The sequence below is a fragment of the Romboutsia hominis genome, from assembly GCF_900002575.1.
Lineage (GTDB): Bacteria > Bacillota > Clostridia > Peptostreptococcales > Peptostreptococcaceae > Romboutsia_C > Romboutsia_C hominis.
On the sequence record NZ_LN650648.1, the window covers coordinates 519,043 to 634,385 of the forward strand.

Sequence of the window (115,343 nt, forward strand, 5' to 3'; positions counted from 1 at the left end):
TTTCATTTCATTTCCTCCTAAGTTAAGATTACAAGAATTTTTCAGAAACCCTACTCCAAAATTCATAGTTTGACATTCTGAGTAATTTTATTTTAACATCAGACATAAAAGTTTTAATGCTAGAAATACGATTAAATTTATGCTCGACTCCATCTATTACTATTATAATTGAGTTTTCAAATCTATATTCAGGAGTAATATTTATTACAGAATCATTAGAACATATAATACTAGAAGTAAAACTTCTATAAGCATTTGTATTTATAGGATAAAGTGGAGTAAGCTGCATTAAGCTTATACTTGGATCAACAATACTACCTCCTGCTGCATAATTGTAGGCTGTTGAACCTGTAGGAGTTGATATAATCATTCCATCTCCACTAAATTTTTGTATATGTCTATCATTTATATTTACGTCAATGTGTATAATCCTAGATTTATCTCCTTTTACAACGACTTCATTTATAGCAAATATATCATTACAATGTTTATCAGTACAGATACTAGCACCAAGAAGAGGTATATCTTGTATCAAATAATCTTCATTTATGTATGATGTTATAAATCTATCAATATCATCTGGAGAAATATCTGGGAAAAAGCCAAGGTGCCCTGTGTTTATCCCGACTACTGGAACATCAGGAAAATTAAAATCGTGAACAGTCTTTAAAAAAGATCCATCTCCACCAATTGATATAACAAGTTCTGTATCTGGATGGAAATAATCGATTACCTCAAATCCAGCAGAGATCAGTTTGTTAGTTAATAAGTTTTTCGTTGCAATAGATTTTTTAAGTTCATTTGATTTTACAGTTATAATTTTTCTCATTTTTCCACCCCTCTATACTTTGTATTATAGCATAACTTAATAGGTTAAATTATAGTTAATTAAAAGTAGACAAATAAACTCTTTATACTCAAATAGTTGATTATAGAGGTACATATATAAGATAATACATAAAGAAAGAATTTATGTATACTAAAAATAAGTAAAATTTAAAGTTTATAAACAAATATAAGTAAGATATTAATAATAAAAGGTCTTATCTATTAATCTAAAATAGTATAAAATATATAATGTTATAAGAAAAGAAGGTAGGTGCAGATTTGTTTAAAAAGGAAGAACAAAGGTATAATATCATATCTTATACGAGTGAAGAAAATTCAACGTTAAAAGAGATACTATTAGATAAATTAAATTTCTCTGTAAGATCATTATCAAAGATGAAAAGAGAACAAAGTATGTTAGTAAACGGTGAATTTAAAAAGCCTAGTACTAAAGTTAAAAAAGGTGATTTAATAGAAGTAAAAATAGAAGAAGATATGGCGAATTTTACACCACAAGATTTAAATTTAGACATATTGTATGATGACTTTGATATAATAATGGTTAACAAACCACCGTTTATGGTGGTACATCCGACTAAAAGCCATAGTGAAAGCACAATAGCAAATGGGATAACTGACTATATAATCAAGAAAAATGAAAAAGTTAAAGTAAGGTTTGTAAATAGATTAGATATGAATACATCTGGTTTAGTTATAGTTGCTAAAAATGCTTATGCACATCATACTTTATCATTAGATATGAGCAAAGATAAAGTTGAAAAAACTTATATAACTGTTGTAAAAGGAATAGTAAAAGAAGATTTTGGAACTATAAATCAACCAATATATAGACCCACGGAAGATAGTATAAAAAGAGTTGTGGATGAAAGAGGGCAGGAATCTGTAACTCATTATAAAGTATTAGAAAGATTAAATGATGCTACAGTACTAGAAGTAAAGCTTGAAACAGGGAGAACACATCAAATAAGAGTCCATATGAACTATATAGGTCATGGTATAATAGGTGATGAGCTTTATGGATATGTAGATGAAAATCTCATAAATAGACAAGCATTACATGCATATAGCTTAAAATTTAATCAGCCTAGAACGAAAGAAGAGTTAGAGTTTAAGGCTAATTTACCAAAAGATATAGAAGACTTAATAAATAAGCTAAAATAACAAATATAATTAGAGGTGAGATTATGATAATTCATAAGTTTATAATACATGTATTAGATAAAAATAGTGATGTTCCAATACTAAATGACTATGAGGGAAAAATAAATCCTGAGGTAGATAAGTTTTTCCAAAAAATAATAAAAAGAGTAACTAAAGATGATGATTTAAGAAAAGGAATATTTAAGGATTATAACAATAATATAATAAAAAATTGCTGTGAGCAGATAATATATGATGAAATCACTTTCTTAGAAAATTCTAAGGAAATAGCAGCATATTTATTTGATATAATGAAAATCAATTCAGAAATAGATTCATGTGATTTAGCAATATGTTTATATACAGTTAAGGATGAAAAATATGTAGCTATACTTAAGCTAGATTATAAAAAACTTTATACTCACTCTATAGAATTTATAGATGATAAGTTTAATATACAAATGGTTGCAAATGAAATAGGTATACCAGAAACAGGAAGACAAAAGCAATGTGCAATTATAGGAGTAAGTGGAATAAATGATGAGTTTCATTTAAGATTGTTAGATAAAGATGCAGAGAAGGAAGAAAGTGAATCAAAGTTCATTAAGGAATTCTTAAATGCAGAAAGAATTGATGATGACAAATATAAGACGAAGGTATTTAAAAAGTCAGCGGAAAATTGGATAACAAATGCATTAACAGAAAATATAAAACAAGCAGAAGATATGAGAAGTGTACTTAATTATACATTAAAAGAAAAGCATGAAATAGATGTGAATGATTTTATAGAAAATAATATAAAAGATGAAAATCTAAAAGAAAGCTTCAAAGAACATATGGAAGATAAGGGATTAGATGAAGGTTTCAATATAGATAAAACATGGGTTGAAAAAAAGCTTAAGAAAAGAAGTATAAAAACGGATAATGGATTTGATTTAAAAGGAAATTTAGAAGATTTTGAAGACCCAATGAAATACAGTGTAAAGCAAAACCCAGATGGAAGTATAGATATAACATTAAAAAATATTAGATTTTACGAAGAGAAGTAGCAAAAAGCACCAAAGACTTATAAAGCTTTGGTGCTTTTTGTATACAAATATTCTGTATTAAACTTAAAATATATGTTTAATTTTTAGAGTAAAGTAATTTCAAGAAATCTGCGCATGTTAAAAATAATATTTTAATTATTAGGAGTAAATTTAATTTTTTAGTGTACATGCAATATATATTATTGAAAGCCATATAAATATAATAGGACTAAAATTGTTACATATTAAGGGGGGAAATATGGAACAACTAAAAGATATGTTAAGAGGGTTTGATTTTGTAGATGATAATCCAATGATATTTTTTTTGATAATAGGATTGGTTGTACTTCTTTTAATTAATTCAAATGGAAACTTAGATTGTTTTTTCGACCAAAATAATTCATTAGTTTGGATTATACTTTTAGTATTTTTAGTATTTATGCTTGGGAGAAATGATGGTTGCCATGATGATTTTTGCTGTTAATAAGTTAAAACCGAGCTTCATATGCTCGGCTTTATTTCTTTAGATTATTGGTTATCTTCTATATATTTACAGATATCACCTATAGTTTTGAAGTTTTCAGCTTCCTCATCTGGAATTTCTATTCCAAATTCATCTTCAAGAGCCATTATAACTTCAACAGCATCTAAAGAGTCAGCTTCTAAATCTTCTATTAAAGAAGTATCTTTAGTCATTACATTTGTGTTATCTATTCCTAATTGTTCAGCTATTATTGATTTTATTTTTTCAAACATGGTTTAACCCTCCTAGAAACGGTTTATAAATTTACTTGTAGTTTAATATAATATTAAAAATTTTTCAATAGAGTTTTTAAGAAAATGTAATAAACTTTTTTAATGAGAATATAAATTAATATATAAATTTTATACATAGGAGGAATTGTTATGAAGTATATAAGTTTACTAATATCTTCAATTGGAGTATTTTTAGTAATATTAGGAAATTTTTATTATAATTCAGTAACATTAGATATGCAAAAGATTAAAGATTATGTGGCAGAAACAAATATTATACTAGAAGATATAATAGATAAGGAATATTATGTATTAGAAAATAAACAAGACTATATAAAAAGACTTAATAGTCTTAAAGAAGGATTAAATAATACTGATACAACATTTTTAATAGATAATTATAAAAACTATAAGGTAAAGTCCATAGATAGTTTAGTAAAAAGCTTAAAAGAGACAGAAGGTAAAAAGATATATTTAGGAGAAGTAGAAAAGTACAATAAATTATGTGATAGAGAGATTGATAGGTTAATAATCAATAAAAACTTAGTATAGTAATCTTATATACATTTAATAAAGACATCATGAATTAAAAGGGGGGGTTTAATGGCAAAATTAGAAGATACCCTAACTCGTTTGTTTGGAGGGAATAATAATATTTTAAACAATAGAATGCTAATAGTTATAGTATTAGTATTTATTGTTATATTTACAGATTTATTAGATGACTTTCTAGAAAACGATAATGCTTGGATGTGGATTATATTAGTACTACTTTTATTATTTAATTTTGATGAAAGTCTTTGTTAATAAGCTTTTTTAAAGAAATCATTTGATTTCTTTTTTTGTGTAAAAAAATTTAGTAATAGACAAATATATTATGATTTAATTTAATAAAAGGGTAACAATTTTACACATTATTACATAATATTTATTAAATAGTTAGTAATATACTATTATTCATAAAATTAAAGGTGGGATATTAATGTCAACAGATCAAGGATTATCAAGATTCTTTGGAGGAGGATTATTTGGCAACACTGGTCTAATAGTATTGATAGTAATAGGTGTAATACTTTTACTAGGAGATGATCTTCTTGAATGGATATTATGTGATGATATGGGTATTATTTGGATAGTTCTTATAATACTTTTATTGACTAATTTTGATTTTGATTGTGGATGTGGATGTTGTTAATAAAGAACTCTATTTAGAGTTCTTTATTAACAAAAAATTTTATAAATTATAAAAAAATAATAACACTTTTTGAAAAATTACATACTATGTATTAAGTGGGCAAAAGCCCTAACGAGACATAAATATACTTCACTAAAGAATTATTCTTATGTAGGGGGGATTTTTGTGAGTAGCAAATTAAGTAGAGTTTTTGATTGTATGGGAGGAGGAGGATGGTGGATAATAATACTATTCTTCTTGTTCTTAGTTTTCCAAGAATGTTGGAGCGATATATGCATAACTGACTGGATTCCATTCCTAATATTATTATTAATAGTGTGTTCATGTGTAGGAGTTAATGATGGAGATTTTGGATGCTGTGAGGCTAACTTCGACTGTGGATGCTAAATAAGAAAACAAAAGAGTGCTTTGCATTCTTTTGTTTTTTTATTTTAAATTATAAAAATAAAAATTATACAAACTAATATCACAAATTTAATTTCTTGCATATTATATGTTAAGAGTGAAAACTCAAATTATAATAACAACAGGAGGTAGCAAAATGTTAGATAGATTATTTGGTGGTTGTGATGGTTTCTTTGGAGGTGCTTGGTGGATAATAATATTATTCTTCTTATTCTTAGTATTTGGAGAACAATGGTGTGAAATAGAAATAGTTGAATGGATACCATTCTTAATATTACTATTAATAGTTTGTAGTTGTGGAGAAATTGGAGGAGATTGTTAGTAAAATTAAAAAATAAAAAACATTATGAGTAACAAAAATTTAAAAGATTCATATTATATACTATACAAAATTTTAGATTATGTATAGACATCTAAAAGTTAATTCATTAAAAAATTTATCAAAGGGAGGAATTTGTTATGCTAGATAGATTTTTTGGAGATTGTGGATTTTTCGCAGGTGGAGCTTGGTGGATAATAGTATTATTCTTCTTATTCTTAGCTTTCCAAGAATGTTGGAGTGAGATTTGTATAACTGATTGGATACCATTCTTAATATTATTATTAATAACATGTTCTTGTGGAGGTCTTTTCGAAGACGGAGATTGCTGTTAATATTTACTAAAAAAGCAACGGTGTTAAATACCGTTGCTTTTTTTTTAATTTAGAGATAAAATATTTACTTATGAAGGTAAATTAATACGCTGTTTTTGGGTATAAAAATTATATTACATAATAAAACTAATAAATAATCGTCTTAAAATATTTATAAAATTTATAATATATGGTAAAATTAAAATTTAAGAAAGTAGACGGATTAAACTTTAAAATACATAAAATATGTATAAGGAGGAACTAAAATGAAAAGCAACATAACTATAAAAGATGTGGCAAAAAGAGCTGGAGTTTCTATATCTACGGTATCGAGAGTTATAAATGATTCAAAACCAGTTACTGATGAAGTAAAGCAAAAAGTTTTAGATGTTATAAAGGAAACAGGTTATATACCAAACCCTCTAGCTCGAAGTTTAGTTACTAAAAAAAGTCAGCTAATAGGAGTTATAGTACCAGAAGTATCGGATTCTTTTGTAAATGAAATATTAAATGGTATAGAGGAAGTAGCTAAAATGTATGATTATGAGATATTATTAGCTAATACTTACTCAAATAAAGAACAAGAATTAAAAAGTATAAATTTACTAAGAGCAAAACAAGTTGAAGGTATCGTTATGATATCTTGGAAAGTAGAAGAAGATCATATAAACTATATACAAAACTGTGGAATACCAGCAACTTATATAAGTAAAACAGCAAGAAATTATGATATATATACAGTAAGTACAAGTAATAAAGAAGCTACTTATGATATGACTAAATATCTTTTAGATAAAGGGCATGAAAAAATAGCATTTGTGATGACTAGTAAAGATGATACAGTACTTGAAATGGAAAGATTATCGGGATATGAAGAAGCCTTAAATGAAAGAAATATACAATTAGATAAGAGCTTAGTTAAATATGGTGGAACTACTTATGAAGCTGGATATGAAAGTATGAAAGAACTACTTGATGAAGGAATAATACCTCATGCAGCATTTGTAACGGGAGATGAAGCTGCAATAGGAGCCATAAATGCAATATGCGATGCTGGATATAAAGTACCGGAAGATATATCAGTTGCAGGATTTAATGATGTAAAAATAGCTAATATGTATAGACCAAAATTAACTACAGTACATCAACCATTATATGATATGGGAGCTGTAGCTATAAGAATGGTAATCAAAATGATAAATAAAGAACAGTTAGACGAAAAGAAAATAGAATTACCATACAGAATAGTTGAAAGAGAAAGTGTAATAGAAAGATAATAAAAAAGTGTCTTAAAATAATACTAGCATTATTTTAAGACACTTTTTTATTATAGCTATATCATATAATTTTAATTATTATTAAGGAGGATTGCATAAAAAAGTATAGAAGTCTTTTAAATAGAATATATTTTTACATTGGGGAGGTTACGCTGTGGGGATAATTACACTAAATGGAAATGATTTAACCATAGAAGATGTTGTAAAAGTAGCAAGGAATGATTATAAGGTAAAGCTTAGTAAGGAAGCTATAGATAATATTCAAAAATCTAGAGCTTTAGTAGATAAATTCGTGAAAGAAGATAAAGTATCTTATGGAATAACTACAGGCTTTGGAAGATTTTCAGATATAGTTATATCTAAAGATGACGCAAAAGAATTACAAAGAAATTTAATTATAAGTCATTCTTGTGGAGTGGGAAATCCACTAGACGAAGAAATAGTAAGAGCTATTATGCTACTTAGAATAAATGCTTTGTCAAAGGGATATTCAGGGATAAGATTACAAACATTAGAAGTATTAATAAGTATGGTAAATGAAGGAGTACATCCTATAATACCAGAGAAAGGTTCACTTGGTGCATCTGGAGATTTAGCGCCACTATCTCATATGGTTTTAACTATGATAGGAGAAGGTGAAGCTATATATAAAGGTGAAAGATTACCTTCAAAAGAAGCAATGAAAAAAGCAAACATAGATATATTAGAAGACTTATCTTATAAAGAAGGTTTAGCTCTTATAAATGGAACACAAGTTATGACGGCAATAGGTTTATTAACACTATATGACTCCATAAATCTATTAAAGCATGCAGATATAGCATTAGCTTTAACTATGGAAGGTTTAAATGGAATATCTTGTGCAATGGACGAGAAGGTTCATAGAGTAAGACCACATAAAGGTCAAATAAATACAGCTAAAAATATATTAAATATAGTTAAAGATAGTGAAATGACAACAAAACAAGGAGAAATAAGAGTACAAGATGCATATTCATTAAGATGTTCTCCTCAAATACATGGTGCTAGCAAAGATGCTATAGAATATGTTAAAAATAAAGTAAATATAGAGATCAACTCAGTAACAGACAACCCAATAATATTTCCAAATCAAGAAGAAGTTATATCAGGTGGAAACTTCCACGGACAACCAATGGCATTAGCTTTTGATTTTTTATCAATAGCATTAGCAGAGATAGCTAATATATCAGAAAGAAGATTAGAAAAATTAGTAAACCCAGCAATAAATCATAATTTGCCAGCATTTTTAGTAAATAAAGGTGGATTAAACTCAGGATTTATGATTGTGCAGTATAGTGCAGCATCTCTAGTATCTGAAAACAAAGTTTTAGCACATCCAGCAAGTGTAGATTCAATACCATCATCAGCAAATCAAGAAGATCATGTTTCTATGGGAACTATAGCAGCTAGAAAAGCAAGAGAAATAATGAAAAATACTAGAAAAGTATTATCAATGGAAATATTAGGAGCAGTCCAAGCCATAGATTTAAGAGAAAATAATAATTTAGGAGTAGGAAGTAAGGCTGCCTATAAAGTTGTGAGAGATAATATACCATTTGTTGATAAAGATAGGATAATGTATAAAGATATTGATAAATGCGAAGATATAATAATTTCAAATTTAATAATTGATAAAGTAGAAGAAGCTATAGAAGAAGATATTTTAGTAAATGAAGAAATTCCAGAAGTAAGTTTTATATAAAGCACTATAAGGAGGATGCTAATGGAGAAAACATTAAATATTTTAAATCAAGAAATATTTGAAGGAATGTCTATAAAAATTAATGAAATACCTAAAGATAATTGTGAATTTATTAAAGGAATAAGAAGAGCGCCAAAAAGAGAGGCAAAACTATCTAAAGAGGATATAAAGTTAGCGCTTAAAAATGCATTAAGATATATACCTGAAAATTATCATGAAGAATTAGCACCAGAGTTTTTAAAAGAACTAATGACAATGGGAAGAATATATGGATATAGATTTAGACCAAAAGGAAATATAAAAGGAAAATCTATAGAAGAGTATGAAGGAAAATGTATAGAAGGTAAAGCCTTTCAGGTTATGATAGATAATAACCTAGATTTTGATATAGCTCTTTATCCATATGAGCTTGTAACTTATGGAGAAACAGGGCAAGTGTTTCAAAATTGGATGCAATATGTACTGGTTAAAGAGTATCTAAAATTTTTAACTGAAGATCAAACATTAGTTATACAATCTGGCCATCCATTAGGTCTTTTTAAGTCAAAACCAGATGCCCCAAGAGTAATACTTACAAATGGTCTTATGATAGGAATGTTTGATAACCAAGAAGAATGGAAAAGAGCAGCTGCTATAGGTGTTTCAAATTATGGACAGATGACAGCTGGAGGATGGATGTATATAGGTCCGCAAGGAATCGTTCATGGAACTTATTCAACACTTTTAAATGCAGGAAGATTAGTACTAGGTTTAGGGAAGGAAGAAGATTTAAAAGGCAAACTATTTGTAACTTCGGGTCTTGGAGGAATGAGTGGTGCTCAAGGTAAGGCTATAGAAATTGCTGGTGGAGTAGGTATAATAGCTGAAGTTGATTATTCAAGAATAGAAACAAGATATAATCAAGGTTGGGTTAGTAAAATTGCTAATACCTGTGAAGAAGCATTTAATTTAGCGAAGGAGTATATGGACAAAAGAAAAGAATGTGCCATTGCATATCATGGAAATATAGTAGATTTATTAGAATATGCTGTTAATAATAACATATTTATAGACTTACTTTCTGACCAAACATCTTGTCATGCTGTTTATGATGGAGGATACTGCCCACAAGGTATTACATTTGAAGAAAGAACAGAGCTTTTAGATAAGAATAAAACTAGATTTATAGAACTTGTAAATAAAACTCTAGTAAATCATTTTAATTTGATAAAAGAACTTAATAAAAGAGGAACATATTTCTTTGATTATGGTAACAGTTTTATGAAAGCTATATATGATGCAGGGTGTAAGGAAATATCAAAAAATAAAGTAGATGAAAAAGATGGATTTATATTCCCATCATATGTTGAAGATATACTAGGGCCTCAATTGTTTGACTATGGATATGGTCCATTTAGATGGGTATGCCTATCAGGAAAAGAAGAAGACTTAGAAAAAACAGATAAAGCAGCGATGGAGATAATAGATCCAGACAGAAGATATCAAGATAGAGATAACTGGATATGGATAAGAGATGCAAAGAAAAACGCTTTGGTTGTAGGTACTCAAGCTAGAATATTATATCAAGATGCTATGGGAAGAACTAACATTGCACTTAAATTTAATGACATGGTAAGAAAAGGTGAAATAGGACCAGTAATGTTAGGTAGAGATCACCATGATGTGTCAGGTACAGATTCTCCATTTAGAGAGACATCAAATATAAAAGATGGAAGTAATATAATGGCTGATATGGCAACTCATTGTTTTGCAGGTAATTGTGCAAGAGGAATGAGTTTGGTAGCTCTTCACAATGGAGGAGGAGTTGGTATAGGTAAATCTATAAATGGCGGGTTTGGAATGGTATTAGATGGATCTTTAAGAGTTGACGATATATTAAGAAGTTCTATGCCTTGGGATGTTATGAGTGGTGTTGCAAGAAGAGCATGGGCTAGAAATGAAAACTCTATAAGTACAGTTATTGAATATAATAAAATGTGTAAAGGCAAAGATCATATAACATTACCATATTTGGTAGAGGAAGAAGTTATAGATGAGATTATAGAGAATTTAAATTTTTAGCAAATTATTATAGAAAATATTAACCACATAATAAATTTTAAATTCTATATAAAACATATAAAGTTATAGGGGGGGAAGTATATGGCCGTAGTTCAATGCGTACCAAATTTTAGTGAAGGAAGAGATTTAGACAAAATAGAGAAAATAGTAGAACCACTAAGAAAAAAAGAAGGTGTAAAGCTATTAAACTATGAAGCTGATAAAAATTACAATAGACTGGTTGTAACAGTTATAGGAGAACCACAACAAGTTAAAAAGGCAGTGTTTGAGTCTATAGAAGTTGCTAAAAATATAATAGATATGAATAATCATAAGGGGCAACATTCAAGATTTGGTGCAACTGATGTTTGTCCATTTATACCTATAAAAGATATGACTATGGAGGATGCTGTCAATTTAGCTAAAGAACTTGGAAGAGAAGTTTCAGATAAATTAAGTATACCAGTATTTTTATATGAAGATGCAGCGACAAAACCTGATAGACAAAATCTTGCTAACGTAAGAAAAGGAGAATTTGAAGGTTTAGATGAAAAGCTAAAAGATAGCAATTGGATACCTGATTTTGGAGAAGCTAAAAAGCATGAAAGCGCAGGTGCAATAGCTATAGGTGCTAGGAGACCTCTTATTGCATATAATATAAACCTTGATACTGATAACATAGAAATTGCAAATAAAATAGCTAAAACTATTAGACACTCAAGCGGAGGTTATAGGTATATAAAAGCGGGACCTGTTGAAATACCAGAAAGAAAAATCACTCAAGTAACGATGAATCTAACTGATTACACAAAAACTAGTATGTATAGGGCTTTTGAAGCTGTAAAAATGGAAGCTAGAAGGTTTGGAGTAAATGTTACTGGAAGTGAAGTAGTAGGACTTTGCCCTATGGAGGCACTTATAGATGTTGCTTCTTATTATTTAGGATTAGAAAACTTTGATTTAGAAAAAGTATTAGAAACTAGTTTGATGGAGTAATGGTATGATAGCAGATTTGATTATAAAAAACATTGGTAAATTAGCTACTTGTAAAAGTGATGAAACTAAAAGTAAAAAAGATATGAGCAATATAGAAATGATAGAAGATGCATATATATCAATAAAAGATGGTAAATTCATTTCAATAGGAAGTAAAGATGATTATCATAGCATGATAGATGAAAAAACAGAGGTAGTAGATGCAAATGGTTTATTAGTAACACCAGGGCTTATAGATTCACATACTCATTTAGTGCATGGCGGATCAAGAGAAAATGAATTTTATAAGAAACTTTTGGGTGTTTCTTATATAGATATATTAAAACAAGGTGGAGGAATTTTAAGCACGGTTAATGCTACTAAAATATCTACTAAAGAAGAATTATACGATAAAGCTAAAAAAAGCTTAGATAGAATGTTAGAGTTTGGAGTGACAACAGTAGAAGCTAAGAGTGGTTATGGATTAGAATTAGATACAGAAATAAAACAACTTGAAGTTGCAAAAGAGTTAGATAATGATCATCCTATAGATTTAGTACATACATATTTAGGAGCACATGCTATACCGTTAGAATATAGAGAAAATCATGATGAGTTTATATTTAAAATATTAGAAGACATGAAGAAGATAAAGGAATTAGATTTAGCTGAATTTTGCGATGTATTTTGTGAAGATAGTGTATTTTCAATAGAAGAAAGTGAATTAATACTTAAAAAGGCAAAGGAATGTGGATATAAACTAAAAATTCATGCTGATGAGATTGTATCACTAGGAGGAGCAGAGCTTTCTGCAAAATTAGGCTGTATATCAGCCGACCATTTAATGGCAGCTAGTGAAGATGGTATTAAAATGATGGCAAAAGAAAATGTAGTAGCTAATATTCTTCCAGCAACATCATTTAATTTAAATAAATCATATGCAAATGCAAGAAAAATGATAGATTTAGGTGTTAGAGTAGCTATATCTAGTGATTATAATCCAGGGAGTTGTCCAAGTGAAAATCTTCAATTTGCAATGCAATTAGGATGTTTAGGATTGAAAATGACTCCAAATGAAGTTTTAAATGCAGTAACTATTAATGCATCGTATTGTATTGATAGGCAATATGAAATAGGATCAATAGAAGTCGGTAAAAGAGCAGATTTTGTTATATTTGATTCTCCTAATATAGAATACTTAATGTATCACTTTGGAATAAACCATGTAGATAGAGTTTATAAAGATGGAAAACTAGTAGTAAAAGATAAGCGTGTATGTTATAACAATTAAAGGATGGGGAAAGTATGAAATTAATAGATATGAGTTTAAATGAATTTTCTGATGAAGTAGATTCTAGCTCACCAGCTCCTGGTGGAGGTTCAGTAGCTGCTTTAGCTAGTAATATAGGGGTAGGACTTTGCAAAATGATGGCTCATTTAAGTTTTGGAAAGAAAAAATATGAAAATTTAGATGAAGCTATAAGAATAGAATTTGTAAATATATTTAATCAACTATCAGATATAAGGCAAGAACTAGTAAACTTAGTTGATAAAGATACAGAAGCATTTAATGAAGTTATGAAGGCTTTAAAAATGCCTAAAAATAGTGAGGAAGAAATAAAAAATAGAAATAGTGCAATTCAAGATGCAACTTTATTTTCAATAGAAGTTCCGTATAAGACAGCAGAATTATCACTAGAAGCATTAAAATTAGTAGATTATATAGCTACTTATGGAAATCAAAATGCCATAACAGATATAGGTGTAGGGACATTAATGATTTATACAGGGTTAGAAGGTGCTATACTTAATGTAAAGGTAAATTTATCTAGTATTAAGGATGATAATACAAAAAATCACTATACTAAATGTTGTGGTGAAATATTAGAGCTAGGAAATAAGATTAAAGATAAGGTAATAGAGGATATACATTCTAAAATAAGTTAAAAAAAGCTATCCTAATTTTAGGATAGCTTTTTTTATTTATGGTCTTTTAGTTTTTTTGACTTTTTTAACTACTTTTTTTGGATGTGCTGGGGAAGATGACTCACTAGGAGAAGATATTTTGTTTTTGCTAGGCTTAGACTTTTTACTAGATTTAGAATTTTTAGATTCACTAGTAGAAGCTCCAGATCCTTTTTTAGTTTTAGATTTCTTAGCATTAATTTTATTTTCAATTTCAGCATCAGATATTTTTTTCATTATAACATCTAGTTTATTTCGCTGTTCTTCATCTAGGAAAGTCTTAAATTTAGAGACAACTTCATCTCTTCCCTTTAGAGTTTGACCTATTTTGATTAGTTCATCCATTAACTCACCTTCAGACTTACCTTTATAGCTGTCAGCAATTTGTTCTATTTTATCTTTATCTATATTTTTTTCTTTAGCCATTTTCTCTAGAGCTTCTGCATTTATCTTTTTCATAAAAATGCCCCTTTCTATAATATATATTGAATTTTTCTCATACTATTTATATATAGAAAAAATTATAAAATGTGAAGAGATTCTATCTTAGATAAAAATTTCTATAGATAATATATATGCACACGAAATAAAAAAAAGTAACACTAATAACAAATAAAACATAAATATATATGAGGGAGAAGTATATTTTAAGGGGTGACGATTATTGAATAATCTACTTTTAATATTTGGAATGATTGCACTTAGTAACGGGAATATATCATTAGGAGATTTATCCTTATTTGATAATAAAAATAAAGCTAAATCAAAGGGGGTTAAGGAAAATATTGATATGACTCAAAAAAATGATAGAAATAGTAGAGATAAAACAAAAAAAGTAAGAGTTAATAAAAAAAGAAGAAAAAAGAATAGTGATAATTCAAATAATAATTCTATTGCATTTAGTATAAATGATATAAATAAAGGTTTAAAACTTATGGATTTAAGTGATGAAGATTTAGAGCGTGGCATGGAAATAATAACTAGAACTAAAAAGTATATGTCACAAGATGAAAGAAAGTTTTTAGTTAAGATTGAGAGTGTATTAGACTTAGTTAGGGGAATAAAGAAACTTAGTTCAATAGAGGATATCGAGGAAGAAGAAACAAACTTTTTTAGATGTATGGATGAGGAAGATAAGAAGAATATGATGATTAGGGAAATTTTAGAAGTTTTTCCTGAAAAAAGGAAAGAATCTATAGAAAAGGCTATAGATATGAAAAAGAAAATAGATTTATTTGCAGAATTATTTTTACCAGATGATATAGAAGAAAATGGATTTAGTATAAGTTCTCTAGCGAGTTTAAATAATTTGGGAAGCATGAATAATTTAAAATTATTGGGAAGCCTTTTAAGAGTCGATGATGATAAAGATGATAAAAAATATTATAGTTATGATAGTGAATATGATGCATATGATGATTTTAATGAAGATGATGACGACTTTTGTGAGTACATAGATGATTTAGATGAATAATATGGAAATATATCTTAATATTTCATTAATTACTATATAAAACTACTTTTAAAATTACTGATTTTGTTATATAATAAGTATATAAAATCCTGAAGCATACGATATTGCTTATTTAAATTCAACCGACAAATGTTATAAGGGAGACTAAGTCTAATGATGGATAACAAGCCTAGTTTTTAACTGGGAAGTTAAAAGTTATTGGCAGGTCACCCACCTGGGAGTATCTCGGGTATGAATTTACGTAAGCTAACGGTGTTTTGGGATTTTAAATTAAAAGAGTGTTGCAAAAGCAACACTCTTTTAATTTAAAATCCCAATATACCTATGTCATCAAAAGTAGTAAATACTGAAGTTGTATTGTAATCTAAGTCATATTTATAATTAGAGTAAAATAAAGATCTAGTAAACTCTTCCTCTAAACTAAACTCATCAATCTTATGATCACTCCAAGTCTTTCCTAAATCATTTGAAATAGATGTATGTAATCTATTATAGTTAACCCACATAATATATATATCAGATTTAAATTTCATAATACTTGGATACATGCAGGATGAAGAACCTGTTATATATTTAGATATATTAATATCTAGTTTATTATCCATTAAATAACCATTTATATATTTAACAGCATACCCATTATCAACATTTTCACAAAATACTATATGACAAAAGTTTAGGCTATCTTTTAATACAGATAAGTATATTTTATTTTTTCTTGTATTAGTTAATTGAGAAGGCTTAGACCAAGTTGAAGTACTTAAATTAAACTTTGACATAAAAACTTCTTCAAATCCGTTTACGAGGTTTAGGTAAAAAACTGTAGGTGAGTTTTGAATCCAAATCACTGTGAAATTATTTAAAATAGTATTATTTATAAAATCTATTTTATTTTCCGTCCAAACACCATTTAATTTATGATGGTGAATAAGTGCACAAATATTACCGCTATCATTGCTATAAACATAGTATAAAATATGAATTTCATTATCTAATTTTTTAATATAAGGAAATAATAAAGTAAACTTATTGCTATTATAAGTAAACACATCAAAATTAGTAAATGTAGTTTCAGAATTTTTTATATCAACTAATTTTAAGCTATCATCTATGTAAATACCATATATGTTATCATTATTATCTAGGTTAAAACAAAACTTGGTAAAATCTAAAGGTTTATCTGTAATATATGTTGATTTGATCAGATTACTATAGGTATCAAAATAATCATAAGTTAAAACATTAGATGTTCTAAATCTAAATATATCCTTGTTAGAACGTCTAATTATTGTATGGCAATCATTAACAAAACCCAAAAAATCATCTCCCTGTAAATTAATTCATATTAAATGTATATTGTCATAATAGAAAATTATTCTAGTTTTAGTAAATAGAAGTACAAGTAAGTAACAAATCATAAGTTAAATGCATAATATTTATTAAGCGTGAAAAGCTGAATATTAACAATAATTCATTTAAGGGGAGGACATTATATGCAAGATTTAAAAAGAAATAGAAAAAGAGTTCCTAATCAGCATATAGATCAAATGGAAAACGACTGTTTAGAAGAACATGTAAGTCAAGAAGTAGATGATGATTTAACTAGAGGATGTGGATGTAAAAAAGACTCAAACTGTGATAAACATTCAGATTGTAACCACAATATGAAGTGCGAGTGCGAGTGTGTATGTCATCCAGAACCACACTGCTGTGAGCCTTGTGAACCAGATGCTGATACATGTATAAAAAATAAATGTGGACCTGAGTGTCTTGGTCCTATAAATCCACCAAGATTTAATGTATCAAACAGTGTACCAGTTGCAATTGAGGCCAATAGGATATTTGATACTATGGTATTTCAAACATTTACAGATGCAACAGCTCCAAATGGTGCTCCATTAGTATTTGATGTTGAATTAGTAGAAATAAATGGTCCAATACCTAGAGTAGGTCAAGTAAATGTAGAAATAGAAAAAATTTGTATAAACCATAATGGAATAATAATAAATACAGGAATGACAACTTTAGAAGATTTTGATATAGAACCGTTAGAACCAACAGTAGGAAAAAGATGTGAAACTACTTTTGAATATGCAGTATGTGGAGAAACACATAGAAGATGTTGTAATAGGGGAAAAGGACAATCAGTAGTATATAAACAAAAAGGATTAAGTGTACTTGTAGAAGATTTAGTACTAGAATTAAGAGGAAGATGCGGATGCACAGAATTTATAGCTTTTGCATTTCCTGCTGTAAAATGCCATGGAGGTCAATCTAAGAGATGCCGTGATGTTGAATTCTTATTTAATACATTATCAGCACCAATAGGTGTGCCATCAGATGGAAGAGGATTTACATTAAGACAAGAATTCCAAACACATTTAACAGTAGATTGTATCGGAAAAGCTTTACTAAGTTGTATAGATCATGATGATTGTGAATGTCATTGTGAATTAAGCATACCAAATGATATAGATTTAATACTTTGCTTACAAAATAATGTCAGTACTTTAATTAATGAGCAACTAGTTGTTTTAACTTCACCAAATGGTGTGCAACCAAGAGTTGTAGATACATTCTCTAAAGTTTGTGACTTTGGAAGTTGTGGAGAATAGTATATAAAGGAAAAAGAGCTATCTGTTTTAGATAGCTCTTTTTCATATTTTATATGTTATCCCATAACAATATTCAAAAATATCATCTTTTATAGTTGTTTTACCTTCATTTGAACATCTACTTGAATGAATGGTATTTTCAATATTAGATTTAGACCATTGTTTAGAACTACTATTAAAAAAAAGTTTAGATGTAGTTCGATCAGAAGATGAAGAAGGTTTATATTCTAGTACTATATTTGAAAAATCATCTATATCAAGTTTATAAAAGTATCCATTATCCTTTAGAACATTATCAATTATATATTTAGATAATCGATAATTAGGTACATCAAAGTTAAAGTGAGATAGCTTATGCAAATTATCTGATAGAGGGTATTTTTCGACGATAAAAACATTTAAGGAATCATCAATAGAATACAATCTCATATCCTTAATATTTTTTGTAGTATTAAGGGCTTTCAAAATAGATTTTTTTTTCCAAGAGCCATTGTGCTTGAGAAAATGATTTAGTCTACCCCTAGTGTCAAGTGCACAGATATGTATATTACTAGAATTATCTATAGTTGCGCAATAAGAATGTATATTGTTAGATAATCTTTCTGTTTGCCCATTTATATTTTTAATATATAAAACATTTTTATCTGTATATATATAAAATGGATTAATATTTTTCATAATAACCTCCTAAGATTTAATATTTTTAGAAAAGTTTTTTAAAGTTTTGATAACAACAAAAATATGTAATATACATGTGAAAAATGACATTAAAGTTGTTGTATAGATATATGCATAAATATTTAGATTAGGTAGAGGAGTAAGTAAATATACTCCAAATAGCTGAATACACATACTAAAAATAGTAATTAAACTTGAAATTACCTCTTTCCTTATAGAATGAAGTATGCCTGATAGTGTTTGATTTAAAGACATAAATAGAGGGATTAACCACATTGATTTTAAGTAAGTACCTGCAAGCTCATTATCATATACTAAAAGACATAAATTTTCACCAAATGTATAAAAAAATACTGAGGAAAATATTCCTACACCTAGAGTTAAAAGCATAGCAAAATTAATTTTTTCTTTTACCCTTTTGTATCTACCAAGTGACATTTCTTGGGATATACTAGGTATCAAGTTTACAATTAATGCAGAACCTAAGGTAAATGGTAAGTATATAAAAGGCATAACCATCCCATTTATAACACCATACATGCTTAATGCTTGACTATAGCTAATGCCTGATAAGACTAGCCTAGAAGGAACAATTATAGAGCTTAAAGAATGAAGTAATATATTTGACATACGATTGCAAGTTATAGGAATAGACATTTTAATAGTTTCTATAGAAGCATTGTAAAAATCCTTTATTTTTATAGTATAGGTATTATATAAATTTGAGTTTTTATATAAGCAAATTGATATATATAATATATTTATGGCTTCTCCAATAGAAATACCTAAAAGTGCAATATAACAATTAAAAGATTTATTATTTATAAATAAAATAGTTAAAGCTACGAAAAATATTCTACTTAATTGCTCTAGAACTTGCCCTATAGCAGGAACTACGACTTCCTTCAAACCATAGTAGTATCCTCTTAATATATTTGATACTGTTATAAGGACTATTGCTGGACAGATAGATAAAATTAATAAACTTAAATTAGCATCTTTTAATAGTTTTAATGACAAAAAACGGGCATTAAAAGCTATTATAAGAGAAATCACAAGTGATATAAAAAATGCTACATAAAGTGTAGATATAAACAATACATTGCTATTGTGTTTATCATTAAGAGCCTTTTTATTAGCAACTAAACAACTCAAAGTAGTAGGTATACCTGTAGTAGTTAAAGCTAAGCAAATCATTAAGAAATTAAATAATATATGGTATATTCCAAGACCAATTTCACCAATTGACCTTGATAAAAATATTTTATATAAAAAACCAATTACCCTAACTATTAAGTTGGAAATAAACAACACGGCTGTAGAAAAAATAAGATTGGGTATTCTCAATAAATCACCCCCTTATGTTTAAATATATTCATAAGGAGGTGAAAAAATAATTATATATTTACAAATTCAGGTTTCATATTGGTAAATTTACATACATGATTAAATCCTACTTCTTTTAGATAAGAGTAAATATAATCAAATTGATATGCTATTTGAGATGGATGGTGAGAATCAGATCCTGTAGTTATTATTTCACCACCTAAGTCTTTATACATATTTATTATACTTCTTGAAGGTGTTAAGTCAGGAAGATTATATCTATAACAAGATGTATTTATCTCAATTCCTTTTCCATCTTGTATAACTTGTTTTAATATAGCTTCTATTATATCTGAAAATAAGCTATCATCTAAAATATTTTTATAATCTCCATATCTTTTAACTAGATCTAGGTGTCCTAATACAGAATAGTCTTTGTAGTTTTTAACAATATTATATAGTTCTTTAAAATAAGCTTCATAAGCTTGATGTTGAGTTTTATCTTTAAAAAACTCGCCAAAATATAAGTCAATTCTATCTATAGCATGTAAAGAACATATTATAAAGTCAAAAGGATATTTATTAGCATCATTACTGCACTTAGTTATTATTTGCTTTTGAAGACCAAGTTCTATACCTTTTTTTATAGATATTTGATTAGCATATTTAGATTTAAAGAAATCTAATTTTTCAAAGTATTTATCATAATCAATACCCCAATCAAAATCATTTGCAAGGTCATAATCAACATGATCTGTAAAGCATATTTCTTTAAGACCCAAGTCTATTGATTTTTTAATCATATCTTCCATATCGGTCTTACTATCATTTGAGAAACTTGAGTGCATATGGTAATCATAAAACATAAAAACTTCCCCTTTTTGATAAAATTTTGGTATTATATACATAATAAATCTTATCAAATATAGTAATAACCATCAAGTGATAATATCAAAGAAACAAGTGGGGATAGTATGGAAAAATATAACTTAGATTTAATTAAAGATAGTCCTAAATATTTACAAATATATAATCATGTAAAGAGACTTATATGTGAAAATAAAATAAAGGAATATGAAAAGCTACCGCCAATAAGAACGTTAGCAAAGTTAATAGGGGTTAATAATACGACAATAGTAAAAGCATATGAATTATTAGAAAAAGAAGGATATGTCAATAAAAGTATGGGAAGTGGAACTTTTGCTACATCTATAAATCAAGAAAGTTCAAGTACTATACAAAGAAAAGAAGGTATAATAAGTTTTGATACAGGAAATCCTTCTACAGAAATATTTCCAATAGATGATTTTAAAGAGGCTATAAATATGGCCTTGACTAATGAAGGAAGCACTATATTCGAATATGATGAAGGTTTAGGATATGAACCATTAAGAGAAAAAATAGCACAATATCTACATAATAAAGACATAAATACAACTAAGGATAATCTACAAATAATATCAGGAGCTCAGCAAGGTATAGACATTGTTTGCAAAGGTCTTATAAATTACTCAGATGTAGTATATGTTGAAGAGCCAACTTATAATGGAGCTATAGAAGTATTTAAGAGTAGAGGAGCAAAGATAATATCAATACCTATGTTAGATGATGGAATCGACATAGGGGTATTAAAACTTAAACTTGAAAAGATAAAGCCTAAAATAATATATACTATGCCAAATTTTCAAAATCCAACAGGCATATCATATTCTACATATAAAAAGAAAAAACTAATAGAACTAGCTGAAAAATATGATTTTTATATAGTAGAAGATGATTTTATAAGTGATTTTAAATTTAATTCTCTTGATAATAAACCATTAAAGAGTTATGATGATAAAAATAGGGTTATATACATAAAAAGTTTTTCTAAAATATTTATGCCTGGACTTAGAATAGGTATAGTTGAAATTCCAAGTGAATTACTAAAAAAGGTACTTTGGGCTAAGTACTCATCTGATATATCAACGCCAGGTTTGATTCAAAAATCAATGTATTATTATATGGAAAACTTTAATTGGGATGAATATCTTAAAGGTGTGGAAAGTCAATATACACAAAAATATAATTTGGCAAAAGAGTTGATATATAATAAATTAAGCGATAGACTAAAGATAAGAAATGGAAGTGGAGGTATTAACTTTTTTATAGAACTACCAAGAGGCTATTTATCACATGACTTAACAGAATTTTTATTAGATAAAGGAGTATCTGTTCTTCCAGGAACTTACTTTTTTGATAATATAGTAGATGATAGGTTTTTTAGGATAAATATAGCTAGGGCAAGTATACAAGATATAGAAAAGGGAATATCTATAATAAGTGATAACTTAGACGAATTTCTTTATAAATATAAAGATAATATAACAATAAAAAATAATAAATTTTTTTATTAAGACAAGAAAATAGAAAGGAGAATACTTAAAATAAATTTATTTTAAGTAGAATGAAATAATGTTTGATCAAAAGAAACTAGACAGAATAAATGAATTAGCTAAAAAGAATAAAGCAGAAGGATTAACAAAAGAAGAAACTATAGAAAGAGAAGGATTAAGAAAAGAATATCTAGAACATTTTAGAGCGCACTTTAGATCTAGATTAGATAATATAAAGGTAGTATCAAAAGAAGAATACGACGAGCATATGAAAAATAACCAAAATAGTCAAAACTAAATATAATATAAATTTAATAATTACTTAAGGAGGGGCAATATGAATTTAAAGTATGAAGCTAAAAATGCATGGGATATTGAAAGAAGTAAAAATAATATAGAAGATGTAATGTCTTATTCTAAAGATTACATGCAATTTTTAGACAAAGGAAAAACAGAAAGAACCTCTGCTAGAGAAATAGTAAATATGGCAAAAGAAAATGGATACATATCACTAGAGGAAGCTATACAAAAAGGAAAGGTAAATCCAGGAGACAAAATATATGCAGTCAATAAAGATAAATCAGTAGCTATGTTTGTTATGGGTAAAAAATCTTTAGAAGAAGGTATGAAAGTAGTAGGTGGTCATATAGATGCTCCAAGGATTGACTTAAAACCAAACCCTCTATATCAAGAAGCTAATCTAGGACTTTTTAAAACTCATTACTATGGAGGAATAAAAAAATATCAATGGACAGCAATACCACTTTCAATATATGGAGTAGTTATCCTAAATGATGGTAAAAAAATTGATATATGTATAGGTGAAGATGAAGAAGATCCAGTATTTTGTATAACTGACTTACTAGTACATCTTTCAGGAGATCAAATGCAAAAGAAACTTTCTGAAGGTATAACTGGAGAAGGACTTAACCTACTAGTTGGTCATATGCCGCTTGAAGGCGAAGAAAAAGAAACTGTAGCACAAAATGTATTAAAGATATTAAATGAAAAATACAATATGGTAGAAGAAGACTTCTTAAGTGCTGAAATAGAAATAGTACCTTCTGGTCGTGCTCGTCACTTAGGATTTGATAAATCTATGGTATTAGCTTATGGGCATGATGATAGAGTTTGTTCATACGGTGCTGTCAAAGCCTTAATAGAAACTACTGAACCTGAATACTGTGCAGTAGCATTATGTGTAGATAAGGAAGAAGTAGGGTCTCAAGGAAATACTGGTATGCACTCTAAATTCTTTGAAAATACAGTAGCAGAGCTTATAGCTTTAGAAGGAAACTATTGTAACTTAAGAGTAAGAAGAGCTATGGCAAATACTAAGGTATTATCGGCTGATGTATCTGCAGGATATGATCCTAATTTCCCAGAGGTGTATGATAAGAGAAATTCTGCATACATGGGACATGGTATAGTTTTAAGCAAATATACAGGTGTAAGAGGAAAAAGCGGATGCAATGATGCTAATGCAGAGTTTATGGCAGAAGTAAGAAGAATATTCAACCAAGGCGAAGTTGTATGGCAAACTGCTGAACTTGGAAAAGTAGACCAAGGTGGTGGTGGAACTATTGCCTATATATTAGCAAACTATGGTGCTGAGGTTATAGATTGTGGAGTAGGTGTGTTAAATATGCATGCTCCATATGAAATAGTTTCTAAAGTTGATATATATGAGATGTATAAAGGATATAAAGCATTCTTTAACATAAACCTTTAAGTAATATTAGAAGTAATTGACTATTAAAAAAGATAGACCTTTTATTTTGGTCTATCTTTTTATATTGAAATATTTATATAGTCCTGTTAAAAATTTATTTTCTAAAGGTGAAAAAACTTTTTTTCTAGAATAAATAAAATAAAACTTTCTTTTAAATTCTATATTTTTTACTCTATAGATGTTCAGTTTTTTAGATTCTAATTCATCAATGCAAGATATATATGATACAAAAGAAACTCCAAGACCAGATTGTACAAGTTTTTTTATAGATTCATTAGATTCAAGATGGGCTATTACATCTAGTTTGTCCGTATCGAAATTATTAGATTTTAGCTTATTTATAATTAAATCTTTAGTTCCAGAACCTTCTTTTCTCATAATAAACTTAAGAGAATATAATAAATCAATATCTATAAATCCATTAGAATTAGGAAGGACAACGTCTAAAGGAGTTATAAGGACTAACTCATCATCCATTAAATCTATGTACTCAATTTGTGGGTTGTTAGATTTTGAACCAACAAGTCCGAAACTTATTCTTTCATTTAAGATTTCTGAAATTGCAGACTTAGAGTCATAGTGACTAATATTAAACTTAACATCTTTAAATTGGTTAGAAAAATTATTTAAAAAATTAGGAATAATATAAGATTCAGGGATAGAACTGCAAACTATATCTATAATACCCTCTATTTTTTCGGAATACTCTTTTATATCATAAACTGCTTTTTTACAATTATTTAATATTAATATGGCATGATTGTAAAGTATTTCTCCTGATTTTGTTAAAGTTAAATTCTTATTATTTCTATTTATAAGAACAGTACCGAGTTCTTTTTCGAGGTTATTAATATGAGAGCTAACTGTTGGTTGAGTTAAAAATAATTCCTTCGCAGCTTTAGAAAAACTTTCATACTTACAAACTGCAACAAACACTTCCAATTGCTTAAAATCCAAGACAAAACCTCCTTATATTGTTTATAAGTATTATAGCATAGTATAAAAATGACCTGTTACAAAATCATTACAAAATACATAAAAGTATTATTATTATTATATAAATAGTATATAATCATATAAATGATAGACTAGAATAATTATGTGTAAAATAAAATCGGAAAAAATAAGTGTTAATAAACAAAAGGAGGACTAATTTATGAAGCTACGGAAATTATTATATAGCATCATTATCATTAGTGCATTTGTAACGGGATGTAGTAAGAGCGAGAATATTAATACAAATGAAAGCCTACCTAATGAAGAAATGAAACATAGGATGATGACGAAGGTTCAAAATAATGTTAATGAGATAATGAATAAAGACTATGAATATGTTATAGAAAATATGGGGAAACCATATTGTACGACTTATTACATAGACTCGGATAATCCAAGGGAAATAAGGGATAAAAGGCTTATATATCCAAAATATACTGAAGGTAATAAGTTAGATAAGAGTGCTTTATATATAAATTTAAGAGATGATCATGTTGTAGAAGTACAAACCTATGAGATATCTAAAGAAGATTTAAATGAAAAATATATTAATGATGGTGCTGATATAATTGTAGATAGATATAATTATGCATTACCTATATCATTAAGCAGTGTAGAAAAAATAGATATTAACAATTTCATAGGAAAGGATACAAGGTTAGTATATGAATACTTTGGTGATAAATCCCCAAGTTTAGAAGCATATAGCAAGGCAGGTAATAGAAATATAGATTTGTATGAAGTTGAAAGTAGCGGAGAGATTAAATTACTAGTAATTTTTAGCAAAGAAAATAAGATAGAGGATATAAAAATCATTAATCAAGAAAAACTTGTTAATATATTAAAGCAATATTTAGATAATAAATAAGTTTTTTTTGGTTAAATTAATCCTAAATACTAAGTATTTAGGAGGAAGTAATAATGAATAACAATAAAAATAGATTAAAAGATAGACCTAAGACCAAATCTGAAAGGAGAAACATGCTTTCAGAGCATGGATCAGAACTAGGGATAAAAGATGGTCTTCATATAGGAGCAAAAGATAGTGGAAGCAATAGGACTAAGACATCAAAACTTTATAGCAAAGTAAAGAAAAAGGATTAAGCTTAAAGGAGCGATTAATTTGTAATTAGTCGCTCTTTTAAATTTAGACAAGGAAGGTAAATCAATGATAAGTGAAATATTAATAACAGGCATAGCAGTTGGTATTACATATAAATTTTTAAAAAGAGAAGCAACTACATTAGAAAAAATAGAATATAATATAGAAGATGAAAAGATACCTAAAGAATTTGATAATTATAAAATATTACAAATTAGTGATTTACATAATAAAACATTTGGAAAAGGTAATATAAAACTTATAGAAGAGATAGACAAAATAAATCCAGATATAATAGTAATTACTGGAGATTTAGTAGATGGAGAAAAAGATAATTTTAAAGTGGCTCTAGACTTAATTGATTATATATCTTGTAAATATAAAGTAGTCCATGTAGTTGGAAATCACGAGCAGAAATCTCTTAATAAGAAATATAAAAAAGAATATAAAGAATATTTTAGATTACTTAAAGATAAAGACATAATAGATTTAGATAATGATAAGATAAAAGTTAATAAAGGAAGTAGTTATATAAATTTATATGGGGTAGTAGTACCGCTAGAATATTATCCATATTTTTTCAGTAACTATAGAAATAAAAATAAAGCTTTAGATAAAAATTTCATGGATGAAAGTTTAGGTAAAATAGATAAAAATAGCTACAATATATTACTTGCTCATAATCCATTCTTTTTTGAAAATTATTCTAATTGGGGAGCAGATTTGGTACTTTCAGGACATGTTCATGGAGGAATAGTAAGGATACCTAAAATAGGAGGGGTGCTTTCACCAAATAGAGAGTTTTTCCCAAAATACGATTTAGGTGAATATAATCTTAATGGATCTAAGATGATTTTAAGTAAAGGATTAGGCGGTTCTAAGGTAGTAATAAGAATAAATTGTAAGCCTGAAATAGTACAAATAAACTTAAAGTCAAAAAAATAGTACTTATAAATAAAAAAGTTCTAACTGTTATAGTTAGAACTTAAATGGTGCCGAATGTGGGACTCGAACCCACACGATAATACTATCAACAGATTTTGAGTCTGTCGTGTCTGCCATTCCACCAATTCGGCAAGTATTAGTATATAAATATTGTAGCAACTTAATGAAACGTTTGCAACATATTTATGGTTAATATACTTTTAATATTATGGTAATATAAATAGTATAAGAGTGGTATATAATAACTATTATACTAGATAGACAAAAACTAGGAGTGATAAATTTGAATAAGAGATTAATTATAATAGATGGGAACTCTATAATAAATAGAGCATTTTATGCATTACCAGAAATGACTAATAAGGAAGGGCTAAGAACAAATGCTATATATGGATTTACAACAATGTTATTTAAGATAATAGATACATATAAGCCTACTCACATGAGTGTTGCATTTGATAGAAAGGCTCCTACATTTAGACATTTAGAGTTTGATGAATATAAAGCTGGAAGAAAGAAAATGCCAGATGAATTAAGAGAACAATTTGAACCATTAAAAGATTTATTGGACAAATTTAATATAAATAGATTAGAAATAGATGGTTATGAAGCTGATGATATAATAGGAACAGTATCAAGGCTAGGTGAAGAAAATGGATACAATGTATACATAGTTACAGGAGATAAAGATGCTATACAGTTAGCATCAGATAAGACTACAACTTTAATAACTAAAAAAGGTGTAGGAGAAGTTGAAGAGTATAATTTTGATTCTGTAATGGAAAAATATGAAATGACTCCAACTCAATTTATAGACTTAAAAGGTCTTATGGGGGATAAATCGGATAATATACCAGGGGTACCAGGTATAGGTGAAAAAACAGGGATAAAACTTATTAAAGAATATTCTAGCATAGAAAATATAATAGAAAATGTAGAAAACCTAAAAGGTAGTGTGAAAAAGAAAATAGAAGAAAATAAAGAACTTGCCATAATGAGTAAGAGGTTAGCTACTATAATAAGAGATGTGCCTATAGAAATAAATCTAGATGATTTAGAATATGGAGATTATGATAAAGATAAGGTAATAGAATCATTTAGGAATTTAGGTTTTACAAGTTTATTATCTAGACTATCTAGCATAGATGGAGGAAATGAAACAGAGGAAATTGAGTCTAATCTAAATATAAAAAAATTAGAAAATATAGACGCATTTATAAATGATATTAAAAAAGAAGGAAAGCTATACATAGATACTGTAAGTAGACAAGGGAACATATTAGAAAAAAATATTATACATATTTTTATAAGTGTAGATGGAACTAATATATATTATATAAATGAAGAAGAGATAAATAAGCTAGAAGAAGTACTTGTAAGTAAGGAAGTAAAGAAATTTGGATATAATTTAAAAGAGGATTATATAGCTTTAAGACCTTATAATATAAAATTAGAGAACATGCACTTTGATATAACAATAGCAGAGTATTTAATAGATTCAGCATCATCTACATCTTATGAATGTAGTGCAATAGCTATGAAATATCTTACTAAAAAAGTTAAGTCAAAAGAAGAGTTGCTAGGTAAGGGTGTAAAAGCAAAAAAATATGAGGATTTAGAATTAGAAGAGCTATGTGATTATATAGGAAAAGTTATAAATACAGTATATGAAGTATATCCTATAATGGAAAAAAGCATAAAAGAAAGTGAAATGGATGGATTACTTTATCATGTTGAAATGCCTTTAGTAGAAGTTTTAGGTGAGATGGAATATCAAGGAATAAAGGTTGATAAAGAAAAATTACATGAATTAGGTATAGAATTTAAAACTATAATTAAAAAATTAGAACAAGAAATATATGATATAGCTGGAGAAGAATTTAATATAAATTCACCAAAACAATTAGGTGTTATATTATTTGAAAAGCTAGAATTACCTATAATCAAGAAAACTAAAACAGGGTATTCAACAAATGCAGAAGTATTAGAGAAGCTAAGGGATAAAAGTCCAATAATAGATAAAATAACAGAGTATAGACAAATTGTTAAGTTAAATTCAACTTATGTTGAAGGCTTATTAGCTATAATAAATCCATTAGATGGTAGGATACATTCATCATTTAATCAAACTATAACTACAACAGGAAGAATTTCATCAACAGAGCCAAATCTTCAAAATATACCTGTTAAACTTGAAATGGGAAGAAACATAAGAAAGGTATTTATATCAGATGAAAGTTGTAGCTTAGTTGATGCGGATTATTCTCAAGTAGAATTAAGAGTATTAGCTCACATGAGTCAAGATGAAACTATGATAGAAGCATTTAAAAACAATGAAGATATACATACAAAAACAGCATCACAAGTGTTTAATGTTAATATGGATGAAGTTACAAGTAAGCAAAGAAGTGATGCAAAAGCTGTAAACTTTGGTATAGTTTATGGAAAAAGTGATTTTGGACTATCAGAGGATTTACATATACCTGTAAAGCAAGCTAAAGAATATATAGAAAACTACTTTAATAAATATAGTAAAATAAAAGATTTTATGGATAAGGTAGTAGAAAATGCAACAGAAAATGGATATATAACTACTATACAAAATAGAAGAAGATATATTCCAGAACTTAAATCAAGTAACTTTATGCTAAGAAATGCAGGTAAAAGAGCTGCAATGAACGCGCCTATACAAGGTAGTGCAGCTGATATAATAAAAATAGCTATGGTAAATGTTTACAAGAAGTTAGAAGAAAGACAATTAAAGTCAAAATTAATACTTCAAGTACACGATGAACTTATAGTAGAAGCTTATGATGATGAAGTAGAAGAAGTTAAAAAAATAGTTAAAGATGAAATGGAAAATGCAGTTAACATGGATGTGCATTTAGATGTAGATTTAAATATAGGTAATTCTTGGTATGAAACAAAGTAGGTGAGTATATGCTAATATTAGGACTTACAGGGAATATAGGCTGTGGAAAAAGTAGCCTATCTAATATATTTAAGAGTAAAAACATAGAAGTAATAGATGCAGATATAATTTCAAGGAATATATTTGAAGATAATTTGCTTCTTGAAGAAGTATTCGATAAATTTGGAATGTATATAAAAAGAGAAGATGGGACTTTAGATAGAAAGGCACTTGGTAATATAGTTTTCAACAATGAAGAAAAACTTATAGAATTAAATAATTTAACCCATCCTAAAATTTATGAGAAGATAATTAGTAAAATTGAAGAATATAGGTTAAAACATAACGATATTATTTTAATTGATGGAGCATTATTAATTGAAGGTGGATATTTAGATGTAGTAGATAAATTACTAGTTGTAACATGTAATCAAGATATACAGATAGAAAGAATACAAAAAAGGGATAATTGTACAAAAGATGAAGCTTTAAGTCGCATAATGTCTCAAATGAGTCAAGAAGAAAAAATCAAATATGCAGACTATACAATAGATAATTCCTATTCATTTGAAGAATTAGAGATAAAAGCTAACCAACTCATTGAATATATAAAGGAGAATTGGTGTGAATAATAAAAAGATACTTATAATATTATCTATCTCATTGATTATATTAACTGGTTTTTTAATAGAAACTAAAACAATACATAAAATCTTATACCCTAAAAAGTATTCAGATTATGTAGAAAGATACTCAAAAGAATTTAATATAGAAGAAAATTTAGTCTATAGTATTATGAAGGCTGAAAGTAAATTTAAAAAGGATGCCATATCTAATAAGGGAGCGAAAGGATTAATGCAAATAAGTGATATAACTAGAAATTGGGCTATAGATGAGCTTAATCTAGAAAATAATATAGATATATTTGATCCTGAAACTAACATAAAAATAGGATGTTGGTATTTAAATAAGCTATATAAAGAATTTGGAAACTTGGATTTAGTTGTAGCAGCATACAATGGTGGTTCAGGTAACGTTAATAAATGGCTTGGAAATAATGAGTATAGCAAGGATGGTAAAATGCTTCACAATATACCATTTACAGAAACATCTAACTATTTAGATAAAGTCAAAAATAATTATAAAAACTATAATAGTATATATGGCAAGGAAGGAAAAAACTAATGAAAAAAACTAAGGTTTTATCTATAATCCTAGTTATAGCAATGATTGTAGTAGGATGTAGTTCTAAAATTGAAACTGAAGATAAAAAAGAAAGTGGTAAGGGTGATATAAATTCAGATTATATAAATTTAACTATGGTAAAGCCCGAGACTATAAATCCTATATTAAACAAAGACAAGTCTGTTGGGTATGTAATGAATCTAATATATGATAGCTTATTTACAATAGACGAAAATTACAATGTAGTACCGCAACTAGTAAAAAAGTACTCAATTGAAAATGGTGGTAAGGAAATAAATATAAAACTAAAAGATGCAAAATGGCATGATAAAAGCCCAGTTACATCTAGTGATGTTAAGTTTACAGTAGATTTTATAAAAAAAAGTGAAGAAAATCCTTATAGTGAATTAGTGAAAAATATAAAATCAGTGCATATAATAAATGATAAAGAATTCAATATAAGCTTAAATGAAAATTATTCATTTTCTATAGAGACACTTATATTCCCTATATTATCTAAAAATAATTTATCTTCTTTATCTAAAAAAGATATAACTAATAATAAGAATAATTTAATAGGAAATGGACCTTACAAAATAGAAAAATATGAAGAACGAGACGGAATGTTCTTAACTAAAAATGAAGATTATTATAAAGAAATACCAAGTACAGCCAAAGATATAAGAGTAGGTATAGTTCCAGATCAAGAGGCACAAGTTGCTATGGTTATGGCGTTAGATAGTGATATAGCCAAGGTATCTTTAAATGATTTAAGTAAATTTCATGAAACTGAATTTAATATTACTAAATATGAAGGACGAGATTATGAGAATATAATCTTTAATTACGATAATCCAATATTATTAGACTCTAACTTAAGAAAAGCTATAGCATATTCAATAGATAAGAAAAAAATATTAGAAGAGGCTTATATGGGGGATGCTAATATTGTTAATTTCCCACTTAATACAAGTTCAAAATATTACAACAAAGATATAAAATCTATTAATTATAATAAAGAAAAAGCTAAAGAATATTTAAGTAAAGTTAAGTTTGATGGTGATAAGAGTAACTCAAAAGATCAAAAAGAAAACAAAAGTAATACAAAGAGTAATTCACAGATAAACTTAAAAATAGTTGTAAATAAGAATAATACAGATAGGGTAAAGTGTGCACATATTATTTCAGAAAATCTAAAAGCTATAGGAATAAAATCTGAGGTGGATGAACTAGAAGGTGAAGATCTTGAAAAAGCTATTTCTGGGAAAAAATATGACTTAGCACTAGTTGGATGGGAACTATCATTTATACCTGATGCAACTCCTATAATAAAAAGTTTAGATTATAAAGATGAAAAACTTAATGACTATATGGCTTCTTTAACAAGAGCAACTAGCGAAAGCCAAGTTAAAGACATATATGATTCTATACAAAAATATGTAAATAACAATGTGCCTATGATAAGTTTAGTTATAAGAAATGATTATATGGTTACAAATAGTAGAATAGAAGGTAAAATACAACCAAATGATTTTGACGTTTATGAGGGTATAACAAATTTAACTATAAAAAATAAGTAAATTAATAAAAAAATAATTGACTTAAAAAAGCAAAAGTCATATCCTTTATAATATAAAGGATATGCGGAAATGGCGGAATAGGCAGACGCACTATCTTGAGGGGGTAGCGAGCTTATGCTCGTGCGGGTTCAAGTCCCGCTTTCCGCACCATTAGAAAGTAGACATTATGTCTACTTTTTTTATACAAGGATTTATATTGGAATTAAATATTATTAATTTTTTTGAGAAAAATATAGACACAAGTTATAAAAAGTATGATAAAATACCCTTATAGGGTATATAAGGAGGTAATTACTATGAGAAAAAAATTACTTATAGATGGAATGAGCTGTGGACATTGTGTTAATCATTTAAAAACAGCATTAAGTGAAGATATACAAGGTGTAAATGTAATAGAAGTTAATCTAGAAGGTAAATATGCTATAGTAGAAATGGATGATTCAGTAAGTAAAGATGAATTAAAATCTGTTATAGAAGATATAGGTTATGAATTAGTTGGAATTGAATAAAAAAATATGCACAACTGTTAACTTACAGTTGTGCATATTTTTTTGTATATAATGTAAAAAATAATATTTTGAGCAATGGACAAAGTTATTTGCGACATGGGCGAAGTGAAATTTTTATATAAGATTTTTGAAATAAAAAAAGACTTCTATTGGGGGAAATAATAGAAGTCTAAATGGGGGAGATTGAGTATGTTTGATTTTACATTAATATTATGTCCTTATATCAATAATATATACATAAACAATATAAAAAATCATTCGTATAATTAGAAATCCAATAGCAAAATTCACAATTAAAAAAACTTTTGAATATAATATAAATAATTAAGGGGGGAGTGTCGTGGATGAAAGAGGATATAGAGATGATTTAAAAAAAATTGTACTTGAAATGACTCAAAAAGATTTAGAAGGAAATGCATCTCAGAGAGGTATAAAAAAATACCTTGAAGGAAATATAGATAAAATAATAAATGAAAATATAAAAAAAGCATCGAGTGGTATGTCTTGTAACAATGTATATTTAAATATATTGAAAAATGGATCTAATGAGAAAAATATATCCTTAATTGTAAAGTCTATAAAATCAGAAGATTTGTTTAAATCCAAAAAAGAATTAATTAAGTTTGCTAGATACTTAGGTATAAATGCCACAACAAAAAACTCTTACAATAGTATATTAAGAAGAATAGCTAGCCATATTTATTCAAATAGAAGTGAGTATTCCAAAAGATATTTTTCATATCAAAGAGGAGATAGAGAATATATTTTAGAGCCTGAAAGAATAAAAGAAGACTTAATTGAAAGTTATAAATCAAAAGCTAGAAATGATATGAAGTCTATAGCTAAATTGCTAGAAATAAGTGTTGATGATGAAGATAATGCGGAGGATATAAGAAGAAAGGTTATAAATTATATTATGAAAGAAAAGTTAAATAAAAAATAAATATAAAATTAAAGACGTCTTTGAGACGTCTTTAATTTTATAAAAAGGCATATAATATAAAATAAAACTATGATAGGAGTTGATATGTATAAAAATCAGAAAGATAATAAGTCTTGCATGTGTATTTATATGTATAGCTATAAGTGTAGTTATAGAAATAGTTTATCTTCCACCTAAAAAAGAATTAAAAGTAGTTAGTTACAATATACATAGTGGGCTAGATAAAAATATGTTTCCTACATTATTTGATATTATAGATTTTTTAAGAGTATGTAACGCAGATATTATTTGTCTTCAAGAAGTAAATGAATCTGCTAAGGCTGGATTTCAAGTAAGTAGTTTTAAAGAAGAGTTAAAAATGTATTCTCATTTTGGTGCAAACGTAACAAAACTTGGATCTAATTATGGGTTGGTTACATACTCTAAATATCCTATAAAATATGAAAATCATATATATTTAAGTAGCAAAAGAGAACAACGGGGGATGCTTCATACAGTAGTAAATGTAAAAGGAAGTAAGTTAAATATTATAAACGTACATCTTGGACTTGGGAATGAAGAAAGAGAGAGGCAGCTCAATGAACTTATAGAATTTATAAATACATTAAATAAAGAGCCATATATAGTTGTTGGTGATTTTAATCAAGGCAATATAGGTGTCGATAAAAATATTTTAAGAGATGTAGCTATAGAATTAGAAAAGTCAAACATATTAACCTTTGCAACGGGGCTTGATAGAATAGATTATATATTTGTATCTAATAATATTGAAATATTAGACTATGATGTGTTAATAAAGAGTATGTCAGATCATTACCCTATAATAGCTAAGATAAGGATATAAATTAATACAAAATAGTTATTTTCTATATTAAAGCCAAAAATTAATCATAATCTGTACAACCCTAAAATATATATTAGTAATAATAGTTTTAGGGGGGGACAAACTAATGAATAAAAGAAAAACTATATATAGAGGTTTTAATAAAAGACGAAAGAAAAAAACGTTAAGATTAATTTTAATTATGATTCCTGTTATATCAATAGGAACATTTGGAGCTATTAAATTAAAAAATAGTGATATTGTAAAAATTATGGATGAAAAGATTGCATCTCTTAAAAGTATAAATATTAAAGAGGACAAGTTTAAAGGATTTGAAGACTTTGGAATAAAAGAAGTTTCTGAAGAAAATAACAAAGAAGAAGTTGAAAAAAAAGTTGTAAAAGAAGCTAGTGAAAAAGTAGAAGGAGATGTTAAAGTAGCTATAGCAGATTCTTGGAGTTTATATACTATTCAAGTGGCATCAATAGATAATGAAAATGAAATGAATAAAATAGAAGCTAAATTGAATGAAAATAATTTACCTTTTTCTGTTATAGAAGTTGATGGAACAAAAAAAGTACAGACGTATTCATCATTTAGCAAAGATTCATTAAAAAATAATATAGATAGTGTTAAAAAAGTTTTTGATGATGCATTTATATCAGAACTTGAAGTACCAGTATTATCTATGAAGTATACAAGTAAGTACTCATATTTAGGTGAATTATCAAATTTTTTAAATGAATTGGTATCTAATTTTAAGTTAGAATCAGAATTTTGGGATAAAAGTAATGAAAATATTGATGTAAAAGAATATAAAAAAATATTAACAGATAGAAAAAATATAGTGGCTAATATGAAAAAAGAGGCCGATAAAATTGATTATAAACCAGCTGATTTATTTAAAGAGAATTTAATTAAGTATATTGATGGTTTGGATGAAAAAATAAATATCTCTGTTGAATCTATAGAAAAAGGAGAATATAGTATGGCAAAAAGCCTATATTTATCATCAATGCAGGGATATTTTACGTTTATAACATCAATAAGTAAGGCTTAAAAGGACTGTTTTATTAACAGTCTTTTTAAGTTGATAAAGTTTTAACAATAGTTAAGTTTTAATATGAGATATAGTATACTTATACTAAGGGATAGGAATGTTTAAATACATAAGTAAGGGGGTAAAGGAATGAAACTCTTAACTTTCAAAGGAGGAATACATCCTCCATATAAAAAAGAGTACTCAGAGAAAAAAGCTATTGAAATAGCTAAGTCACCAAAGGTAGTTTATATACCACTTCAACAGCATATTGGTGCACCTGCTAAAGAGATAGTTAAGGTTGGGGATTTAGTAAAAGTTGGTCAAAAAATAGGTGAGCAACAAGGATTTGTTTCTTGTAACGTACATTCTTCTGTATCTGGTAAAGTAATAGCTATAAAAGAACATGAATTAGCTGGTGGAAGAGGCACATGTATTGTTATAGAAAACGATTTTAAGGAACAAATACACGAAAGCATAAAACCTAAAGGGAATTTAGAAGATTTAAGTAAAGAAGAAATTGTATCAATAATAAAGGAGGCTGGAATAGTTGGTATGGGAGGAGCTACTTTTCCAACTCATGTAAAGCTATCACCACCACCAGATAAGAAAATTGATACTGTTATATTAAATGGAGCTGAGTGTGAACCATATCTAACAGCAGATCATAGGCTAATGCTTGAAAATCCAGAAGATGTAGTTTATGGATTAAAAGTACTTATGAAATCTTTAAATGTATCAAAGGGATATATAGGAATTGAAGTAAATAAACCTGATGCAATTTCTGCAATAGAAAAAGAAGCTCAAAAATATGATGATATTGAAGTTGTAGGTCTAGAAGTTAAGTATCCACAAGGGGCAGAAAAACAACTTATATATGCATGTACTAAAAGGGAAGTTCCATCCGGTGGGCTACCTATGGATGCAGGGGCAGTAGTAAATAATGTGGGAACAGCAGCACAAATTGCTAAAACTATAAAAACAGGAATGCCATTAATAGAAAGAATTACTACTGTTACAGGTAGTTGTATAAATGAACCAAAAAATTTAGTTACAAAAGTTGGAACACTAGTATCAGAGATAATAGACCAATGTGGAGGCTTTAAAGAAGATAAGATAGTTGGTAAGGTAATAATGGGTGGCCCAATGATGGGACTAGCGCAGTATACAATAGACATACCTACAAATAAGGGAACATCAGGTATATTATGTTTAGACGATGAAGAGTCTAAAACACCAAAACCACAAAACTGCCTAAGATGTGGTAAATGTCTAACAGTATGTCCAGCATTTTTACAACCGTTATATATAAGTGCTTATTCTTTAAAAAATGATTTTGAAAGTGCAGAACGTTATAGAGCTTTAGACTGTATAGAGTGTGGATCTTGTTCATTTGTTTGTCCAGCAAGAAGACCACTACTTCAATCAGTAAGAAATGCAAAAAGAGAAATTATTTCAAATAGAAGAAAAGAATCAGCTAAAAAATAATTGGGTCTAGGGGGAATTTAAATGAATAATAAATTGATTGTATCGTCTTCTCCGCATGTGAGAAGTAACCAAGATACGTCTTACATAATGAAACAAGTTATAATAGCTTTACTACCTGCTATGGCATCAGCAGTGTTTCTTTACAGATTAAGTGCATTAAATGTAATTTTCTTCTGTACAGTAGGAGCAGTAGGATGTGAATTTTTATATCAAAAATTAACTAAACAAGATGTTACTATAGGAGATTTTTCAGCAGTAGTTACAGGAATATTATTAGCATTTAATGTGCCAGCATCTCTTCCGTGGTGGATGTGCATATTAGGTTCAGCATTTGCTATAATAGTGGTTAAAATGGTTTTTGGTGGAATAGGAAATAACTTTTTAAACCCAGCATTAGGTGCAAGGGCATTTTTACTAGCATCATTTCCAGTGGCTATGACAGCTTGGACGATACCTGGAGTTAACTGGGTAAGTTCGGGAAATATAGATGCATATACAACAGCGACTCCATTAAGTTTTCTAAAAAGTGGAGCAATAGGCATATCAGAATTAACATCAAATGGAATTAGCCTAACAGATATGGTAATAGGTAATATAGGAGGATGTATAGGGGAAACATCATCTATATTCATAGTACTAGGTGGGCTTTATCTAATCTATAAGGGAATAATAAATTACATAATTCCAGTATTTTACATAGGAACAGTTTTTATATTAGCATTTATACTAGGAGGATTTGACATAAACTTTGCTATATATCAATTAGCGGCAGGTGGACTTATGTTAGGTGCATTTTTTATGCTTACAGATTACACAACATCACCTATGTCCAAAGCAGGTCAAATTGTTTATGCTATTTTAGCAGGAGTTATAACTATAGTTATAAGAATGTATGGTGGATACCCAGAAGGAGTTTCATATTCTATATTATTAGCCAATGTAGCTACTCCACTTATAGACAAATACATGAAAGGTAGAGTATTTGGGGAGGTGGCTAAATAATGAAAAATATATTAAGGCTAGGAGCCATATTATTTACAATATGTGCAGTAGCAGCTTTAGCACTTGGGTTTATAAATCAAATAACAGCGCCAATTATTGAAGATAGAAATATACAAGCAAACAATGAATTAAGACAATTAGTGCTTGAAGACGCAACAGAATTTAAGCAATTAGATAAAAAGGTAATAGAAAATATCGATGGATTAGAAGAGGGGATAGTATCAGAAGTATATGAAGGTATTAGTGGAAGTGATGTTGTTGGATATACTATAAAAACTTTACCTAGCGGATATGGTGGGGTTATGGAAGTTATAGTAGGGATATCAAAAGATGGAAAAATAACAGGAGTAAATATTGGAAATATGGCTGAAACTCCAGGGCTTGGAACGAAAGCAAATGAACCTAATTTTAAAGGGCAATTTAGTGAAAAAGAAGCCAAAGAACTTAGTGTAGTAAAAGGTAGTGCAACAAGTGATAATCAAATAGCTGCGATTTCAGGGGCTACAATAACATCTGAAGCTGTAACTAGGGGAGTTAATGCAGCAATAAAAGTATTTAATGAAAGCTTGAATAAATAGGGGGAAGAATATGAGATTAGGTAAAATATTCAAAAATGGTTTAATAGATGAAAACCCAGCCTTTGTCCAAGTAATAGGTATGTGTCCAACATTAGCTGTTACAACATCAGCTATAAACGGATTAGGTATGGGATTATCTACAACAGCAGTTTTGATTTGTTCAAATATAGTTGTTTCATTAATTAGAAAGATAGTGCCAGATAAAATAAGAATACCAGCATTTATAGTAGTAATAGCAACGTTTGTTACAATAGTTGGTATGCTTTTAAAGGCATATGTGCCTTCACTTGATAAAGCACTAGGGCTTTTTATACCTTTAATAGTTGTAAACTGTTTAATATTAGCACGTGCAGAAAGTTTTGCATCTAAAAATGGTTCTGTTGAATCAGCTGTAGATGGATTAGGTATGGGACTTGGGTTTAGTTTAGCATTAACAGTTTTAGGAACTATAAGAGAAATACTTGGAAATGGAAGTATATTTGGAATGAGTATATTTGGAGCTTCATTTGAACCTATATTGCTATTTATACTTCCTCCTGGAGCCTTTTTAACATTAGGTTTTCTTTTAGCAGGATTTAATAAAATAAGAAGTAAAAAAGCGTAGGGGGGTGGATTAAATGAATTTAGTACTTATATTTTTAAGTGTAGTTCTTGTTAATAACGTTATAACAAGTCAGTTTTTAGGTATATGTCCATTCTTAGGAGTTTCTAAAAAAGTTGATACTGCATTAGGTATGGGAGCAGCAGTTACTTTTGTTTTAACATTAGCATCAATAATAACATACTTTATACAAGAACTATTGGTTATAACTAATAATGAATTTTTACAAACTATAGCGTTTATACTAGTCATAGCATCTATAGTTCAATTTGTTGAGATGGTAATACAAAAAATGAGTCCAGCCTTATATCAAGCGTTAGGTGTATTTTTACCATTAATAACAACTAACTGTGCAGTTTTAGGTATAGCTTTAGTGAATGTAAATGAGGGGTATAACTTAATTGAAACTATAGTTAACGGATTTGGTGCAGGTATAGGATTTACATTAGCTATAGTATTATTTGCGGGAATAAGAGAGAGATTAGAACTAGCAGATATACCAGAAAGTTTTAAAGGGTTCCCTATAACACTTATATCAGCAAGTTTAATGTCTATTGCTTTTTTAGGATTTGCTGGATTAATAAAGTTATAAAATAGGGGGGATAATATGTCTATACTTAATTCGATTTTTGTTTTAGGAGGTATGGGACTTATATTTGGAGCAATACTTGCATATGCTTCTAAAAAGTTTTATGTTGAGGTAGATGAAAGAGTTGAAAAAATATTAAGTATACTTCCAGGAGCTAATTGTGGAGGATGTGGATTTCCAGGATGTGGGGGATTAGCAAATGCAATAGTAGAAGGAAATGCCCCTGTAAATGGATGTCCTGTTGGAGGTTCTGATTGTTCTTTAAAAATAGGAGAAATAATGGGAATATCATCTCAAGAAGGTGAGAAAGAAGTAGCAAAGGTTATATGTAAAGGAAGATGTGATGTAGCAAAAGATAAATATACATATGAAGGTATTTATGACTGCAGATCAGCAGCTACATTGAACTCTGGAGCTAAATTATGCAAATATGGATGTTTAGGTCTTGGAACATGTAAAGATTATTGTAAATTTGGTGCTATATCTATAATAGATGGATTAGCAGTAATAGATGAAGAAAAATGTGTAATGTGTGGAAAATGTATTGAAGTTTGTCCAAAGGGAATAATATCGAAAAAGCCAGCAAAACAAGAAATTGTAGTTGAATGTAACAGTAAAGATTTTGGAAAAGAAGTTAAGGAAAAATGTAGTGCTGGATGTATAGGATGTGGAATTTGTGCTAAGGCATGTAAATTTGATGCAATAGAATTTGAAAATAAAATTGCTAAAGTAAACTATGATAAATGTGTAGGGTGTATGGTATGTGTTGAAAAATGTCCAACCAAAGTTATACAAGGTAGCTTAGAAAATAGAAAAAAAGTTATGATAGAAGAAAGCTTATGTATAGGTTGTACTATTTGTAAAAAGCAATGCAAGTTTGACGCCATAGAAGGTGAATTAAAAGGTAAGCATAAAGTTGATAAGGAAAAATGCGTTGGATGTCATTTATGCTTAGAAAAATGTCCTAAAAAGGCTATTAAAACTATATAATATGGATAAGATAAAGGTATGGTTTTTTCCATACCTTTATTTTTTATGGAATTATAATAAATTTATAAATAAATAAAATCTACTCATTGAAATATAACAATTATGTTACAAAAATCGTTCGACATTTGTGTTGAATTTTTTACAATATAATGATAGACTAAATAAGTACAATTCTAAGTACCAAATGAGGTGATAAAATGAATATAATCTTAGCATCAGCATCTCCTAGAAGGAAAGAAATTCTAGAAAATATCAACGTAAAATTTGATATAGTTAAAAGTGATATAGATGAGGTTATATTAGAGGATGAGTTACCACCTCAAGTGGTAATGAGACTTGCATTTGAGAAAAGTATGGATGTAGCAAAATCTAATCAGGAGTCTTTGGTTATAGGAGCAGATACAATTGTTGTGTTTAATAACACAATATTAGGGAAACCAAAGGACAAAGAAGATGCTAGAAATACTATTAAGTTATTATCTGGAAATACTCATGAAGTAATAACAGGTATTAGTTTAATTAATTTAAGTGCAAATAAAAAAATAATCGATTATGTAGTTAGTAAAGTTAAATTTAAGGACTTATCAGAAGATGATATAAATGATTATATTAATACTGGTGAGTCATTAGATAAAGCTGGAGCATATGGAATTCAAGGGTATGGATCATTACTAATTGAGGAGATACAAGGTGATTACTTCAATATAGTTGGATTACCTATATCAAAGTTAAGTGATTTAGTCAAAATGCACTTTGATATAAACTTTTTTTATGGAGGATGATATAACTGAAGGACTCTTTTGATGTTAAAATGACTTTAAAGAATATGACATTAGAAGAAAGACCTAGAGAAAAGATGCTTGTTAAAGGAGAAAAATGCTTATCTAATTCAGAGTTGTTAGCAATTATTATCCGAACAGGCACTAAATCAAAAAATGCTATTGAATTAGCTAATTATATCATAAATAAAGACACTCAAGGTATAAGATACCTAAAGGATATGACCATAGAAGAGTTATGTGAAATAGATGGAGTAGGACTATCTAAAGCAACGCAAATAAAGGCAGCGCTAGAACTAGGGTCTAGAATCGCTAGTTTTAAGCCTAGTCGATATAAGGTAAAAAACCCTTGGGATATATACAAGTATTATATGGATATTTTAAGATATGAAAAGCAAGAGGTTTTTAAGGTGGTTCTTTTAAATACGAAAAATGAAATAATATCAGATGTAGAAGTATCAAAAGGTACTTTAAATTCTTCTTTAGTACATCCAAGAGATGTATTTAGAGAGGCTATAAAACGAAGTACAAATAAGATAATTCTAATGCACAATCATCCATCTGGTTCTGTCGAGCCATCAAATGAAGATAAAAACATTACATCAAGACTTATTAAGTGCGGAGAACTAATAGGAATAGAAGTAATAGATCATATAATCATAGGTGACGGATTATATTTTAGCTTTAAAGAGAGTATGATAATCTAATTGGATATAGTAAGGAAGGAGAATTAAGTATGTCTAAGGAAAAAAAAGAAAAAAAAGAGAAAAAAGGGTTAATGTCGATGTTTGGATTTAAAAAGATGACAAAGGATATGGGTATAGATTTAGGTACAGCAAATACTTTAGTTTATATAAAAGGACAAGGTATAGTAGTAAGAGAACCATCTGTTGTTGCTATAAGAGATGATAGCAAGGAAGTTTTAGCAGTTGGAGAAGAAGCTAAAAAGATGATAGGTAGAACACCAGGTAATATAGTAGCTATAAGACCTATGAAAGATGGGGTTATAGCTGATTTTGATGTTACATCAGCAATGCTTAGTTACTTTATACAAAAAGCAGCAGCTAAAAAGGGTGTAGTAAGTCCTAGAATAGCAATATGTGTACCTTATGGCGTTACAGAAGTAGAAAAAAGAGCTATAGAAGAAGCTGCAAGACAAGCAGGAGCAAGGGATGCATACTTAATAGAAGAACCTATGGCAGCTGCTATAGGAGCTGGTCTTAGAGTTGAAGAGCCAGAAGGAAATATGGTTGTAGATATCGGTGGAGGTACTACTGAAATAGCTGTTATATCTTTAGGAGGTATAGTTACTGCTAAGTCAATAAGAATTGGTGGGGACGAGTTTGATGAGTCTATAGTAGCATATGTTAAAAAAGAATATAACTTAGCTATAGGGGAAAGAACAGCTGAAGATGTTAAAATAAGCATAGGATCAACATTTAAAGGTGATCAAGAAACTAATATGCAAATAAGAGGTAGAGACTTAATATCAGGTCTTCCTAAAACAATAGAAATAGGATCAGCAGAAGTTAGAGATGCTTTAAAAGAGCCTATAAACTCAATAGTAGATGCGATAAAATCAACTTTAGAAAAGACACCACCAGAATTAGCATCAGACATAATGGAAAATGGAATAATGTTAACTGGAGGGGGAGCATTACTTAGAGGTCTTGATAAGTTAGTTAAACAAGAAACAGGCATGCCTGTTACAATAGCAGAAAGCCCACTAGATTGTGTTGCTTTAGGTACTGGTAAATCAGTAGAAGACCAAGAAATATTTGAAAAAGTATTAATGATGAATGCAAGAAAGTAATTAAAAGTTGGTGATATCTTTGAGATTTGATAACAATAAAAAAGGGAAGAAAAAGATCAACGTTAAAGTGATAGCAACAGGAACTGTTGCTATCACTTTAATTGGAATTATAGGAATATCAATAGGTAAATTTTCAGGTAGAAATCCAATAGGTCCTGGACCTATTTTAGATGCTGTATCTGCTGTAGAATCGACATTTAATAAAGGTTTTAAATTCCTAGGTGATGGCCTTGGTGATCTAATTAATTATAAGAAAAATGCTAATAAAATAGATAAGCTAGAAAAAGAAAAGAATGAGTTAAAATTAGAAATAGCTGAATTGAATAAAAAACTAGATGAAGTAGAATCACTAGAAAGTTTAAAAAAATCATTAAACTTTATAGACGAAAAGTACGAAGCTAAGTCTGTAGCAGCTAGTGTTGTCTCAAAAAATGATGGCAATTGGTACGAAAGTTTTGTACTAAGCGCTGGTAGTGCAGATGGAGTTAAAAAAGATAGTTTAGTAGTAAATGGTAATGGTTTAGTTGGTATGGTATATGAAGTTTCTAAAAACTATAGCAAAGCAGTTTCATTACTTGATAGTAAATCATCAGTAAGTTTTAGACTATTAAAAGACTCTAAATTTAAAGGCGTATTAACTCAAAACTCTACTTTAGATAATAAGGAAAACTACAAAAATAAAGGATATTTATATGGATATATGTTTGATAGTAATTATGATGTAATCCCAGGAGATGTAATTGTAACATCAGGGCTTGGGTTATATCCAGAAGGTATACCTATAGGTGAAGTTGATAAAGTTATAGATGACAAGAATAAATCTATGAAATCTGTAGTTGTTAAACCTTATGCTGATTTTAAAAATATAGATGATGTTAAAATCATTGAACCTAGAAATATAAGATAAAGGAGACTATAGATATGAAAAGAGTTTTACTTTGTCTTTTAGGTATTTTGTTAGTTATAGTAGAAGGTAGTGTTACTAACTATATAAATATATTTAGCGTGAGCTTTAATATAGTAATAATATATATGACTATTATATCTCTGTATTTAGATGAATTAGAAGCAGGTATAATAGGTGCTATAGTAGGTTTAACTAAAGATATAGCCGTAGGTGGAATATTTGGAGTTAATGGTTTAATATTATTTTTAACTTCTTACACAATAAGCCATTTAAAAGATAAAATATACAAGGAAAGTAGTATGACTATATTTGCGCTAGTTTTTTTAACTACGCTAGTTGATTCTATTGTAAATATAGCAACCACTATCTTGGTTTATAATAGCTATGGAATAGTTAAGTTACTGATTGTAGGAATTTTAATAATGCCTACTTTAAATAGCCTTTTAAGTATTATTTTATACAAAATATCTAAAAAATCTATATTAAAACTAAAAGAAGATTAGTTGGTGATTTAATGGAGAAAAACAAAAAGATAGATAGATTATTGATAATAAAGAGAATCATCATATGTGTATTTATAGTTATTTCCTTTAAAATATTATATATGACTATTTTTAGACATGACTATTATAAAGAATTAGCTGAAAATAAGACATATAAGGAATTACCTATAAAAGCTCCAAGGGGAGAAATAAGAGATAGATATGGACGTCTAATTGCAGGAAATAAAAATTTATTTACTGTACAAGTATCTGCAGATGGTATAAGCAAAAAAGGCGCAGATGGTAAGCCTATGGCTAATGAAATATCATTAGACATAATTAATCTTTTAGAGTCTAATAAAGAGCAATATATAGATGAATTCCCTATATACTTTAAAAATGGTAAATTCTATTATACGTTTGATGATAAAATAGATAAATACAAAGAAGAAGAAGGTATACCAAAAGAATTAAATGCTAAAGAAAGTTTCTACTTTATTGTAGATAAGCTAATTAGTGAAGGTGTACTTACGAAAGAAGATAGAAATTTAGACCCTAGTAAGCTACAAAAAAAGCTTAATGAAAATGGAGAATATCCTCCTATACTTGTAAGTAAATGGATGTTTACTGAAGAAAAGAATAAAAAAGATTGGTTAGAAAGCTATAAAATAAAAAATCCTGATATTAGTGCTAAAAATGCATTTAGAGATATTAGAAATGACTATAAGATAGACCCTAAGCTAAGTAATACGGACGCTAGAAAAATACTTATAGTTAGAGACCTTATAAAATCTCAAGGTTATTCTAGATATAATCCAGTTACCATTGCAAAAGATATAAATCAAAATACAATATCTCAAATTGAGGAAAAAGGAATGGAACTTCCAGGGGTATCTGTGGCAGTAGAGCCAGTTAGATATTACCCAGAAACAAATTTAGCTTCTCACATAATAGGTCATATGGGTAAAATGCCATATAATCAAGAAGAGAAATATCTAAATCCTGAAAAAGAAGGTAAAAAGTACTCAAAGGGAGATACAGTAGGTATAACTGGTGTTGAAAAGAGTTATGAAGAGAAGCTTAAAGGTGTTGATGGGCATAAAAAAGTTCAAGTAGATGCACTAGGTAGAGTAACAAAAGAACTAGATGTACAAGAACCGCAATCAGGAGATACTGTATATCTAAGTATAGATAAAGACCTACAAGAAGTAGCTCAAGATGTATTAAAGAGAACTATAGATGTAGCTAGAACAGCAGGAACTTTCAAAAGTCCTTTTGGAAATAAAAGTTTTTCACAAGCTGCACCTCGTGCAAATTCAGGAGCTGTAGTAGCTATAGATGTAAAAACTGGGGATGTATTAGCTATGGCTAGTTATCCAGATTACGATCCTAATAAATTTGTAAATGGTATATCTTATGAAGACTATGAAAAATTACAACCTAAAAATAAAAATGATGTACTAGCACCTAACGCTCAAGTAAACTTAGCTACTCAAGGGGTATTCCAACCAGGTTCTACATTTAAAATGGTTACAGGTATGGCAGCTATAGATAATGGAATGAATCCAAATTACACAATAAATGATCCAGGTGTTATAATGCTTGGAAATAGACCATTTGCCGATTATGTATGGCATAAGTCAAGAAGTAATCATGGAGCAACAAATTTATACAAAGCTATACAAGAATCATGTAATATCTACTTCTACACAATTGGTAGTGGTGAAAATAGAGTAGGTGGGAAAGACCCTAATGTAAAAATAGGTCCAAATGATACTCTTAAATATGCTAAATTATTTGGATTAGATGATTATACAGGTCTTAATGACGAAATAGATGAAAAAAAGGGTAGTGTACCAAGTATAGAAACTAAATTAAAATCAGCTAAAGCTTTACTTAGAACATTTTTAGAGAAAGAAATGAAAAATAAGTTTACTGATATAACTAAGGAAAAGAATGAAGCTGAGTATGAAAAAAGAATAGATGAAATTGTTAGTTGGGCAGACGAACCAACTACAGTCACTAGAGGTGAAGCTATTGAAAGGCTTGCTAAGTTAAATGTTAAAGAAAAAGACATAGAGCCTTTAGCTGATGAAATAGTGTTTAATCACTTAAAATTTGCTAAATGGAGTATAGCAGATACATTTAACTTATCTATAGGACAAGGTGAGAATCAATATACGCCAGCTCAAATGGCAAGATATACTGCAGCCATAGCAAATGGTGGTGATTTAGTTGATTTATCAGTTATAAATAGAGTTGTACCTAGTGATTATAAATCTGTTGATATTGATGAAAATAAAAAAGAAAAGATACCATTTAAAAATAGTGAAAATCTAAAGCATATAACTGAAGGTATGAAGAGAGTTACGACTTCAAGTTCTGTTAAGAGTTTATTTAAGAACTTCCCTGTTAGTGTAGCAGCAAAAACAGGAACAGCTGAAAAAAGTGGTAAGATACCTACAGAAAATGAGGTTGATTATTTAAAAAGCCATATGGGATCTTATGGAGTGGCTTTAGATCAAGCGCTAAGTCTTGCGGAAACTCTTAAAGAGGGAAGAGAGCAAGAGTTATCAGAGGAAAGAGAAAAAGAATTAAAAGAAGAACTAAAATCTAAAGATATAACTGAAGAAAGAAAGAAAGAAATAGAAGAAGAATTAAAAGAAGGTGTAAGCGTTAAATTAGATAAAAATGATGATAAAATAAACGCTGCATACCTAAGAAAAGCTATAAAACAATTAAACCCTAAAATAACAGATAAAGAAATAGATAGATATAAAGCAGATTATGATTCTTTTGCATGGAGTGTAGGGTTTGCACCAGCAGATGATCCAGAGATAGCAGTTGTATGTATGATACCTCAAGGTGATTCAAGTACTTATGCAATGTTACCTGTAAGAGAGTTAATAGGAACATATCTTGGATTGACAGATGATTATTTAGCAGCTAATAAAGGTACTGCCAAGAAAGAAGAAAGTAGTAATAAATCGAATAATGATGATATAAATTTTGCTTCTCAGATGAAAAAATAAGAGGAAAAAAATATTTTTTGAAGAATATATAAAAATGATACATTACTCTGGAGGTTGTTATGTCTTTTAAAGAGTTTAGTACCAGAGAACTTGTGGAGTTCAAGGGTAGCAAAAGAGGGATAATTGTAAATATAAAGAAAGAAGCCTCTTTTGAAGAAATAAAACAAAGTATAATAAACAGGCTAGAGTCATCAGTAGGATTTTTTAATGGAGCTAAAATATGTGAGATTAATTGTGATTGTTTAAGTGATATACAAATTTTAGAGATAAAAGAACACATATCATCAAGGTTTGATGTTGAATTTATTGATGATGAGTATAAAAAAGAAAAGTATGAATTTAAAACAAAATATGTCAATAATCTAAGATCTGGTGAAAACATAGAGTTTGATGGAGATGTAGTAGTTATGAATGATATGAAATCAGGATCACAAGTAAGCTCAAAGTCAAATGTAGTAGTTATGGGAAATGTAGATCCAGGTGCAAGAATAGTAGCTAATGGAAATGTTATAATAATGGGAAGTGTTAAGGGGTTTGTCCATGCAGGTTCAGATGGAAATGAAAGTGCTTATGTAGTAGCTAACCACCTAGATGCTAGAATATTACAAATAGCAAATAATATAGCTGAAGCTCCAGAAGATGAGTTTTTTGAAGGAAAAACAATTAATCCAGAAATAGCTTTTGTAAGCGATGGAACTATAGTCATAGAAAACTATTCAAATAAAGTTTAAAAATAAGTATTAATCCATAGGGGGTAGTAACATGAGTGAAGTTATTGTCATAACGTCTGGTAAAGGCGGAGTAGGAAAGACTACTACCGCAGCAAACTTAGGAACTGCTTTAAGTTTGGAAAATAAAAAAGTAGTTATAGTAGACGCAGATATTGGTCTTAGAAATTTAGATGTAGTAATGGGACTTGAAAATAGAATTGTTTATGATATTGTTGATGTTGTAGAGGGAACATGTAGATTAAAACAAGCTTTAATCAAAGATAAAAGATTTGAAAATTTATATTTACTTCCAGCAGCTCAAACAAGAGATAAAAATGCAGTATCTGTTGAGCAAATGCATGATTTATGCCAAAAACTTAGAGAAACATTTGATTATGTATTAATAGATTGCCCTGCCGGTATAGAACAAGGATTTAAAAACGCCATAGCAGGAGCAGACAGAGCGATAGTAGTAACTAATCCGGAAGTTTCTGCAGTAAGAGATGCAGATAGAATAATAGGATTATTAGAAGCCAATGAGATAAAAACTATAGAATTAGTGATAAATAGAATAAGACACGATATGGTAAGACGTGGAGACATGATGGACAAGCAGGACATAATAGAAATATTGGCTATAAAGCTATTAGGATTAGTTCCAGATGATGAAAGTATAATTGTATCTACAAATAAAGGTGAACCTGCAATACTTGATTCAAAATCATTAGCAGGACAAGCTTACAAAAATATAACACAAAGAATATTAGGTAATGATGTACCTATACTAGAAATAGAAGCAGAAAGTGGATTTTTTAGCAAAATAAAGAAGATGTTTGGTATGGCTAAGTAGCAAAGGGGGGAGTATATTCATGTTAGACTTATTTAAAGTTTTTTCAAATGAATCTAAAACTAGTAAATCAGTAGCAAAAGAAAGATTAAAGTTAGTTTTAGTGCATGATAGAGCGGATTGTTCTCCAAAGTTTTTAGAGCTTATAAAGACAGATATACTTAAAGTAATAGCGAATTATGCTGAAATAGAAGAAGATGGACTGGAAATTAAAATGTCTAAAACCAGAGGAGAAGATGATGATATGCCAGTATCTGCATTAATCGCTAATATACCACTAAAGAATTTAAAGGATAGAAATATATAATAGACTAAATGGGGGATTGTTAAGTCCCCCATATTTTAATATACTAAATATAAGACAAAAGACATTAGGAAGTTGGTGAAAATGTGATTGAATATAAGTCAACCGTTAAGTTAATAAAACAACTAGACTGGAAGCTAATAGCTACTGTTTTAGCAATATTTGGATTTGGATTAGTTGTATTAAGTAGTGCAACTCATGCCCATATGACAGGAAATTATGGACAGATATACAAACAAGGATTAGGTTTTGGCCTAGGTATGGTTATGGTCATTGGAATATTATTAATAGACTATAATTTTTTAGGAAAGTACTATAAGGCTTTATATATAGTTAGTTTAATTTTACTGGCTATAGTATTAATACCAGTAATTGGTGCGTCAAGAGGAGGAGCTAGATCTTGGTTAAATTTAGGTCCTTTAGATTTTCAAACTTCAGAAATAGTTAAGTTTACATTTATATTAAGCTATGCAAAGATAGTAGAATCAAAAAAAGGTAAACTTAATAATTTAAAGGAGATAATACCTGTTGTGATGTATGCAGTTCCTTTTATAGGATTATTATTTGCTCAGCCAGACTTAGGTACAGCTATAGTATTTAGTTGTATAATAGGTGGAATGTTGTTTACAGCAGGGCTTGATATGAAACTGATAAAAAGAGTTATAATAGGTGTTTTAGTAGCAGCACCACTTATGTATATGGTAATGGCGCCGCATCAAAAGGAAAGAATAGATGCTTTCTTACATCCTGATGATCCAACTAAAAAGGGTAATTATCAGGTTATGCAGTCAATGATAGCTATAGGGTCAGGAGGAGTAACAGGTAAAGGACTATACGGTGGTACACAAAGCCAGGAGGATTTCTTACCTGTTCAGGAAAGTGACTTCATATTTGCAGTCATAGGAGAAGAACTAGGAGCTATAGGTATGATAGCTGTTTTAGTTTTATATGCAATATTCTTGATACGAATGCTTATTATAGCAAAAGAAGCAAAAGATTTTTATGGAACCTTAATTGTAGTTGGGGTTATGAGTATGTTTGCATACCAGATAATACAAAATATTGGTATGACAGTAGCTTTAATACCGGTTACAGGGGTAACATTACCATTCATAAGTTATGGAGGAAGTTCACTTTTAACATCTTTAGCAAACTTAGGACTGGTACTAAATGTATGTATGAGAAGAAAGAAAATTAACTTTTAGATAAAGTCAAAATATAAACGGGAGGGAATATGAATATAGCATTAATAGCACATGATGAAATGAAAAATACAATGGTAGGATTTTGTATAGGATATGAAGAAATTCTTAAAAAGTATAAGGTGTATGCAACTGGAACAACTGGAAAAATAATAATGGATGCTACAGATATTAATATAACTAGGTTAGCTTCAGGACCTTTAGGAGGAGATCAGCAAATAGGATCATTAGTAGTTTCTCAAGATATAGATTTAGTGATCTTTCTAAGAGATCCTCTTACATCTCAAGCTCATGAGCCGGATATACAAGCCTTAATTAGATTGTGTGATGTATATCATGTACCAGTAGCTACAAATTTAGCATCAGCAGAGATTTTTATAAAAGCTTTAGATAGGGGAGAGCTTTCTTGGAGAGAAGTTAGAAAAACTAAAAGTCAAAGAGTATAAAAATAAGCACCTAATATTAGGTGCTTATTTTTATACTCTTTTAATATGAAGAAGTTTATTAATTTTTGTAAGTAACTAAAAAAGTACCTCATATATGAGGTACTTTAATATATTATTATTTAACTAATTTAGCAAATTCTTTACCGTAGTTAACACATTCTTGACAAGTTTCTTCTGAAGGGAAGAATTTCTTTTTCATAGTAGGAACTGGCATTTTGAAAGCCATAGCCTTTAATAAGTTTTCAGCCATAGTTATACCTTCTCCACTCCATCCGTAAGAACCAAATACACCAGCTATTTTTCCTTGGTTAGCCATAGGGTCTATAGTAGAGAATAAATCCCACATAGGTTTAACCATAGTTCTGTTTATAGTTGGAGAACCTAATAATATTACTTTAGACATAACTACTGCATCATGCATTTCTTTTAAATCAAGTTCTTCTAAATCATAAAGTTTAACTTCAGCACCTTCTTCAACTAATCCTTTTTCTATGTTTTTAGCCATTTCTAAAGTATTAGTGTAAGCTGATAAGTAGAATATTGCAACTTGATTTTGGTTTGTAGTATTAACAACTTCAGTTGACCAATCTAAATATCTCTTAACTGCCGCCATTGGATCTTTAGTAAGCATAGGACCATGAGAAGTTAATATTGTATCAAAGTCTATTTTAAGTTCAACAACTTTATTTATAGCACTTAAAACATGCTTAGCAAATGGTTTAACTATACAATCATAGTAGTGCTTAGCTGATTTTAAGTAATCTTCACTTTCTACAGCATCAGGATCTACACTTGCAAAGTGACATCCGAAAGCATCGCAAGTGAATAAAGTTTTATCTTCTTCAACATAAGTAAACATTGTATCAGCCCAATGTAAGAATGGAGCTGTTATGAACTTAAGATTTCTCTTACCTATGTTTAAAGTTTCTCCATCTTTTATAACGTGGCACTTAAAAGGTCTATTTACTTGTTCAGCTAAGTAAGTTTTAGCAACAGCTGTACAGTAAACTTCCACATCAGGGTTTATATCTAATATATATTTTAAGCAACCAGCATGATCTGGTTCTGTATGATGTATAACTACATAATCTATGTCTTTTATATCAGTAACTTCTGATACGTTTTTTAAAAACTCGTCCTTAAAGTTTGGTTTTACAGTATCGAATAATACAGTTTTTTCATCTTTTATAACATAACAGTTATAAGTAGTACCAAATTCTGTTTCCATTATAATATCAAATACTTTTAAATCTTTATCTACAACACCTGTAAAGTAAATATCTTTTTTTACTTCAAATACATTACTCATTATAAATCCTCCTAAAAACATTATATAAAGATTATACCCATATAAATTACATTAAAACAATTTAATTTTAAATTAAATGTAAAAAATAAATAACTTATGTACTTTAGGCAGCTATTTATTTGATACCTACTATTATTGTAACAAAAAATACTTTTTATAAAAGGTATAAATTAGATTTTTTTTATTAATTATAAAATATAGGCACAATGTTTTAATATACTAATTTTAAAAACTTAAAACTATATAAAATAATTAATAATATTTTGATAGATAATGCTATATCGTGTATAATAATACTTATGCTTATAAACAATAAACTTATTTGGAGGTTTTAACATAAATGAATAAAGTAGACTTAAAAAGAATTTTAAAAAAAGTTGAAAAGCCTGCTAGATATCTTGGAAATGAAATAAATTCAATTCATAAAGATACAACAAATGAAAATTTAATAAGATATGCACATTGTTTCCCAGACTTATATGAAGTAGGAATGAGTCACTTAGGAAGTCATATATTATATGATGTTATAAATAAGGATGAAGAAGTATTTTGCGAAAGGGTATATGCTCCAGCTGTAGATATGGAAGCGATGATGAGGGAAAAAAATATACCATTATTTGCTCTAGAATCAAGAGAACCTATAACAAATTTTGATTTTGTTACATTTACGCTTCAATATGAACTTTCTTACACTAATATATTGAATATGTTAGATTTAGCTAATATACCATTATTAAGAGAAGAAAGAAAGCTAGATGATCCATTTATATTAGTAGGTGGACCATGTGCTTACAATCCAGAGCCTTTAGCTGATTTTGTTGACATAGTAATATTAGGTGAGGGTGAAGAAGTAAACCCAGAAGTTATAAATGCCTATAAAGAATGGAAAAAAAATAAAACAACTAGAGAAGACTTTTTACAAAAGATATCTACAATAGAAGGGGTTTATATACCAAGCTTCTATGATGTTTCATACAATGAAGATGGAACTGTCAAAGAAGTAGTACCAAATAGAGAAGGTGTACCTCAAAAACCAAGAAAAAGAATAATAAAAAATATGGAAGAAGTTCCATATCCAGAAAAATTAATAGTTCCTTTTATAGAAACTGTTCATAACAGAATAGTACTTGAACTGTTTAGAGGGTGTACAAGAGGATGTAGATTCTGCCAAGCAGGTATGATATATAGACCAATAAGAGAAAAAAGTGTAGCGAGATTAAAAGAATTACTAGAAAAACTAGTTAAAAACACTGGATATGATGAAATATCATTATCTTCGTTAAGTACTAGTGACTATAGTGAATTAGCAGAGCTTACTGATTATTTAGTTGATGAATATACTCCTAAAAATATAGGAATATCTCTACCATCATTAAGACTTGATAATTTCTCTATGGAGATAGCAGAAAAAATACAACAAGTAAGAAAGTCAGGACTTACATTTGCTCCAGAAGCAGGAACACAAAGATTAAGAGATGTTATAAATAAAGGTGTAAGCGAACAAGACTTAGAAAATGCAACTAGAAAAGCATTTGAAATGGGATGGAATAGTGTTAAATTATACTTCATGATAGGTCTTCCAACAGAAACTTATGATGATTTAGATGGAATAGCAAAACTTGCTTATGATGTAATCGATACTTACAGAGATGTAAATGGTGGAAAGTTAAGAAGAGCATTTGGTGTTACAGTAAGTACATCTACATTTGTACCTAAGCCATTTACACCATTCCAATGGCATGGACAAGATACAACAGAAACAGTTATAGAAAAGCAAAGATATTTAGTTAAAAAGTTAAAAAATGGGAATATAAAATATAACTACCATGATTCAAAAACTAGTTTAATGGAAGCTGTTGTAGCTAGAGGAGATAGAAAAATAGGTAAAGTTATATATGATGCTTTCAAAATGGGTGCTAAATTTGATGGTTGGTCAGAACACTTTAATTTAGATACTTGGAAAGAAGCTATGGCTAAAAATAACTTAGAAATAGCATTTTATGCTAATAGAGAGAGAGAATATGAAGAAGTATTCCCTTGGGACCATATAGACGTTGGAGTTTCTAAGAAATTCTTAGTTAGAGAAAATGAAAAAGCTAAACAAGACACAGTTACAGTAGATTGTAGACATAAATGTAATGGTTGTGGAATAAATGCACATGAAATAGGAAGGGGGCTTTGTTAATGGAAAACAAAATAATAAGAACTAAATTTAACAAAGAAGGAGATATGATATATATATCGCATCTTGATTTGCAAAAACTTTTACAAAGAGCCTTTAGAAGAGCTGAAATAGATTTAGCACATTCTCAAGGATACAATCCCCATCCAAAAATAAGTTACGGAAATGCTTTAGCTCTAGGTACAGAAAGTCAAGGAGAGTATGTAGACGTTGAAATAGAAGGTGATATAACTGTAGATGAGTATTTATCTAGAATGAATGAACAATTACCAGAAGGTATAAAATTTATACAAGCTGAGGAAATAACTAAACAAACTCCATCATTATCATCTACTATAGAGTATGGAGAATATGTATTTACTATAGAAACAGAAAAAATATTAACTAAAGAGTTCATAAAAAATCAAATATTAGATTTTATGGCTCAAAAAGAAATAATGATAACTAAGAGAAATAAAAAAGGTAAGTTAGTAGAGTCAGATATAAGACCTATGATAAAATTATTTGATTTATTAGATGCAGAAGATAATAAAATAATTTTAGAAGCTACAATAGCGACAGGATCTAAGGCTAACTTAAATACTTCTATATTTATACCAAAAATATTAGAAATGTTAGAATTAGAAATGGACCCATTAGATGTAGATATATTAAGAAGAGACTTATATGTAGTGAAAGATGGACAATTAGTAAGTCCTATGTAAAAAAAGGTGGATTTATCCACCTTTTTTAGTAGTTAAAAAGATTATTGATTTATTAGGAGTGAAGTATGAAGGATATAATAATAGAATCTCTTATATCATCTGAGAAAGTGGCTGTACTTGAAGACAATAAATTAAGTGAGGTATATATAGAGGATAATAAAAAGAACAAAAAAGTCTCTAATATATATAGAGGTATAGTAAAAAAAGTATTGCCAGGAATAGAAGCATGTTTTGTAGACATAGGTTTCGATAGACTTGCATACCTTCAATTAAAAAAAGAAGACAATATAAAAGCAGGGCAAGAAATAATGGTTCAAGTAAATAAAGAAGAGATAGGAAATAAAGGAGCCAAATTAAATCTTGAAATAAGTTTATCTGGAAGATATATAGTTTATATACCGTCAAATGATAGAATAACTATGTCTAACAAAATAACAGATGAGAAAGAAAGATTTAGATTAAAAAAGCTAGCTAAATCAATTATTAAAGACAATACAGGTATAATTATAAGAACAGAAGCAGTAGGATGTAGCTTAGAAGATTTAAAAGAGGACATAGAAAACTTAAAAAGTCAATATGATTTAATCTTAAAAGAGTTTAAATTAGGAATAGGACCTAAGCTGCTTTATAAATCATTGGATTTTGCAAGTAAATACATTAAAGATTATATAAGTGAAGATTTAGGTAAAATAGTTACAAATGATGAAAAAAAATATAATGAATTAAAAGAACTATTAAAATCTATAGAGAAAAAATATGTAGATAAAATTATATTAGAAAAAAATAAAGATGTATTTGATATATACAATGTAAATTCTCAAATACAAAAGTGTCTTAATAAAAAAGTATGGTTAAGTAGTGGCGGATACTTAATAATAGAAAAAACTGAAGCTTTAACGGTTATAGATGTAAATACAGGAAAAAATATAGGCAATATAAAACTAAGAGACACAATATATAAAACTAATTTAGAAGCAGCTATAGAAATAGCTAGACAAATAAAAATTAGAGATATATCTGGAATAATTATAATTGATTTTATAGATATGGAAAAAGAAAGTCAAAAAAGAGAACTTATAAAGGTACTAGAAGAAGAATTAAGTAAAGATAAAAGAAAATCTAAGGTATTAGGGATGACAAAATTAGGTTTAGTTGAGATAGCAAGAAGAAGAGAAAAAGACCCTATATATAATTATTATTTAGATGAGTGCAATTTATGCAAGGGCGACTCTTTTGTTATATCTACCAAAACTATAATAGATAATATAGAAAAAGAAACTATGAGAATTAAAGAACATACATCATATAACAATATAACAATTGAAATTAATAAAAAAGTATATGAAGATATAAATAAAAATTTTGAGGATATAATTAAAAGTATAAGTAAAAAATATAGTATAAATCTTGAGTTAAAAGGTTTACCTGAAATTAATATAGAAAAAGTAAATATAATTTATAATAGTTAGTTGACAAATGTATAATAACGTAGTAATATTAATAAATGTAATGCCGCACAGAACAGGTTTAAAACTTCTTACTGAAGTACCTGTATGGCGAGTTTGAGACCGAGGAGGTGTATTTAATGTACGCTATAGTTAAAACAGGTGGAAAGCAATATAAAGTTGCTGAAGGTGATGTATTATTCGTTGAAAAGTTAGAAGCTAACGAAGGTGATGTGGTTACTTTAAACGAAGTATTAGCTTGCACTAAAGACGGAGAGTTAGTAGTTGGAGCTCCAGTTGTTGAAGGTGCTTCTGTTCAAGCAAAAGTTGTTGAGCAAGGTAAAGCTAAGAAAGTTGTAGTTTACAAGTACAAAGCTAAGAAAGACTACAGAAGAAAGCAAGGACATCGTCAACCATACACTAAGATAGTTGTTGAAAAAATAAACGCTTAATTAGTGAATAGTAATGATTAAAGTTAAATATTATTACAACGATGATTTCTTAATGAAAGGCTTTTGTCTAAAAGGTCATGCTGATTTCGCTGAAATAGGCTATGATATAGTATGTTCTGCAGTAACATCTAATGCAATTGCAGTCATAAATTCTTTAGACAAGCTTGTTAAAGTTGAATTTGAAAAAGTAGTAGGTCAAGAAGGTCATATAGAGTGTATAGTTAAAGATAAACATCTAAATGATTCTCAACTATTATTAAATCATTTTCAATTAGCTATTGAAGGAATTAAAAGGGAATATCCCAAAAACATAAAAATCTTAAAAAAGTAGGGGGTGACTCCAAATGTTAAACATGAACTTACAGTTACTTGCATCTAAGAAAGGGGTAGGATCTTCTAAGAACGGTAGAGATTCTATATCTAAGAGATTAGGTGTTAAGAGATTTGACGGACAAGTAGTTACTGCTGGTAGTATAATAGTAAGACAAAGAGGAACTAAGATACATCCAGGAACTAACGTAGGTAAAGGTGGAGATGACACTTTATTTGCATTAGTTGACGGTGCTGTTAAATTCGAAAGAAAAGATAAGAAGAGAAAGAAAGTAAGTGTATACCCAGTATCTATAGCTGAGTAATACTTAAAAAAGGAGTGTTAATGCACTCCTTTTTCTTGTAGATAGATATTTTACTGATTAAAGTCAGTTAAATCGGGAAAAATAATCAAAAAGACCCTAATTAAATTAATTTAAGGTCGATCAAGTAGGTGATTAATTTGTTTATAGATAGAGCGAGAATTTTTATTAAGGCCGGGAACGGTGGTAACGGATCGGTATCTTTTAGAAGAGAAAAATATGTTCCAGCTGGTGGACCAGATGGAGGAGACGGTGGACGCGGTGCAAGTGTTATATTTGAAGTTGACTTAGGTCTTAGAACATTAATGGATTTCAAATATCAGAGAAAATATGCTGCAGAAAACGGTGGAGACGGAAGTAAAAAAAGAAAAGCAGGTAAAAATGGAGAGGATTTAATTCTTAAAGTTCCTGCAGGTACTGTAGTTAGAGATGAAGCTACAGGACTTATATTAGCGGATTTAAAAGAAGAGGGAGATAGAGCTGTAATAGCTAAAGGTGGTAGAGGTGGAAAAGGGAACCAACACTTTGGTAACTCAGTAAGACAAGCTCCAGCTTTTGCTAAATCTGGTACAGATGGAGAAGAAAGATGGGTAACTCTTGAGCTTAAAATGATAGCTGATGTTGGGTTACTAGGATTCCCTAACGTAGGAAAATCTACTTTTTTATCAGTAGTTACTAAGGCTAAGCCAAAAATAGCAAACTATCACTTTACAACATTAACACCAAACTTAGGTGTTGTTCAAACTAAATTTGGTGATAGTTTTGTGTTAGCAGATATACCAGGTCTTATAGAGGGAGCTGCTGAAGGAGTTGGTCTTGGACACGACTTCTTAAGACATGTTGAAAGAACTAAAGTATTAATACATATAGTTGATATATCAGGACTAGAAGGTAGAGATGCATTAGAAGATTTTGATAAGATAAATGATGAACTTAAGTTATACAATGAAAAATTATCAACTAGACCACAAATTGTTGTTGCTAATAAAATAGATATACTTGAAGATGAAAGTGTATTTGAAGAATTTAAAAACAACTTAGAAGGCAGAGGGTATAAAGTATTTAAAATGTCTGCTGCTACTAGAGAGGGTGTAGATGATGTAATAGCATATGTTTCTGAGATACTAAGAGATGTTGAAGAAATAGAGTTATTCACAGAAGAAGAAATGTATAAGCCAGAACTTGATAATACAGAAGAAGAAGGTTTAAACATAGAAATAGAAGACGGAGTGTATGTTGTTACTGGTAAGGCACTAAGAAGAATAATGTACTCTGTTAACTTTGATGATATGGAATCTATCCAATATTTCCAAAAGGCTATGGAAGGCGAAGGTGTTTTTGATAGACTAAGAGAGATGGGAATAGAAGATGGAGATACTGTTAGAATATATGAATTAGAATTTGAATTCTACAATTAAAAATTAAGAGGTGACAAAATGTTAAAAGGTAAGCAAAGAGCATACTTAAGATCAATAGCTAACACTTTAAAGCCTGTTACTCAAATAGGTAAAGATGGTGTTACAGAGAGTTTCTTAGAACAATTAGATGATATGTTAAGAGTTAGAGAAATAGTTAAAGTAACTATACTTGATAATGCAGGATTAGATGCTAAAGAAACTGCTAATGCTGTATGTGAAGCTTTAAGAGCGGAATTTGTACAAGCTATAGGATATAAATTTACAATATATAGAAAAAATCAAGAAGAACCAAAGATATTCTTCCCAGGTCAAGAACCAGCTAAACCAAAGGTTAAGCCAGAAAATATGACTAAAAAAGGAAAGCCTACTAAAAAGGCATTTAGAAAATAAGTTAGTAAAATAACCATCTATTTTAGATGGTTATTTTTTATAAAAAAGATTTTATATTATAATGAAGTATATAGATTTTTACAAAAAATAATGTTAATATAATAACTAAGAATGGTATAAAAAGTAAGGCAAAATACTAACTTAATTATAAAATATAAAATGACTGCAATTTAGGAGGCAAAAATGAGAGTTATAATAATTGGTGCAGTTGCGGCTGGAATGAGTGCGGCTGCAAAACTTAAAAGAATTAAACCAGATTATGAAGTTGTGGTATATGAAAAGGGAGAAGTTGTATCATTTGGAGCTTGTGGATTGCCATATTTTGTTGGAGGATTTTTTGATGACCCTAACAATATGATAGCAAGAAGTCCAGAAAAGTTTAGAGAAACTGGAATAGACTTAAATATACATCATGAAGTAGTAAAAGTCGATGCAATAAACAAAAAGGTTATAGTTAAAAACTTAGAAACTGGTGTTGAATTTGAAGATTCTTACGACAAGTTAATGGTAGCAACAGGTGCATATAGTGTAATACCACCTATAAAGAATGTACAGCTAGAAAACGTATCTACATTAAAGAGCATGGCAGATGGAATAAAAGTAAAAGAATTATTAAATAAAGAAGAAAATAAAGATGTAGTTATAATAGGGGCTGGATTTATAGGTCTAGAAGCTGTTGAAGCTGCTAAAAAATTAGGTAAAAATGTAACAGTAATTCAATCTACAAGTAGAATACTTGAGAATGTATTTGATAAAGAAATGACTGATGTTTTAGAAGAGGAAATTAAAAAACATAATGTTGATTTAAGATTAGAAGAACTTGCAGCAGAACTTGTTGGACAAACTAAAGTAGAAAAAGTTATAACTAATAAAGGTGAAATAAAAGCTGATGTAGTTATAATAGCTACTGGAGTTAGACCAGCTACTGATTTTATAAAAGATACAGGTATAAATATGTTACCTAATGGAGCAATAATAGTTGATGAATATGGAAAATCTTCTATAGAAGATATATATGCAGCTGGAGATTGTGCTACTATAAAAAATATAGTAAGCGGACAAGATTCTTATGTTCCATTAGCGACAGGAGCCAATAAATTAGGAAGAATAGTTGGAGAAAATTTAGCTGGAGCTAATAATAAGTTCCAAGGTTCTTTAGGATCAAGTTGTATTAAAGTTATGGACATGGAAGCAGGTTCTACAGGACTTACAGAAGTACAAGCACAAAAGCTTGGATTAGACTTTAAAGTTAAGTTTATATCTGATTTTAACCAAACTAATTACTACCCAGGTAGAAATAAGATATATGTCAAGTTAGTATATGATGCAAAAACAAAGGTTATATTAGGTGGACAAGTTGTTGGATTTAAAGATGCAGTTCAAAGAACTAATGTAATAGCAACAGCAGTATTTGCTAAATTAACAACTAATCAATTAGGTATGTTAGATTTATGTTATGCACCTCCATTTGCTAGAACTTGGGATGTACTAAACGTAGCAGGAAATGTGGCTAAATAGTAACTTAATATCGATAAATGATTAAAAATAGGTTATTAGGTATGCTTATTATGCTTAATAACCTATTTTTAATGTAATATTAATATAATACGTTTTGATAATTAATCTTTAAAGTTTAAATTAAAGCTTAATCTATCTTCTCCTATAATTGTATTTTTAAAAATACTAGTAGCATTATTTAAATATATATATGGGTCTTCAAGAGAAGGGCTAAAATGAGTTAAAATAAGCTTGTCTACATTTCCTAATCTAGCAAGGTTTGCAGCTTCTCTAAAGGTCATATGATGATTTTTAACAGCTTTTGAAATATCCATATCATCACCATACATACCCTCACATACAAACAAATTACTATCCTTTATAAATTCTGGTATAGATAGTAAAGGTCTAGTATCTGTAATAAAACTAACTTTAATTCCCTTTCTATTATCTCCTAGCACCATAGAAGGAGTATATTCTACCTCGTTATATACAATATTTTTTCCAGATTGAAGTTTTTGCCAAAGTATAATAGGAACATTATTACTAATTGCCTTTTCTTTATTAAATTTAGGCCTTCTCTTAAAATATAAACTATATCCGAGACATTCTCTAGAATGGTCAAGTTCCATAGTTGAGATTTCAATGTCTTTTAATATATCATGGTCTAGGGAAAAAGTATTTTTAGGATTTTCTATAATATTTAATTTATAAGGTATGTATTCAATTAAAACCATAACAGCATTTATATATTCCTTTATACCAACTGGGCCAACTATAGTTAGGTCATCAGTACGGCCACTATTACCAATAGTAGATAAAAGGCCAGGTAATCCGTTAAAGTGATCCCCGTGTAAATGTGTTATAAGAATTAGATCGAGGTTTTTAAATCCGCAATTTTTCATTTTCATAGATATTTGAGTACCTTCACCACAATCTATTAATATTTTACTACCATTGTAATTTATAAAAAGAGAAGATAAATATCTATTAGGGGTAGGGAGATTCCCTCCGCATCCAAGTAAAATTAAATCAATCATTATAAACTCCTCATAAAATAGTTTTTATATAATTAATTACCCAGGAAATAGTATTTGCTGTAGCAAAAAGAAATATTTATAGATAAAAAATATATATTAATTTAAATAAAGTATAAACTTTAAGATTTATAGCAAAAAATGGATTATAAATTTATAATCCATTTTATCTAAGGCTATCTTGTCTATATAGTTGAATAAGATTATATATACCTATTCCTAGGCTTATAGCACCTATTAATATTCTTTTAACCTCGCTCAAAGTAAATCCTCCTAAAACTACATATCGTATTCATCAACGTTTAGTAATTTATTTAGTACACGTTTAATAATATCATAACTAAAGCCTTTATAAGCTAAATGTTGATAAATTTTTTGATATATTTTATGTTTATCGTCGTTTTTTATCCTATCATATCTTTTTTTGGCTAAATACATAGCATTTTCAAATTCTTTATCTTGATCTAAGCTAGATATAGCTTGCTCTATAGAATCTTTATCTATACCTTTGTTATATAGATTTTGTCTAATTTTATTTTTACCATATTTATTTAAATTAACATTTGTATTGACTATTTTTTGAGCTAAAATTTCATCATTTATAAAATTATTTTTTTGTAAAAATTCTATAACTAAATCAATAGTATCTTCTTCAAAGTCATTTGAAAGCTTTTCTCTTATTTTATTTTCTGATTGATCTGCTTTAGATAAAATATTTAGAGCTTTTGTTTTAGCTTTTATATACATCTCTTCTTTAAGTATAGATTTTAAGTCATTTTCATCTATAGCCATACCTTTTTTTAGACTGAATGTATATACTAATTCAGTAAATATAGCCATGAAAAATTCATTATTTACATAAATATTTACTCTGTCAGTATTCCTTTTTTGTGCCTCTATTTTAGTAATTATAGCCATATTTAAACTCCTTTATAATTATATAAATATAAGTATACACTAAAATATGATTTATAATCTTTAATATTATAAAAAAAATGATAAAATAATAGTATAAATATATAAAGGAGAGTAAAAATGATTACTAGTAATCTAGTTGAGAAAGCAGAGGAGATAAATAGGACAAAACTAGGAAAGTTTAACAAAACATATAAAGGTACAAAAGTTGGAATTATGGGGGGAACTTTTGATCCAATTCATTCTGCACATTTAGCAACTGCTGAATTTATTAGGGATAAATATAAACTAGATAAAATAATATTTATACCATCGGGCAATCCACCACATAAAAAAAATACCATTGTAAACAAATATGATAGATATGAAATGGTAAAGTTAGCAACCATGAGCAATGAAGATTTCATAGTATCAGATATGGAAATTATAAGAGATAAAAGAACTTATACCATAGATACGCTTAGGGATATGAAAAAAGAATACGACTCAATAGATATATATTTTATAACAGGGGCAGATGCAATTTGTGATATAGAAACTTGGAAAAATGTAGAAGAAAATTTTAGATTAGCAACATTTATAGCAGCTACAAGACCGGGCATAAGCAAAGCTAGTACTAAAGAAAAAATAAATGATTTAAGAAAAAAATATAGTGCAAATATTATAGAGGTATATGTACCATCTTTAGATATATCATCTACTTATATAAGAGAAAAATTAAAAAATAATGGATCTATAAGATATTTAGTACCAGAAGAAGTTAGAGAGTATATAGAATGTAAGAAACTATATAATAATGGAGATTGAAAATGAATTACAATGATATAAAAGATAAAGTAAGAAATATGTTACCAGAAAAAAGATATAGACATTCTGAGAATGTAGCCAATTGTGCAGTAAAACTTAGCGAAATTTACGGATATAATAAAGATATGGCTTATTTAGCAGGAATTGTTCATGATTGTGCAAAATACTTAAGTAATGAGGATGTCAAATTTTATGTTAAAAAATATGATATAAAACTAGATAAATTAGAAAAAAATAGTTTAGCATTGTCTCATAGTATAATAGGTTCATATATATGTAAATATGAATATAATATAGAAAATGAAGATGTTATAAGAGCTGTAAGATTTCATACTACAGGAAGAGAAAATATGTCACTTCTTGAAAAAATAATATATATAGCTGACTTAATAGAAGAAGATAGAAACTTTAATGGTGTGGAAAAATTAAGAGAACTTGTATATGGTGGCAATTTAGACGAAGCATTGTTGTTGTCTTTTAATAATACTATAAAATTTGTTATAGATAACAATCAAATGATACATGAAAAAACTATAAAAGCAAGAAACTATATGCTAGAGAATAGAAGCAATAAATAGTAATATATTTAAATCACAATTTATGATATAATATAAAAATATGTTTAATTTTAGAAAGGTAGGAAATAATATGACAGTAGAACAAATCACTAAGATTGCATATGATGCAATAGATGATAAGTTAGGTCAAGATATATCTATAATAAATATAGGAGCTGTTTCAAGTTTATGTGAATACTTCATAGTTGCAACAGCAGGATCTCAAAGACAAGTAAAGGCAATAGCTGATAATGTAGAAGATGAACTTACAAAGATTGGTATAGAACCAAGAGGAAAAGAAGGATACGAATCTCAAACTTGGATACTTTTAGATTATGGCGATATAATGGTTCATATATTTAATGAAGAAGATAGATCATTCTATAATCTAGAAAAATTATGGAAAGATGCTCCATATGTTGATGTTGACACATTAGCATAAAGGTGATAATATAAACTATTATAACTAAAAATAATTAAATAGACTAGAGTAGTAAAAGAATATGTTTTTTCAGAGAGCTAGTGGTAGGTGAAAACTAGTAAAATATACCTTTGAACTTGCTAGAAGTATCTATTTAGCCGTAGTTGGCATAAAAACTATCTAAGAGAGTCTATTTATAGACTAATTAGGGTGGTACCGCGAAAATATATCCTCGTCCCTAAACATTATGTTTAGAGACGGGGATTTTTTAATATTATAAAAATAATAGGAGGATTAAAATGAGTGTTTATAAGCCAAATGAAGTTGAAGCCAAATGGCAAAAAACTTGGGAAGAAAACAACCAATACAAAACAGATACAAATGATACAACAAAACCAAAATATTATGCATTAGAAATGTTCCCTTATCCATCAGGAAAATTACATATGGGTCATGTTAGAAACTACTCTATAGGTGATGTAGTAGCTAGATTTAAAAAAATGCAAGGATACAATGTACTTCATCCTATGGGATGGGATTCATTTGGACTTCCAGCGGAAAATGCAGCTATAAAGCATGGGATACATCCAGATAAATGGACTATGGAAAACATAGAAGATATGAGAAAGCAATTTAAGACATTAGGTCTTAGCTTTGACTGGGATAGAGAAGTAGCAACTTCTACACCAGAGTACTATAAATTTACACAAGAGATATTCTTAAAGTTCTTAGAACATGGATTAGCATATAAGAAAAAATCTTTTGTTAACTGGTGTCCATCTTGCGAAACAGTTCTTGCTAATGAACAAGTTGTTCAAGGTGCATGTGAAAGATGTGATTCTATCGTTATAAAGAAAGATCTAGAACAATGGTATTTCAAGACTACTCAATTTGCAGAAGAATTACTTCAAGACTTAGACACTTTAGATGGATGGCCTGAAAAAGTTAAAACAATGCAAAAGAACTGGATAGGAAAGAGTACTGGAGCTGAAATAACTTTTGATATAGATGGAAGTGATAAAACTATAACGGTATTTACAACTAGACCAGATACAGTTTATGGGGTTTCTTATATGGTTTTAGCTCCTGAACATGAGCTAGTAAAAGAATTAGTAGCAGGAACAGAATACGAAAAGGCTGTGGATGCTTTCGTGGCTAAAATGCATACTATGACTGAAATAGAAAGAACTTCAAGTGATGTAGAAAAAGAAGGATTATTTATAGGTAATCACGTTATAAATCCTGTAAATGGAGAGAAAGTTCAGTTATGGATAGCTAACTATGTTCTTGCAGATTATGGGACAGGTGCAGTTATGGCAGTACCAGCTCATGATGAAAGAGATGGAGAATTTGCAGCTAAATATGAATTACCAGTAGTTGAAGTTATAAATGAAGAAAATATAATGGTAAACTCTGGTGAATTTAATGGAATGGAAGCTTCAAAAGCTTTTGAAGCTATAATTGAAAAAATAGAAGAAATGGGAAGAGGTAAGAAAACAGTTAATTATAGATTAAGAGACTGGTTACTTTCAAGACAAAGATATTGGGGATGTCCAATACCTGTAGTATACTGTGATGAATGTGGTATAGTTCCTGAAAAGAAAGAAAATTTACCTATATTATTACCTACAGATGTTGAATTTACAGGTAAAGGTGAATCTCCACTTACAACTTCAAAAACATTTATGGATGCTGCTTGTCCTTGTTGTGGAAAGCCAGCTAGAAGAGAAGTTGACACAATGGATACTTTCGTTGATTCTTCTTGGTATTATTTAAGATACATAGATCCTAAAAATACTGAAGAGCCATTTAATAAAGAAGCAGTTAACAATTGGATGCCAGTTGACCAGTATATAGGTGGAGTAGAACATGCAATCCTTCATCTTCTTTACTCAAGATTCTTTGTTAAAGCATTTAATGAAATGGGAATGTTAGATTTTAAAGAACCATTTAAGAACTTATTAACTCAAGGTATGGTATTAAAAGATGGAGCTAAGATGAGTAAATCTAAAGGAAATGTTGTAGCACCATCAGAAATAATAAAAGAATACGGAGTAGATACGGCTAGATTATTCGTATTATTTGCTGCACCACCAGAAAGAGATTTAGAATGGTCAGATCAAGGTGTTGAAGGATGCTTTAGATTCTTAAATAGAGTATATAGACTAATAGATGAATTAGCAGATGTAGCTAAGAAGGATGTTTCTCTAGGTGAATTAACTAAAGAAGATAAGGCTATGAGATACACAATAAATGCAACTTTAAAGAAAGTTACAGAAGACCTTAATGAAAAGTTTGGATTTAATACTGCTATATCAGCATTAATGGAATTAGTAAATGAAATGTATAAATACAAAGAATTAGAAGCTAGAAATGATGCTGTTATAAAAGAAGGTGTAGATACAATAGTTACTATACTTTCACCATTTGCTCCTCATATTGGAGAAGAATTATGGGCAATGATAGGTAAAGAAGGAAGTATATTTGATATATCTTGGCCAGAATATGATGAAACTGCATTAGTTAAAGATGAAGTTGAAATAGTAGTTCAAATTAATGGAAAAGTTAGAGGAAAATTAAGTGTTGCTACTAATATATCTAGAGAGGATATGGAAAAAGTAGCAATGGAAGACGAAAAAATAAAAGCTTTAGTGGAAGGTAAAACTGTAGTTAAAGTTATAGCTGTTCCTAAGAAGTTAGTTAATATAGTTGTTAAATAGTTTTTAAGAGGTAGCTAAGCTACCTCTTTTTTACGCTTAGGGATAATATAAAAGAAATAAACTTATACAATAAAATCCTAAATAAATTAAAATTATTTAAAAAAATTTTAAAATAAAATGGTATCAAATATATAGTAAAATATAATGTATACAAGTTAAAAAAATAAGGTGTAACAAAGGTATACTCTTAATTAATAAAGGAGAAAATTGTAATTGTGTCACTTTTTTAGAAAAATTAAAAAATTATGAAATAGCGATTTCCTGTTGCATTTTGTAAAAAAAGAGTATAGAATAATAATTGTTAAAGGGTGATTACAAAAATTACTAATAAGAGGGAGACTTATACGATGACAAAAGTTACTTTACAAGATGTACAACAAGCTAGAGAAACTATAAAAGATATAGTTAAAAAAACAGATTTATTAGAAAGTGCTAAGCTAAGTGCTAAGACTGGGGCAAATGTTTTCTATAAGTGCGAAAACTTACAAAAAACAGGATCTTTTAAATTAAGAGGGGCTTGTAACAAAATAGCTAACTTAACTGATGAAGAGAAGGCAAACGGTGTTATAGCTTCAAGTGCAGGAAACCATGCACAAGGAGTTGCTTTAGGAGCAAAGATGACTGGAATAAAGGCAACAATAGTTATGCCAGCAACAGCACCACTTGCAAAGGTAACAGCGACTAAAGGATATGGAGCAGAAGTTGTTTTAAACGGAATAGTATATGATGATGCATATGCAAAAGCTGTTGAAATACAAAAAGAAACTGGAGCAACATTCTTACATCCATTTAATGATAAATATGTAATAGCAGGACAAGGAACAATAGCTCTTGAAATATTTGAGCAATTAGACAATAAAGTAGACACTATATTATGTCCAATCGGTGGAGGGGAATAATAGCTGGTATAGCAGTAGCTGCTAAAGCTTTAAACCCAAATGTAAAAATTATAGGGGTTCAAACTTCTAACGTACCTTCAATGAAGGAATCTATGAAAAATGGTGAAGTAACTACAGCTTTCAATGATACTACAATAGCTGATGGTATAGCAGTTAAAACACCAGGAGATTTAACATTTGAAATAATAAAAGAATTAGTTGATGATGTTATAGTTGTAACTGAAGAAGAAATAGCACAAGGGATTTTATTCTTAATGGAAAATCAAAAAGTTATAGCAGAAGGTGCAGGGGCAGTAAGTACAGCAGCAATGGTAAGTGGAAAGTATGTTCCAGCTAAAGATGAAAACGTTGTTTGTGTAATATCTGGTGGTAACGTAGACGTTAACACTTTATATAGAGTTATAGGAACAGCATTAGCTACAGAAGGAAGAAGATACTCATTCAATACTGTAATACAAGATAAGCCAGGCGGACTTGCTGAATTAACTAAGATAATAAGTGAAAAAAATGGAAATATATTAGCAGCTAATATATCTAGATTAGCAATGGGAAGTACTCTAGGAAAACAATCTGCTGAGCTAGTTGTAGAAACTGTATCAGAAGATCATATAAAAGAAATAAAAGATGCAGTAACAAGTGCTGGATTTGATATAGTAGAAATGTAATTTTAAAAAATATACTAAAAGCAGGTGTTTACAAATAAAAATATAGTATATTTGTAACCCTGCTTAAAAAAATATGTGTACAAATATAAATATAGTAGTATAATAGTATCGAAAGACTAATACTAAATACATATAGTTAATGTATAAGGAGGAATTTAAAATGAAACACGAAGTAATACACACTAATAATGCTCCTAAAGCTATAGGACCATACTCACAAGCTGTTAAAGCTGGAAATATGTTATTTGTATCTGGACAAGTTCCTTTTGTACCAGAAACTATGGAAATAGTTGAAGGAGATGTTAAAGCTCAAGCAGCTCAATCATTAACAAACATAAAAGCTATATTAACAGAAGCTGGATATGACTTTGCAGATGTAGTTAAGACTACAGTATTTATAAAAGACATGAACGAATTCGCTCAAATAAATGAAGTTTATGCTGAATTCTTCGGTGAAAGCAAGCCTGCAAGAGCTTGTGTAGAAGTTGCAAGATTACCAAAAGATGTTAAAGTTGAAATAGAAGTAATAGCTGTAAAATAATATTTTACCAAAAATTACTAAAATGACCAGATTAAATCTGGTCATTTTGTAATTTATAGGAAAGTTTGTTAAAAAAATATTTAATTACAAAATAAAATTATATAGTCAAAAAAGTTTTTTTTGCTTTCCTTCTTGACAAAATATGACGAATTTAAATAAAATATTATCAATGGATTAAATTTTAAATTGAATTTTATGAGAAACTAGTTTATATACATTTATTTAAGGATATAAATATGTATATAAGATAGTTTTGGATAAATAATAATATTAAGCTATTTAAAATTAATACTAATATGCAATGCAATTAAAATCAAAAAATTTTAATTAAGACTTTTAGGAGAAAGAGGTAATACAATGGCTAAGGATTATAGTGTATTTGATGTCGTAGGACCAAACATGATAGGACCATCTAGTTCTCATACAGCAGGAGCAGCTAGACTAGGGAAAACTGCTTCGAAGATAGCAGGAAAACGTATAAAGGAAGTTAAATTCTTGTTACATGGTTCTTTTGCAGAAACATACAAAGGACATGGAACTGATAAAGCATTAGTAGGTGGGATATTAGGATTTGAGACTGATGATGCTAGAATAAAAGATTCTTTCAAATTAGCAGAAGAAGCTGGTATTAAGTTTGAATTTATCAAAACTGATTTAGGAGAAAACGTACATCCTAACACTGTTAAAATGGAAATGCTTTTAGAAGATGGATCAAAGTCAACTGTAATGGGTGCTTCTATAGGTGGAGGTAACATAAAACTTACAGAAATGGATGGATTAGCTCTTGATTTTAATGGTTCAAAGGCTGCAGTAGTACTAGAAATAAAAGATATCCCAGGTGCAGTATCGTTTGTAACAGGATTACTTGCTCATAACAATAAAAATATATCAACAATATCAACAAATAAGCCAGCTAAATCTGAGTTTACATTTGTTACTATAGAAACAGATGAAAAATTAGAACAAGATTTAGTTGAGCAATTAAGAAAGTTTGAAGTAATAGCTAAGGTTGTAGTTTTAGACAAATTCTAATGAGTAAGGAGAGACGAAAAAATGAAATATAACTTTACAAGTGGAGCAGAATTATTAGAAAAATGTAAAGAGTTAAATATGCCTATACATCAATTATGTTTAGAAAGAGAAGCTGAGATGTCAGGTTTATCTAAAGAAGAAATAAGAGAAAAAATGATGTATAGCTTAAGCATAATGAAAGCAGCTACTGAAAGAGCTGTTGAAGAAGATATAAAGTCTATGGGTGGACTTATAGGTGGAGAAGCTAAGAAATTAACTAATTATAGAAATTCATCTAGAAGTGTATGTGGAGAATTAATGAATAAAGCTATGGTTGCTGCAATGGGTACTATGGAAATTAATGCTTCTATGGGTCTAATAGTTGCTGCACCTACAGCAGGTTCTTGTGGTATACTTCCAGGAGCTGTTGTTACAATAGGTAAAGAATATGGATTTACTGATGAGCAAATGGTAGATGCATTATTTACAGCTTCAGCAATAGGAGCTATAATAACTAGAAATGCTACAGTTGCTGGTGCAGAAGGTGGATGTCAAGCTGAAACTGGTGCTGCTGCTGCTATGGCTGCTGCTGGTGTAGTTGAAATGATGGGTGGAAAACCTGAACAAGCTATTCATGCTGCATCTCACTGTTTACAAAATGTTATGGGACTTATATGTGACCCAATAGCAGGACTTGTTGAAGCGCCTTGCCAAGGAAGAAATGCTATAGGTGTTGCTAATGCTTTAATATCTGCTGAATTAGTTTTAGCTGGAATATTAAACATAGTACCATTTGATGAAACTGTTGAAGCAATGTACAAAGTAGGTAAAACACTTCCAATGGAGTTAAGAGAAACTGCATTAGGTGGAGTTGCTGCTACTTGCACAGGATGTTCTTTAACTAAGAAAATATTTGGATAATATATAAGAGCTGTATCTCATAGAGAACAGCTCTTTTTATATAAGTAAAAATAAAGAAGCTACTTAAAATATAAAAAGCAACTTCTTTGAAAAACTTAATTTGTTAAAATGATTAATAATTTACACCAGCTGGCTTTATATTATTTTTATCCATAGAACTACAAGGTGTAACTCCATAAACCATGTTGCAATGAGGGCATTTGTCTACATGAGTAGTCATTGTAAATACTTTACTACAATTAACACATTCTATATCATGAGTAGTTCTTAGAGGAAAATCTCCTTTACCTTTACTTCTAACTAAATCTACTACATTTCTACCGTTATTTTTATCCATGTTTGAACATCCACAGCTCATAATAAACCTCCAATAATTTAATATATTAAAAAATACATTATAACTTAAAAGTTAAAACTTGTCTGTAACAAATGTTACACAAAATAAAAGAGCAGCAATAAATTGCTACTCTTATCTTCTTCTTTTATATTTTTTGTTTTTATTTGAATAGATACTTGCATAACGTCTATTTTTATTTGATTTTCTTCTCATAGTTATAAATAATACAAAAGCAATAATTCCAATTAACAATACAACTTTTATTATTGTCATTATGATTTTATTTTCTGTTATAAAGCTAAAAATGCTATTGACATCATCTGTAGCTACAAGGTTGATAGTAGTTTCTAGTTTATTTTTATTATAAACTTCTAGTTCACCAACTTTGTCCCCTTTTTTTATAGGTAAACTAATATCATCTAATTTAACTTTTGTAGTATATATTCCATCTTTAGTACCCTTAGGAAGAACTACTTTATAACTATATTCAGGTTCGTAAATTAATTCTCCTTGTTTACTAAAAATTACTTTTTTATGTTTTATATAGTCAGATTTATCAATAACAGTAGTATTAGAGAAGTTATCAAAGCCATAATCTAGTAGTGTTCTAGAATCTAGATATAAATCATTTCCAACAGCTTTAAAAACAGCAGCTATAAATCTCATATCGTTTTTTACAGCACTACTTAAAAGACATCTACCAGCATCATCTGTATAACCAGTCTTAATACCATCAACTATATCATATTTAATATCGATTTTTTCACCCTTGTAGTCTATTTTCTCATTAGATGTTAAAAATTTATTAGTATTTATAAAATATCTTTCATGAGGATAAGCCTCATTTGGTTCAAACTTTATAGATTTAGTGTTAACGATATCTCTAAAGACATCATTACTCATAGCTTGTCTGGCCATTAAAGCCATATCATAAGCTGTAGTCCAGTGCTTTTCATCTGGTAAACCGTGTGGATTGTTAAAATGAGTACCTTCAGCTCCAATAGCTTTAGCTTCCTTATTCATAAGGTCTACAAATTTGTCCACAGAACCGCTAACATATTTGGCTAAAACAAAGGCAGCATCATTAGAAGAATGTATTAAAAGAGCTTGTAATAATTGCTTAACTGTAAAAGATTCTCCATTTTTTAAGTACATACTAGATCCATCTATAGGTGGTAAGTTTTTTATTGTTACCATTGAACTTAAATCAGATACGTGCTTTATAACTACATAAGCTGTCCATGCCTTAGTAGTTGATGCAGGATATATTCTGGAATGTCCATTTTTATTGTATAAAACCTTTCCAGTCTCATAGTCCATTAATACTGCATATTCTGCTGTAAGGTCAGGCTTTTTATCCTGAGCAAAAGCCTCATTAGTAGCTCCTAAAATTTGTGAGAGTATAATCATCAAGGATGCCAAAATTGATAAAATTTTCTTCATTTACTAACCTCCAAAACAAAACTTATATTTTAGTATAACATAATTTTGTCAATAATTAAAATGAAGGAGTGATTTTATTTGAACAAGCAAAAAAAGGTTGCAATAGTAATACTCATAACCGTATTTTCTATATCTGCTACTATAATTAATAGAGGGTTAAAAGTTAGAGATAATGTATATGTAGTTAGCAAAAGTGAGAAAGAAGAAACTAAAAATTTAAAGTACGATGAACAAATGGACAAAGATAAAATATTGGAAAAAACAGCAAATAAAAATGATATAAATGAAAATAAATCAAAAGAAATAAGGATATTTATAAGTGGAGAGGTTAAAAATCCTGGGGTGGTCACAATTGAAAATAGCAAAAGGTTAATAGATGCTATAGATTTACTAGGAGGATTTACAGAAGAGGCAGATTTAAATAAAATAAATTTAGCTATGACTATAGAAGATGAAATGCATTATATAATACCTAAAATAGGTGAAGAAATAAATAATAATAACGAAAATGTAACACAAAATAATACTAAGTCTCAAGAAGATAATTCAAAAATCAATATAAATATAGCTAACGTAAGCGATTTAGACAAACTGCCTGGGGTTGGAGAGGCTACGGCTAACAAAATATTAAATTATAGGGAAGAAAAAGGTCAGTTTAAGAGTATTGAGGAAATAAAAAATGTAAATGGAATTGGAGATAAAAAATATGAAGATATTAAGGATATGATTACTATAGAGTAAAATAACCATTAAATAAAATAATATTTGATATAAACTTGTAAATTTAAAAGTAAAAATATGATATTATAATTATTATAAGACATAACAAGGAGAGATATATATGGAGATGTTAAGAAAACTTACAGATATGACTACTTCAGGTGGCTGAGCGGCTAAGATTGGGCCAGAGGTTCTGGCATCAGTATTAAGTAAACTACCTAGAAATGAAAGCACAGACAATTTATTAGTTGGATTAGAAACATCCGATGATGCAGCTGTATATAAATTAAATAATGATAGTGCTTTAATTCAGACACTAGACTTTTTCACTCCAATGATAGATGACCCATATATATTTGGTCAAATAGCAGCAGCAAACTCTTTATCAGATGTCTATGCTATGGGCGGAAAACCAATTGTAGCTATGAATATAGTTTGTTTTCCATCATGTCATGATATGAATGTTTTAGCAGAAATATTAAAGGGTGGATTTGATAAAGTTAAGGAGAGTGGCGCACTTTTAGTTGGGGGGCATACTGTAGATGATAAAGAACCCAAATATGGACTTTCAGTATCTGGTATAGTTCATCCAGATAAAGTATTATCAAATGCAACATCTAAAGTAGGTGATAAGTTAATTATAACTAAACCTATAGGTGTAGGTATATTAAATACAGCTATGAAAGAAGGATTAGTAGATAAAGAAGTTTCTGAAAAAGTAATAGAAACTATGATACATTTAAATAAGTATGCAGCAATGAGTTTTGATAATATAGAAGTTAATTCAGTTACAGATATAACAGGATTTGGACTTTTAGGACATGCCCTAGAAATGGCAAAGGCATCAAATGTAAGTATTGAAATAGATTCGAAGGAAGTTCCTATATTGGAGGGAGCTGTCGATATGGCAAGAATGGGTATAATACCTGCAGGTATGTATAGAAATAAAGAATACATAGGAAAAGATGTTAGTACAAATAATATAGCAACTGAAATAGAAGATATATTGTACGATCCTCAAACATCAGGTGGATTACTAATTTCTGTTAGAGAAGAATTAGCAGATATGCTAATAAAAGATATGAAGAAAAATGGATCTATAGAGGCTAAAGTAATTGGTGAAGTTAAAGAAAAATCTAGTAAGTACATAACTGTTATATAGATAATATAAAATATGGAAATCATACAGTATATGATTTCCATATTTTATATATGAAAAAATTTGCATAAAACATACTAAAATAGATCAATAAAATAGCTAAACAAATAAAATTTTATTTTGAAAATATTATGTACTACATAGAAGGTGGGTTAGCTATAAAATAGAATAATATAAAATATTATTAAATAATTAGAAATTTAGAGCAAAGGTTGTGATTTATTTGAATAAAAGAGAATTATTTTCTAAGCTACCTTCAGTTGATGAAGTTTTAAACCAAGAAGATATAAAAAATACATTAGAAGAGTATCCTAGAAATTTAGTCATAGAGTGCATAAGGAAGGTTATAGATAGAAAAAGAAAAGAAATAATAGATATTAAGGACGATAAAAATAATATAAATTTAGATTTAAATAATATAATTAAAGATATAAAAAATGAGATTAATATAAGCTATGCATTATCCTTAAAAAAGGTTATAAATGCTACAGGTACAGTATTACATACTAATTTAGGAAGATCATTACTTAGTGAAAGTATAAAAGAAGAACTTTGGAATTCTGCATCTAGATATTCTAATTTAGAATACAATATTGAAAAAGGTCAAAGAGGTTCGAGGTACGATCATCTAGCAGATACAATAAAAAGGCTTACAAATGCTGAGGATGTATTAGTGGTAAATAATAATGCAGCAGCTGTACTGCTTGTATTAAGCACATTAGCTAAAGATGGCGAAGTTATAGTATCAAGAGGTGAGTTAGTAGAAGTTGGTGGCTCTTTTAGAATACCAAGTATAATGGAATTAAGTGGTACAAAACTTTTAGAGGTTGGTGCTACTAACAAAACACATTTAAAAGATTATGAAGAAGCGATTAGTGAAGATACTAAAGCTATTATGAAGGTTCATACTAGTAATTATAGAATACTTGGATTTACAGAAAGTGTAGATATAGATGAGTTATCTATCCTTAGCAAAAAGCATAATATACCTGTGATAGAAGATTTAGGTAGTGGAGTATTTATCGATTTATCAAAATATGGACTGTCTTATGAACCTACTGTTTTAGATTCTCTACGAAAAGGTGCTGATATAGTTACTTTTAGTGGAGACAAAATGCTAGGTGGACCACAAGCTGGTATAATAGTTGGTAAAAAAGAGTACATAGATAAAATGAAAAAAAATCAATTAACAAGAGCCCTAAGAGTAGATAAGTTAACTATATGCGCTCTAGAATCTACACTTAGAACTTATTTAGATGAAGAAAAAGCAATTAAAGAAATACCAACGCTTAGAATGTTAACTTATAAAATAGATGAATTAGAAGAAAAAGCTAACGATTTATTAAATAAAATAAAAGAACTAAAAATAGATGCAAAAGTATGTGTAGAAGATGGTTTATCTCAAGTTGGGGGAGGATCTATGCCTTTAGAGACTATAAAAAGTAAGGTAGTCGCGATAACTCCAAATAATATGAATGTATCAACACTAGAGAGAAGACTAAGATTAAGTAATGCTCATATAATAGCAAGAGTGTATGAAAATAAATACATATTAGATGTAAGGACTATATTTGAAGACGAATATGATTTAATAATAAATGAGCTTAAAAATATATTTAAATAGTATACAAGAGGGGAGATTAACATGAAAAATATAGTAATAGGTACAGCAGGTCATATAGACCATGGAAAAACTACCCTTATAAAAGCACTTACAGGAAGAGAAACAGATACTTTAGCAGAAGAAAAAAAGAGAGGAATATCAATAAATTTAGGATTTACATATTTTGATTTGCCGAGCAAAAAAAGAGCAGGTATAGTTGATGTTCCAGGGCATGAAAAATTTATAAAAAACATGCTTGCAGGAGCATCTGGTTTAGACATGGTTTTATTTGTAATTGGAGCTGACGAAGGTGTAATGCCTCAAACTATTGAGCATTTAGATATATTAAAATTTTTAAATGTCAAAAATGGAATAATAGTTTTAACAAAATGTGATACAGTAGATGAAGAATTTATAGAATTAGTAAAAGAAGATGTAATAGAAAAGGTAAAAGGAACTTTTCTTGAAGATGCAGATATAATAGAAGTTGATTCTATATCTAAAAGGGGTATAGATAAACTTATAAACAAAATTGATGAAATAAGTAAAGATATAGAAGATAATGATATAAGTTCACCTGCAAGGCTTAATATAGATAGAGTATTTTCTGTAAAAGGATTTGGAACTGTAATAACAGGGACCCTAACAGAAGGAAAAATAAGTGTTGAAGATGATTTAATGCTATATCCTTCAAATATAGAAACGAAAATAAGAAGTATTCAAGTTCATGGCGAAAATGTAAACACTGCTTATGCAGGACAAAGAACTGCAATAAATATATCTAATGTCAAAGTTGAAGATCTAAAAAGAGGAGATGTTTTAGGTGCAAAAAATTCTTTAGAAGAATCCATGATGTTAGATGTTAAAATATCTATTGTAAATCATTCAAACAAAAGCTTAAAACATTGGGATAGGTTAAGGCTTTACCATGGTACAAAAGAAATTTTGTGCAGGGCAGTACCATTAGACAAAGAAATAATAAACTCATCAGAAGATGGATATGTACAATTAAGATTAGAAGAAAGTATAGTAGCTAAAAAAGGAGATAAATTTGTTATTAGAAGTTATTCACCTATGGAAACTATAGGTGGAGGAACTATAATAGACACAAACCCTAAAAAGCATAAAAAATTTGATACAAACGTTATAAATTCATTAAAGATAAAAGAAAAAGGTGAATTAAAAGATATATTAGAAGAGTATCTTAAAAAAAATACTGAAATATATCCAAGTAAAAAAGAGATAATGGCCTATATTGGAGAAAATGAAGAAAATGTAGATAAAGCTTTACAAGAGCTTATAAATATGGATAAAGCTATCTGTATAAATAGTATGTATATGCATATTAATAAATATGAGACTCTAAAATCTAAAAGTGTAGACTTACTTACTAAGTATCATAAATCTTACAGACTTAGAAATGGTATGGTAAAAGAAGAGTTTAGATCTAAAGTTGAAGGTAAGTTTAAGACTAAGGAGATGGACTTATTAATAGATAAGTTAAGTAAAGAAAAAGTAGTAAAAGTAAACGATAATTTAATATCTTTATATGAATTTGAAGTAAGGTTAAACTCAAAGCAGCTAGAAATAAAAAACACTATAAAAAATCAGTTAAATTCTAGCATGAATAAATCAGAAAATATATTAACAATAGATGGTATATGTAACAAAAATAAATTTTATGAAGAAGTATTAGAATCTATGATAGGACAAGAAGTAGAACAATTAGATGAAAAGCATGTTATTGATAAAGAGCTGTATGAAACACTAAAAAATAATTTGATTAATTATTTAAAAGAAAATAAAGAAATAACTTTAGGCGAATACAGAGACTTACTTAATTCTAGCCGAAAAAATTGTGTGATATTATTAGAAAACTTTGATAGAAATAAAATAACTAAGAGAAAAGAAAATAGCAGAGTACTATTTTAGATAAGGGTGACAAAATGGTAAATTTAAATAATGACTGGGACGAATTATTAAAAGAAGAATTTAAAAAAGATTACTATTTAAAATTAAGAGAATTTTTAAAAAAAGAATATAGCGAAAGAATAATATACCCAAATATGAATAATATATTTGAAGCTTTAAAGCATACATCATATAAAGATACAAAAGTACTTATACTAGGACAAGATCCTTATCATGGTGAAAATCAAGCACATGGACTGGCTTTTTCAGTGCAACCAGGAGAAAAAATACCACCATCTTTATTAAATATATATAAAGAGTTAAATAGTGAATTAGGATGTTTTATACCAAACAATGGTTATTTAATTCCGTGGGCAGATCAAGGTGTATTACTATTAAATACAGCTCTAACAGTTAGAGCTCATGAAGCTAATTCTCACAAAGGGAAGGGATGGGAAATTTTCACTGATGAAATAATAAGAATTTTAAATAATAGAAAAGACCCTGTAATATTTATATTATGGGGAGCAAATGCAAGAAGCAAAAAGGCGCTTATAACTTCTAATCATCATTATATATTAGAATCTCCTCATCCAAGTCCCTTATCTGCAAGAAGAGGATTCTTTGGATGTAATCATTTCTTAGAAACTAATAAAATATTAAAATCAATAGGTAAAAGCCCTATACAGTGGCAAATACCTAATATATAAAAATAACTACACCTATATAGGTGTAGTTATTTTGTTAATAAAGAATATATGATTATAGATAAAATCAATAAATATTTGTCAAAATATAATTAGATATATAATATTAACTTTAACTATGTAACTTATTGTGAAAAAAATCATAATATATTAAATAAGAGAGGAGGCTGTATATGAGTATATATATATTAGAATCAGAAAAAATAAAGTCAATGATAGATAACAATGAATTCGATCTTATTATAGATATTAGAAATGAAGAATATTACCTAAATGGTCATTTGCCAAAGGCTATAAATATACCAATGAATGAGATAAATGATGAGATGGATTTCTTGGCAGATTACAAGGATAAGAAAATATTATTATATTGTGGAATAGGGAGCCAAAGTAAAGCTACATGTAAGGTATTAAGTATAAATGGATTTAATAAATTATATAGTTTATTTGGAGGTATAAAAGGCTATAAATATGAACTTGAAAAATAACGAAAATATTAAGAATAAATGATATAATAAGATGTGCTAGAATTATTGAAAAAACTTACTAAGCACATTTTATTTTTATCAAATTGATATTATATATTAAAAAAGTCACAATTTAAATGGTAAATATCTATTAGAAATGCAATATAAATATTATCTGATTAAATAATAGTACAGAGATTCATAGTTTACAATTAAAATAAACTATGAACTTAATTTTTTATTAAAATATATTGCATAAAGATTGTTAATAGAGTATATTTATGGTATAATTACAAATTATTAAGGTATTAAAAATACTTTTATGTCAATATAATAAAATATGCATAGAAATATGATATTTTTATTAAATGATTAATATGGGGATGGATGAGTGCCGGTGTGCTCTCTAGTCTTCAAAACTAGTATGAGGGGTTAAGAGCCTCTTAGGTGGGTTCGACTCCCACGCATTCCCGCCAATTTGTGAGAACTCTTATGAGTTCTTTTTTTATTATAAGAGTACATTAAATTACTATACAATAAATATATATAAATGTTTAATATAAAAATGATTTTATGTTTTATTGAATTATTTTTATTTATATCTTTTAAAATTCGTACAATTAAATTATAATTATCATTATATTTAATTTTAACATAATAAAAAATACAATCAGTTATCGTATAAAAATAAATAATAAGATTAAATGATGAAACTAATAATAAGTTAAAAGGTAGATTTATAAATTTTATGTAAATCTCATTATATAACTTGGTAGAATATATTTTTTTAAAACAATAATAAATAATTTCAGGAGAAATAAGATATGGAAAAAAACTTTACAACTAGAACCGGTCTAATAATAGGACAAGAAGGTATAGAGAAACTAAAAAATTCAAATGTAATAGTATTTGGAGTTGGAGGAGTAGGTAGTTTTGCAGCAGAGGCTATAGCAAGAGCAGGAGTAGGAAATCTTACTATAGTAGACTTTGATGATGTAGATATAACTAATATAAATAGACAACTTCCAGCACTACACTCAACTGTAGGTAGAGATAAAGTTGATGTTATGAAAGAAAGGATACTTGATATAAATCCAGATATAAATATAAAAGCTATAAAAAGTTTATATAATGAAGAAACAAGTGAAGAACTATTAAGTGAAAAGTATGATTATGTAGTAGATGCAATAGATATGGTTAGTTCTAAAATACATTTAATAGAAACTTGCAAAAAGAAGGGACTTGAAATAATAAGTTCTATGGGAATGGGAAATAAATTAGATCCAACTAAAATAGTAGTTACAGATGTGCATAAAACAACTATGTGCCCATTAGCTAAGGTGATGAGAAAAGAACTAAGAGATAGAAAAATAAAAAAATTAAAGGTAGTATTTTCAACTGAAAAGCCAAGAGAGCTTAAAGAAAAAATAATGAATGGCAAAAAGGTTACACCAGGAAGTGTTTCATTTGTACCATCTGTTGGAGGTCTAGTTATAGCATCTGTTGTTATAAATGATTTAATAAATAAATAACATAAAAAAGAAGAATGCTTTGTGTTCTTCTTTTTTATTTTTTAAAAAGTTATATTTATAGGTGGTTACAAATAAGTAACTAATTGTTATAAGAAACTATAGTTGGTATAGTATATTTATCAAAATAAACAAAGGAGATAATGTAATGACTAGAATAATAAATACAGAAGAATTTGTTAATGAGGTAGAATTATCAAATGAAACAACAGTGGTAGATTTTTTTGCAACTTGGTGTGGACCATGTAAGATGTTATCACCAATATTTGAAGGATTAGAACAAGATATGAAAGAAGATGCAAAATTTTTAAAGGTTGATATAGATAAAAGTTTAGAATTAGCTAGACAATTTGAGATACATACTGTACCAACAGTTATAGTTTTTAAAGAAGGAAAAGAAGTAGATAGATTAGTAGGGTTTATACCAAAACAAAAATTAGAAGAAATTGTTAAATCACATATATAAATATAAGAAAGTAAGTAATATGAGATATGATATAGCAATAGTAGGTAGTGGATCAGCAGGTATGGCTGCTGCATTAAATGCTAAAATAAGAAATAAAAATAAAAGGTGAAGAAAAATATCTAGTAAAAGGTGTAGGATATTGTGAAACTTGTGATGCGGGATTATATAGAGATAAAGTAGTTGCAGTAGTAGGATACAATCATGAAGGAGAAGAAGATGCAAACTTCTTGAGTGAAATAGCTTCAAAGATATATTATATACCAATGTATAAATTAACTAATTCACTAGATTCATCTATAGAAATAATTAACGATAAACCTTTAGAAATAAAAGGAGAAAAAACAGTTAATAAATTAGTTCTAAAAAATACAGAACTATATGCAGATGGTATATTTATTATGGAGGATAGTGTATCGCCAAGTTATATGGTACCAGGGTTAGAAGTTGAAGGACCTCATATAAAAGCAGATAGAGAAATGAAAACTAATATAGAATGGTTATATGCAGCTGGAGATTGTGCAGGTAAGCCATATCAATATCTAAAGTCATCAGGAGAAGGTCAAATGGCGGTATCAAGTGCAATATCTCACTTAGACAAATTGAGAATAAACCAAATGAGTTTACAGAAATAATAAAAAACCTACGGTATAATTTACTTATCCATAGGTTTTTTTATTATTAAAAAAATTTAAATCGTTAAAAAATTTAAAGAGATAATATCTAAAATAAATTAAAGTAAAATTTAAAAGATTAAAATTGGACAAAATAGAAATAATACTATAACTTAATATATACAAAGATTTAATAAGGAGGACAAAAAATGTACAATATAAGTGATATGGTATATGATTGCCCCGTTGAAGCATTAGCTAGTATATTAGGTAAAAAATGGGTTGGGGGAATTATATGGGCTATACAAGATGATAAAGTAAGATTTGGTGATTTACAAAGGAAGATGAATAAATGTAGCAAGAAAATGCTAATCCAGCAGCTAGATTTATTAATAGAAAATAATATTATTATAAATGATAAAAAATTAATAAAAAATACTGTTGAATCTACGTATTATCTTAGCGAATCAGGGTTAGCACTTTTAAATGTAATGGCAAAAATGATAGAGTGGAGTAATCAACACATAACTTGTGAAGAATAAAATTGCATAGTTACTAAAAAGTAACTAATTGATATAAATATAATGTATTGTTATATTATTTATGGGTATTATATTCGTAGTTATTTTTAGTGTAGATAATGTCTCCATCACTATAAAAAACAATATCACCTAAAATGTCAGTTCTGTAAACTAGGGTATTTTTATTAGAAAGATTTTCTAATATATTTCTGTGAGGATGTCCATATTGATTTTTATAACCACAGGATATAACAGCTATATCTGGATTAACTTCATCTAAGAATAGATCACTACTTGAAGAGCTACTGCCGTGATGGCCTACCTTTAAAAAATCTATATCCTTAATATCAAATGAATTTATAATATCAATTTCATTTGGTTCTTCAGCATCACCAGTAAATAAAAATGATTTGTTCAGGTAAGATAGCTTAAATACTATAGAATTTAAATTGCTATCTTTTTGTATAAAAGAAGGACTTAACACTGATAAAATTATATTATCTTCTATATGCAAAGTATCATTTTTATACAGGTAATTTATAGATAGATTTTTATTAGAACATGCTGATATTAAGTTTGAGTAGGAAGTTGAATCATGCTTATATTCAGGCATATAAATAGATTTAACTTTGAAGTTATTAATTATGTTATCAAGACCACCGATATGGTCTGAATCATGGTGTGTAGCTATTAAATAGTCTATAACATCTACATTTTGTTTTTTGAGATATCTTTTGACTATGTTATCACTATCTTCGTCTCCACCGTCAATTAAGATATTTTTATTATATGGTGTTTGGATTAGAATGCTATCGCCTTGTCCAACATCGATAATATGAATTTCTAAATGAGAAACTTTGTCACAACCAGATAAAAGTGATATTATAATAAGTATTAGCGAGAAAATTATACTTCTCAAGTGATAAACCACCTCACTTAAATGTTTATTAAAAAATAATTTGGGTAATATAAGTTAATATTGATTATTATGTTAAGATTTTAAACAAAAAAATAAAGAAAAATTCAACTTTAGAGATTTTTAAAGTTATACATAGATAAAAATTATGAAAGTCAAGATTATACAGAAGATAGTAAACAGGAGGAAGTTATGTTTTTTAAAGAAATAGATATAAATGCAAAAAAGGAATTAGATCCATATTTTGATTTGGTAGACTATGAAGCATGTGAGTATTGTTTTGCTACATTATATATGTGGCAACATGTTTACAAAACAAGTTATTATACACAAGAAGATTTCGCAGTATTAGTTGGTGAATACGAAGGAGATAGTTTCTCTATATTACCATTAACTAAAAAAGAGAATTTAAACAAAGTTATAGATTTTGTTATAGAATATTTTGAAAAAGAAAATAAGAAAATATATTTAAGGGGTGTAACAAAAGAGGTAATAGAAGCACTTAAAGAAGATTTTAAAGATAGATTTGAATATATAGAAGAAAGAGATTTATTTGATTATATATATGAAGGAGAGAGCTTAAGAACTTTAGGGGGAAGAAAAAATCAAAAGAAGCGAAATCATATAAATTACTTCTTAAAGGAATATGAAGGAAGATTTGAATATAAGCTTTTAGATAAAGAAAACTTTGGGGAGTGTCTAAATTTACTAAAAGAGTGGAGTATAAATAAGGAAGAACACAATGAATTTGATGAAGGTATGGATGATGAGTTAATAGGAATAAAAAAAATATTTGATAGCTATGACATACTAAAAGATAGAGTAAAAATAGCTGGTATATATGTAGATGGAAAGTTAGAGGCATTTACAATAGGAGAACTTTTAAATAAAAACATGGCACTAGTTCATATAGAAAAAGCGAATCCAGATATAAGAGGTTTATATCCTTATATAAATCAACAATTTATAGTAAATGAATTTCCAGATGTAGAATTTGTAAATAGAGAAGAAGATATGGGTATAGAAGGCCTTAGAAAAGCTAAATTATCATATCACCCATGTAGATTTGTTGAAAAGTATACTGTTAGGGAGAAATAATATGAATATAAGATATGCCAAAGACAATGATATAGATAGTATAAAAGATATATGGAATTATTGTTTTAATGATGAAGAAGGTTTCGTAGATTACTACTTTAATTATAAATATAAAAATTATAATACAGTTGTCATAGAAGAAGATGAAAATATAGTTTCTTCTCTTCAACTAAATCAATATAAGTTAAAATTAAATAGCAAAATATACGATACATCATATGTTGTCGGAGTATCAACATTCCCAGAAGCAAGAGGGATGGGATATATGAAAAATATCATGGAATTTTCTCTTAATGAAATGTACAATAAAGGTCAATTTGTATCTATATTAATGCCTATTGATTATAGATTATATAGAAAATATGGATATGAACAATGTTACGATCAGATAGAATATAACTTAGATGTAGAAGAATTAAAGAGCTTTAAAATAAAAGGAAAGATGATAAAAGCAAAGGATTCTAATATTAAAGATTTAATAAATATAAGTAATTCTTTTCTTAAGGATACAAATGGAAATATAGAAAGAGATCAAGCATACTATGAAAACTTATTTAAAGAAGTAAAAAGTGAAAATGGTCATATATATATTCATGAAGATGAAAAAGCAAAAGGATATATAATATATTTTTTAAATGGAGATAATATGTTTGTAAGAGAAATATATTATAAAAATATAGATTCTCTAAAAACTATGCTTAAGTTTATATATAATCATAATACGCAATGTAAGAAAGTTACTATATCAGCTCCTATAAATGATAAGATAAGATTTATACTAGATAATCCTAAAACGTCAGACATAAAAATTAAGCCTTTTATGATGGGAAGAATAATAAATTTAAAAGGATATTTAGAAAGTTTAAATATAGAAAGTGACTTAAGCTTAAGTGCTAATATAGAAGTTGAAGATAAGTTTATAAAAGAAAATAATGGAATATTTAATATAAAATTAGAAAATAAAAAAATTTATGTTGAAAAAATACAATCTGAAGCTGATGTTAAATTTAACATAAACACAATAACTCAGTTAGGATTTTCATATATAGACATAGAAGATGCTTTAATTATAAATAATAATAAAGTTAGTGATAATGTTATAAAGCTGTTTAAAACTATATTTGATAAGAAAGATAATTATATAAATGAATATGTATAAAAGATGCTAAATTTTATATTAAATATATTTAATAGTATATAATAGATGGATTACTAAGGTTTAGATGGAATGAATTTGATAATAAAAAAATTACTTAGATATAAAAGCATAATCTTAGAATTATAGACAATATACCTATATCAGTGTGTAAATTGGGAAGATCTAATTATATAAAAGGAGCTGACTTTGTCAGCTCCTTTTTGATTTATATTGTTGTTTTATTAAATTTTATTCTTTGCTTATTTTAATTAAAGCTATATCCTCTTTATCTTGAGGCTGTGCATAAAAATATCCTTGTATAAATATATTATCACTATCTACATTTTTTATAATATTTACTTGCTCTTTATTTTCAACACCTTCTGCGATTATCTTAGTGCCAGATAATTTGCAAATTTTACTTAAAAATATTATAAGCTCATAATTAAAATTACCTTCTTTAATCTCATCTATAAAATATTTATCTATTTTAACAACATCAAAATCAAATTTAGATAATATATCTAGATTTGAATATTGAATACCAAAATCATCAGCAGCTATTTTTATATTTTTACTTTGCAAAAACTCCATTCCGCTTTTTATTTGTTTAAAGTCACCTGATTCTATATTTTCAACAATTTCAAAAACAATTTTTTTCGATTTAAAATCATTGTCATTATCAATTATATAATTAACTTTTTCTAAGAATTCTTTGCTCCTTATTTCATTGTATGATATATTTATAGAAATATAAAACTCCTCATTTTTTAAGTTTGTATTTAGCTTAAACCATTTATAATCTTCTAATACAGTTTTAAATATCCATATTGATAATTCTTCTGTCATATTACATTTTTCAATATCACTTATAAAAAAATAAGGAGAGATTATTTTTCCATCAGGGTTTATGTATCTAATTAAAGCTTCAAATCCTACAACTTTATCGTTTTTAGGATTAATTATAGGTTGATAATAAAGTTTATACCTATTTTTTGATAAGTTTTCCTTTATATTTTTTCTTAATTTATTTACCTTTATAGCTGGTATTATATGCTTTATCAATATAAATAAAACACATGTTGATGCTATAATAGATAAGGTTACTATTTCTTTTGAGTTTATACCTTTAAAAAAATAATTTAGATGTATTTTTTCCAATTCATTTTTTTCATGTTTAGTAGAGTTTTCTAGTGAGTTATCAATCTCTTCTATAATCCATTTACTATTTTTTGATGCTGTTATATATACAGGTCCTGGTGAAAATTCATAGATTTTTTTAAATCTACTTAATTTCTTTTGATTTACAGGAGCTATAATTGCTACTACAGATTTATCTTTTAGCATATCTATTATTTGATCTAAATTTTCTCCCCATACAAGTATTGGCTTTGTTCCTTTTCTTTTTAACTCATCCATTAACCATTTAGATTCATATTCACTTTTTATAAAAGCAACTTTCTTATTATTAAGAGATTTTATATCTTTATAATCTTTATTAACGTAAACTCCTAATAGTTCAGTACCTATAGTTTCTTTAGAATAAATAAGCTTATCTTTTCTTTCATTGGTGTAATGAAGTCCAATCATCATATCGATTTTATTTTCTTCTAAATCTTCAATTAAAGAAGGAATGTTACCTTTTACATATTTAACTTTTACTTTTTTATTTATAGGCAATTTTTTATTTATATTAAAAATAATCTTGTCTAAAATATCCTTGTAATAACCTTCTACTTTACCATTTGGTTTTATATTAAAATATGGATCTAAATCATACACTCCTACTTTTACAGTTCTATCTTTTTCATTGGCATATAAAGTATTGTAGCTTGATATAGTTATTAAAAATACTATAATTAAAATTAATATACTTTTAATTTTGTGTTTTCCCATAGTCAATAATCTCCTTTTGCCCTTAAAAATATAATTCATAAAGTAGTGACCATAAACTTGTATTTTACTTAATTTAACTATATAAAAATTCTTATATGCTTTACACCCATTTTAATTTACTCCATATTAAAAATTAATATCTATCAAGCCCTTTATATTTATTAAAATATATTTCTTACTAATCACCCTTTATTTACCTTATTTTACCTTATATTTATTTTAGCACTTTCATACAAAAATTTTCATATATTTTATTTATTTTGTAATTTAATTTCATATTTTAGTTATATTACAATAATATTGTCGATTTAAAAACTTTACTTGAAATTTCATTATTATAAATAAAAAATCACTGATAGATAGTTCAAAAATCATTTATTTATTTTTATTGAGAATGCTTGGTTTTAACCTATATTTTAGTATATTTTTTATGAGTACTAAATTTTATGTAATTTGAATCTATGTAAATATTAGAGGAAAGATGTATTTTCTTGGTTGAAGAATAGTCTGAAACTAACGGTAAGTAAATTAAGTATAAGTTAATTATAAGAAATTAGTTTATAAAATATAAAATTTGAATATAATCAAGATAAAAACCAGCAGGAGGAAAAATGAGAAGGCCGCTTCTTATAATATTTATATTAGTATTAATAGTGTCATACCCTATAACTAATATTTTTTGTGAAGATGTTTATGAAGATAAATCTAATATAAATTTAATAGGTATAGTTAAAGGGAAAAAAACAAAAGCGAAATACGATGAATATATAATAGATAAATTCTTAGTAAGAGATTATACCAAGAGAAAAAATATTATGGTTGGATTAAAAGTAAATGTAGATGGAAAATTTAATTCTCTAAATAGTATGAAGTTTGATGATTTTGATTATGGTAAGTACTTGAGAAGCAATGGATATGAAGGAGTAATAAATTTAAATGATTATAAAGTTATAGGTGAAAGTAAGATTTTTAAATATTTAGGAAGATTAAAAATATATATAAGAAGTACAACTAGATATTTATACAAAGTTAATTCTGATTTTATAAATTCTTTGATATTAGGTGAAAAATATGAAATGACTAGTGAGCAAAAAGAAGTTTTTTCAAGAACAGGAACAAGTCATATAATTGCTATATCAGGACTTCATACGGGGATTTTATGTGTTTTTATAGCAATTTTAATAGGCAAAATTAATAAATATTATAAATTAATAATACTTATATCTCTACTAACACTTTACTCTATGATGATTGATAAGTCACCATCTATAATTAGAGCTATATTTTTTACTGCTATATTATACTTATCCATATTTACTGATAGGAAGAGAGATGGTATAAGTACATTATCATTCATAGGCATATTTTTAGTAATAAATAACCCATATATTATATATAATATAAGTTTCCAATTGTCTTTTCTTTCTACATTGTCTATAATATACTTTTACGGATATATAAATAAGAGCATCAATATGAGTTTAGTTTCAATAACTATAGCATCAAATATATTAACATTACCGATTATATATTATAATTTTAGTGGAATACCAATAAGTTCAATAATTAGTAATATTATAATAGTTCCTTTTATAGGCATTATTATGTATATGAGTATTGTAAGTGTAATTTTATTTAATGTAAACATGGGTATTTCTAAGCTTATAGCGTATTTTAATAATATTATAATAGATAATATATATTATATATTAAATAAAATAAGTGAGTTGGATTTTTTGTATTTAGAGATTGTAAATCCAAATTTGATATATGTAATAATTTACTATGTTGTAGTTTTTTCATATATGATATATAGAGAAATGAAAGTTATGAAGGAGCAGGCAAATGAATTACAAGGATATTATAGGCAATATTAAAAATAGAAACTTTGAAAATGTATATCTTTTTTATGGAAAAGAATATTATTTAATAGAAAATGCAATAAAAGTATTTAAAGAAAGTTTAAGCGAAGGAATGCTTGATTTTAACTTAGATATAATAGATGGAAGGGAAACTGCTATAGATCAGGTTATAAGTTCTATAGAGACACTCCCTTTTATGGATGATAAAAAAATAGTAATAGTAAAAGATTTTGAATTATTAAAAGGTAAAAAGAAGAACTTTAGCGATAGTGATGAAAAGTATTTTATAGACCATATAGATAATATACCAGATACAACTGTTTTAGTATTTATAGTATATGGGGATATAGATAAAAGAAAGTCACTAGTAAAAAAGATAGATAAAAAAGGAATAGTATTTAATTGTGATAAATTATCTGATATGGACTTATTTAAATGGGTTAGAAAAAAATTTGAACTCAATAATGTAATAGTAGAGAACTCTGAGATAATGTATTTTATAGAACAAGAAGGATATAGAGATAAAAGTAGTGAAAAAACATTATCGGATTTAGAAAATGAAATAAATAAAATAAGTTCGTTTGTAGGAAAGGGAAATATTGTAAGTAGAGAAGTAATAGATAAACTTTCCCAAAAGAAGGTAGAAAATGATATATTTAAGTTAATAGATTATATAGGTGAAAAAAATTCATCTAATGCCATGAAAATATTAAACGATATGATAAATGAAGGTGAATCTGTTTTAGGGATATTTTCTATGATAGCAAGACAGTTTAAAGTAGTTGTACAATCAAGAAAATTACAAAGTGATGGGTACACATCAAAAGTAATAGCTGAAAAACTGAAAATTCATCCATTTGTAGCTACGAAAGCTATAAAACAAAGTAGAAACTTTTCAGATGAAATAATAATAGATATGTTAAATTATATATTAGAATGTGATTATAAGATAAAAAATGGGTTAATTAGGGATACATTAGCAGTAGAGATGCTTGTTAGTAAATATTGTAAAAGAGAATTTAATAATGTAATATAAATGAACTCTAAATAGGGTTCATTTTTTATTTCTATATAAAAAATTTAGATATATATTGGTGAAATTTTATAAGGTAATTTTGAATTTTGAGCAAAACAAAAAACCCTTGAAATAAATCAAGGGTTTAAATCTATACTTAAACGGTTAATTAAGCGTTCATTCCGTTTAACTTTTGAGCTAACTTAGCAACTTTTCTAGCTGCAGCGTTCTTGTGTATAGTTCCTTTTGAAGCTACTTGTTGTATCTTCTTTTGAGCGAATTGGAATCTTTGAGTAGCTTCCTCTCTGTTTCCTGCAGTAACAGCTTCTTCGAATCTTCTTATTGCAGTTTTAACTTGAGATTTTCTAGCTCTATTTAAAGCAGTTTTCTTTTCGATAACTTTTATTCTCTTCTTAGCTGATTTTATGTTTGCCACCGTGGTTCACCCCCTCGTTTACTTTATTATCTTATTCATCGTCAACATATTAGATTTTAACAGAAATAAATCTAAAAATCAAGGATAATTATTTATAAGTTTATAATATCTTTTTGTTTTGACTTTTTAGATTATAACCTATATAAAAATAATTTACAACATCCAAATTAAATATTCAGAGATTTATAAATTTAAACTTTTTAAATATGATTTGGTTTTAAAATGCTAAAAACTGTCAACAATTATAAGTATCATTTAAATTACACCTGGAGGTTTAGTATGATTAATATAAGAACAGATTTAGCGCTAGAAGCAAGTGAAGTAGTTCAGGAAAGCCAAGAACCAAAAGAAATACCTGGAGTTAAATTAGATAAAAAAGAATTAGACAATGCAACAGTAACAATAGTTGAGATTATAAATGAACAAGGCGCAGAAATAATGAATAAAGGAATAGGAAAATATGTAACATTAGAAAGCAATTTAATGAAGTTTGATGATGATGAATCAAGAGAAGAGGTTATAACATACTTAAAAGATGAACTTGTAGATATATTAGGGACTGACAAAACTAAAAAAACATTAGTTATAGGGTTAGGAAATTGGAATATAACATCAGATGCTTTAGGCCCTAAATCAGTCTCTAAGACGTTAGTAACAAGACATATATTTAAAAATTACAATAAAGATTACGATGATGATTTTACAGAAGTATCAGCTCTGAGCCCTGGAGTAATGGGACTTACTGGTATAGAAACAAGTGAAACTGTAAAGTCATTAGTTGATAGAATAAAACCAGATAGAGTTATAGCAATAGATGCATTAGCATCTAGAAAAATGGAAAGAGTAAATCAAACTATTCAAATATCAACAGCAGGAATATCTCCTGGAGGGGGAGTTGGAAATAAAAGAAAAGCTTTAAATAAAGAATATTTAGGCGTAGATGTTATAGCGATTGGAGTTCCAACAGTAGTAGATGCAGCTACATTAACTAGTGATGTACTAGATTTAGCGATAGATAATCTTATAAATCAATCAGAGGGCGCAGATAACTTCTATAATATGTTAAAAACGCTTAAAGAAGAAGAAAAGTATCATCTTATTAAAGAATCATTAGAACCATATGATAAAAATCTTATAGTTACACCAAAAGATATAGACGAAACAATAGAAAACCTATCTATAATAATAAGCGAGGGCTTAAATAGGTCTCTTCATCCAGGGAGGATAACCAAGTAAGGAGGAGAAAATATGTTTAATAAACGCATTAAGACATCTATTGTGTCATGTGTGTTAATTTGTATTTTACCAACGGTCTCATATGCCATAAGTAAAGATGATTTCCTAAAATTTTTAGTTAATTCATCGTATCCAGAGGCTAAAGAAGAAGTAAAAGAAGATGAAAAAAAAGAAAGTACTAGTAAAGATGAAGAATATATAGAATTCTTTATAGGAGAAGAAAATATACCTACTATAAAGGAAGAAAATAATAGTGATGAAGAAGAAAGTAAGGAAGCTTCAAATACATTAGCATCAAATTACACTAACAACATAAGGATAACAAGAGAAAAACCAACAATGATGATATATCATTCTCATGCATCTGAAAGTTATTCAGATTCTCCAGAAAATAATTATAGATGCCAAGATAATAATAAGTCGATAGTATCTGTTGGAAGTCTTTTAACAGAAGAATTAAATAAAAAAGGATGGGGTATAGTTCATAGTACAAAGTATCATGATTTTCCAGATTATAACTCATCTTATTCAAATAGTCTAAAAACTATAAATAGCATAATGAGTGAACAAAATAGCATAGATATAGCCATTGACTTACATAGAGATGCTAGAACATTAGATACAAAGGCAAAAAAAGATAAAGAAACTAATAGAATGGTTGCTAATTATAATGGTGAAGAAGTAGCTAAGTTTTTATTTGTAGTTGGACAAAGAAATCCAAATGTAAAAGAAGTAAGAGCACTAGCTAATGATATTACAAATTTTGCAAAGAAAAAGTACCCAGATTTAGTTTTACCAGTAATAGAAAAGCCATATGGTAAATTTAATCAGTATGTAGCTGATAATCATATTCTTATAGAAGTAGGAAGTAATGGGACAACCTTAGAACAGGCTCAAAATAGTGTAAAATATATAGCTAATGTACTAGACGAATATTTTAAAGAAAAGAAGTAGACTTGAAGTATGAGTAGAGTTGAAAGAAATATACAAAAAAAAATAAAGAAAAGAAAAAGAAAATTCATAAGTAAAGTACTATTTATATTGCTTATGACTGCAAATTTATTTATATGTATATTTACAATAAATCAAAGTGCCAAAAGTATGTTAGGTGAGGATACATATAATATAGAAGAAAATATTAAAGATTTACAAAAATTTATAGAAAATAAGTTAGAGATACTTTCAGATAAGACTAAAAAACTAATCTCTCAACTTAATATATAGTAAAAAATAAGACTTATAGGCACTTAAGTCTTATTTTTTGTCCTTATTATTTACATAAATGCGGATATATTATAAAATAAAAGTTATGATAAATAAGAATAAAATTTTTAAGTATTAAAAAGGAGGAATAAAGGTGGACAGTAAACAAAGTAGAACTAGAAACTTTAGTATAATAGCACATATAGACCACGGTAAGTCTACCTTAGCAGATAGATTAATACAAAAAACTGGACTTGTTAGTGAAAGAGAAATGAAAGATCAATTACTAGATAATATGGATCTTGAAAGAGAAAGAGGAATCACTATAAAGTTACAAAATATTAGGTTAGTTTATAAGGCTAAGGATGGAAATGAATATTATTTAAATCTTATAGATACTCCAGGTCATGTTGACTTTAACTATGAGGTATCAAGAAGTTTAGCAGCTTGTGAAGGTGCATTATTAGTAGTGGATGCAGCACAAGGTGTTGAAGCTCAAACATTAGCTAATGTTTATTTAGCGTTAGATCAAGATTTAGAAATACTACCAGTTATAAATAAGATAGACCTTCCAAGTGCTAGACCAGATGAAATAAAGACAGAAATAGAAGATATAATAGGACTTGATGCAAGTGATGCACCTTTAATATCAGCTAAAAGTGGTTTAAATATAGAAGATGTATTAGAAGCCATAGTAGAAAAAGTACCAGCACCACAAGGTGATAAAGATGCTCCTTTAAAAGCTTTAATATTTGACTCATATTACGATGCATATAAAGGTGTTGTAGCGTATGTTAGAGTTTATGAAGGAACTGTTAAAAAAGGTATGACTATAAAAATGATGAATACTAACAAAAAGTTTGAGGTAACTGAAGTTGGTGTTATGGCTCCTGGTCAAAGAGAACTTGATGAGTTAGCTGCAGGAGATGTTGGATACATAGCTGCAAGTATAAAGGATATAAGAAGTTGTCAAGTTGGTGATACAATAACAGATGCAAATAATCCAACTGATGAACCTATGCCAGGATACAAAAAAGCTACTCCAATGGTTTATTGTGGTATATACCCAGGTGAAGGTGAAAAGTACGAAAATGTAAGAGATGCATTAGAAAAAATGCAAATAAATGATGCAGCGCTGGAATTTGAGGCTGAAACTTCAGCTGCATTAGGATTTGGATTTAGATGTGGGTTCTTAGGTCTACTTCATATGGAAATAATCCAAGAAAGACTAGAAAGAGAATATGACTTAAACTTAGTAACAACAGCACCATCTGTTATATACAGAGTTACTAAAAATGATGGGGAAGTTGTAATGATACAAAATCCAACAAACTTACCAGAACCATCAGAAATAAATATGATAGAAGAGCCAATCGTTAAAGGTGATATAATAGTTCCTAAAGATTATGTTGGTACTGTTATGGAGCTTTGTCAAGAAAGACGTGGAACAATGATAAATATGGAATACATAGATGAAAAGAGAGTTATGCTTCATTATGATTTACCACTAAATGAAGTTGTTTACGATTTCTTTGATGCATTAAAGTCTAGAACAAGAGGATATGGATCTTTAGATTATGAAATTAAGGGATACACTCCTTCTAAACTTGTTAAGCTTGATATATTAATAAATAAAGAGCAAGTAGATGCACTTAGCTTTATAGTACATGAATCTCGTGCTTATCCAAGAGGTAAAGCTATGTGTGAAAAATTAAAAAATGAAATACCAAGACATCAGTTTGCAGTTCCTATACAAGCAGCTGTTGGAAATAAAGTTGTTGCTAGAGAAACTATAAGTGCACTTAGAAAAGACGTTTTAGCTAAGTGTTACGGAGGAGATATATCTCGTAAGAAGAAACTTCTTGAAAAGCAAAAAGAAGGTAAGAAACGTATGAGACAAATCGGATCTGTAGAAGTTCCTCAAAAGGCCTTTATGTCAGTATTAAAATTAGATGAATAATAGCTAAAGTCAAAGGATTTTTCCTTTGGCTTTTTTATTATAAGTTCTATTAACTAAAATCGTGTGTAAAACCTGTCCTCATATCTAAATTCTAATAATAGATAAAAACTTGGGAATACTAAAAAATGCAAAGTATACAAAAATATCATAAATATAAACAGCACAAGGAGGACATATATGAATGGTAAGCTTAATAGTACCATAGGACTACCAGCAGCTCTTTCAACAGTTGTTGGTATGGTTATAGGGTCTGGAGTATTTTTTAAGCCTCAAGCAATATACACGGCAACCAATGGTGCACCAGGTCTTGGTATAATAGCATGGATATTAGGTGGTATTATAACTATTACAGCAGGATTAACTGCAGCCGAAGTATCAGCAGCTATACCTAAAACTGGTGGAATGATGACTTATCTCAGTGAAATATATGGAGAAAAAATAGGATTCTTGACAGGATGGATGCAAACGGTATTATATTTTCCAGGTACTATTGCAGCGCTTGCAGTTATATTTTCGCAACAGGTATCAGAACTTATGGGTTATGGTCCACAAAATATGGTAGTAGTTTTACCAGTATCTTTAGGAATAATAATATTTATAGCTTTGCTAAATACAGTAGGATCATCTTTTGGTGGATTTATACAAACTGTATCTACTATCTGTAAGTTATTACCTTTAATACTTATAATAATATTTGGATTTATAAAAGGAAATGGAAACCCAATATTAACACCATTAGTAGGAGGTGAAACTACTGTCATAGGATCTTTAGGACAAGTATTAATAGCTACACTATTTGCTTATGATGGTTGGATAAATGTTGGAGCTATAGCTGGTGAAATGAAAAGTCCAGAAAAAAATTTACCTCTAGCTATAGTTGGAGGTTTATCAATAGTTATGGCTGTATATATATTGATAAATTTAGCATATTTATGGGTAGCGCCAGCATCAGAACTTGCTACATCAGTAGCTCCAGCTGCACTTGTTGCACAAAAAATATTTGGAAATACAGGTGGAAAATTAATATCCATAGGTATACTAATATCAGTATTTGGTGCTCTAAATGGATATTTACTTACAGCACCTAGGGTACCATATGTACTTTCAAAAGAGGGATTATTACCAGGATCAAAAATATTTTCTAAGTTAAATAAAGGTGGTTCTCCATACAACTCTATTTGGTTAATAGCCGGTCTTGGATGTATATATGCTTTATCTGGACAATTTAACCTGTTAAGTGATCTAACTATATTTATAATATGGGTATTTTATATATTTACTTTCTATGGAGTAGTTAAGCTTAGAAAAGAAAAACCAGATATGGTAAGACCTTATAAGGTTCCATTATACCCAATTGTTCCTATTGTTGCTATACTAGGTGGACTTTTTGTTATAATAAATCAATTAATAACAATGACTTTAGTTTCATTAGGAGGAATAATAGTTACACTTATTGGTTTACTAGTATATTCTTATAAAATTAAATTAAGATAAGTAAAAGGCATCTTTACATTTAGGTGCCTTTTATATATTTTAAATTAATAAAGCATTTTTAAATAGATAACAACTATCACATATATATTGTTATAATATAGTAAAATATATTTAATAATGTAAGCAATATATGAATAGGAGAAAAATAAATGTTAGGATTATATATACATATTCCATTTTGTGTGAGTAAGTGTAACTACTGTGACTTTAATTCATACAAATTAGATGTAAACTTAAAGAAAAGATACATAGATGATTTAAAAAAGGAAATGGAACTTTATAAGAAAGATATAGAAAAAGAAAATTATGAAAAAGAAATATGTAGTATATTTTTAGGGGGAGGAACTCCAAGCATACTAACATCTAATGAAATTGAAGAAATATTTAATAATATTTATAAGAACTTCAATATAAAGGATAATGCTGAAGTAACTATGGAGTGCAATCCAGGAACATTAACAAGAGAAAAATTAGAAACTATGAAAAAGTGTGGAGTAAACAGATTAAGTATAGGTCTTCAGGCAGTGCAAAATAATAAATTAAAGGAAATAGGAAGAATCCATACATATGAAGAGTTTGAGAAAAATTATAAAGAAGCTTTAGAGGTTGGTTTTGATAATATAAATGTAGATTTAATGTATGCACTTCCAAATCATAACATTGATGAATGGAAAGAAAGCTTAGAAAAAATTATTTCATTAAACCCATCACATATATCAGCTTATTCACTTATATTAGAAGAGGGCACAAAGTTATATGATATGTATGAAGACAATGAATTTGAACTTATAGATGAAGATACAGATATAAATATGTATAATCACACAATAAATTACCTAAAACAAAATGGGTACAATCAATATGAAATATCAAACTATTCAAAGCCAGGTTTTGAGTGTAAGCATAATATACTATACTGGAAGTGTTATCATTATATAGGGTTAGGTGCAGGGGCATCTGGATATCTAGGAAATATTAGATATAATAATGTAGAAAATCTAGATGAGTATCATAATATGATAGAAAAAAATGAAAAACCTATAAGCAATTTAGAAAATTTAAGTATAGAAGATAAAATACAAGAAAAAATATTTATGGGACTTAGAATGAATGAAGGGATATATTTTGAAGACTTTAAAAAAGAATTTAATATAGAATTCAAAAATAAATATAATAAGCAAATTGAGGATTTGAAAAATAAAGACTTAATAAAAGAAAGTAAAGTAGGTATTAAGCTTACCCAAAAGGGACGAGAAATATCAAATTCTGTATTTGTTGAATTCATAAATTAATTAGAAAGTGTTGACAAGAATAAAATAAAATGATATATAATATATATAATCTTTTTAGCACTCGAAAGTAGTGAGTGCTAACAGCGAGGAGTGAAGGTGATGGAATTAAATGAAAGAAAATTAAAGATCCTCAAAGCTATAGTTAAAGATTATATAGAAACAGCTGAGGCTGTAGGCTCACGAACTATATCAAAAAAACATGACTTAGGTGTAAGTGCTGCCACTATAAGGAATGAAATGGCTGACCTTGAAGAATTAGGATATTTAATCCAGCCACATACCTCGGCAGGTAGAGTTCCATCTGAGAAAGGATACAAGCTTTATGTAGATTCTCTTATGAGTCAAAGTGAACTTAGTGACGAAGAGAAAATTTTAATAGAGAGTTGTATAAATAAAAATGTTAATGATATAAGAGATTTAATTCATGAGACTTCTAAGCTATTATCAGAAATTACTAATTATACAACTGTAGCTGTTACTAAAAACTTAGTTAATCAAAGTGTTATAAAACACATACAGTTAGTTAGTATGAGTGATAACAACATTTTATTAATAGTTGTTACAGATAAAGGTGATATAAAAAATGTAAATTTAGCTACTAACACTCATTTAGATCAATCAAAATTAAACATAATTTCTGACAATCTAACTAGAAAATTATCAGGAAAAAGTATAGTTGATTTAGATGAAAAACTTATAGCATTTATAAAATATGAAATAAGTGAACATGCAGTGTTAATAGATGAATTAATAGATGCACTAAATTTTGATACCAATGATGATACATCAATTTCACTAAGTGGAGCAACTAATATATTTAACTATCCCGAATTTAATGATGTACTTAAGGCCAAGTCATTTTTACATATGCTAGAACATAAGGAAATGATATCTAGTATGGCTAAGTCAAAAGGTATACAGAAGGATAATGTTAATATAATCATTGGTAGTGATAATGATTTTGAGTTAGCGCAAGATTGTAGTATAGTTACAGCAACTTATAATATAAGTAGAGATCTAGTAGGGCGTATAAGTTTTATAGGGCCTACAAGAATGGACTATGCTAAGATTTATACAATTGTTAATTATATGAGTTTGATTTTTAACAAAAAATAGATTAAGGGGTGTAACATATTGCAAGAAAATAATTTAGAAAAAGAAAATGTAAAAGAAGAATTAGAAACTTCAAGTGAAATTGAAGAAACGACTGAGGAAGTTGTAGAAGACAATGTTACAGATATAAATGACAAATTAGAAGAAAATAAATTAAGAGAAGAATTAGAGGCTCTTAATGATAAGCATCAAAGACTTCAAGCAGAATATGCAAACTATAGAAGAAGAACAAATGAAGAAAAAGAAACTATAGGATTATTTGCAAATGAAAAAATACTAAACGATATAATACCTGTTATCGATAGTATGGAAAGAGCTTTAGAAGCTTGTGATGACAAAGAAGGAAGTATGTACCAAGGAATAGACTTAGTATATAAGCAACTTCAAGGAATACTTACAAAGTATGGAGTTGAAGCAATAGAAGCTGAAAATGCAGACTTTGATCCAAATTTACACTTAGCAGTAATGCAAGAAAGTGTTGATGGAGTTGAAGCAAATAAGGTTGTAATGGTACTTCAAAAAGGATACAAACTAGGAAATAAAGTATTAAGACCAAGTATGGTTAAAGTATCTTGCTAGTTTGATATAAATAGCAATAAAGTTTAAGAATTTAGCTAAAATATATCTTATGTTCTAGCAAAATTAGAACTTAGATATTTAAATATATAAAATAAATAATAACTAAATTCTATATAGAATAAAAATCATAAAAAATTATTTAGGAGGAATTTGGTCATGGGAAAAATAATAGGAATTGACTTAGGAACAACAAACTCTTGTGTAGCAGTATTAGAAGGTGGAGAACCACAAATAATAACTAATGCAGAAGGTATGAGAACTACTCCATCAGTAGTAGCATTTACTAAGGACGGAGACAGAATAGTAGGGGAGCCTGCAAAAAGACAAGCTGTTACAAATGCAGATAGAACTATAATATCAATAAAAACTCACATGGGAACAGATTACAAAGTTAATATAGATGGTAAAGATTATACACCACAAGAAATATCAGCTATAATCTTACAAAAATTAAAAGCAGACGCAGAAAGCTACTTAGGGCAACCTGTAACTGAAGCTGTTATAACAGTTCCAGCATACTTCACAGATGCTCAAAGACAAGCAACAAAAGATGCAGGTAGAATAGCAGGACTTGATGTTAAGAGAATAATAAATGAGCCAACTGCTGCTGCACTTGCTTATGGTATGGATAAGTTAGACCAAGATAAAAAAATATTAGTATTTGACTTAGGTGGAGGAACATTTGACGTTTCAGTTCTTGAAATAGGAGATGGAACTTTCGAAGTTTTAGCTACTGCTGGTAACAACAGATTAGGTGGAGATGACTTTGACCAAGTATTAATAGACTACTTAGCTGAAGAATTCAAAAAAGCTGAAGGTGTAGACTTAAGAAATGATAATATGGCTCTTCAAAGATTAAAAGAAGCTGCTGAAAAGGCTAAAAAAGAGTTATCATCAACAATGACAACTAATGTAAACTTACCTTTCATAACAGCTACTGCTGAAGGTCCAAAACACTTAACTATGGATATATCAAGAGCTAAGTTTGATGAGTTAACTGCTCATTTAGTAGAAAAAACTATGGAACCAACAAGAAGGGCATTACAAGATGCAGGTCTTTCAACTTCTGATATAGATGATGTATTATTAGTTGGTGGTTCTACAAGAATACCAGCTGTTCAAGAAGCTGTTAAGAAATTCATAGGAAAAGAGCCACACAAAGGATTAAACCCAGACGAATGTGTTGCTGCAGGTGCTGCTATACAAGCAGGTGTATTATCTGGAGATGTTAATGATTTATTACTTCTAGATGTTACTCCATTATCATTAGGTATAGAAACTATGGGTAACGTAATGACTAAAATAATAGAAAGAAACACTACAATACCAACTAAGAAGTCACAAGTATTCTCAACTGCTGCTGATAACCAAACTGCTGTTGATATACATGTTCTTCAAGGTGAAAGAAGTATGTCATATGATAACACTACTTTAGGTAGATTCCAATTAACTGATATACCACCAGCTCCAAGAGGAATACCTCAAATAGAAGTTACTTTCGATATAGATGCTAACGGTATAGTTCACGTTACTGCTAAAGACTTAGGAACTGGAAAAGAGCAAAAAGTTACTATAACTTCTGGAACTAATTTAAGTGAAGAAGAAATAGAAAAGAAAGTTAAAGAAGCTGAAATGAATGCTGAAGCTGATAAGCAAAAGAAAGATAAAATAGAAGCATTAAACCAAGCTGATTCAACTATATACCAAACAGAAAAAACTTTAAATGAATTAGGTGACAAAGTAAGCGCTGAAGATAAGAGTGCTATAGAAGCTGCAATAGCTGAACTTAAGGCAGTTAAAGATAAAGAAGAGTCAACAGGTGAAGAAATAAGAAAAGCTATGGATGAAGTTATGAACAAATTCCATAAGGTTTCTGAAATGATGTATCAACAAGCACAAGCTGAGGCTGGGGCTCAGGGTGGCGAAACTGGTCAAGGTGCTCAAGACGATAACGTTGTAGATGCTGACTTCACAGAAGTAAATGACGAAAAATAGGTTACGAAAATATATAGTTTAATATATAATAGAAAAGAGTATCTTTTCATAAGTAGATAGTTATATACTAATACTTAAAAATAATAATAGCTTGTAGTATGATATTCTACAAGCTATTATTTTGTAATAATAAAGGTGGTGACAAATAATGAGTGCTAAGAGAGATTATTATGAGGTGCTTGGTGTAGATAAAAGTGCCGATGCTCAAGCCCTTAAAAAAGCATATAGAAAACTTGCTATGAAGTATCACCCAGATAGAAATCCTGGTGATAAAGAAGCAGAAGAAAAATTCAAGGAAATAAATGAAGCGTACGAAGTATTATCAGATGATAGTAAAAGACAAATGTACGATCAATTCGGACATGATGGTGTAAACGGTCAAGGAGGATTTGGTGGCCAAGGAGGATTTGGTGGTCAAGGATTCGGTGGATTTGAAGATATATTTGGTGACATGTTTGGTGATATATTCGGAGGTGGATTTAGCAGTGGTAGAGCCAGAAGAAGAGGTCCAGAGCGTGGAGCAGATATAAAACAAAGTGTTAGTATAAGCTTTGAAGAAGCTGCATTTGGAAAGAAAGTATCTGTAAAGATAAATAGAAGTGAAGAGTGCGAAGAATGCCATGGAAGCGGAGCTAAGCCAGGAACATCTAAGAAAACTTGTCCAACATGTAATGGTACTGGAGAAGTTAGAACTGTTCAAAGAACTCCATTTGGTAATATAGCATCAAGTAGACCTTGTAGTGCTTGTAATGGAGAAGGTGAAGTTATAGAATCACCATGTCCAAAGTGTCACGGTAAGGGATATAATAGAAAAGTTAAGACTATAGAAGTTGATATACCAGCAGGTATAGATGATGGACAAATGATAAAATTATCAGGTCAAGGTGAAGTTGGATCTAAAGGTGGACCAAGAGGAGATTTATATATAATAGTTAATGTTAAACCTCATCCATTATTTACAAGAGAAGGAACTGACATATACTTTGATATGCCAATAACATTTGTTCAAGCTGCATTAGGAGATGAAATAGAAGTTCCAACACTAGATGGAAAAGTTAAGTATACAATACCAGAAGGAACTCAAACTGGAACTGTATTTAGACTAAGAGAAAAAGGTATACCAAGACTTAGAGGTAACTCAAGAGGTGACCAATATGTTAAGGTTATAGTTGATACTCCTAAGAAATTAAATGAAAAGCAAAAAGAAATACTAAGAGAATTTGCTAAAGAATGTGGAGAAGATGTTCACGAAAAGAAAAAGACTTTTGGACAAAAAATAGAAGACATGTTTAAAAGAAAGTAATTTATAAACAAGTAAATATAACAAAAGATAAAAGAGACATAGTTTAAACTATGTCTCTTTTTTTTAAAATGTACACATTTCATAATATAATTTAAAAAATTATAGAATAAAATTTACTCATTTTTTAATCTTTATAAATATATTCTCTTGTCATACTTATTTCATTATTAACACCTTTGCTCATTAAGATCTGATGTAGGTCTATAACTCCATTATTAAAACAAGCAGCACAAGAAGAAAGGTATAAGTCCCACATTCTTACGAATTCTTCATCAAACATATCCTCTACAACATCTCTTTGTTTATCAAAGTTTTTATACCACTCAACTAAAGTTTTAGTATAATGTCTTCTTAAACTTTCAACATCTAATGTATAAAAATTATATTTAGGAAGTAAGTCTATAATTTCACGTAGTGAAGGAATAACTCCACCTGGGAATATGTATTTTCTAATCCAAGCATCGCCAGGAGATTCAACTAAACCACTTATATAATGTAATAAGAATAACCCTTTAGGTTTTAATACACTATTTACATTTTTAAAGTATAAATCATAGTGTTCACGACCAACATGTTCTAACATACCAACACTTACAATTTTATCAAACATCATACCAGATGTTTCAAGATTTCTATAGTCCATAAGTTTTACTTGTAAATAGTCTTGAAGTCCTTCCTCTACTATTCTTTCATTAAATCTTTTATATTGTTCCTCACTTAGTGTAATACCAGTTCCTTTAATTTTATATTTCTTAGCGGCTTCTATAAGAAGATATCCCCAACCACATCCTATATCTAGTAAAGTTTCACCTTCTGATAGATCTAATTTTTTTAAAATATGATGTATTTTGTTCATTTGAGCTTGGTATAAAGTATCATCATCATTTTCGAAGTAAGCACAAGAATAACTTAAAGTATCGTCTAGCCAAAGGCTATAGAAATCATTTCCTATATCATAGTGAGAACAAACCTCTAATTTTTGATTCTTTTCATTTCCTGCTTTATGGAATAGTTTTGATAATTTTGCAAAGTTAGTATGAAAATGTTCTTTTTGACAGCTAAATAAAGCATCTAAGACTAGTAGTAAATCACCATCAATATCAATATCTTTTTTCATGTATGCTTCCCCTAAAGCTAACGATGTACTATTTAATAAATCTTTTTTACTAATTGGCTTATTAAAGTAAACCTTAAACTTAGGCTCATCTTGCCCAATTAAGAATTCTTCTCCATCCCAAAGTTTTACCTCAAATGTACTTGAGTCAAGTTTTGAAAGAAATTCTTTTATAAATATTTTGTCTATGCTGTTCATAATAATTTTTCACCTCTATAAAAACCATACCCAAAAATTACCATATGAAAACAAAATATTATATAAAAAAATAGAAATATATTTAAATACATTCCTATTTTTTAATTTTATATAGATATTATCGCTAATGTTTGAAGTTGGGTAAATATACCCTGAGAAAGGTCTGAGATAGTTTTTTTATTCATATCCATCTCCTTTAAAGCCAGGAATGTTATGAATGCATTTAATAAAACTTTTTCATAAATATAAAAGTATGTATATTTATCGTTTAAATACTCTTTATTTCTTATAGATTCATTTATAAGATTAAGTTCATCAACTGTAGCATGAGTTACTGCCATAACAGTAGTTGAATCTATATTTTCATCTTTTACTGATTTAAATTTTTGAAGTGAGAAAGTATTTAAATCTACTAAAACTTTATGTATATCTTTAAAATTTTTGTCTTTTAATTCATCCTTAGTTTTTATTAACAAAATATTAGAACGGTTTGTTATATCATCTATTTTTTCCTTATAAAATCCAAGTAGTGAATTTAATTTTATATTGTCTTCTATTTCTTTATTATCATCTTTAAGTTGCAAATTCTTATATTTATCTGATACTTTTTGTATATCTTTAAATAACTTTAATCTCTCAAATCTTTCCATAATAAACCCCCTTAAGTTGTTATTATATATACTATATAGTATAAATCATTGGAAATATATAATAAAGAAAATGTTTTTTAGATTGTATTTTCAATTGAAAAGGAATTTATTTTTAGAAAAAAATAAATAATTTAAATTTTGGTAAAAAAATTAATAATATAAGATAGAATTAAATTAAGGTAGCATTTATAATATAATTAAGTTAAAAAATTACCATGTTATAATTAGATTTACTAAGGAGGAGAAGCATGTATTTTGTAGGAGTGGATATTGGAGGAACAGGAATACAAGCAGGGATAGTTAATGAAAATGGTGAAATACTTTTTAGAAAAGAGTGTAAGACTAATTCTTTAGATGGATTTGAAAATGTTATGAATGATATAGAATATTTAGTGAGGGGATTACTAAAAGAAAATAATTTAGATATGAGAGATATAAAGTCTATAGGATTTGGTGTACCAGGTTTTATAAATAAACAAGGTATGGCAACTGCTGTAAACTTAGGTTGGGAAGACGTTAATTTTATAGAGTCTTTAAAAAATAGATTTAATGAAGTTGATGTGTATGCTGAAAACGATGCAACAGTTGCAGCATTGGCAGAAGCTAAATCAGGAAGTATGAAAGGAAAAAATTGTGCTGTTATGTATACACTAGGAACTGGTGTAGGTGGTGGAATAATAATAAATGGTAAAGCATTTTCAGGTGCACATGGTATGGGATCTGAACTAGGGCATGTTATAATAGGTGAGAATTACTTTGACTGTAATTGTGGAAATAACGGGTGCTTGGAAACTTTCTGCTCGGCAACAGCCATAATAAAGTATGCACAAAGGCTAATAAAAGAAGGAAGAGCAAGCATAATATTGGATATGGTAAATGGTAATTTAGAAGATATAAATGCTAAGATAGTATTTGATGCTTATAGAGAAAATGATGAAGTAGCAGTAGAAACTATAAATAGATTTAAACTTTACTTATCCAAGGCAATAGCTAATATAGTAAACACATTAGACCCAGATATAATATCACTAGGTGGAGGAGTGTCAAGAGCTAGTGATATTATACTTTCTGGATTAAAAGAATTAGTAAGAGAGCAGCTTGTATTTAAAAACAATGAATTTGCAGACATAGTATGTGCAAATTTAGGAGCCGATGCAGGTATAATAGGAGCAGCATTTTTAAGTTAAAAATAAATATAACTATCTGAAAATAAATCTTAAGAAAAAATATTCTTAAGATTTATTTTTATGTAAATTTTTAAAGGTAACACTTAGGACATAGTATTTCTTTTAATTTTTATTTAAAGTTAACATTACAATGAGGGATTAAATAAAGTGATTATACTTTTACTATAAAAATTTTTCTAATAAAAATTAGATATTATCTAGAATATGATAAATCGTAATCTCTATTTTTAGTATATAAGCAAGAATATACAAATTATGACAAAAAGGTATTATATAATAAAAATATCATAAAGCATAAGATTACTAAGGGAGTGTGTGTATTGAGTAAAAAACTTATTTTAATATGTGATGACCAAGAAACAATACATGAAACAATAGGTCAGTATCTAAAATCTGAGGGAATGGATTATATATCAGCATATGATGGATTAGATGGAGTAGAAAAAGTTAATAGGTATAATCCAGATTTAATACTATTAGATTTAATGATGCCTAAAATGTTTGGAACTGATGTATGTAAAGAAATAAGAAAAAATAGTAATGTACCTATAATAATGCTTACAGCCAAGGGGGAAACTGTAGATAGAATAATAGGTCTTGAAATAGGTGCAGATGATTATATTACAAAGCCATTTTCACCAAGAGAAGTAGTTACAAGAATAAAAACAGTGTTAAGAAGAAGTGGAAATAGTGATATTTCGAAACATAAAAATGTAATAGTACAAGGTAATTTGAAGATTGATATAGAAAGTCATGAAGTTTATATAGATGGTAATTTAGTAAGTATAACACCAAAAGAAATGAAAACATTTTATATGTTGGCTTCTAATTCAGGAAAGACTTTAACTAGAGAATATATATTATCAGAAGTATGGGGATATGATTACTTTGGAGATACAAGAGTTGTAGACACTCAAATAAAAAGACTTAGAAAAAAAATTAGTCAATTTGAAGTTGATTGGGAAATAAAATCTATTTACGGTGTTGGATATAAGTTTGAGGTAATTTAATGAGTAAGTGTCTATTTAAGAAAATATATAAGACTATTGGACTATCAAGTATAGTATTTGCCTTTATTTCAATATTATTTTGTAGTGTTATAGTCAAGCAGTATTTTATAAAAATAGAAATGGAAGAAATTGAACAAAAGCTAGATGAGACTATATATAGATATCATGGGGAAAATCATCAATTAGCTGAGCGATTAAAAATAGCACTAGGAAGTGGGATTATAATAAATGGATATGACTTTCTTGGCAAACAGGCATTTAGATATTACACTATAGATGAGTCAAAGCATAATATTGACTACGAAAAAGTAAATGAAACAATAGGTAAGCAAATAAAACATATATTAGATGGAGAATCAATAAAAGGCGTAACTAAAGTTGATGGAATAGATGGTAATTCAATTTTTGTAGCCAAACCTATAATTCAGGATGAAAAAGTATTTGGGGCTGTAATTGCTATAAAACCGCAAAGTGAACTAAATAAAACCTTACTAAGTTTTTATACCATATTGATAGTTAGCTTAATATTGCTTTTAATATCTACAGCTGTTCCTGTATATTTAGTAACAAAAAAAACATTAAAGCCTTTGAAAGATATAACAGATGTTACTATTAATATGTCTAAAGGAGATTTTTCAAAAAGAATAGATGAAAGTGAAAGTAAAGATGATGAATTTGGAGAGCTAATAAAGGCATTTAACTATTTATCATATAAATTAGAACAAAATGATAAAGATATAAAATTACTAGAAAAAATGCGAAGAGATTATGTAGCTAATATATCTCATGAATTAAAAACTCCGATAACATCTATTAGAGCAGTGGCAGAATCATTAAATGATGACATGATAGACTGGGTAGATAGAAAACGATATTATAGCATGATACTTAGAGAGTCAGTAAGACTACAAGCTTTAATAAAAGATATGTTAGAATTATCAAGGCTTCAAAATCCTAATGAAGTAATTGAAAAACAATCACTTTGTATGGGATGTATAATAAAAGAAGTGAGGGAAAAATTTGAAGTAATAGCTGAAGATTTAGATATAAATTTTATAACACCATCTGAGGAAGTTAAATATAATAAGGTATTTACAAATTATAACCGAGTAATACAGGTACTTGTAATACTATTAGATAATGCTTTTAAGTTTACAGATGAAGAAGGAACAGTTTCTGTAGAAATTGAAGAAGAAGAGGAGTTTATTAAGGTAATAGTGTCAGATACAGGCTCTGGAATAGAGGATGAAGATTTATTATTTGTATTTGATAGATTTTATAAAGCAGATAAATCTAGAAAATCAGAAGGAACAGGAATAGGACTATCCATAGCAGCTGAGATAATGACTAGATTAGATGAGAAAATATATGTAGAGTCTGAGGTAGGAGTTGGTTCTAGGTTTATATTTACACTACATTACAAGTAAAATTAAAGTAGGTGCATTTAATGGAGATATTCATATTTATATTAATAACAAATCTTATAGATAAAAATAGTGGAAATGATAATGTAAGAAATAGAAAGTATAATAGTTTTAATCCTAATTCTAATAATATAAATAATAATACTTTTATGGACAACTATAATGGTTTTAATATTCAAGATTGTGAATGCAATGACTTTGGCCATGATTTTTGTGGTGATACTATAATGGATTCTAGTTGTGATTGTAATTGTGATTAAAAAGGAGCTTATGCTCCTTTTTTATTACAAAAAATCTTAAAAATTAAATTCTTACTAAAAATGACAGAAGTTTGACATAAAAAAGACACAATTATATTTTAAAATTAAGGGGAAGAGTCAAGCAAAAGAGATGTTTAGGAGGAAGTTATGCAAAGTCAAATACACAAAAATTCTAAAAAAACATGGCTAGAAACTTGGGAACCAAAAACTAAGACTTTGACAGCTTTTATATGGTTAATAGGCATGTTATTTTTAGACAATCCGATTATTGTAGGAATTATATTAATTAGTTTATTTGTAATATGTATGTTATCCAATAAAAATATAAAACAAGTATTTAATAGTTTAAAGATAGTATTACCTTTTGTTATATTTTCAATGATTACATTAATATTTAGTAATGGATTAAATATTAGAGAAGAAGCTGTTAATTTTGCTATGATTTTGGGCTTAAGAGTATTAGCATCAGCGATAATTATACTAATTCTAGTATCAACGCAATCATTCCAAACATACCTAAATAGCATGAACTCGTTAAACCTACCACCAGTATTTATGACAACTTTGTTTTTAACAACAAGATATACAACATTTTTAATGAATGAATTCAAACATATAAAAAATGCACTTAAATCAAGGTTATTTAAGGCAAAGGGAAACAAAAATACTATAAATACTTATGCAAATGTGTGTGGTGGAATGATAGTCAAAGGAATAGACAGATCAGAAGCTGTGTATAAGGCAATGAAGTCAAGAGGATTTTGTGGAACTATGCCAGTAGATAATCCTAAGCCTATAACAAAAAATGATTTAATAAAACTTTTATCATCAATTATTTTAATAATAATTATTGTTATGATAGATAGTAATATTTAAAACTTACAAATATGAAGAAGTAATTATTATAAAAAATTACAGTTAAAAACATATAAGGAACATAAATTATTAAAGATAACTTTGCTATATAAAATGGGGGATATTATGAATGCAATAGAGATTAACTCATTATCTTATAGATATCAAGATGGAACAAGGGCGCTTAATAACGTGAGTATAGATATAAAAAAAGGAAGTAAGGTTGCAATATTGGGTGCAAATGGAAGTGGTAAAAGCACATTATTACAACATTTAAATGGACTTATAATGCCACAAAATGGAGAAATAAATATATTAGGTAGAATTATAACTAATTCAAATATAGATGAAATAAGAAAGGACGTAGGATTATTATTTGATAATCCAGACAATCAGTTATTTTCAACAACGGTATATAATGATATAGCTTTTGGGCCAACAAACTTAAGACTTCCAAAGGATGAGGTTAAAAGAAGGGTTGATGAAGCAATAAGATTAGTAGATATAGAAAATTTAAAGGATAAATCTCCATGTAACTTAAGCTTAGGGCAGAAAAAGCGTGCAGCAATAGCAGGGTTACTTGCTATGAATCCTAAAATACTACTTATGGACGAGCCATTTTCGGGACTTGACCCAATATCACTAAATCAGTTCTTTAAAATACTAAAAAGTTTGTCAGATGATGGATGTACTCAGTTAATAAGCACACATGATGTAGATATTGCATATTGGTGGGCTGATTATATAGTTATAATTCAAAAGGGTAATATAATAGCTAAAGGTAGCACAAAGCTATTAGAGGACAAAAAACTCATGAAAGAGTCAGGTTTAGTAAGACCTACTATTGCAGAAATTTTCGCCGATACTGGTATGTATCCAAAAACTGCAAAAGAAGGAAATAGAATTCTTATAAAAGAGGGGGGAATATAATGCATATTTCAGAAGGGGTATTAAATACACCTACAGTAGTTGTAACTACTATAGCTGCAGTAGGGCTAATTGCATATTCTGCTAAGGGAGTAAAAAGTGAAGAAATACCTAAAATAGCACTTATGACAGGAGTATTTTTCACAGGTTCATTGATACATATACCTATAGGTCCTGCATCAATACACTTACTATTATCAGGAATTATAGGTATGATTTTAGGAAGACGGACACCAATATCAATTTCACTAGCACTCATACTTCAATTATTCTTATTTCAATTTGGAGGTCTTACAAGCTTTGGTGCAAATGTATTAAATACATCCTTGCCAGCAATGCTTATGTTTTGGTTAGTAAGACCGCTTATAAGTGAAAAAAAATCAAGTCAGTTTATATGTGGTGTATTAGCAGGTTCTATAGCAGTTGTAGGAACAGTACTAGGGGTAGGAATTAGTCTAGTTGAAAGTAATACTCAATTTGGTATAGGCGTTTTTTCAACTATACATATGTTAATTTATGGTCATATACCACTTATGATAATAGAGGGAATATTTACAGGATTTGTAGTTCAATTTATTGTAAGTGTAAGACCACAAATACTTGCAGTATTGCAAACTGATAAGGGAGAGGTAAAACCTCTAACTATAAATAACAATATATAATAAGGGGAGAAAAAATGAGAAGATCAAAGAAATTATTATTAGTACTTACAATGGCAGCAACATTTACACTAAGCACAATAGGTGTATTTGCACATGGTTTACACTATGAAAATGAGGGAACAGTATTTTCAGTTACATATGACGATGGAACACCAACTAAAAATGCTGTAGTATTAGTATATGATGAAGCTGGGAATCAAATACATGAAGGAAAAACTGATGAAAATGGTTCATTTGAATATGGGGAAATAGATGGTGCAGCTAAATTACTTGTTAATGATGGAAATGGTCATCAAGCTGAATATGAGATGGAAACACCTGTAGTAGTAGCTGAAAAAACAGAAAAAGATAATAAAGAAGAAGCACCAGCAGAAAAAGAAAAAACTGAAGAAGTTAAAGAAGAAGTAGCAGAAGAAAAAGTTAAAGAAACTCAAGACAACTCAAAGATAATAACAGTTGTTATAGTATTGGTTGCATTAGGAGCGATAGCTGGAGTATTCTACGCTCGTAATAAGAAAGTTAATAAATAGTATATATAAAAAGATGAATCCAAAATTGCAGGATTCATCTTTTTATATATAATTAATATTGCTTAAATGAAATTATGTGTATAAATGTTATATATTAAACTATTTATTCATATTTCGACAAAAAAATAAAAAAACAAATGTTATAATTTATGGGATAACATAGCAAATACGGGGAGCAAATAATGAAAAGACTTAGAAAAAGTATAAGACTATTTTTAATCTCAATGTTAATCATGGGCTCTACAGGATGTAGTAATATAAAAAAAACTCATAGTGAAGTAAAAAATCAGTCTGCAAGCTCACATTATCCGATAACTATAACTACATATAATCATTTAAAAGAACCAATAGAAATTACATTTAATAAGGAGCCAGAAAGGGTAGTTTCGATATATCAAAACTCTATAGAGACACTTTTAGCATTAGGATTAGAAGATAAGATTGTCTTAGGGGCAGGGCTTGACCATAGTATAAAAGATGAATATAAAGATAAGTTCAAGAAAATTAAATACATAAATGATTATGTACCAGATATAGAAGATATACTAAATGAAAATCCAGATTTTATATTATCTTGGTATTCAATATTTGATGAAGATAGAATTGGTAACGTAAACTATTGGAACGAAAAAGGTATAAATACATATATATCTTTAAACAGTGGTATAACTAAAAAAAGAGCTGTTGAAAATGAAATAACAGATATAATAAACCTAGGTAAAATATTCAATGTTGAAGAAAAAGCAGAAAAAATAGTTAAAGAAATAAATAATGAAATAGAGAACACTTTAAAGGATATAAATCATACCAAAGAAGAAACAACTTTAATAATAGAATACATGGGTAAAGATATATATACTTATGGAAAAGAAAGCTTAGGCGGTGACATGGTAACTAGGTTAGGAGGAAAATTATTAGAATCTGAAAATAACACTATAACAGAAGAAGAGTTAATAGAGTTAAATCCAGATTCAATTTTTGTTGTTTACATGGACAGAATGGATACTAATGTACCATCACAAGAAGCTAATAAGATACTTAAATCTCATAAATTAAAAGAATTAGATGCTGTGAAAAATAATAGAGTAAACACAATAGCTTTAGGGGAAATGTATTGTAGTGGTATAAGAACAATAGATGGAATAAAAACTTTTGCAAAAGGTTTATATCCAAAAAAAATTCATAATTAGTAGAAAAAATTTGAACAAATATTAAAGTTATATAAAATGTCCTAAAAATGACACAATAATGACATAATTTTTCGGAAATTTCGACAATAAAATAAAATAAATGTGTGCTATAATATCAATAGTTAAATGACGAAATTTGGGGGAATAATATGAAAAAATTGAAAAAAAGTATAGCTATAATATTAAGTTCTATAATGATACTAGGAATAACAGGATGTAGTGGAGCAAAAACTGAAAAAACTGAAAGTGATGTACAAGCATCAAGTAAAACAAATTCACATTATCCAGTTACTATAACAACTCATAATTATGAAAAAGAACCAGTAGAAATAACTTTTGATAAAGAGCCAGAAAATGTCGTTGCTGTATATCAAAACTCAATAGAAACTATGTTAGCATTAGGGTTAGAGGATAAAATAAAATTAGCAGCAGGACTTGATCATGAAGTTAAAGATGAATATAAAAAAGCTTTCTCTAAAATAAATTATTCAGAACAATTTACACCAGATAAAGAAACTGTATTAATGGAGCAACCAGACTTTATATTATCTTGGTACTCTATATTTGATGATAAGAGATTAGGTGATGTTGATTATTGGCATAAAAATAATATAAATACATATATGGCCTTAAATAGTGGGGCAGCTGAAGATAGAACTGTTGAAAATGAAATTACAGATATATTAAACCTAGGAAAAATATTTAATGTAGAATATAAAGCAGAGAAAATAGCTAATGAAATAAATACTAAGATAGATGAAGTCTCTAAAAGTGTCAAAGACCAAAAAGAGCAAACAACTTTAATAATAGAGTA

118 protein-coding genes, 3 tRNA genes, 1 other RNA gene, 1 pseudogene and 1 other annotated feature (2 of these 124 only partly in view) are annotated in these 115,343 nt (G+C 28.3%); of the genes and pseudogenes, 103 read left to right on the forward strand and 20 right to left on the reverse strand.

Annotation, left to right across the window (positions count from 1 at the left end; translation table 11 throughout):
• Together yfcE and FRIFI_RS02295 are read right to left on the reverse strand one after the other, a co-directional pair.
• Nucleotides 1-6 carry the start of a phosphodiesterase gene (yfcE, locus tag FRIFI_RS02290; RefSeq protein WP_092927354.1) on the reverse strand. The gene continues 555 nt to the left of window position 1, outside the view, so the window shows 6 of its 561 coding nt (coding positions 1-6); the start codon lies at nucleotides 4-6; its stop codon lies beyond the left edge, outside the window.
• A gap of 22 nt (nucleotides 7-28) precedes the next feature.
• Nucleotides 29-829: an NAD(+)/NADH kinase gene (locus FRIFI_RS02295; RefSeq protein ID WP_092927352.1), complete on the reverse strand. Its 801-nt coding sequence runs from the start codon at nucleotides 827-829 to the stop codon at nucleotides 29-31.
• Nucleotides 830-1,107: 278 nt separating this feature from the next.
• On the opposite strand from FRIFI_RS02295, the gene FRIFI_RS02300 reads away from it, so the two are divergent.
• From FRIFI_RS02300 to FRIFI_RS02310, 3 genes are all read left to right on the forward strand, one after another.
• Nucleotides 1,108-2,010 (forward strand): RluA family pseudouridine synthase, encoded by a 903-nt coding sequence (locus tag FRIFI_RS02300; RefSeq protein WP_092927350.1) that lies wholly within the window; start codon nucleotides 1,108-1,110, stop codon nucleotides 2,008-2,010.
• Nucleotides 2,011-2,033: 23 nt separating this feature from the next.
• A complete protein-coding gene (locus FRIFI_RS02305) occupies nucleotides 2,034-3,038 on the forward strand; it encodes a nucleoid-associated protein (protein ID WP_092927348.1) in 1,005 nt (334 codons plus the stop codon).
• 238 nt (nucleotides 3,039-3,276) lie between these two features.
• Nucleotides 3,277-3,501, forward strand: a complete 225-nt coding sequence (locus FRIFI_RS02310; protein WP_092927346.1) for a hypothetical protein — start codon at nucleotides 3,277-3,279, stop codon at nucleotides 3,499-3,501.
• A gap of 44 nt (nucleotides 3,502-3,545) precedes the next feature.
• Here the strand turns inward: FRIFI_RS02310 and acpP are convergent, their stop codons facing one another.
• Nucleotides 3,546-3,773, reverse strand: coding sequence for an acyl carrier protein (gene acpP, locus FRIFI_RS02315; RefSeq protein WP_092927344.1), 228 nt, complete (start codon nucleotides 3,771-3,773; stop codon nucleotides 3,546-3,548).
• A gap of 150 nt (nucleotides 3,774-3,923) precedes the next feature.
• On the opposite strand from acpP, the gene FRIFI_RS02320 reads away from it, so the two are divergent.
• The 12 genes from FRIFI_RS02320 to FRIFI_RS02375 all read left to right on the forward strand — a co-directional run bounded on the left by FRIFI_RS02320 (nucleotide 3,924) and on the right by FRIFI_RS02375 (nucleotide 13,968).
• Nucleotides 3,924-4,325 carry a hypothetical protein gene (locus tag FRIFI_RS02320; protein WP_092927342.1) on the forward strand — a complete coding sequence of 134 codons (402 nt, stop codon included), beginning with the start codon at nucleotides 3,924-3,926 and terminating at the stop codon, nucleotides 4,323-4,325.
• Nucleotides 4,326-4,376: 51 nt separating this feature from the next.
• Nucleotides 4,377-4,580 (forward strand): hypothetical protein, encoded by a 204-nt coding sequence (locus FRIFI_RS02325; protein WP_092927340.1) that lies wholly within the window; start codon nucleotides 4,377-4,379, stop codon nucleotides 4,578-4,580.
• Between the two features lie 175 nt (nucleotides 4,581-4,755).
• On the forward strand, nucleotides 4,756-4,968 hold the full coding sequence (locus FRIFI_RS02330) for a hypothetical protein (protein WP_092927338.1): 213 nt from the start codon (nucleotides 4,756-4,758) through the stop codon (nucleotides 4,966-4,968).
• Between the two features lie 165 nt (nucleotides 4,969-5,133).
• Nucleotides 5,134-5,355, forward strand: coding sequence for a hypothetical protein (locus FRIFI_RS02335; protein ID WP_330383780.1), 222 nt, complete (start codon nucleotides 5,134-5,136; stop codon nucleotides 5,353-5,355).
• Between the two features lie 154 nt (nucleotides 5,356-5,509).
• On the forward strand, nucleotides 5,510-5,695 hold the full coding sequence (locus tag FRIFI_RS02340; protein WP_092927336.1) for a hypothetical protein: 186 nt from the start codon (nucleotides 5,510-5,512) through the stop codon (nucleotides 5,693-5,695).
• 137 nt (nucleotides 5,696-5,832) lie between these two features.
• Nucleotides 5,833-6,027: a hypothetical protein gene (locus FRIFI_RS02345; RefSeq protein WP_092927334.1), complete on the forward strand. Its 195-nt coding sequence runs from the start codon at nucleotides 5,833-5,835 to the stop codon at nucleotides 6,025-6,027.
• Nucleotides 6,028-6,272: 245 nt separating this feature from the next.
• Nucleotides 6,273-7,283, forward strand: a complete 1,011-nt coding sequence (locus FRIFI_RS02350; RefSeq protein ID WP_166504885.1) for a LacI family DNA-binding transcriptional regulator — start codon at nucleotides 6,273-6,275, stop codon at nucleotides 7,281-7,283.
• 154 nt (nucleotides 7,284-7,437) lie between these two features.
• Nucleotides 7,438-9,006: a histidine ammonia-lyase gene (gene hutH, locus FRIFI_RS02355; protein WP_166504886.1), complete on the forward strand. Its 1,569-nt coding sequence runs from the start codon at nucleotides 7,438-7,440 to the stop codon at nucleotides 9,004-9,006.
• A 21-nt stretch (nucleotides 9,007-9,027) separates the two neighbouring features.
• A complete protein-coding gene (locus tag FRIFI_RS02360) occupies nucleotides 9,028-11,067 on the forward strand; it encodes a urocanate hydratase (protein WP_166504887.1) in 2,040 nt (679 codons plus the stop codon).
• Between the two features lie 81 nt (nucleotides 11,068-11,148).
• A complete protein-coding gene (ftcD, locus tag FRIFI_RS02365) occupies nucleotides 11,149-12,042 on the forward strand; it encodes a glutamate formimidoyltransferase (protein WP_166504888.1) in 894 nt (297 codons plus the stop codon).
• A gap of 4 nt (nucleotides 12,043-12,046) precedes the next feature.
• Complete coding sequence (gene hutI, locus FRIFI_RS02370) at nucleotides 12,047-13,312, forward strand: imidazolonepropionase (protein WP_092927324.1); 1,266 nt, start codon at nucleotides 12,047-12,049, stop codon at nucleotides 13,310-13,312.
• A gap of 14 nt (nucleotides 13,313-13,326) precedes the next feature.
• Nucleotides 13,327-13,968: a cyclodeaminase/cyclohydrolase family protein gene (locus FRIFI_RS02375; protein WP_092927322.1), complete on the forward strand. Its 642-nt coding sequence runs from the start codon at nucleotides 13,327-13,329 to the stop codon at nucleotides 13,966-13,968.
• 36 nt (nucleotides 13,969-14,004) lie between these two features.
• On the opposite strand, the gene FRIFI_RS02380 is transcribed toward FRIFI_RS02375, so the two are convergent.
• Nucleotides 14,005-14,445 carry a hypothetical protein gene (locus FRIFI_RS02380; RefSeq protein ID WP_092927320.1) on the reverse strand — a complete coding sequence of 147 codons (441 nt, stop codon included), beginning with the start codon at nucleotides 14,443-14,445 and terminating at the stop codon, nucleotides 14,005-14,007.
• A 232-nt stretch (nucleotides 14,446-14,677) separates the two neighbouring features.
• Between FRIFI_RS02380 and FRIFI_RS02385 the strand changes: the two genes are divergently transcribed.
• Nucleotides 14,678-15,460, forward strand: coding sequence for a hypothetical protein (locus FRIFI_RS02385; protein WP_092927521.1), 783 nt, complete (start codon nucleotides 14,678-14,680; stop codon nucleotides 15,458-15,460).
• A gap of 83 nt (nucleotides 15,461-15,543) precedes the next feature.
• A non-coding RNA gene (gene ssrS / locus FRIFI_RS02390) (6S RNA) lies at nucleotides 15,544-15,728 on the forward strand.
• Between the two features lie 37 nt (nucleotides 15,729-15,765).
• Here ssrS and FRIFI_RS02395 read toward each other — a convergent pair.
• Nucleotides 15,766-16,776: a hypothetical protein gene (locus FRIFI_RS02395; protein ID WP_166504889.1), complete on the reverse strand. Its 1,011-nt coding sequence runs from the start codon at nucleotides 16,774-16,776 to the stop codon at nucleotides 15,766-15,768.
• Nucleotides 16,777-16,953: 177 nt separating this feature from the next.
• On the opposite strand from FRIFI_RS02395, the gene FRIFI_RS02400 reads away from it, so the two are divergent.
• Nucleotides 16,954-18,075 carry an exosporium morphogenetic protein CdeC gene (locus FRIFI_RS02400; RefSeq protein WP_166504890.1) on the forward strand — a complete coding sequence of 374 codons (1,122 nt, stop codon included), beginning with the start codon at nucleotides 16,954-16,956 and terminating at the stop codon, nucleotides 18,073-18,075.
• 42 nt (nucleotides 18,076-18,117) lie between these two features.
• Here FRIFI_RS02400 and FRIFI_RS02405 read toward each other — a convergent pair whose 3' ends face one another.
• From FRIFI_RS02405 to FRIFI_RS02415, 3 genes are read right to left on the reverse strand one after another with little or no spacing between them, the layout of a single operon-like run.
• Nucleotides 18,118-18,753 carry a hypothetical protein gene (locus FRIFI_RS02405; protein ID WP_166504891.1) on the reverse strand — a complete coding sequence of 212 codons (636 nt, stop codon included), beginning with the start codon at nucleotides 18,751-18,753 and terminating at the stop codon, nucleotides 18,118-18,120.
• 9 nt (nucleotides 18,754-18,762) lie between these two features.
• Complete coding sequence (locus FRIFI_RS02410) at nucleotides 18,763-20,100, reverse strand: polysaccharide biosynthesis protein (RefSeq protein WP_092927312.1); 1,338 nt, start codon at nucleotides 20,098-20,100, stop codon at nucleotides 18,763-18,765.
• A gap of 50 nt (nucleotides 20,101-20,150) precedes the next feature.
• Complete coding sequence (locus FRIFI_RS02415) at nucleotides 20,151-20,945, reverse strand: histidinol-phosphatase HisJ family protein (protein ID WP_092927310.1); 795 nt, start codon at nucleotides 20,943-20,945, stop codon at nucleotides 20,151-20,153.
• Nucleotides 20,946-21,053: 108 nt separating this feature from the next.
• Between FRIFI_RS02415 and pdxR the strand changes: the two genes are divergently transcribed.
• The 3 genes from pdxR to FRIFI_RS02430 are packed head-to-tail and all read left to right on the forward strand — an operon-like array spanning nucleotide 21,054 to nucleotide 24,186.
• Nucleotides 21,054-22,475 (forward strand): MocR-like pyridoxine biosynthesis transcription factor PdxR, encoded by a 1,422-nt coding sequence (gene pdxR / locus FRIFI_RS02420; RefSeq protein WP_092927308.1) that lies wholly within the window; start codon nucleotides 21,054-21,056, stop codon nucleotides 22,473-22,475.
• Nucleotides 22,476-22,533: 58 nt separating this feature from the next.
• Nucleotides 22,534-22,752, forward strand: coding sequence for a DUF896 domain-containing protein (locus tag FRIFI_RS02425; RefSeq protein ID WP_092927306.1), 219 nt, complete (start codon nucleotides 22,534-22,536; stop codon nucleotides 22,750-22,752).
• Nucleotides 22,753-22,791: 39 nt separating this feature from the next.
• Nucleotides 22,792-24,186, forward strand: coding sequence for an aminopeptidase (locus FRIFI_RS02430; RefSeq protein WP_092927304.1), 1,395 nt, complete (start codon nucleotides 22,792-22,794; stop codon nucleotides 24,184-24,186).
• Between the two features lie 51 nt (nucleotides 24,187-24,237).
• On the opposite strand, the gene FRIFI_RS02435 is transcribed toward FRIFI_RS02430, so the two are convergent.
• Nucleotides 24,238-25,143: a selenium metabolism-associated LysR family transcriptional regulator gene (locus tag FRIFI_RS02435; RefSeq protein ID WP_092927302.1), complete on the reverse strand. Its 906-nt coding sequence runs from the start codon at nucleotides 25,141-25,143 to the stop codon at nucleotides 24,238-24,240.
• A gap of 199 nt (nucleotides 25,144-25,342) precedes the next feature.
• Between FRIFI_RS02435 and FRIFI_RS02440 the strand changes: the two genes are divergently transcribed.
• The 3 genes from FRIFI_RS02440 (at nucleotide 25,343) to FRIFI_RS02450 (ending at nucleotide 27,229) form a co-directional block, all read left to right on the forward strand.
• Nucleotides 25,343-26,050: a hypothetical protein gene (locus FRIFI_RS02440; RefSeq protein ID WP_092927300.1), complete on the forward strand. Its 708-nt coding sequence runs from the start codon at nucleotides 25,343-25,345 to the stop codon at nucleotides 26,048-26,050.
• A 53-nt stretch (nucleotides 26,051-26,103) separates the two neighbouring features.
• Nucleotides 26,104-26,286: a hypothetical protein gene (locus FRIFI_RS02445; protein WP_092927298.1), complete on the forward strand. Its 183-nt coding sequence runs from the start codon at nucleotides 26,104-26,106 to the stop codon at nucleotides 26,284-26,286.
• 64 nt (nucleotides 26,287-26,350) lie between these two features.
• Entirely contained in the window at nucleotides 26,351-27,229 is an 879-nt protein-coding gene (locus FRIFI_RS02450) for a metallophosphoesterase (RefSeq protein WP_092927296.1), read from the forward strand.
• Nucleotides 27,230-27,274: 45 nt separating this feature from the next.
• Here the strand turns inward: FRIFI_RS02450 and FRIFI_RS02455 are convergent.
• Nucleotides 27,275-27,360, reverse strand: a tRNA-Leu gene (locus tag FRIFI_RS02455).
• A 152-nt stretch (nucleotides 27,361-27,512) separates the two neighbouring features.
• On the opposite strand from FRIFI_RS02455, the gene polA reads away from it, so the two are divergent.
• From polA to mgsA, 26 genes are all read left to right on the forward strand, one after another.
• Complete coding sequence (gene polA / locus FRIFI_RS02460) at nucleotides 27,513-30,161, forward strand: DNA polymerase I (protein ID WP_166504892.1); 2,649 nt, start codon at nucleotides 27,513-27,515, stop codon at nucleotides 30,159-30,161.
• 8 nt (nucleotides 30,162-30,169) lie between these two features.
• Nucleotides 30,170-30,772, forward strand: coding sequence for a dephospho-CoA kinase (gene coaE / locus FRIFI_RS02465; protein ID WP_092927292.1), 603 nt, complete (start codon nucleotides 30,170-30,172; stop codon nucleotides 30,770-30,772).
• Nucleotides 30,765-31,325, forward strand: coding sequence for a lytic transglycosylase domain-containing protein (locus tag FRIFI_RS02470; RefSeq protein WP_092927290.1), 561 nt, complete (start codon nucleotides 30,765-30,767; stop codon nucleotides 31,323-31,325). Before coaE ends, FRIFI_RS02470 begins: the two co-directional genes overlap by 8 nt.
• Nucleotides 31,325-32,905 (forward strand): ABC transporter substrate-binding protein, encoded by a 1,581-nt coding sequence (locus tag FRIFI_RS02475; protein WP_166504893.1) that lies wholly within the window; start codon nucleotides 31,325-31,327, stop codon nucleotides 32,903-32,905. Before FRIFI_RS02470 ends, FRIFI_RS02475 begins: the two co-directional genes overlap by 1 nt.
• A gap of 63 nt (nucleotides 32,906-32,968) precedes the next feature.
• A tRNA-Leu gene (locus FRIFI_RS02480) sits at nucleotides 32,969-33,055 on the forward strand.
• Nucleotides 33,056-33,201: 146 nt separating this feature from the next.
• On the forward strand, nucleotides 33,202-33,414 hold the full coding sequence (locus tag FRIFI_RS02485; RefSeq protein WP_092927286.1) for a heavy-metal-associated domain-containing protein: 213 nt from the start codon (nucleotides 33,202-33,204) through the stop codon (nucleotides 33,412-33,414).
• Between the two features lie 340 nt (nucleotides 33,415-33,754).
• Nucleotides 33,755-34,357, forward strand: coding sequence for a hypothetical protein (locus tag FRIFI_RS02490; RefSeq protein WP_092927284.1), 603 nt, complete (start codon nucleotides 33,755-33,757; stop codon nucleotides 34,355-34,357).
• Nucleotides 34,358-34,436: 79 nt separating this feature from the next.
• Nucleotides 34,437-35,201, forward strand: coding sequence for an endonuclease/exonuclease/phosphatase family protein (locus FRIFI_RS02495; RefSeq protein WP_242871349.1), 765 nt, complete (start codon nucleotides 34,437-34,439; stop codon nucleotides 35,199-35,201).
• A 106-nt stretch (nucleotides 35,202-35,307) separates the two neighbouring features.
• Complete coding sequence (locus tag FRIFI_RS02500; RefSeq protein WP_166504894.1) at nucleotides 35,308-36,240, forward strand: hypothetical protein; 933 nt, start codon at nucleotides 35,308-35,310, stop codon at nucleotides 36,238-36,240.
• 129 nt (nucleotides 36,241-36,369) lie between these two features.
• Nucleotides 36,370-37,707, forward strand: a complete 1,338-nt coding sequence (gene rsxC, locus FRIFI_RS02505) for an electron transport complex subunit RsxC (protein ID WP_166504895.1) — start codon at nucleotides 36,370-36,372, stop codon at nucleotides 37,705-37,707.
• Nucleotides 37,708-37,728: 21 nt separating this feature from the next.
• Complete coding sequence (locus tag FRIFI_RS02510) at nucleotides 37,729-38,709, forward strand: RnfABCDGE type electron transport complex subunit D (RefSeq protein ID WP_092927278.1); 981 nt, start codon at nucleotides 37,729-37,731, stop codon at nucleotides 38,707-38,709.
• Complete coding sequence (locus FRIFI_RS02515; protein WP_092927276.1) at nucleotides 38,709-39,287, forward strand: RnfABCDGE type electron transport complex subunit G; 579 nt, start codon at nucleotides 38,709-38,711, stop codon at nucleotides 39,285-39,287. The genes FRIFI_RS02510 and FRIFI_RS02515 overlap by 1 nt, the downstream gene beginning before the upstream one ends.
• 10 nt (nucleotides 39,288-39,297) lie before the next feature.
• Complete coding sequence (gene rsxE / locus FRIFI_RS02520) at nucleotides 39,298-39,891, forward strand: electron transport complex subunit RsxE (RefSeq protein ID WP_092927274.1); 594 nt, start codon at nucleotides 39,298-39,300, stop codon at nucleotides 39,889-39,891.
• A gap of 13 nt (nucleotides 39,892-39,904) precedes the next feature.
• Complete coding sequence (gene rsxA, locus FRIFI_RS02525; RefSeq protein ID WP_092927272.1) at nucleotides 39,905-40,480, forward strand: electron transport complex subunit RsxA; 576 nt, start codon at nucleotides 39,905-39,907, stop codon at nucleotides 40,478-40,480.
• A gap of 15 nt (nucleotides 40,481-40,495) precedes the next feature.
• The gene (locus FRIFI_RS02530; RefSeq protein ID WP_166504896.1) at nucleotides 40,496-41,467 is read left to right on the forward strand and encodes an RnfABCDGE type electron transport complex subunit B; all 972 of its coding nucleotides are present in this window, start codon (nucleotides 40,496-40,498) and stop codon (nucleotides 41,465-41,467) included.
• Nucleotides 41,468-41,664: 197 nt separating this feature from the next.
• Nucleotides 41,665-42,249 carry a Maf family protein gene (locus tag FRIFI_RS02535; protein ID WP_166504897.1) on the forward strand — a complete coding sequence of 195 codons (585 nt, stop codon included), beginning with the start codon at nucleotides 41,665-41,667 and terminating at the stop codon, nucleotides 42,247-42,249.
• A gap of 44 nt (nucleotides 42,250-42,293) precedes the next feature.
• Nucleotides 42,294-42,953 carry a RadC family protein gene (radC, locus tag FRIFI_RS02540; RefSeq protein ID WP_141664395.1) on the forward strand — a complete coding sequence of 220 codons (660 nt, stop codon included), beginning with the start codon at nucleotides 42,294-42,296 and terminating at the stop codon, nucleotides 42,951-42,953.
• A gap of 29 nt (nucleotides 42,954-42,982) precedes the next feature.
• Nucleotides 42,983-44,059 (forward strand): rod shape-determining protein, encoded by a 1,077-nt coding sequence (locus FRIFI_RS02545; protein WP_092927265.1) that lies wholly within the window; start codon nucleotides 42,983-42,985, stop codon nucleotides 44,057-44,059.
• A 10-nt stretch (nucleotides 44,060-44,069) separates the two neighbouring features.
• Nucleotides 44,070-44,966 carry a rod shape-determining protein MreC gene (mreC, locus tag FRIFI_RS02550; protein WP_240276287.1) on the forward strand — a complete coding sequence of 299 codons (897 nt, stop codon included), beginning with the start codon at nucleotides 44,070-44,072 and terminating at the stop codon, nucleotides 44,964-44,966.
• Nucleotides 44,967-44,980: 14 nt separating this feature from the next.
• Complete coding sequence (mreD, locus tag FRIFI_RS02555; protein ID WP_092927261.1) at nucleotides 44,981-45,469, forward strand: rod shape-determining protein MreD; 489 nt, start codon at nucleotides 44,981-44,983, stop codon at nucleotides 45,467-45,469.
• Between the two features lie 11 nt (nucleotides 45,470-45,480).
• On the forward strand, nucleotides 45,481-48,480 hold the full coding sequence (locus FRIFI_RS02560) for a penicillin-binding transpeptidase domain-containing protein (RefSeq protein WP_092927259.1): 3,000 nt from the start codon (nucleotides 45,481-45,483) through the stop codon (nucleotides 48,478-48,480).
• A gap of 59 nt (nucleotides 48,481-48,539) precedes the next feature.
• Entirely contained in the window at nucleotides 48,540-49,211 is a 672-nt protein-coding gene (locus tag FRIFI_RS02565; RefSeq protein ID WP_092927257.1) for a septum site-determining protein MinC, read from the forward strand.
• 31 nt (nucleotides 49,212-49,242) lie between these two features.
• A complete protein-coding gene (gene minD, locus FRIFI_RS02570; protein WP_092927255.1) occupies nucleotides 49,243-50,040 on the forward strand; it encodes a septum site-determining protein MinD in 798 nt (265 codons plus the stop codon).
• Between the two features lie 19 nt (nucleotides 50,041-50,059).
• Complete coding sequence (gene minE, locus FRIFI_RS02575) at nucleotides 50,060-50,344, forward strand: cell division topological specificity factor MinE (RefSeq protein WP_092927253.1); 285 nt, start codon at nucleotides 50,060-50,062, stop codon at nucleotides 50,342-50,344.
• A gap of 83 nt (nucleotides 50,345-50,427) precedes the next feature.
• Complete coding sequence (rodA, locus tag FRIFI_RS02580) at nucleotides 50,428-51,546, forward strand: rod shape-determining protein RodA (RefSeq protein ID WP_092927251.1); 1,119 nt, start codon at nucleotides 50,428-50,430, stop codon at nucleotides 51,544-51,546.
• Between the two features lie 29 nt (nucleotides 51,547-51,575).
• A complete protein-coding gene (gene mgsA, locus FRIFI_RS02585) occupies nucleotides 51,576-51,989 on the forward strand; it encodes a methylglyoxal synthase (RefSeq protein ID WP_166504898.1) in 414 nt (137 codons plus the stop codon).
• 115 nt (nucleotides 51,990-52,104) lie between these two features.
• Here mgsA and FRIFI_RS02590 read toward each other — a convergent pair whose 3' ends face one another.
• Nucleotides 52,105-53,298 carry an FprA family A-type flavoprotein gene (locus FRIFI_RS02590; RefSeq protein WP_092927247.1) on the reverse strand — a complete coding sequence of 398 codons (1,194 nt, stop codon included), beginning with the start codon at nucleotides 53,296-53,298 and terminating at the stop codon, nucleotides 52,105-52,107.
• A 340-nt stretch (nucleotides 53,299-53,638) separates the two neighbouring features.
• Between FRIFI_RS02590 and FRIFI_RS02595 the strand changes: the two genes are divergently transcribed.
• From FRIFI_RS02595 to FRIFI_RS02635, 9 genes are all read left to right on the forward strand, one after another.
• On the forward strand, nucleotides 53,639-55,483 hold the full coding sequence (locus tag FRIFI_RS02595) for a TIGR03960 family B12-binding radical SAM protein (RefSeq protein WP_092927245.1): 1,845 nt from the start codon (nucleotides 53,639-53,641) through the stop codon (nucleotides 55,481-55,483).
• On the forward strand, nucleotides 55,483-56,184 hold the full coding sequence (locus FRIFI_RS02600; RefSeq protein ID WP_092927244.1) for a TIGR03936 family radical SAM-associated protein: 702 nt from the start codon (nucleotides 55,483-55,485) through the stop codon (nucleotides 56,182-56,184). Before FRIFI_RS02595 ends, FRIFI_RS02600 begins: the two co-directional genes overlap by 1 nt.
• A gap of 65 nt (nucleotides 56,185-56,249) precedes the next feature.
• Entirely contained in the window at nucleotides 56,250-57,653 is a 1,404-nt protein-coding gene (locus tag FRIFI_RS02605; protein ID WP_166504899.1) for an Rne/Rng family ribonuclease, read from the forward strand.
• 116 nt (nucleotides 57,654-57,769) lie between these two features.
• Complete coding sequence (gene rplU, locus FRIFI_RS02610) at nucleotides 57,770-58,081, forward strand: 50S ribosomal protein L21 (protein WP_092927240.1); 312 nt, start codon at nucleotides 57,770-57,772, stop codon at nucleotides 58,079-58,081.
• A 13-nt stretch (nucleotides 58,082-58,094) separates the two neighbouring features.
• Entirely contained in the window at nucleotides 58,095-58,412 is a 318-nt protein-coding gene (locus tag FRIFI_RS02615; protein ID WP_092927238.1) for a ribosomal-processing cysteine protease Prp, read from the forward strand.
• A 13-nt stretch (nucleotides 58,413-58,425) separates the two neighbouring features.
• Nucleotides 58,426-58,716 (forward strand): 50S ribosomal protein L27, encoded by a 291-nt coding sequence (rpmA, locus tag FRIFI_RS02620; protein WP_071121257.1) that lies wholly within the window; start codon nucleotides 58,426-58,428, stop codon nucleotides 58,714-58,716.
• Nucleotides 58,717-58,853: 137 nt separating this feature from the next.
• A complete protein-coding gene (obgE, locus tag FRIFI_RS02625; protein ID WP_092927236.1) occupies nucleotides 58,854-60,131 on the forward strand; it encodes a GTPase ObgE in 1,278 nt (425 codons plus the stop codon).
• Nucleotides 60,132-60,149: 18 nt separating this feature from the next.
• A complete protein-coding gene (locus FRIFI_RS02630; protein WP_092927234.1) occupies nucleotides 60,150-60,521 on the forward strand; it encodes a YhbY family RNA-binding protein in 372 nt (123 codons plus the stop codon).
• A 183-nt stretch (nucleotides 60,522-60,704) separates the two neighbouring features.
• Nucleotides 60,705-62,039 (forward strand): CoA-disulfide reductase, encoded by a 1,335-nt coding sequence (locus FRIFI_RS02635; protein WP_092927233.1) that lies wholly within the window; start codon nucleotides 60,705-60,707, stop codon nucleotides 62,037-62,039.
• Nucleotides 62,040-62,140: 101 nt separating this feature from the next.
• Here FRIFI_RS02635 and FRIFI_RS02640 read toward each other — a convergent pair whose 3' ends face one another.
• Nucleotides 62,141-63,058 (reverse strand): ribonuclease Z, encoded by a 918-nt coding sequence (locus tag FRIFI_RS02640; protein WP_092927231.1) that lies wholly within the window; start codon nucleotides 63,056-63,058, stop codon nucleotides 62,141-62,143.
• A 276-nt stretch (nucleotides 63,059-63,334) separates the two neighbouring features.
• Nucleotides 63,335-63,973: a recombination regulator RecX gene (recX, locus tag FRIFI_RS02645; RefSeq protein ID WP_092927229.1), complete on the reverse strand. Its 639-nt coding sequence runs from the start codon at nucleotides 63,971-63,973 to the stop codon at nucleotides 63,335-63,337.
• A 117-nt stretch (nucleotides 63,974-64,090) separates the two neighbouring features.
• Here recX and nadD point away from each other — a divergent pair, with 117 nt between their 5' ends.
• The 8 genes and pseudogenes from nadD (at nucleotide 64,091) to sdaAA (ending at nucleotide 72,512) form a co-directional block, all read left to right on the forward strand.
• A complete protein-coding gene (gene nadD, locus FRIFI_RS02650) occupies nucleotides 64,091-64,777 on the forward strand; it encodes a nicotinate-nucleotide adenylyltransferase (protein ID WP_092927227.1) in 687 nt (228 codons plus the stop codon).
• A 2-nt stretch (nucleotides 64,778-64,779) separates the two neighbouring features.
• Nucleotides 64,780-65,355: a bis(5'-nucleosyl)-tetraphosphatase (symmetrical) YqeK gene (gene yqeK, locus FRIFI_RS02655; protein ID WP_092927225.1), complete on the forward strand. Its 576-nt coding sequence runs from the start codon at nucleotides 64,780-64,782 to the stop codon at nucleotides 65,353-65,355.
• Between the two features lie 70 nt (nucleotides 65,356-65,425).
• The gene (rsfS, locus tag FRIFI_RS02660) at nucleotides 65,426-65,776 is read left to right on the forward strand and encodes a ribosome silencing factor (protein ID WP_092927223.1); all 351 of its coding nucleotides are present in this window, start codon (nucleotides 65,426-65,428) and stop codon (nucleotides 65,774-65,776) included.
• Between the two features lie 29 nt (nucleotides 65,777-65,805).
• Nucleotides 65,806-65,998: a binding site (T-box leader), on the forward strand.
• A gap of 56 nt (nucleotides 65,999-66,054) precedes the next feature.
• Nucleotides 66,055-68,475, forward strand: coding sequence for a leucine--tRNA ligase (gene leuS / locus FRIFI_RS02665; RefSeq protein WP_166504900.1), 2,421 nt, complete (start codon nucleotides 66,055-66,057; stop codon nucleotides 68,473-68,475).
• Between the two features lie 347 nt (nucleotides 68,476-68,822).
• Nucleotides 68,823-70,039: pseudogene (gene ilvA, locus FRIFI_RS15430) on the forward strand (threonine ammonia-lyase).
• 160 nt (nucleotides 70,040-70,199) lie between these two features.
• Complete coding sequence (locus FRIFI_RS02675) at nucleotides 70,200-70,580, forward strand: RidA family protein (RefSeq protein WP_092927217.1); 381 nt, start codon at nucleotides 70,200-70,202, stop codon at nucleotides 70,578-70,580.
• Nucleotides 70,581-70,937: 357 nt separating this feature from the next.
• Nucleotides 70,938-71,612, forward strand: coding sequence for an L-serine ammonia-lyase, iron-sulfur-dependent subunit beta (gene sdaAB, locus FRIFI_RS02680; protein WP_092927215.1), 675 nt, complete (start codon nucleotides 70,938-70,940; stop codon nucleotides 71,610-71,612).
• Nucleotides 71,613-71,633: 21 nt separating this feature from the next.
• Nucleotides 71,634-72,512, forward strand: a complete 879-nt coding sequence (sdaAA, locus tag FRIFI_RS02685) for an L-serine ammonia-lyase, iron-sulfur-dependent, subunit alpha (RefSeq protein ID WP_092927213.1) — start codon at nucleotides 71,634-71,636, stop codon at nucleotides 72,510-72,512.
• A 112-nt stretch (nucleotides 72,513-72,624) separates the two neighbouring features.
• On the opposite strand, the gene FRIFI_RS02690 is transcribed toward sdaAA, so the two are convergent.
• Together FRIFI_RS02690 and FRIFI_RS02695 are read right to left on the reverse strand one after the other, a co-directional pair.
• Complete coding sequence (locus FRIFI_RS02690; RefSeq protein ID WP_092927211.1) at nucleotides 72,625-72,870, reverse strand: hypothetical protein; 246 nt, start codon at nucleotides 72,868-72,870, stop codon at nucleotides 72,625-72,627.
• Nucleotides 72,871-72,981: 111 nt separating this feature from the next.
• Nucleotides 72,982-74,292, reverse strand: a complete 1,311-nt coding sequence (locus tag FRIFI_RS02695; RefSeq protein ID WP_166504901.1) for a D-alanyl-D-alanine carboxypeptidase family protein — start codon at nucleotides 74,290-74,292, stop codon at nucleotides 72,982-72,984.
• A 78-nt stretch (nucleotides 74,293-74,370) separates the two neighbouring features.
• On the opposite strand from FRIFI_RS02695, the gene FRIFI_RS02700 reads away from it, so the two are divergent.
• The 12 genes from FRIFI_RS02700 (at nucleotide 74,371) to FRIFI_RS02750 (ending at nucleotide 84,007) form a co-directional block, all read left to right on the forward strand.
• Complete coding sequence (locus tag FRIFI_RS02700) at nucleotides 74,371-75,033, forward strand: helix-hairpin-helix domain-containing protein (RefSeq protein ID WP_207733495.1); 663 nt, start codon at nucleotides 74,371-74,373, stop codon at nucleotides 75,031-75,033.
• A 100-nt stretch (nucleotides 75,034-75,133) separates the two neighbouring features.
• Nucleotides 75,134-76,174, forward strand: coding sequence for a selenide, water dikinase SelD (gene selD / locus FRIFI_RS02705; protein ID WP_166504902.1), 1,041 nt, complete (start codon nucleotides 75,134-75,136; stop codon nucleotides 76,172-76,174).
• Between the two features lie 220 nt (nucleotides 76,175-76,394).
• The gene (gene selA / locus FRIFI_RS02710) at nucleotides 76,395-77,795 is read left to right on the forward strand and encodes an L-seryl-tRNA(Sec) selenium transferase (RefSeq protein ID WP_166504903.1); all 1,401 of its coding nucleotides are present in this window, start codon (nucleotides 76,395-76,397) and stop codon (nucleotides 77,793-77,795) included.
• A gap of 21 nt (nucleotides 77,796-77,816) precedes the next feature.
• Nucleotides 77,817-79,706, forward strand: a complete 1,890-nt coding sequence (gene selB / locus FRIFI_RS02715) for a selenocysteine-specific translation elongation factor (protein WP_166504904.1) — start codon at nucleotides 77,817-77,819, stop codon at nucleotides 79,704-79,706.
• A 14-nt stretch (nucleotides 79,707-79,720) separates the two neighbouring features.
• Nucleotides 79,721-80,395 carry a uracil-DNA glycosylase gene (locus FRIFI_RS02720; RefSeq protein ID WP_092927201.1) on the forward strand — a complete coding sequence of 225 codons (675 nt, stop codon included), beginning with the start codon at nucleotides 79,721-79,723 and terminating at the stop codon, nucleotides 80,393-80,395.
• A 170-nt stretch (nucleotides 80,396-80,565) separates the two neighbouring features.
• Nucleotides 80,566-80,880 (forward strand): rhodanese-like domain-containing protein, encoded by a 315-nt coding sequence (locus tag FRIFI_RS02725; RefSeq protein WP_092927199.1) that lies wholly within the window; start codon nucleotides 80,566-80,568, stop codon nucleotides 80,878-80,880.
• Between the two features lie 358 nt (nucleotides 80,881-81,238).
• Nucleotides 81,239-81,335, forward strand: a tRNA-Sec gene (locus FRIFI_RS02730).
• Between the two features lie 348 nt (nucleotides 81,336-81,683).
• Nucleotides 81,684-82,391, forward strand: coding sequence for a tRNA threonylcarbamoyladenosine dehydratase (locus tag FRIFI_RS02735; protein ID WP_092927197.1), 708 nt, complete (start codon nucleotides 81,684-81,686; stop codon nucleotides 82,389-82,391).
• A 145-nt stretch (nucleotides 82,392-82,536) separates the two neighbouring features.
• Complete coding sequence (gene trxA, locus FRIFI_RS02740) at nucleotides 82,537-82,854, forward strand: thioredoxin (protein WP_092927195.1); 318 nt, start codon at nucleotides 82,537-82,539, stop codon at nucleotides 82,852-82,854.
• A gap of 19 nt (nucleotides 82,855-82,873) precedes the next feature.
• Nucleotides 82,874-82,963, forward strand: coding sequence for an FAD-binding protein (locus FRIFI_RS15500; RefSeq protein ID WP_330383778.1), 90 nt, complete (start codon nucleotides 82,874-82,876; stop codon nucleotides 82,961-82,963).
• 154 nt (nucleotides 82,964-83,117) lie between these two features.
• Nucleotides 83,118-83,486, forward strand: a complete 369-nt coding sequence (locus FRIFI_RS15505) for an FAD-dependent oxidoreductase (protein ID WP_330405560.1) — start codon at nucleotides 83,118-83,120, stop codon at nucleotides 83,484-83,486.
• 188 nt (nucleotides 83,487-83,674) lie between these two features.
• Entirely contained in the window at nucleotides 83,675-84,007 is a 333-nt protein-coding gene (locus tag FRIFI_RS02750) for a winged helix-turn-helix transcriptional regulator (RefSeq protein ID WP_092927193.1), read from the forward strand.
• A gap of 55 nt (nucleotides 84,008-84,062) precedes the next feature.
• Here the strand turns inward: FRIFI_RS02750 and FRIFI_RS02755 are convergent, their stop codons facing one another.
• Complete coding sequence (locus FRIFI_RS02755; RefSeq protein WP_092927191.1) at nucleotides 84,063-84,905, reverse strand: ComEC/Rec2 family competence protein; 843 nt, start codon at nucleotides 84,903-84,905, stop codon at nucleotides 84,063-84,065.
• Nucleotides 84,906-85,094: 189 nt separating this feature from the next.
• Here FRIFI_RS02755 and FRIFI_RS02760 point away from each other — a divergent pair, with 189 nt between their 5' ends.
• Nucleotides 85,095-86,000 (forward strand): DUF2156 domain-containing protein, encoded by a 906-nt coding sequence (locus tag FRIFI_RS02760; protein ID WP_166504905.1) that lies wholly within the window; start codon nucleotides 85,095-85,097, stop codon nucleotides 85,998-86,000.
• Between the two features lies 1 nt (nucleotide 86,001).
• On the forward strand, nucleotides 86,002-87,159 hold the full coding sequence (locus FRIFI_RS02765) for a GNAT family N-acetyltransferase (protein ID WP_166504906.1): 1,158 nt from the start codon (nucleotides 86,002-86,004) through the stop codon (nucleotides 87,157-87,159).
• A gap of 228 nt (nucleotides 87,160-87,387) precedes the next feature.
• On the opposite strand, the gene FRIFI_RS02770 is transcribed toward FRIFI_RS02765, so the two are convergent.
• Nucleotides 87,388-89,034 carry an EAL domain-containing protein gene (locus tag FRIFI_RS02770; protein ID WP_166504907.1) on the reverse strand — a complete coding sequence of 549 codons (1,647 nt, stop codon included), beginning with the start codon at nucleotides 89,032-89,034 and terminating at the stop codon, nucleotides 87,388-87,390.
• Nucleotides 89,035-89,645: 611 nt separating this feature from the next.
• Here FRIFI_RS02770 and FRIFI_RS02775 point away from each other — a divergent pair.
• The gene (locus FRIFI_RS02775) at nucleotides 89,646-90,911 is read left to right on the forward strand and encodes a ComEC/Rec2 family competence protein (protein ID WP_166504908.1); all 1,266 of its coding nucleotides are present in this window, start codon (nucleotides 89,646-89,648) and stop codon (nucleotides 90,909-90,911) included.
• Nucleotides 90,880-91,932, forward strand: a complete 1,053-nt coding sequence (gene holA, locus FRIFI_RS02780; RefSeq protein WP_092927181.1) for a DNA polymerase III subunit delta — start codon at nucleotides 90,880-90,882, stop codon at nucleotides 91,930-91,932. The genes FRIFI_RS02775 and holA overlap by 32 nt, the downstream gene beginning before the upstream one ends.
• Before the next feature lie 148 nt (nucleotides 91,933-92,080).
• Here holA and rpsT read toward each other — a convergent pair whose 3' ends face one another.
• Nucleotides 92,081-92,347 (reverse strand): 30S ribosomal protein S20, encoded by a 267-nt coding sequence (gene rpsT / locus FRIFI_RS02785; protein WP_092927179.1) that lies wholly within the window; start codon nucleotides 92,345-92,347, stop codon nucleotides 92,081-92,083.
• A gap of 279 nt (nucleotides 92,348-92,626) precedes the next feature.
• On the opposite strand from rpsT, the gene gpr reads away from it, so the two are divergent.
• From gpr to dnaJ, 10 genes are all read left to right on the forward strand, one after another.
• Entirely contained in the window at nucleotides 92,627-93,583 is a 957-nt protein-coding gene (gene gpr, locus FRIFI_RS02790; RefSeq protein WP_092927177.1) for a GPR endopeptidase, read from the forward strand.
• Nucleotides 93,584-93,595: 12 nt separating this feature from the next.
• On the forward strand, nucleotides 93,596-94,537 hold the full coding sequence (gene spoIIP / locus FRIFI_RS02795) for a stage II sporulation protein P (protein ID WP_166504909.1): 942 nt from the start codon (nucleotides 93,596-93,598) through the stop codon (nucleotides 94,535-94,537).
• A 9-nt stretch (nucleotides 94,538-94,546) separates the two neighbouring features.
• Nucleotides 94,547-94,807 (forward strand): hypothetical protein, encoded by a 261-nt coding sequence (locus tag FRIFI_RS02800; protein ID WP_092927173.1) that lies wholly within the window; start codon nucleotides 94,547-94,549, stop codon nucleotides 94,805-94,807.
• A gap of 133 nt (nucleotides 94,808-94,940) precedes the next feature.
• Nucleotides 94,941-96,746 (forward strand): translation elongation factor 4, encoded by a 1,806-nt coding sequence (lepA, locus tag FRIFI_RS02805; protein WP_166504910.1) that lies wholly within the window; start codon nucleotides 94,941-94,943, stop codon nucleotides 96,744-96,746.
• A gap of 177 nt (nucleotides 96,747-96,923) precedes the next feature.
• Complete coding sequence (locus FRIFI_RS02810; RefSeq protein WP_166504911.1) at nucleotides 96,924-98,240, forward strand: APC family permease; 1,317 nt, start codon at nucleotides 96,924-96,926, stop codon at nucleotides 98,238-98,240.
• Nucleotides 98,241-98,389: 149 nt separating this feature from the next.
• Nucleotides 98,390-99,532 (forward strand): radical SAM family heme chaperone HemW, encoded by a 1,143-nt coding sequence (hemW, locus tag FRIFI_RS02815; RefSeq protein WP_092927167.1) that lies wholly within the window; start codon nucleotides 98,390-98,392, stop codon nucleotides 99,530-99,532.
• 99 nt (nucleotides 99,533-99,631) lie between these two features.
• Entirely contained in the window at nucleotides 99,632-100,648 is a 1,017-nt protein-coding gene (gene hrcA, locus FRIFI_RS02820; RefSeq protein WP_092927166.1) for a heat-inducible transcriptional repressor HrcA, read from the forward strand.
• Nucleotides 100,649-100,666: 18 nt separating this feature from the next.
• Nucleotides 100,667-101,224 carry a nucleotide exchange factor GrpE gene (gene grpE / locus FRIFI_RS02825; protein WP_207741676.1) on the forward strand — a complete coding sequence of 186 codons (558 nt, stop codon included), beginning with the start codon at nucleotides 100,667-100,669 and terminating at the stop codon, nucleotides 101,222-101,224.
• 156 nt (nucleotides 101,225-101,380) lie between these two features.
• Nucleotides 101,381-103,219: a molecular chaperone DnaK gene (gene dnaK / locus FRIFI_RS02830; protein ID WP_166504912.1), complete on the forward strand. Its 1,839-nt coding sequence runs from the start codon at nucleotides 101,381-101,383 to the stop codon at nucleotides 103,217-103,219.
• A gap of 148 nt (nucleotides 103,220-103,367) precedes the next feature.
• Nucleotides 103,368-104,522 carry a molecular chaperone DnaJ gene (gene dnaJ / locus FRIFI_RS02835; RefSeq protein ID WP_166504913.1) on the forward strand — a complete coding sequence of 385 codons (1,155 nt, stop codon included), beginning with the start codon at nucleotides 103,368-103,370 and terminating at the stop codon, nucleotides 104,520-104,522.
• A gap of 124 nt (nucleotides 104,523-104,646) precedes the next feature.
• Here dnaJ and FRIFI_RS02840 read toward each other — a convergent pair whose 3' ends face one another.
• The gene (locus FRIFI_RS02840; RefSeq protein WP_092927158.1) at nucleotides 104,647-105,834 is read right to left on the reverse strand and encodes an SAM-dependent methyltransferase; all 1,188 of its coding nucleotides are present in this window, start codon (nucleotides 105,832-105,834) and stop codon (nucleotides 104,647-104,649) included.
• 107 nt (nucleotides 105,835-105,941) lie between these two features.
• Nucleotides 105,942-106,484 (reverse strand): hypothetical protein, encoded by a 543-nt coding sequence (locus FRIFI_RS02845; protein WP_166504914.1) that lies wholly within the window; start codon nucleotides 106,482-106,484, stop codon nucleotides 105,942-105,944.
• 248 nt (nucleotides 106,485-106,732) lie between these two features.
• On the opposite strand from FRIFI_RS02845, the gene FRIFI_RS02850 reads away from it, so the two are divergent.
• The 10 genes from FRIFI_RS02850 to FRIFI_RS02895 all read left to right on the forward strand — a co-directional run.
• The gene (locus FRIFI_RS02850) at nucleotides 106,733-107,671 is read left to right on the forward strand and encodes an ROK family protein (protein ID WP_166504915.1); all 939 of its coding nucleotides are present in this window, start codon (nucleotides 106,733-106,735) and stop codon (nucleotides 107,669-107,671) included.
• Nucleotides 107,672-107,991: 320 nt separating this feature from the next.
• A complete protein-coding gene (locus tag FRIFI_RS02855; protein ID WP_166504916.1) occupies nucleotides 107,992-108,681 on the forward strand; it encodes a response regulator transcription factor in 690 nt (229 codons plus the stop codon).
• A complete protein-coding gene (locus FRIFI_RS02860) occupies nucleotides 108,681-110,108 on the forward strand; it encodes a HAMP domain-containing sensor histidine kinase (protein WP_166504917.1) in 1,428 nt (475 codons plus the stop codon). Before FRIFI_RS02855 ends, FRIFI_RS02860 begins: the two co-directional genes overlap by 1 nt.
• 20 nt (nucleotides 110,109-110,128) lie before the next feature.
• Nucleotides 110,129-110,365 carry a hypothetical protein gene (locus FRIFI_RS02865; protein ID WP_166504918.1) on the forward strand — a complete coding sequence of 79 codons (237 nt, stop codon included), beginning with the start codon at nucleotides 110,129-110,131 and terminating at the stop codon, nucleotides 110,363-110,365.
• A gap of 147 nt (nucleotides 110,366-110,512) precedes the next feature.
• A complete protein-coding gene (cbiQ, locus tag FRIFI_RS02870; RefSeq protein WP_166504919.1) occupies nucleotides 110,513-111,241 on the forward strand; it encodes a cobalt ECF transporter T component CbiQ in 729 nt (242 codons plus the stop codon).
• 105 nt (nucleotides 111,242-111,346) lie between these two features.
• Nucleotides 111,347-112,150: an energy-coupling factor ABC transporter ATP-binding protein gene (locus tag FRIFI_RS02875; RefSeq protein WP_166504920.1), complete on the forward strand. Its 804-nt coding sequence runs from the start codon at nucleotides 111,347-111,349 to the stop codon at nucleotides 112,148-112,150.
• Nucleotides 112,150-112,809, forward strand: a complete 660-nt coding sequence (gene cbiM, locus FRIFI_RS02880) for a cobalt transporter CbiM (protein WP_166504921.1) — start codon at nucleotides 112,150-112,152, stop codon at nucleotides 112,807-112,809. Before FRIFI_RS02875 ends, cbiM begins: the two co-directional genes overlap by 1 nt.
• Nucleotides 112,810-112,823: 14 nt before the next feature.
• Nucleotides 112,824-113,339, forward strand: coding sequence for a hypothetical protein (locus FRIFI_RS02885; RefSeq protein ID WP_166504922.1), 516 nt, complete (start codon nucleotides 112,824-112,826; stop codon nucleotides 113,337-113,339).
• 182 nt (nucleotides 113,340-113,521) lie between these two features.
• Entirely contained in the window at nucleotides 113,522-114,529 is a 1,008-nt protein-coding gene (locus FRIFI_RS02890; protein ID WP_166504923.1) for an ABC transporter substrate-binding protein, read from the forward strand.
• 149 nt (nucleotides 114,530-114,678) lie between these two features.
• Nucleotides 114,679-115,343: the 5' portion of an ABC transporter substrate-binding protein gene (locus tag FRIFI_RS02895; protein WP_166504924.1), read on the forward strand. It continues 349 nt past the right edge of the window; 665 of the gene's 1,014 nt are visible here — the first part of the coding sequence; its start codon is at nucleotides 114,679-114,681; the stop codon falls past the right edge of the window.

Excerpts from the sequence above, each read along its gene's own strand:
- FRIFI_RS02295 (WP_092927352.1), bottom strand. The coding sequence starts at position 829 with ATGAGAAAAATTATAACTGTAAAATCAAATGAACTTAAAAAATCTATT.
- FRIFI_RS02305 (WP_092927348.1), top strand. The coding sequence starts at position 2,034 with ATGATAATTCATAAGTTTATAATACATGTATTAGATAAAAATAGTGAT.
- FRIFI_RS02310 (WP_092927346.1), top strand. The coding sequence starts at position 3,277 with ATGGAACAACTAAAAGATATGTTAAGAGGGTTTGATTTTGTAGATGAT.
- acpP (WP_092927344.1), bottom strand. The coding sequence starts at position 3,773 with ATGTTTGAAAAAATAAAATCAATAATAGCTGAACAATTAGGAATAGAT.
- FRIFI_RS02320 (WP_092927342.1), top strand. The coding sequence starts at position 3,924 with ATGAAGTATATAAGTTTACTAATATCTTCAATTGGAGTATTTTTAGTA.
- FRIFI_RS02325 (WP_092927340.1), top strand. The coding sequence starts at position 4,377 with ATGGCAAAATTAGAAGATACCCTAACTCGTTTGTTTGGAGGGAATAAT.
- FRIFI_RS02330 (WP_092927338.1), top strand. The coding sequence starts at position 4,756 with ATGTCAACAGATCAAGGATTATCAAGATTCTTTGGAGGAGGATTATTT.
- FRIFI_RS02340 (WP_092927336.1), top strand. The coding sequence starts at position 5,510 with ATGTTAGATAGATTATTTGGTGGTTGTGATGGTTTCTTTGGAGGTGCT.
- FRIFI_RS02345 (WP_092927334.1), top strand. The coding sequence starts at position 5,833 with ATGCTAGATAGATTTTTTGGAGATTGTGGATTTTTCGCAGGTGGAGCT.
- FRIFI_RS02350 (WP_166504885.1), top strand. The coding sequence starts at position 6,273 with ATGAAAAGCAACATAACTATAAAAGATGTGGCAAAAAGAGCTGGAGTT.
- FRIFI_RS02360 (WP_166504887.1), top strand. The coding sequence starts at position 9,028 with ATGGAGAAAACATTAAATATTTTAAATCAAGAAATATTTGAAGGAATG.
- ftcD (WP_166504888.1), top strand. The coding sequence starts at position 11,149 with ATGGCCGTAGTTCAATGCGTACCAAATTTTAGTGAAGGAAGAGATTTA.
- hutI (WP_092927324.1), top strand. The coding sequence starts at position 12,047 with ATGATAGCAGATTTGATTATAAAAAACATTGGTAAATTAGCTACTTGT.
- FRIFI_RS02375 (WP_092927322.1), top strand. The coding sequence starts at position 13,327 with ATGAAATTAATAGATATGAGTTTAAATGAATTTTCTGATGAAGTAGAT.
- FRIFI_RS02380 (WP_092927320.1), bottom strand. The coding sequence starts at position 14,445 with ATGAAAAAGATAAATGCAGAAGCTCTAGAGAAAATGGCTAAAGAAAAA.
- FRIFI_RS02385 (WP_092927521.1), top strand. The coding sequence starts at position 14,678 with ATGATTGCACTTAGTAACGGGAATATATCATTAGGAGATTTATCCTTA.
- FRIFI_RS02400 (WP_166504890.1), top strand. The coding sequence starts at position 16,954 with ATGCAAGATTTAAAAAGAAATAGAAAAAGAGTTCCTAATCAGCATATA.
- FRIFI_RS02405 (WP_166504891.1), bottom strand. The coding sequence starts at position 18,753 with ATGAAAAATATTAATCCATTTTATATATATACAGATAAAAATGTTTTA.
- FRIFI_RS02415 (WP_092927310.1), bottom strand. The coding sequence starts at position 20,945 with ATGTTTTATGATTACCATATGCACTCAAGTTTCTCAAATGATAGTAAG.
- pdxR (WP_092927308.1), top strand. The coding sequence starts at position 21,054 with ATGGAAAAATATAACTTAGATTTAATTAAAGATAGTCCTAAATATTTA.
- FRIFI_RS02425 (WP_092927306.1), top strand. The coding sequence starts at position 22,534 with ATGTTTGATCAAAAGAAACTAGACAGAATAAATGAATTAGCTAAAAAG.
- FRIFI_RS02430 (WP_092927304.1), top strand. The coding sequence starts at position 22,792 with ATGAATTTAAAGTATGAAGCTAAAAATGCATGGGATATTGAAAGAAGT.
- FRIFI_RS02440 (WP_092927300.1), top strand. The coding sequence starts at position 25,343 with ATGAAGCTACGGAAATTATTATATAGCATCATTATCATTAGTGCATTT.
- FRIFI_RS02445 (WP_092927298.1), top strand. The coding sequence starts at position 26,104 with ATGAATAACAATAAAAATAGATTAAAAGATAGACCTAAGACCAAATCT.
- FRIFI_RS02450 (WP_092927296.1), top strand. The coding sequence starts at position 26,351 with ATGATAAGTGAAATATTAATAACAGGCATAGCAGTTGGTATTACATAT.
- coaE (WP_092927292.1), top strand. The coding sequence starts at position 30,170 with ATGCTAATATTAGGACTTACAGGGAATATAGGCTGTGGAAAAAGTAGC.
- FRIFI_RS02475 (WP_166504893.1), top strand. The coding sequence starts at position 31,325 with ATGAAAAAAACTAAGGTTTTATCTATAATCCTAGTTATAGCAATGATT.
- FRIFI_RS02485 (WP_092927286.1), top strand. The coding sequence starts at position 33,202 with ATGAGAAAAAAATTACTTATAGATGGAATGAGCTGTGGACATTGTGTT.
- FRIFI_RS02500 (WP_166504894.1), top strand. The coding sequence starts at position 35,308 with ATGAATAAAAGAAAAACTATATATAGAGGTTTTAATAAAAGACGAAAG.
- rsxC (WP_166504895.1), top strand. The coding sequence starts at position 36,370 with ATGAAACTCTTAACTTTCAAAGGAGGAATACATCCTCCATATAAAAAA.
- FRIFI_RS02510 (WP_092927278.1), top strand. The coding sequence starts at position 37,729 with ATGAATAATAAATTGATTGTATCGTCTTCTCCGCATGTGAGAAGTAAC.
- FRIFI_RS02515 (WP_092927276.1), top strand. The coding sequence starts at position 38,709 with ATGAAAAATATATTAAGGCTAGGAGCCATATTATTTACAATATGTGCA.
- rsxE (WP_092927274.1), top strand. The coding sequence starts at position 39,298 with ATGAGATTAGGTAAAATATTCAAAAATGGTTTAATAGATGAAAACCCA.
- rsxA (WP_092927272.1), top strand. The coding sequence starts at position 39,905 with ATGAATTTAGTACTTATATTTTTAAGTGTAGTTCTTGTTAATAACGTT.
- FRIFI_RS02530 (WP_166504896.1), top strand. The coding sequence starts at position 40,496 with ATGTCTATACTTAATTCGATTTTTGTTTTAGGAGGTATGGGACTTATA.
- FRIFI_RS02535 (WP_166504897.1), top strand. The coding sequence starts at position 41,665 with ATGAATATAATCTTAGCATCAGCATCTCCTAGAAGGAAAGAAATTCTA.
- radC (WP_141664395.1), top strand. The coding sequence starts at position 42,294 with ATGACATTAGAAGAAAGACCTAGAGAAAAGATGCTTGTTAAAGGAGAA.
- FRIFI_RS02545 (WP_092927265.1), top strand. The coding sequence starts at position 42,983 with ATGTCTAAGGAAAAAAAAGAAAAAAAAGAGAAAAAAGGGTTAATGTCG.
- mreD (WP_092927261.1), top strand. The coding sequence starts at position 44,981 with ATGAAAAGAGTTTTACTTTGTCTTTTAGGTATTTTGTTAGTTATAGTA.
- FRIFI_RS02560 (WP_092927259.1), top strand. The coding sequence starts at position 45,481 with ATGGAGAAAAACAAAAAGATAGATAGATTATTGATAATAAAGAGAATC.
- FRIFI_RS02565 (WP_092927257.1), top strand. The coding sequence starts at position 48,540 with ATGTCTTTTAAAGAGTTTAGTACCAGAGAACTTGTGGAGTTCAAGGGT.
- minD (WP_092927255.1), top strand. The coding sequence starts at position 49,243 with ATGAGTGAAGTTATTGTCATAACGTCTGGTAAAGGCGGAGTAGGAAAG.
- minE (WP_092927253.1), top strand. The coding sequence starts at position 50,060 with ATGTTAGACTTATTTAAAGTTTTTTCAAATGAATCTAAAACTAGTAAA.
- mgsA (WP_166504898.1), top strand. The coding sequence starts at position 51,576 with ATGAATATAGCATTAATAGCACATGATGAAATGAAAAATACAATGGTA.
- FRIFI_RS02590 (WP_092927247.1), bottom strand. The coding sequence starts at position 53,298 with ATGAGTAATGTATTTGAAGTAAAAAAAGATATTTACTTTACAGGTGTT.
- FRIFI_RS02595 (WP_092927245.1), top strand. The coding sequence starts at position 53,639 with ATGAATAAAGTAGACTTAAAAAGAATTTTAAAAAAAGTTGAAAAGCCT.
- FRIFI_RS02600 (WP_092927244.1), top strand. The coding sequence starts at position 55,483 with ATGGAAAACAAAATAATAAGAACTAAATTTAACAAAGAAGGAGATATG.
- FRIFI_RS02605 (WP_166504899.1), top strand. The coding sequence starts at position 56,250 with ATGAAGGATATAATAATAGAATCTCTTATATCATCTGAGAAAGTGGCT.
- rplU (WP_092927240.1), top strand. The coding sequence starts at position 57,770 with ATGTACGCTATAGTTAAAACAGGTGGAAAGCAATATAAAGTTGCTGAA.
- FRIFI_RS02615 (WP_092927238.1), top strand. The coding sequence starts at position 58,095 with ATGATTAAAGTTAAATATTATTACAACGATGATTTCTTAATGAAAGGC.
- rpmA (WP_071121257.1), top strand. The coding sequence starts at position 58,426 with ATGTTAAACATGAACTTACAGTTACTTGCATCTAAGAAAGGGGTAGGA.
- FRIFI_RS02630 (WP_092927234.1), top strand. The coding sequence starts at position 60,150 with ATGTTAAAAGGTAAGCAAAGAGCATACTTAAGATCAATAGCTAACACT.
- FRIFI_RS02635 (WP_092927233.1), top strand. The coding sequence starts at position 60,705 with ATGAGAGTTATAATAATTGGTGCAGTTGCGGCTGGAATGAGTGCGGCT.
- FRIFI_RS02640 (WP_092927231.1), bottom strand. The coding sequence starts at position 63,058 with ATGATTGATTTAATTTTACTTGGATGCGGAGGGAATCTCCCTACCCCT.
- recX (WP_092927229.1), bottom strand. The coding sequence starts at position 63,973 with ATGGCTATAATTACTAAAATAGAGGCACAAAAAAGGAATACTGACAGA.
- nadD (WP_092927227.1), top strand. The coding sequence starts at position 64,091 with ATGATTACTAGTAATCTAGTTGAGAAAGCAGAGGAGATAAATAGGACA.
- yqeK (WP_092927225.1), top strand. The coding sequence starts at position 64,780 with ATGAATTACAATGATATAAAAGATAAAGTAAGAAATATGTTACCAGAA.
- rsfS (WP_092927223.1), top strand. The coding sequence starts at position 65,426 with ATGACAGTAGAACAAATCACTAAGATTGCATATGATGCAATAGATGAT.
- leuS (WP_166504900.1), top strand. The coding sequence starts at position 66,055 with ATGAGTGTTTATAAGCCAAATGAAGTTGAAGCCAAATGGCAAAAAACT.
- FRIFI_RS02675 (WP_092927217.1), top strand. The coding sequence starts at position 70,200 with ATGAAACACGAAGTAATACACACTAATAATGCTCCTAAAGCTATAGGA.
- sdaAB (WP_092927215.1), top strand. The coding sequence starts at position 70,938 with ATGGCTAAGGATTATAGTGTATTTGATGTCGTAGGACCAAACATGATA.
- sdaAA (WP_092927213.1), top strand. The coding sequence starts at position 71,634 with ATGAAATATAACTTTACAAGTGGAGCAGAATTATTAGAAAAATGTAAA.
- FRIFI_RS02690 (WP_092927211.1), bottom strand. The coding sequence starts at position 72,870 with ATGAGCTGTGGATGTTCAAACATGGATAAAAATAACGGTAGAAATGTA.
- FRIFI_RS02695 (WP_166504901.1), bottom strand. The coding sequence starts at position 74,292 with ATGAAGAAAATTTTATCAATTTTGGCATCCTTGATGATTATACTCTCA.
- selB (WP_166504904.1), top strand. The coding sequence starts at position 77,817 with ATGAAAAATATAGTAATAGGTACAGCAGGTCATATAGACCATGGAAAA.
- FRIFI_RS02720 (WP_092927201.1), top strand. The coding sequence starts at position 79,721 with ATGGTAAATTTAAATAATGACTGGGACGAATTATTAAAAGAAGAATTT.
- FRIFI_RS02725 (WP_092927199.1), top strand. The coding sequence starts at position 80,566 with ATGAGTATATATATATTAGAATCAGAAAAAATAAAGTCAATGATAGAT.
- FRIFI_RS02735 (WP_092927197.1), top strand. The coding sequence starts at position 81,684 with ATGGAAAAAAACTTTACAACTAGAACCGGTCTAATAATAGGACAAGAA.
- trxA (WP_092927195.1), top strand. The coding sequence starts at position 82,537 with ATGACTAGAATAATAAATACAGAAGAATTTGTTAATGAGGTAGAATTA.
- FRIFI_RS15500 (WP_330383778.1), top strand. The coding sequence starts at position 82,874 with ATGAGATATGATATAGCAATAGTAGGTAGTGGATCAGCAGGTATGGCT.
- FRIFI_RS15505 (WP_330405560.1), top strand. The coding sequence starts at position 83,118 with ATGTATAAATTAACTAATTCACTAGATTCATCTATAGAAATAATTAAC.
- FRIFI_RS02750 (WP_092927193.1), top strand. The coding sequence starts at position 83,675 with ATGTACAATATAAGTGATATGGTATATGATTGCCCCGTTGAAGCATTA.
- FRIFI_RS02760 (WP_166504905.1), top strand. The coding sequence starts at position 85,095 with ATGTTTTTTAAAGAAATAGATATAAATGCAAAAAAGGAATTAGATCCA.
- FRIFI_RS02765 (WP_166504906.1), top strand. The coding sequence starts at position 86,002 with ATGAATATAAGATATGCCAAAGACAATGATATAGATAGTATAAAAGAT.
- FRIFI_RS02770 (WP_166504907.1), bottom strand. The coding sequence starts at position 89,034 with ATGGGAAAACACAAAATTAAAAGTATATTAATTTTAATTATAGTATTT.
- FRIFI_RS02775 (WP_166504908.1), top strand. The coding sequence starts at position 89,646 with ATGAGAAGGCCGCTTCTTATAATATTTATATTAGTATTAATAGTGTCA.
- holA (WP_092927181.1), top strand. The coding sequence starts at position 90,880 with ATGAATTACAAGGATATTATAGGCAATATTAAAAATAGAAACTTTGAA.
- gpr (WP_092927177.1), top strand. The coding sequence starts at position 92,627 with ATGATTAATATAAGAACAGATTTAGCGCTAGAAGCAAGTGAAGTAGTT.
- spoIIP (WP_166504909.1), top strand. The coding sequence starts at position 93,596 with ATGTTTAATAAACGCATTAAGACATCTATTGTGTCATGTGTGTTAATT.
- FRIFI_RS02800 (WP_092927173.1), top strand. The coding sequence starts at position 94,547 with ATGAGTAGAGTTGAAAGAAATATACAAAAAAAAATAAAGAAAAGAAAA.
- FRIFI_RS02810 (WP_166504911.1), top strand. The coding sequence starts at position 96,924 with ATGAATGGTAAGCTTAATAGTACCATAGGACTACCAGCAGCTCTTTCA.
- hemW (WP_092927167.1), top strand. The coding sequence starts at position 98,390 with ATGTTAGGATTATATATACATATTCCATTTTGTGTGAGTAAGTGTAAC.
- hrcA (WP_092927166.1), top strand. The coding sequence starts at position 99,632 with ATGGAATTAAATGAAAGAAAATTAAAGATCCTCAAAGCTATAGTTAAA.
- dnaK (WP_166504912.1), top strand. The coding sequence starts at position 101,381 with ATGGGAAAAATAATAGGAATTGACTTAGGAACAACAAACTCTTGTGTA.
- dnaJ (WP_166504913.1), top strand. The coding sequence starts at position 103,368 with ATGAGTGCTAAGAGAGATTATTATGAGGTGCTTGGTGTAGATAAAAGT.
- FRIFI_RS02840 (WP_092927158.1), bottom strand. The coding sequence starts at position 105,834 with ATGAACAGCATAGACAAAATATTTATAAAAGAATTTCTTTCAAAACTT.
- FRIFI_RS02845 (WP_166504914.1), bottom strand. The coding sequence starts at position 106,484 with ATGGAAAGATTTGAGAGATTAAAGTTATTTAAAGATATACAAAAAGTA.
- FRIFI_RS02850 (WP_166504915.1), top strand. The coding sequence starts at position 106,733 with ATGTATTTTGTAGGAGTGGATATTGGAGGAACAGGAATACAAGCAGGG.
- FRIFI_RS02860 (WP_166504917.1), top strand. The coding sequence starts at position 108,681 with ATGAGTAAGTGTCTATTTAAGAAAATATATAAGACTATTGGACTATCA.
- FRIFI_RS02865 (WP_166504918.1), top strand. The coding sequence starts at position 110,129 with ATGGAGATATTCATATTTATATTAATAACAAATCTTATAGATAAAAAT.
- cbiQ (WP_166504919.1), top strand. The coding sequence starts at position 110,513 with ATGCAAAGTCAAATACACAAAAATTCTAAAAAAACATGGCTAGAAACT.
- FRIFI_RS02875 (WP_166504920.1), top strand. The coding sequence starts at position 111,347 with ATGAATGCAATAGAGATTAACTCATTATCTTATAGATATCAAGATGGA.
- cbiM (WP_166504921.1), top strand. The coding sequence starts at position 112,150 with ATGCATATTTCAGAAGGGGTATTAAATACACCTACAGTAGTTGTAACT.
- FRIFI_RS02885 (WP_166504922.1), top strand. The coding sequence starts at position 112,824 with ATGAGAAGATCAAAGAAATTATTATTAGTACTTACAATGGCAGCAACA.
- FRIFI_RS02890 (WP_166504923.1), top strand. The coding sequence starts at position 113,522 with ATGAAAAGACTTAGAAAAAGTATAAGACTATTTTTAATCTCAATGTTA.